At 56.7% G+C, this 81,394-nt stretch carries 74 protein-coding genes and 6 tRNA genes; 20 read left to right on the plus strand and 60 right to left on the minus strand.

Features of this window, described 5'->3' with window-relative positions; translation table 11 throughout:
• Positions 1-235: 235 nt before the first annotated feature.
• Genes hemG through pepQ form a run of 4 tightly spaced genes read right to left on the minus strand, consistent with a single transcriptional unit; the run spans position 236 to position 4,229 of the window.
• The gene (gene hemG, locus E0L20_RS21085) at positions 236-781 is read right to left on the minus strand and encodes a menaquinone-dependent protoporphyrinogen IX dehydrogenase (RefSeq protein ID WP_131635660.1); all 546 of its coding nucleotides are present in this window, start codon (positions 779-781) and stop codon (positions 236-238) included.
• Positions 782-791: 10 nt separating this feature from the next.
• Positions 792-2,243 (minus strand): Trk system potassium transporter TrkH, encoded by a 1,452-nt coding sequence (gene trkH, locus E0L20_RS21090; RefSeq protein ID WP_119936288.1) that lies wholly within the window; start codon positions 2,241-2,243, stop codon positions 792-794.
• Positions 2,244-2,283: 40 nt separating this feature from the next.
• A complete protein-coding gene (locus E0L20_RS21095) occupies positions 2,284-2,898 on the minus strand; it encodes an IMPACT family protein (RefSeq protein WP_131635661.1) in 615 nt (204 codons plus the stop codon).
• Positions 2,898-4,229, minus strand: coding sequence for a Xaa-Pro dipeptidase (gene pepQ / locus E0L20_RS21100; protein ID WP_131635718.1), 1,332 nt, complete (start codon positions 4,227-4,229; stop codon positions 2,898-2,900). The genes E0L20_RS21095 and pepQ overlap by 1 nt, the downstream gene beginning before the upstream one ends.
• 190 nt (positions 4,230-4,419) lie before the next feature.
• On the opposite strand from pepQ, the gene fadB reads away from it, so the two are divergent.
• Positions 4,420-6,609 carry a fatty acid oxidation complex subunit alpha FadB gene (fadB, locus tag E0L20_RS21110; RefSeq protein ID WP_131635662.1) on the plus strand — a complete coding sequence of 730 codons (2,190 nt, stop codon included), beginning with the start codon at positions 4,420-4,422 and terminating at the stop codon, positions 6,607-6,609.
• Between the two features lie 9 nt (positions 6,610-6,618).
• On the plus strand, positions 6,619-7,782 hold the full coding sequence (gene fadA / locus E0L20_RS21115) for an acetyl-CoA C-acyltransferase FadA (RefSeq protein ID WP_008501515.1): 1,164 nt from the start codon (positions 6,619-6,621) through the stop codon (positions 7,780-7,782).
• Between the two features lie 161 nt (positions 7,783-7,943).
• On the opposite strand, the gene fre is transcribed toward fadA, so the two are convergent.
• Together fre and ubiD are read right to left on the minus strand one after the other, a co-directional pair.
• On the minus strand, positions 7,944-8,645 hold the full coding sequence (gene fre / locus E0L20_RS21120; protein ID WP_131635663.1) for an NAD(P)H-flavin reductase: 702 nt from the start codon (positions 8,643-8,645) through the stop codon (positions 7,944-7,946).
• A gap of 30 nt (positions 8,646-8,675) precedes the next feature.
• Positions 8,676-10,181, minus strand: coding sequence for a 4-hydroxy-3-polyprenylbenzoate decarboxylase (gene ubiD / locus E0L20_RS21125; RefSeq protein WP_131635664.1), 1,506 nt, complete (start codon positions 10,179-10,181; stop codon positions 8,676-8,678).
• Between the two features lie 170 nt (positions 10,182-10,351).
• Between ubiD and rfaH the strand changes: the two genes are divergently transcribed.
• Positions 10,352-10,843, plus strand: a complete 492-nt coding sequence (gene rfaH, locus E0L20_RS21130) for a transcription/translation regulatory transformer protein RfaH (protein WP_131635665.1) — start codon at positions 10,352-10,354, stop codon at positions 10,841-10,843.
• Here the strand turns inward: rfaH and tatD are convergent.
• The 9 genes from tatD to udp all read right to left on the minus strand — a co-directional run bounded on the left by tatD (position 10,840) and on the right by udp (position 18,750).
• The gene (tatD, locus tag E0L20_RS21135) at positions 10,840-11,622 is read right to left on the minus strand and encodes a 3'-5' ssDNA/RNA exonuclease TatD (RefSeq protein WP_131635666.1); all 783 of its coding nucleotides are present in this window, start codon (positions 11,620-11,622) and stop codon (positions 10,840-10,842) included. The genes rfaH and tatD overlap by 4 nt on opposite strands.
• Before the next feature lie 41 nt (positions 11,623-11,663).
• A complete protein-coding gene (gene tatC / locus E0L20_RS21140; protein ID WP_131635667.1) occupies positions 11,664-12,434 on the minus strand; it encodes a Sec-independent protein translocase subunit TatC in 771 nt (256 codons plus the stop codon).
• A 2-nt stretch (positions 12,435-12,436) separates the two neighbouring features.
• Complete coding sequence (tatB, locus tag E0L20_RS21145; protein WP_131635668.1) at positions 12,437-12,979, minus strand: Sec-independent protein translocase protein TatB; 543 nt, start codon at positions 12,977-12,979, stop codon at positions 12,437-12,439.
• Between the two features lie 3 nt (positions 12,980-12,982).
• The gene (gene tatA, locus E0L20_RS21150; RefSeq protein ID WP_131635669.1) at positions 12,983-13,237 is read right to left on the minus strand and encodes a Sec-independent protein translocase subunit TatA; all 255 of its coding nucleotides are present in this window, start codon (positions 13,235-13,237) and stop codon (positions 12,983-12,985) included.
• Positions 13,238-13,313: 76 nt separating this feature from the next.
• Positions 13,314-14,954: a ubiquinone biosynthesis regulatory protein kinase UbiB gene (gene ubiB / locus E0L20_RS21155; protein WP_131635670.1), complete on the minus strand. Its 1,641-nt coding sequence runs from the start codon at positions 14,952-14,954 to the stop codon at positions 13,314-13,316.
• Positions 14,951-15,556, minus strand: coding sequence for a ubiquinone biosynthesis protein UbiJ (gene ubiJ, locus E0L20_RS21160; RefSeq protein ID WP_131635671.1), 606 nt, complete (start codon positions 15,554-15,556; stop codon positions 14,951-14,953). Before ubiJ ends, ubiB begins: the two co-directional genes overlap by 4 nt.
• A 13-nt stretch (positions 15,557-15,569) precedes the next feature.
• Positions 15,570-16,325 (minus strand): bifunctional demethylmenaquinone methyltransferase/2-methoxy-6-polyprenyl-1,4-benzoquinol methylase UbiE, encoded by a 756-nt coding sequence (gene ubiE, locus E0L20_RS21165; RefSeq protein ID WP_006179275.1) that lies wholly within the window; start codon positions 16,323-16,325, stop codon positions 15,570-15,572.
• Between the two features lie 66 nt (positions 16,326-16,391).
• A complete protein-coding gene (gene rmuC / locus E0L20_RS21170) occupies positions 16,392-17,849 on the minus strand; it encodes a DNA recombination protein RmuC (RefSeq protein WP_131635672.1) in 1,458 nt (485 codons plus the stop codon).
• 139 nt (positions 17,850-17,988) lie between these two features.
• Positions 17,989-18,750, minus strand: coding sequence for a uridine phosphorylase (gene udp / locus E0L20_RS21175; protein WP_003860792.1), 762 nt, complete (start codon positions 18,748-18,750; stop codon positions 17,989-17,991).
• Positions 18,751-19,010: 260 nt separating this feature from the next.
• Between udp and E0L20_RS21180 the strand changes: the two genes are divergently transcribed.
• A complete protein-coding gene (locus E0L20_RS21180; protein WP_131635673.1) occupies positions 19,011-19,817 on the plus strand; it encodes a dienelactone hydrolase family protein in 807 nt (268 codons plus the stop codon).
• A 49-nt stretch (positions 19,818-19,866) separates the two neighbouring features.
• Here the strand turns inward: E0L20_RS21180 and metE are convergent, their stop codons facing one another.
• On the minus strand, positions 19,867-22,128 hold the full coding sequence (metE, locus tag E0L20_RS21185; protein WP_131635674.1) for a 5-methyltetrahydropteroyltriglutamate--homocysteine S-methyltransferase: 2,262 nt from the start codon (positions 22,126-22,128) through the stop codon (positions 19,867-19,869).
• Between the two features lie 116 nt (positions 22,129-22,244).
• Here metE and metR point away from each other — a divergent pair, with 116 nt between their 5' ends.
• Positions 22,245-23,198 (plus strand): HTH-type transcriptional regulator MetR, encoded by a 954-nt coding sequence (metR, locus tag E0L20_RS21190; protein ID WP_131635675.1) that lies wholly within the window; start codon positions 22,245-22,247, stop codon positions 23,196-23,198.
• On the opposite strand, the gene E0L20_RS21195 is transcribed toward metR, so the two are convergent.
• The 3 genes from E0L20_RS21195 to pldB form a co-directional block, all read right to left on the minus strand.
• Positions 23,086-23,985, minus strand: a complete 900-nt coding sequence (locus E0L20_RS21195; RefSeq protein WP_131635676.1) for a carboxylate/amino acid/amine transporter — start codon at positions 23,983-23,985, stop codon at positions 23,086-23,088. The genes metR and E0L20_RS21195 overlap by 113 nt on opposite strands.
• Positions 23,986-24,067: 82 nt before the next feature.
• On the minus strand, positions 24,068-24,868 hold the full coding sequence (gene yigL, locus E0L20_RS21200; protein WP_131635677.1) for a sugar/pyridoxal phosphate phosphatase YigL: 801 nt from the start codon (positions 24,866-24,868) through the stop codon (positions 24,068-24,070).
• A gap of 31 nt (positions 24,869-24,899) precedes the next feature.
• Positions 24,900-25,892 (minus strand): lysophospholipase L2, encoded by a 993-nt coding sequence (gene pldB / locus E0L20_RS21205; protein WP_131635678.1) that lies wholly within the window; start codon positions 25,890-25,892, stop codon positions 24,900-24,902.
• Positions 25,893-26,002: 110 nt separating this feature from the next.
• On the opposite strand from pldB, the gene rhtB reads away from it, so the two are divergent.
• The gene (gene rhtB / locus E0L20_RS21210; protein WP_131635679.1) at positions 26,003-26,623 is read left to right on the plus strand and encodes a homoserine/homoserine lactone efflux protein; all 621 of its coding nucleotides are present in this window, start codon (positions 26,003-26,005) and stop codon (positions 26,621-26,623) included.
• On the opposite strand, the gene rhtC is transcribed toward rhtB, so the two are convergent.
• The 3 genes from rhtC to pldA all read right to left on the minus strand — a co-directional run bounded on the left by rhtC (position 26,620) and on the right by pldA (position 30,091).
• Complete coding sequence (gene rhtC, locus E0L20_RS21215) at positions 26,620-27,240, minus strand: threonine export protein RhtC (protein ID WP_131635680.1); 621 nt, start codon at positions 27,238-27,240, stop codon at positions 26,620-26,622. The genes rhtB and rhtC overlap by 4 nt on opposite strands.
• Positions 27,241-27,301: 61 nt before the next feature.
• A complete protein-coding gene (gene recQ / locus E0L20_RS21220) occupies positions 27,302-29,131 on the minus strand; it encodes an ATP-dependent DNA helicase RecQ (RefSeq protein WP_131635681.1) in 1,830 nt (609 codons plus the stop codon).
• A 90-nt stretch (positions 29,132-29,221) separates the two neighbouring features.
• Positions 29,222-30,091, minus strand: coding sequence for a phospholipase A (pldA, locus tag E0L20_RS21225; RefSeq protein WP_131635682.1), 870 nt, complete (start codon positions 30,089-30,091; stop codon positions 29,222-29,224).
• 160 nt (positions 30,092-30,251) lie between these two features.
• Here pldA and yigI point away from each other — a divergent pair, with 160 nt between their 5' ends.
• Both yigI and rarD read left to right on the plus strand, forming a co-directional pair.
• Positions 30,252-30,719 (plus strand): acyl-CoA thioesterase YigI, encoded by a 468-nt coding sequence (yigI, locus tag E0L20_RS21230; protein WP_131635683.1) that lies wholly within the window; start codon positions 30,252-30,254, stop codon positions 30,717-30,719.
• Positions 30,720-30,770: 51 nt separating this feature from the next.
• On the plus strand, positions 30,771-31,667 hold the full coding sequence (gene rarD, locus E0L20_RS21235) for an EamA family transporter RarD (protein WP_131635684.1): 897 nt from the start codon (positions 30,771-30,773) through the stop codon (positions 31,665-31,667).
• A gap of 83 nt (positions 31,668-31,750) precedes the next feature.
• On the opposite strand, the gene corA is transcribed toward rarD, so the two are convergent.
• The 8 genes from corA to lptM form a co-directional block, all read right to left on the minus strand.
• Positions 31,751-32,701, minus strand: a complete 951-nt coding sequence (gene corA / locus E0L20_RS21240; protein ID WP_006179243.1) for a magnesium/cobalt transporter CorA — start codon at positions 32,699-32,701, stop codon at positions 31,751-31,753.
• A 150-nt stretch (positions 32,702-32,851) separates the two neighbouring features.
• Positions 32,852-32,908: a YsgD/CorL family protein gene (ysgD, locus tag E0L20_RS24110; protein WP_212743980.1), complete on the minus strand. Its 57-nt coding sequence runs from the start codon at positions 32,906-32,908 to the stop codon at positions 32,852-32,854.
• A 149-nt stretch (positions 32,909-33,057) separates the two neighbouring features.
• Positions 33,058-35,220, minus strand: a complete 2,163-nt coding sequence (gene uvrD / locus E0L20_RS21250; RefSeq protein ID WP_131635686.1) for a DNA helicase II — start codon at positions 35,218-35,220, stop codon at positions 33,058-33,060.
• A gap of 107 nt (positions 35,221-35,327) precedes the next feature.
• On the minus strand, positions 35,328-36,044 hold the full coding sequence (gene yigB, locus E0L20_RS21255) for a 5-amino-6-(5-phospho-D-ribitylamino)uracil phosphatase YigB (protein WP_131635687.1): 717 nt from the start codon (positions 36,042-36,044) through the stop codon (positions 35,328-35,330).
• On the minus strand, positions 36,044-36,946 hold the full coding sequence (gene xerC / locus E0L20_RS21260; protein ID WP_131635688.1) for a tyrosine recombinase XerC: 903 nt from the start codon (positions 36,944-36,946) through the stop codon (positions 36,044-36,046). The genes yigB and xerC overlap by 1 nt, the downstream gene beginning before the upstream one ends.
• Complete coding sequence (locus E0L20_RS21265) at positions 36,943-37,650, minus strand: DUF484 domain-containing protein (RefSeq protein WP_131635689.1); 708 nt, start codon at positions 37,648-37,650, stop codon at positions 36,943-36,945. Before E0L20_RS21265 ends, xerC begins: the two co-directional genes overlap by 4 nt.
• Positions 37,647-38,471, minus strand: coding sequence for a diaminopimelate epimerase (gene dapF, locus E0L20_RS21270; protein WP_131635719.1), 825 nt, complete (start codon positions 38,469-38,471; stop codon positions 37,647-37,649). Before dapF ends, E0L20_RS21265 begins: the two co-directional genes overlap by 4 nt.
• 36 nt (positions 38,472-38,507) lie before the next feature.
• The gene (gene lptM, locus E0L20_RS21275; protein WP_131635690.1) at positions 38,508-38,711 is read right to left on the minus strand and encodes an LPS translocon maturation chaperone LptM; all 204 of its coding nucleotides are present in this window, start codon (positions 38,709-38,711) and stop codon (positions 38,508-38,510) included.
• 135 nt (positions 38,712-38,846) lie between these two features.
• On the opposite strand from lptM, the gene cyaY reads away from it, so the two are divergent.
• Positions 38,847-39,167, plus strand: a complete 321-nt coding sequence (gene cyaY, locus E0L20_RS21280) for an iron donor protein CyaY (RefSeq protein WP_131635691.1) — start codon at positions 38,847-38,849, stop codon at positions 39,165-39,167.
• 91 nt (positions 39,168-39,258) lie between these two features.
• On the opposite strand, the gene cyaA is transcribed toward cyaY, so the two are convergent.
• Positions 39,259-41,802 (minus strand): class I adenylate cyclase, encoded by a 2,544-nt coding sequence (cyaA, locus tag E0L20_RS21285; RefSeq protein WP_131635692.1) that lies wholly within the window; start codon positions 41,800-41,802, stop codon positions 39,259-39,261.
• Between the two features lie 349 nt (positions 41,803-42,151).
• Between cyaA and hemC the strand changes: the two genes are divergently transcribed.
• From hemC to E0L20_RS21310, 5 genes are all read left to right on the plus strand, one after another.
• A complete protein-coding gene (gene hemC, locus E0L20_RS21290; protein WP_165500740.1) occupies positions 42,152-43,093 on the plus strand; it encodes a hydroxymethylbilane synthase in 942 nt (313 codons plus the stop codon).
• Positions 43,090-43,830, plus strand: a complete 741-nt coding sequence (gene hemD / locus E0L20_RS21295; protein ID WP_131635694.1) for a uroporphyrinogen-III synthase — start codon at positions 43,090-43,092, stop codon at positions 43,828-43,830. Before hemC ends, hemD begins: the two co-directional genes overlap by 4 nt.
• A 21-nt stretch (positions 43,831-43,851) precedes the next feature.
• The gene (gene hemX / locus E0L20_RS21300) at positions 43,852-45,045 is read left to right on the plus strand and encodes a uroporphyrinogen-III C-methyltransferase (RefSeq protein ID WP_131635695.1); all 1,194 of its coding nucleotides are present in this window, start codon (positions 43,852-43,854) and stop codon (positions 45,043-45,045) included.
• 2 nt (positions 45,046-45,047) lie between these two features.
• Entirely contained in the window at positions 45,048-46,247 is a 1,200-nt protein-coding gene (hemY, locus tag E0L20_RS21305; RefSeq protein WP_131635696.1) for a protoheme IX biogenesis protein HemY, read from the plus strand.
• Positions 46,248-46,416: 169 nt separating this feature from the next.
• Complete coding sequence (locus E0L20_RS21310) at positions 46,417-47,628, plus strand: MFS transporter (RefSeq protein WP_131635697.1); 1,212 nt, start codon at positions 46,417-46,419, stop codon at positions 47,626-47,628.
• A 506-nt stretch (positions 47,629-48,134) separates the two neighbouring features.
• On the opposite strand, the gene E0L20_RS21315 is transcribed toward E0L20_RS21310, so the two are convergent.
• The 17 genes from E0L20_RS21315 to trxA all read right to left on the minus strand — a co-directional run bounded on the left by E0L20_RS21315 (position 48,135) and on the right by trxA (position 63,289).
• Positions 48,135-48,211, minus strand: a tRNA-Pro gene (locus tag E0L20_RS21315).
• Positions 48,212-48,258: 47 nt separating this feature from the next.
• Positions 48,259-48,344, minus strand: a tRNA-Leu gene (locus E0L20_RS21320).
• Positions 48,345-48,366: 22 nt separating this feature from the next.
• A tRNA-His gene (locus E0L20_RS21325) sits at positions 48,367-48,442 on the minus strand.
• A gap of 67 nt (positions 48,443-48,509) precedes the next feature.
• Positions 48,510-48,586: transfer RNA gene (locus tag E0L20_RS21330), tRNA-Arg, on the minus strand.
• A gap of 117 nt (positions 48,587-48,703) precedes the next feature.
• Entirely contained in the window at positions 48,704-50,074 is a 1,371-nt protein-coding gene (gene thrP / locus E0L20_RS21340) for a bifunctional threonine/serine APC transporter ThrP (RefSeq protein ID WP_131635698.1), read from the minus strand.
• A 196-nt stretch (positions 50,075-50,270) separates the two neighbouring features.
• The gene (gene wecG / locus E0L20_RS21345; RefSeq protein WP_131635699.1) at positions 50,271-51,011 is read right to left on the minus strand and encodes a lipopolysaccharide N-acetylmannosaminouronosyltransferase; all 741 of its coding nucleotides are present in this window, start codon (positions 51,009-51,011) and stop codon (positions 50,271-50,273) included.
• Positions 51,012-51,023: 12 nt separating this feature from the next.
• Entirely contained in the window at positions 51,024-52,376 is a 1,353-nt protein-coding gene (gene wzyE, locus E0L20_RS21350) for an ECA oligosaccharide polymerase (RefSeq protein ID WP_131635700.1), read from the minus strand.
• Positions 52,373-53,452, minus strand: coding sequence for a TDP-N-acetylfucosamine:lipid II N-acetylfucosaminyltransferase (locus E0L20_RS21355; protein ID WP_131635701.1), 1,080 nt, complete (start codon positions 53,450-53,452; stop codon positions 52,373-52,375). Before E0L20_RS21355 ends, wzyE begins: the two co-directional genes overlap by 4 nt.
• Positions 53,449-54,699 (minus strand): lipid III flippase WzxE, encoded by a 1,251-nt coding sequence (gene wzxE, locus E0L20_RS21360; protein ID WP_131635702.1) that lies wholly within the window; start codon positions 54,697-54,699, stop codon positions 53,449-53,451. The genes E0L20_RS21355 and wzxE overlap by 4 nt, the downstream gene beginning before the upstream one ends.
• A 1-nt stretch (position 54,700) precedes the next feature.
• Positions 54,701-55,831, minus strand: a complete 1,131-nt coding sequence (gene rffA, locus E0L20_RS21365) for a dTDP-4-amino-4,6-dideoxygalactose transaminase (protein WP_131635703.1) — start codon at positions 55,829-55,831, stop codon at positions 54,701-54,703.
• A 4-nt stretch (positions 55,832-55,835) separates the two neighbouring features.
• Complete coding sequence (rffC, locus tag E0L20_RS21370; protein WP_131635704.1) at positions 55,836-56,513, minus strand: dTDP-4-amino-4,6-dideoxy-D-galactose acyltransferase; 678 nt, start codon at positions 56,511-56,513, stop codon at positions 55,836-55,838.
• On the minus strand, positions 56,510-57,772 hold the full coding sequence (wecC, locus tag E0L20_RS21375; protein WP_131635705.1) for a UDP-N-acetyl-D-mannosamine dehydrogenase: 1,263 nt from the start codon (positions 57,770-57,772) through the stop codon (positions 56,510-56,512). The genes rffC and wecC overlap by 4 nt, the downstream gene beginning before the upstream one ends.
• Complete coding sequence (gene wecB / locus E0L20_RS21380; RefSeq protein WP_131635706.1) at positions 57,769-58,899, minus strand: non-hydrolyzing UDP-N-acetylglucosamine 2-epimerase; 1,131 nt, start codon at positions 58,897-58,899, stop codon at positions 57,769-57,771. The genes wecC and wecB overlap by 4 nt, the downstream gene beginning before the upstream one ends.
• Positions 58,900-58,955: 56 nt before the next feature.
• Positions 58,956-60,002: an ECA polysaccharide chain length modulation protein gene (gene wzzE / locus E0L20_RS21385; protein WP_131635707.1), complete on the minus strand. Its 1,047-nt coding sequence runs from the start codon at positions 60,000-60,002 to the stop codon at positions 58,956-58,958.
• Positions 60,003-60,014: 12 nt separating this feature from the next.
• Positions 60,015-61,118, minus strand: coding sequence for a UDP-N-acetylglucosamine--undecaprenyl-phosphate N-acetylglucosaminephosphotransferase (gene wecA, locus E0L20_RS21390; RefSeq protein ID WP_131635708.1), 1,104 nt, complete (start codon positions 61,116-61,118; stop codon positions 60,015-60,017).
• A gap of 240 nt (positions 61,119-61,358) precedes the next feature.
• Complete coding sequence (rho, locus tag E0L20_RS21395; protein ID WP_001054528.1) at positions 61,359-62,618, minus strand: transcription termination factor Rho; 1,260 nt, start codon at positions 62,616-62,618, stop codon at positions 61,359-61,361.
• 341 nt (positions 62,619-62,959) lie between these two features.
• Positions 62,960-63,289: a thioredoxin TrxA gene (gene trxA / locus E0L20_RS21400; protein ID WP_006179218.1), complete on the minus strand. Its 330-nt coding sequence runs from the start codon at positions 63,287-63,289 to the stop codon at positions 62,960-62,962.
• A 144-nt stretch (positions 63,290-63,433) separates the two neighbouring features.
• Between trxA and rhlB the strand changes: the two genes are divergently transcribed.
• Positions 63,434-64,699, plus strand: coding sequence for an ATP-dependent RNA helicase RhlB (gene rhlB / locus E0L20_RS21405; RefSeq protein ID WP_131635709.1), 1,266 nt, complete (start codon positions 63,434-63,436; stop codon positions 64,697-64,699).
• 6 nt (positions 64,700-64,705) lie between these two features.
• The gene (gene gppA / locus E0L20_RS21410; protein WP_131635721.1) at positions 64,706-66,190 is read left to right on the plus strand and encodes a guanosine-5'-triphosphate,3'-diphosphate diphosphatase; all 1,485 of its coding nucleotides are present in this window, start codon (positions 64,706-64,708) and stop codon (positions 66,188-66,190) included.
• Positions 66,191-66,246: 56 nt separating this feature from the next.
• On the opposite strand, the gene rep is transcribed toward gppA, so the two are convergent.
• Entirely contained in the window at positions 66,247-68,271 is a 2,025-nt protein-coding gene (gene rep / locus E0L20_RS21415) for a DNA helicase Rep (RefSeq protein WP_131635710.1), read from the minus strand.
• Between the two features lie 85 nt (positions 68,272-68,356).
• Here rep and ppiC point away from each other — a divergent pair, with 85 nt between their 5' ends.
• The gene (gene ppiC, locus E0L20_RS21420) at positions 68,357-68,638 is read left to right on the plus strand and encodes a peptidylprolyl isomerase PpiC (protein ID WP_131635711.1); all 282 of its coding nucleotides are present in this window, start codon (positions 68,357-68,359) and stop codon (positions 68,636-68,638) included.
• Positions 68,639-68,731: 93 nt separating this feature from the next.
• Here ppiC and ilvC read toward each other — a convergent pair whose 3' ends face one another.
• Positions 68,732-70,207 carry a ketol-acid reductoisomerase gene (gene ilvC / locus E0L20_RS21425; protein WP_131635712.1) on the minus strand — a complete coding sequence of 492 codons (1,476 nt, stop codon included), beginning with the start codon at positions 70,205-70,207 and terminating at the stop codon, positions 68,732-68,734.
• Between the two features lie 150 nt (positions 70,208-70,357).
• Here ilvC and ilvY point away from each other — a divergent pair, with 150 nt between their 5' ends.
• Entirely contained in the window at positions 70,358-71,248 is an 891-nt protein-coding gene (ilvY, locus tag E0L20_RS21430; protein ID WP_131635713.1) for an HTH-type transcriptional activator IlvY, read from the plus strand.
• Positions 71,249-71,340: 92 nt separating this feature from the next.
• Here the strand turns inward: ilvY and ilvA are convergent, their stop codons facing one another.
• From ilvA to ilvL, 7 genes are all read right to left on the minus strand, one after another.
• A complete protein-coding gene (gene ilvA, locus E0L20_RS21435) occupies positions 71,341-72,885 on the minus strand; it encodes a threonine ammonia-lyase, biosynthetic (RefSeq protein ID WP_131635722.1) in 1,545 nt (514 codons plus the stop codon).
• 2 nt (positions 72,886-72,887) lie between these two features.
• Entirely contained in the window at positions 72,888-74,738 is a 1,851-nt protein-coding gene (ilvD, locus tag E0L20_RS21440) for a dihydroxy-acid dehydratase (protein ID WP_131635714.1), read from the minus strand.
• Positions 74,739-74,798: 60 nt separating this feature from the next.
• A complete protein-coding gene (gene ilvE, locus E0L20_RS21445; RefSeq protein ID WP_014885677.1) occupies positions 74,799-75,728 on the minus strand; it encodes a branched-chain-amino-acid transaminase in 930 nt (309 codons plus the stop codon).
• Positions 75,729-75,746: 18 nt separating this feature from the next.
• A complete protein-coding gene (ilvM, locus tag E0L20_RS21450) occupies positions 75,747-76,010 on the minus strand; it encodes an acetolactate synthase 2 small subunit (RefSeq protein WP_006179206.1) in 264 nt (87 codons plus the stop codon).
• Positions 76,007-77,653 (minus strand): acetolactate synthase 2 catalytic subunit, encoded by a 1,647-nt coding sequence (gene ilvG, locus E0L20_RS21455; RefSeq protein ID WP_131635715.1) that lies wholly within the window; start codon positions 77,651-77,653, stop codon positions 76,007-76,009. Before ilvG ends, ilvM begins: the two co-directional genes overlap by 4 nt.
• Before the next feature lie 2 nt (positions 77,654-77,655).
• Complete coding sequence (gene ilvX, locus E0L20_RS23935; protein WP_207389462.1) at positions 77,656-77,706, minus strand: peptide IlvX; 51 nt, start codon at positions 77,704-77,706, stop codon at positions 77,656-77,658.
• Positions 77,707-77,792: 86 nt separating this feature from the next.
• Positions 77,793-77,891: an ilv operon leader peptide gene (gene ilvL, locus E0L20_RS21460; protein ID WP_001311244.1), complete on the minus strand. Its 99-nt coding sequence runs from the start codon at positions 77,889-77,891 to the stop codon at positions 77,793-77,795.
• Between the two features lie 342 nt (positions 77,892-78,233).
• Between ilvL and E0L20_RS21465 the strand changes: the two genes are divergently transcribed.
• A complete protein-coding gene (locus E0L20_RS21465; RefSeq protein WP_131635716.1) occupies positions 78,234-79,754 on the plus strand; it encodes a YifB family Mg chelatase-like AAA ATPase in 1,521 nt (506 codons plus the stop codon).
• 29 nt (positions 79,755-79,783) lie between these two features.
• Here E0L20_RS21465 and E0L20_RS21470 read toward each other — a convergent pair whose 3' ends face one another.
• Entirely contained in the window at positions 79,784-80,122 is a 339-nt protein-coding gene (locus E0L20_RS21470) for a MaoP family protein (RefSeq protein WP_119938168.1), read from the minus strand.
• A 118-nt stretch (positions 80,123-80,240) separates the two neighbouring features.
• On the opposite strand from E0L20_RS21470, the gene hdfR reads away from it, so the two are divergent.
• A complete protein-coding gene (gene hdfR, locus E0L20_RS21475; protein WP_131635717.1) occupies positions 80,241-81,062 on the plus strand; it encodes an HTH-type transcriptional regulator HdfR in 822 nt (273 codons plus the stop codon).
• 96 nt (positions 81,063-81,158) lie between these two features.
• Here hdfR and E0L20_RS21480 read toward each other — a convergent pair.
• A tRNA-Trp gene (locus E0L20_RS21480) sits at positions 81,159-81,234 on the minus strand.
• Between the two features lie 53 nt (positions 81,235-81,287).
• Positions 81,288-81,364: transfer RNA gene (locus tag E0L20_RS21485), tRNA-Asp, on the minus strand.
• Between the last annotated feature and the right edge of the window lie 30 nt (positions 81,365-81,394).

Here is an 81,394-nt window from a genome sequence, read left to right on the forward strand (position 1 = left end):
CAGTGCCGCTTCGCTTTTCTCAGCGGCGCGGGGTGTGCATATTACGCTTCCCCGCTACAGAGTCAAGCTTTTATTTTCGCTTTTCTCTGCCGGCGTTCATCGCTGAACCCCGCTAACCCGGCGGCCTGTAAGCCGTTGTTCCGTGTCAGTGGAGGCGCATTATAGGGAGTTATTCTGAAGTGACAAGCATAAAATACAAAAAACTTTTCGTTCGCTCAATTTTCAAACTTCACGCCTATTTAAGCCGCGAATCGCCCGTTAAATGTGCGATTTCCCGCGCAAAACCGGCTACCTGCGTCCAGTCGGTATAAACCACTTCTTTATGCGTATCGGTTTCACCGCCGGTCATCTTCATAATAAGACGGATCATAAAGCGGTCGTACCAGCGATAGCGTGGATAGCGCAGCGCTCCGGCAAAGACCGCACACAGGTCTGGCTGCCAGGGCGAATTCAGTAAAAACTTACGCGTATAGCTATTGGTCTGCGGCGTACGCTTCTCCGCTTTACGGGCAACCAGGTTTACAGAATAGAAAGCCCCCGGCAACGAGCTAAGTACCGCCGTATGCTTTTTCACAAAGCGATCCAGCGCCGGATGGAAATGACCGTAACGAATAGATGCCCCAATCACCACGCGATCGTAATCCTGCCAGGCGATCTGTTCAGCGCGGTTCAGGTTCACGACATCCGAATAAATCCCCAGCTCTTTGAGTTCAGATGCAAGATAAGAGGCAATCTCGCGCGTTTGCCCGTCTCGCGTAGAGAAAAGAATAAGTGTTTTCACCGACGACTCCTTACTCGCGCCAGAATGTAGGGGTAAACAGAACCAGCAGCGTAAAGACCTCAAGACGACCAAACAGCATGTTTGCGATGAGGATCCATTTCGCAACCGGGTTCATGCTGGCAAAGTTATCCGCCACCACGCCCAGCCCGGGTCCAAGGTTATTGAGCGTTGCCACGACGGAAGCAAAGGCGGAGAAATCATCCACCCCTGTCGCGATAATCGCCAGCATGCTGACGATAAAGACCAGCGCATAGGCAGAGAAGAATCCCCACACGGCTTCCAGAATGCGTTCCGGCAGGGCTCGGTTCCCGAGCTTGATGCTGTATACCGCGTTCGGGTGCACCAGACGTTTCAGCTCGCGGTTCCCCTGCTTAAACAGCAGTAAAATACGAATCACCTTCAGACCACCGCCCGTTGATCCCGCACAGCCCCCGATAAAAGCAGAACACAGCAGCAGTACCGGCAGGAACAACGGCCAGCGCGCAATGCTGTCCGTAGTAAATCCGGCGGTTGTCGCCATCGACACCACCTGGAAAAAGGCCTGGTTCAGCGTCGTCACCGCCGAGCTATACACATCGTGGAACCACAAGACCAGGGTACAGATGATCACCAGCGTCAGCTGGACGCCAATAAACATGCGGAATTCAGGGTCACGCCAGTACACCTTCAGGCTGCGCCCGCTCAGTAAAGAGAAGTGCAGACCGTAGTTACAGCCTGAAATCAGCAGGAAGATGGCAATAATCGTGTTAATCGTTGGGCTGTCGAAGTAGCCCACGCTGGCATCGTGCGTAGAGAACCCGCCGATGGCGATGGTCGCAAAGCTGTGTCCGATGGCGTCGAAAGCGGGCATCCCGGCGAACCATAGCGCCAGCGCACAGGCTACCGTCAGCAAGACATAGATAAGCCAGAGGGTTTTCGCCGTCTCGGCAATACGCGGGCGCATTTTGTTATCTTTCAGCGGCCCGGGCATTTCGGCGCGATAGAGCTGCATCCCCCCCACGCCCAGAATCGGCAGAATAGCGACCGCCAGGACGATGATCCCCATACCGCCGAACCACTGCAGCATCTGACGATAAAAGAGAATGGCGTGCGGAAGCGAATCCAGCCCCACCAGCGTGGTGGCACCGGTGGTAGTTAACCCCGAGAAGGATTCGAAGAAGGCATCCGTAATGCTCAGATTGGGCTGCTCAGAGAAGATAAAGGGCAGCGAACCGACGCTTCCCAGCACCGTCCAGAACAGGACCACAATCAGAAACCCTTCGCGGGACTTCAGCTCCCCTTTTTCGCGACGGTTTGGCCACCACAGCAGCGAACCGATTGCCAGCGCAACAAAAAAGGTCTGGGTAAATGCCCGCCCCGCGCCGTCCCGGTAGATAAGTGCCACCAGTCCAGGGAGAATCATCGTCCCGGAGAAAAGTATGACCAGCAGTCCAACGATTCGGGTTATGGCACGAAAATGCATCTCTGCCGCTTCCTTTGGTATTCAAAAAGTGAGGTGGGGATTATTCTTCAATCGGCAGCAATTGCAACGAACCGCGACTAAAATCAGCCAGCTTTGCTGAAAAAGCAGTCAGTTCCGCCTGTGGAAGCGCCACGCGTAATTGCACCATCGCCTGGTAATCACTGTGCGCAATCACGCCGTTAAACTGTTTAAGCAGTGATTCAATGCCCGAGAGCTGGGCGTAATCGCATAACAAAGTATATTCGGTCAGCGGCGTTTTGCGGGTTGTCGTCAGCAGATTAAGCGCCTGCTGCACACCGCCCCCGTAGGCTTTCACCAGCCCACCCGTGCCCAATAAAATGCCGCCGTAGTAGCGCACCACTACGGCGGTGATTTCACCCACGCCGCTGCCCATAAGCTGGGAGAGCATAGGTTTACCGGCCGTGCCCGCCGGTTCACCGTCATCGGAAAATCCCAGCTGCTGTGAATCGTTCGGCGGCCCCGCGACCCAGGCCACACAGTGGTGGCGGGCATCAGGATGTTCAGCGCGCACGGACTCAACGAACGCCTTTGCCGCCTCTACGCCGTCGGTATGCGCCAGCAGCGTGATGAAGCGGCTTTTCTTGATTTCCTCAACAAAGGTGACCGGTTCAGCCGGTATCAGCCAGCTATCCATCAGGCCAGCTTCAGGTCTCGCGTCATGTTCTCGATACCGTTTTCATGGATAACCACGTTATCTTCGATGCGAATGCCGCCAAACGGCTTCAGCGCGTCAATTTTTTCCCAGTTGAAGTGCTTGCTGAACTGGCCTTCGCGCCACGGCGCAAGCAGAGACTCGATAAAGTAGATGCCCGGCTCGATGGTCAATACCATGCGCGGCTGGAGAATACGGGTGCAGCGCAGGTAAGGATATTTAGACGGCGCCGCCAGATGCGTGCCGGTATCATCCTGCATAAAGCCTGCCACGTCGTGAACCTGCAGGCCCAGCGGGTGGCCGATGCCGTGCGGCATAAATGGCCCGGTCAGATCGTTCTCGACCATCGCCTCTTCGCTCATGTCCTTCACAATCTGATGCTTACGCAGCAGTTTGGCGATGCGCTGATGGAATTGAATGTGGTAGTCCACATAGCTGGTGCCGGCCTTCATGGTGCCGATAAGCGCCAGCTGTTCGTCATTAACGTCTTTAATCAGCTGCGCGAAATCGGTATCTGAATTAGCCGCCCAGGTACGGGTCAGGTCAGCCGCATAGCCGTTATACTCTGCACCCGCATCCAGCAGGAAGCTGCGCATCTCGGACGGAACCTGGTGATCCAGTTTGGTGTAGTGCAGAACGGACGCATGCTCGTTGAGCGCGACGATATTGCTGTAAGGCACGTCGGTATCACGGTGGCCGGTAGCCGTCAGGTAGGCCTGGTTGATATCGAACTCGCTCATCCCTGACTGGAACGCTTCATGCGCCGCACGATGACCATTGACCGCCGTTTTTTGCGCTTCACGCATGCAGTAAAGTTCGTAATCAGTCTTATACGCGCGGTAGTAGTGCAGATAATCCAGCACCCCTTTCGGGTTGAGTTTATCGGCTGCAATATCCAGACCCAGCGCACGTTCCGGTACAGGGCCAATATAGCCGATGTTGCCACGCGCCGCAGGCAGCTGGCTGCCAATACCGTCCGCTTTTGGCAGGGCAATCACATCAATTTCTTCGGTCCAGAAAGAGGTCGGCAGCGGCTCCACGTTGTGCCAGTAATCCACCGGCAGATAGAACCACAGTTTTGGCTTGTTCACGCCGTCCACCAGCAGCCAGCAATTTGGCACCTGCGTGACCGGCACCCAGGCTTTAAACTGCGGGTTAACCTTGAACGGATAGGCATGGTCATCAAGGAACGTATTCATCAGCTCGCCGGAGTGGATCAGCAGAGCATCCAGCTTGAAGCGCGCCAGTACATCGCGGGTACGTTCCTGTAGGGTAACGATATGATTTTTATAAAGCGAAGCCAGTGAGTCCATCATTCTTCCTTTCGTTTTTTTGACCTCAAGTCAACGCATCTTAGCACACCTCACTCCGACTGCGTGATTTCCACCGACCGTGATCAATGCAGCAATTTCTTAATGAGTAATTTGCATTTTATTAACATAAATTCCACACTCCGTCTCATCTGGTATGACCAGATCCACTTGCTGGATTCAGGAGACTGACATGCTCTACAAAGGCGACACCCTATATCTTAACTGGCTTGAAGACGGCATTGCCGAACTGGTGTTCGATGCCCCCGGCTCAGTAAACAAGCTCGATACCGCGACGGTGGCCAGTCTTGGCCAGGCGCTGGACGTACTGGAAAAACAATCCGAATTAAAAGGGCTGCTGCTGCGCTCCAACAAAGCGGCCTTTGTTGTCGGTGCTGATATCACCGAATTCCTGTCGCTGTTCCTGGTTCCTGAAGAACAGCTGAGCCAGTGGCTGCACTTTGCTAACAGCGTCTTTAATCGTCTGGAAGATTTACCTGTGCCAACGATCTCCGCCGTGAACGGCTACGCGCTGGGCGGCGGCTGCGAATGCGTGCTTGCCACTGACTACCGTCTGGCGACGCCCGATCTGCGCATTGGCCTGCCGGAAACCAAGCTGGGCATCATGCCGGGCTTCGGCGGCTCCGTACGTATGCCGCGCATGCTGGGTGCAGACAGCGCCCTGGAAATCATCGCGGCGGGTAAAGACGTTGGCGCGGAACAAGCGCAAAAAATCGGTCTGGTAGACGGCGTGGTTAAGCCAGAGAAACTGATTGAAGGCGCTATCGCGATCCTGCGTCAGGCAATTAACGGCGATCTCGACTGGAAAGCCAAACGTCAGCCGAAGCTGGAGCCGTTAAAGCTCAGCAAAATTGAAGCCACCATGAGCTTTACCATCGCCAAGGGCATGGTAATGCAGACCGCGGGCAAACATTACCCGGCGCCGATCACGGCGGTAAAAACCATTGAAGCCGCTGCACGTCTGGGCCGCGATGAAGCGCTGAAGCTCGAAAATCAGAGCTTTGTGCCGCTGGCCCACACCAATGAAGCCCGCGCGCTGGTTGGCATCTTCCTCAACGATCAGTTCGTTAAAGGCAAAGCCAAACAGCTGACTAAAAACGTCGAAACGCCAAAACACGCGGCGGTTCTCGGCGCCGGCATTATGGGCGGCGGCATCGCTTACCAGTCTGCCTGGAAAGGCGTGCCGGTGGTGATGAAGGACATCAGCGAGAAATCCCTGACGCTCGGCATGAACGAAGCCGCCAAGCTGCTGAATAAACAGCTGGAGCGCGGCAAAATTGATGGTCTGAAGCTCGCAGGCGTGATCTCCACCATTCAGCCGACGCTCGAATACAGCGGTTTTGACCGCGTGGACGTGGTCGTTGAAGCGGTCGTGGAAAACCCGAAAGTCAAAAAAGCGGTGCTGGCCGAAACGGAAGATAAGGTTCGTCCGGAAACCGTGCTGGCCTCTAACACCTCCACCATCCCAATCGGCGAACTGGCGAGCGTGCTGAAGCGTCCGGAAAACTTCTGCGGGATGCACTTCTTCAACCCGGTACACCGTATGCCGCTGGTCGAAGTGATCCGTGGGGAAAAAACCTCTGACGAAACCATCGCCAAAGTGGTGGCGTGGGCCAGCAAAATGGGCAAAACGCCGATTGTGGTCAACGACTGCCCGGGCTTCTTCGTCAACCGCGTGCTGTTCCCGTACTTCGCCGGCTTCAGCCAGCTGCTGCGCGACGGGGCGGACTTCCGCAAAATCGACAAAGTGATGGAAAAACAGTTCGGCTGGCCGATGGGCCCGGCGTATCTGCTGGACGTGGTCGGCATCGACACCGCCCACCACGCTCAGGCTGTCATGGCGGCAGGCTTCCCGCAGCGCATGCAGAAAGATTATCGCGACGCGATTGACGCCCTGTTCGATGCCAACCGCTTCGGGCAGAAAAACGGTCTGGGCTTCTGGCGCTATAAAGAAGACAGCAAAGGCAAACCGAAGAAAGAAGAAGATGCCGTGGTCGATGGCCTGCTGGCCGACGTTTGCCCGCCGAAACGCGACTTCACGGACGATGAGATCATCGCCCGCATGATGATCCCGATGATCAACGAAGTGGTGCGTTGCCTCGAAGAAGGCATTATCGCCAGCCCGGCGGAAGCCGACATGGCGCTGGTTTATGGTTTGGGCTTCCCTCCGTTCCACGGCGGCGCGTTCCGCTGGCTGGATACGCTCGGCAGCGCCCGCTATCTCGATATGGCTCAGCAGTATCAGCACCTCGGCCCGCTGTACGACGTGCCGGAAGGGCTGCGTAACAAAGCGCGCCATAACGAACCCTACTATCCAGCAGTTGAGCCAGCCCGTCCGGTTGGCGAGCTGAAAACGGCTTAAGGAGTCACAATGGAAAAGGTTGTCATTGTTGATGCGATTCGCACCCCGATGGGCCGTTCAAAAGGCGGCGCGTTCCGTAACGTGCGCGCGGAAGACCTCTCCGCGCATCTGATGCGCAGCCTGCTGGCGCGCAACCCGGCGCTGGATCCTGCTGCGCTGGACGATATCTACTGGGGCTGCGTGCAGCAGACCCTGGAGCAAGGTTTCAATATCGCCCGTAACGCGTCGCTGCTGGCGGAGATCCCGCACTCGGTTCCGGCCGTCACCGTGAACCGCCTGTGTGGGTCGTCGATGCAGGCGCTGCACGACGCGGCGCGCATGATCATGACCGGCGATGCGCAGGCTTGTCTGGTCGGCGGCGTTGAGCACATGGGCCACGTGCCGATGAGCCACGGGGTCGATTTCCACCCGGGCATGAGCCGTAACGTGGCGAAAGCCGCGGGGATGATGGGTCTGACCGCAGAGATGCTCTCCCGCCTGCACGGCATCAGCCGTGAAATGCAGGATGCCTTTGCCGCGCGCTCTCACGCTCGTGCGTGGGCGGCGACACAGTCCGGCGCCTTTAAGAATGAGATCATCCCAACCGGCGGTCACGACGCAGACGGCGTTCTGAAGCAGTTCAGCTACGACGAAGTCATCCGCCCGGAAACCACCGTAGAAGCGCTTTCTACTCTGCGCCCGGCGTTTGATCCGGTCACCGGCACGGTAACGGCAGGTACGTCGTCGGCGCTGTCAGACGGTGCCGCCGCGATGCTGGTGATGAGCGAAAGCCGTGCCCGCGAGCTGGGCCTGACGCCGCGCGCTCGCGTACGCTCGATGGCGGTCGTGGGTTGCGATCCTTCAATCATGGGCTACGGCCCGGTTCCGGCCTCGAAGCTGGCGCTGAAAAAAGCGGGTTTAACCGCCAGCGATATCGACCTGTTTGAGATGAACGAAGCCTTCGCCGCGCAGATCCTGCCGTGCATTAAAGATCTGGGGCTGATGGAGCAGATCGACGAGAAGATTAACCTCAACGGCGGCGCGATCGCCCTCGGTCACCCGCTGGGCTGCTCCGGGGCGCGTATCAGCACCACGTTGATTAACCTGATGGAACGCAAAGATGCCCAGTTTGGTCTGGCAACGATGTGTATCGGGCTGGGTCAGGGTATCGCGACGGTATTTGAGAGAGTGTAAGGCTATAACGTAGGCCCGATAGGCATCGCGCCATCGGGCTTTTGCCGGGAGGCGCTGCGCTTTCCCGGCCTACGAGAGGAATCTCACCGCCACTGGCGTCATTGGCGAAGAGAAACAGTTTAGTTGCCGTTCTTCCCGCCTGTCAGGGGCGGGTTTTTTATTTAAATGAAGGCAAACGCATCGCCGAACAGACGGTCTTCACGCGCGTCACGTTCGTTACAGAACAGGTCACGGGCAATTTTCGCCATTTCAAAACGGCCAGCGATATAGATATCGTGTCCGGCCAGCGTACCGTAATCCTGCAATACCGCCGTCAACACCGTGCCGCTGCGCCCACGCCAGCCCTCTTCCGGCTGTTCGACAACCGGCTCAATGCGCAGGTTGGAATGGGTTACGCTCAGCGCTTCCAGTTCAGACAGATCGTACAGATGTTTCTCTTCGCGGCCGCCCCAGTAGATAGTGATATCACGGTCTGGATTACGCGCCAGTGCGGTCAGCAGAATGGAGCGTACGTAAGAGAAGCCCGTGCCGCCGGCAATCAGGATCAGCGGACGGTCTTCATCATCACGCAGCCACGCCTCACCGTGTGGCATATCCACGACGATTTCGCGTTCCTTCAGAATACGATCCATAACCGCCATCGCGTACAAGTTAAGCTCTGACGCACCGATGTGAAGCTCAATAAATTCCTGCTCCGCTGGCGTAGAGGCCATAGAAAAAGGACGTTTATCACGTTCATCCATCACGACCATTAAGTACTGACCGGCGCGGAAAGAGAATGCCGCTTCTGGCACTAAACGGACGCGATATACGGTGTCGGTAATAGCATCTACCGAGGTCACTTTACAGCTTAAGGTTGTCATTCGCTCTCTCTGTCGGGAAGTCTAAAGGGCTTAACGGTCAGATTCGGGTTTACCGTTATTCATTATGGCCAGTTCGTCCCAGATCGCGTCAATTCGCGCGGTCACGGCAGGATCTTTTTTGATCGGGCGACCCCATTCACGATCGGTTTCGCCAGGCCATTTGTTTGTGGCATCCAGTCCCATTTTTGAGCCAAGCCCTGAAACCGGCGAGGCAAAGTCCAGATAATCTATCGGCGTGTTTTCGACTAACACCGTGTCGCGCGCCGGGTCCATACGCGTGGTAATGGCCCAGATAACGTCATTCCAGTCGCGGGCGTTAACGTCATCATCGCAAACAATCACAAATTTGGTATACATAAACTGGCGAAGGAATGACCATACGCCCATCATCACGCGCTTGGCGTGACCCGCATACTGCTTCTTGATTGTTACTACCGCCAGACGATACGAACATCCCTCAGGTGGCAGGTAGAAATCAACAATTTCCGGAAACTGTTTCTGCAAAATTGGCACAAAGACTTCATTCAGCGCCACGCCCAGCACCGCCGGTTCATCCGGCGGTCGGCCGGTATAGGTGGAGTGATAAATAGCGTCTTCACGCTGGGTGATGTGCGTGACGGTAAACACCGGGAAATTATCGATTTCGTTGTAATAACCCGTGTGATCGCCGTATGGTCCTTCCGGCGCCATCTCCCCCTGCTCGATGTACCCTTCCAACACAATCTCTGCGCTGGCCGGTACTTCAAGATCGTTCGAAATACACTTCACCACTTCCGTTTTCGTCCCGCGCAGCAGGCCTGCAAAGGCGTATTCGGACAACGTATCAGGCACAGGCGTGACCGCGCCCAGAATGGTCGCCGGGTCTGCTCCCAGCGCCACCGATACCGGGAATCGCTCGCCGGGATGCTCCGCACACCACTCCTGGAAATCAAGCGCGCCACCGCGATGGGATAGCCAGCGCATGATGAGCTTATTCTTACCAATCAGCTGCTGGCGGTAAATCCCCAGATTTTGGCGCTCTTTGTGAGGACCGCGCGTGACGGTCAACCCCCAGGTGATAAGCGGGGCGGCATCGTCAGGCCAGCACTGCATGATGGGAATTTTTGTCAGATCGACCGCATCGCCTTCCAGCACTTTCTGCTGGCACGGCGCACCGCGCAGGCGTTTGGTTGGCATGTTCAACACCTGCTTAAACTGCGGCAGCTTATCGAACAGGTCCCGGAAACCCTTTGGCGGCTCCGGTTCTTTCAGGAAGGCCAGCAGTTTGCCGACTTCACGCAGCGCCGCGACGTCTTCTTGCCCCATACCCATTGCCACGCGGCGCGGCGTGCCAAACAGGTTGCACAGCACCGGCATGGAATAGCCTTTAGGGTTTTCAAACAGCAGAGCAGGGCCACCGGCACGCAGGGTGCGGTCAGCAATCTCTGTCATTTCCAGATAAGGATCAACAGATTGAGTAATGCGTTTGAGTTCGCCCTGCTTTTCCAGCAGCGCCAGGAAGTCGCGTAGATCGTGGTATTTCATGCAGTTAGTCATGGCCTCTCTGTAAGCGCTTCATTATACGGCGTAAGCCTGCGGGATGCTGTAATTTTGTTAAATTAGCGTGAACTTCCACGACTTACCCCCTTATCGGCCATTATAATCACCTTAGCGATCCCGCCAGGGTTTTGATATGCTTGCGCCCGAAACTAAGGGAAAGAGTGATTATGCAGGCCTGGTATTTACTGTATTGCAAACGCGGGCAACTTCAGCGCGCGCAGGAACATCTTGAACGTCAGTCCGTAAACTGTCTGACACCCGTGATCACGCTTGAAAAAATGCAGCGCGGGAAACGTGCAACCGTTAGCGAACCTCTTTTCCCAAACTACCTGTTCGTCGAATTTGACCCGGAGGTGATCCATACCACCACCATCAGCGCAACGCGCGGGGTCAGCCACTTCGTCCGCTTTGGCGCCAGCCCGGCGACGGTTCCTTCCAGGGTCATTCATCAACTTTCTGTCTACCAACAGCCGGAAGGCATTACCGACCCGGAAACGCCCTATGAAGGCGACAGCGTGGTGATCACGGAAGGTGCCTTCGAAGGCTTGCAGGCCATTTTCGCCGAGCCAGACGGCGAAGCGCGCTCCATGCTGCTGCTTAACCTGCTAAACAAGCAGGTGCTGCAGAGCGTTAAAAACACCGACTTCCGCAAAGTTTAAAAGTCTATCCCGAACAGGCGACGCACGTTGTCATCCGTTTGCGCCGACAGCTGGCGTGGATCTTCCCCACGCCAGAGTGCCACCCTTTCAACAATGTGCCCAAGATACGCCGGTTCGTTACGCCGCGAAGGTGGTTTGGGCTTCATATCGCGCGGCAGCAGGTAGGGCGCATCGGTTTCAACCAGCAGGCGGTCAGCCGGTATCGCCGGCAGCAGCTCACGCAGCTCCAGCCCGCGGCGTTCATCGCAAACCCAGCCGGTAATGCCCAGATACAGCCCGCGATTCAGGCAATCCAGCGCTTCCTGATGTGACCCGGTAAAACAGTGCAGTACCGCACCAGGCAGTTTATCCAGCCATGGCTCCAGCAGGGTGAGGAAGCGAGCGTGCGCGTCGCGGCAGTGCATAAACACCGGCATTCCGAGTTCTGCGGCCAGCGCGAGCTGCGCGGTAAATGCCTTTTCCTGTTCTTCTGGCGTAGAAAAGTTGCGGTTGAAATCGAGGCCGCACTCGCCGATAGCCACCACCTCGGGCGTTCTCGCCAGACGATGCAGCACCTCAGCGCTCTCCTCCGTCCACTGGCTGCTGTCGTGCGGGTGGACACCTGCGGTTGACCAGCAGTGGTCATAGCGCTGCGCCAGCAGCTGCGCCTGTTCGCTCTCGTGCAGGTTGGTTCCTGTCAGCAACAGCCCTTTCACCCCGGCAGCAAAGGCGCGTGCAACGACCTCATCGCGATCTTTTGCAAACTGCGGGCTGGTCAGGTTAAGTCCGATATCAAACATGCAAATCCCCATATGACAACCGCCCTGACGGGCGGCTGGTTTTACTCTTCTGTGGTCTTTTCTGACCCGTCTTCTTCATCTTCCTGCGAACGTCGTTTGCCCACGTAGAAGCGCGAGAAGAACACGCCAACTTCAAACAAACAGTACATCGGTATTGCCAGCAGGGTCTGGGAGAAGACATCCGGTGGCGTCAGCAGCATGCCCACTACAAACGCACCCACAAGAATATACGGGCGCTTCTTGCGGAGATCGTCAGGCGTGGTCACCCCAACCCAGCAGAGCAGGACGATTGCTACCGGCACTTCGAACGCCACGCCGAACGCCATAAACAGCGCCATGACGAAGCTGAGATAGCTGGCGATGTCTGTCGATACCTGAACCCCTTCCGGCGCGGTATGCGTCAGGAAGCCAAAGGCCAGGGGGAAGACAACGAAATAGGCAAACGCCATGCCGATATAGAACAGCAGCGAGCTGGATACCAGTAGTGGGATCACCAGCTTGCGTTCATGCTTATACAGCGCCGGGGCGACGAAGGCCCAGACCTGGTACAAAATCACCGGTGCAGACGCAATCAACGAGACCCAGAAGGTCAGCTTGATTGGGGTGAAGAACGGTGAGGCCACGTCCGTCGCAATCATCGTCGCGCCCAGCGGCATCTGTTTAATCAGGGGCGCAGAGACCACCTGGTAGATATCGTTGGCGAAATAGACCAGGCACAGAAATATGAGGAAAACCGCAATAATGCAGTTTAACAGGCGCTTGCGCAGTTCTATGAGGTGCGCGATGAGCGGTTGGGTATCATCTACTGCCATGTTTACGCTTTATCACTTGAGGATGGGGATGATTCGGAAACGGGTGCGGCAGGTTTGGCTTCCGCCGCTTTTACCACGGGCTCGTCTGACGGTACCTGCTTTTTCACTTCAGGCTCCTGCGGCGTCTGTTCTGGCGCGTCAGCCTGATGCTCGGCGCTGGAAGGCGTTACCCCTTCGCGCTGCTCTTCACTGCCCTTCACTACCGGGTTATGGATAGTGTTAGCTTCGTCGCTCGCCTTTTCAGGATCGTTGATGCTGTAAGAGCGCTTCATCGACTCCGCCGCTTCGCGCAGCTCATCCATAGAGGCTTTCAGCTCCGGCGTCAGGTTCTCCATGCTCGCCTTCTCAACCTTTTTCAGGCTGTCCTGAAATTCCTGGAGCTTAAGCTCCTGAGCCAGTTCGTTTTGCACGGTCGTTGCCAGCGAGCGAAGCGCACGCACCCAACCCACGACGGTTTTCACCGCAACGGGTAAACGCTGCGGCCCCAGTACAATCAGGCCAATCACAAAGACCAGCAGCAGCTCACCAAAACCAATGTCGAACACGAATTACACCTGCTCTTTGTCGTGGCGTTTAGCGTCTTCCTTTTTGGCGTCATCTTGCTTTTCGGAGATAGGCTTTGCAGTAAAATCAGCATCCTGGCTGTTTTTGTCCTGCTTGTTCTCGTCATCACCCATGGCTTTCTTAAAGCCTTTGATTGACGCGCCAAGATCGGAACCAATAGAACCGAGTTTTTTTGTGCCAAACAGCAGCACAACGATGACGGCAATGATTACTAATTGCCAGATACTGATACCACCCATACGTATTCCCCAGTGATAGATGATTAATTAGTCAGATCGCATTATACAAATGCAACCCGGTGATAGCGACGCCAATTCAGCGCGTTTTTCTCCAACCTGCGAGCCACACTACGACGCCTGCGGCCATAAGCCAGGCGGGCATCATCTCCCAGTCCGGGCGATTGATCAGCAGCAGCGTACCGCTCAGCAGCAGTGTCGCGCCAATGCCAAAGAGATAGCGTGATTGACCCTGACGAGCACGACTGGTCTGAAGCTCGTGCGCGATTTTATCCATGCTGTGCTGAAGGTTCTTGCTCTGACGCAAACTGTCGTAAACCAGTTCAGGAATTTCAGGCATTTTTTCAATCCAGAACGGGCCTTTCTCCTTGAGAGAGCGAACCAGCGCGGGAATGCCGACCTGATCCTTAATCCAGGATTCGAGGAAAGGTTTCGCGGTTTTCCACAAGTCTAACTGAGGATAGAGCTGGCGGCCTACGCCCTCAACGTAAAGTAATGTTTTCTGGAGTAAAACTAATTGTGGCTGCACTTCCATATTGAAGCGGCGCGCCGTGTTAAACAGGTTCAACAAAACGTGGCCAAAAGAGATCTCTGACAGCGGTTTTTCAAAAATCGGCTCGCAGACGGTGCGGATAGCGAATTCAAACTCTTCAACGTTGGTGTCTGGCGGAACCCATCCGGAGTCCACGTGCAGCTCCGCCACCTTGCGGTAGTCACGGTTAAAGAAGGCGATGAAGTTCTCCGCGAGGTAACGCTTATCCTCTTTGTTGAGCGAGCCAACAATGCCGCAGTCGATGCCGATATACTTCGGATCCTCGGGATGTTCATAGCTGACAAAGATATTGCCAGGGTGCATGTCCGCATGGAAAAAGCTGTCGCGAAAGACCTGGGTAAAGAAGACCTGCACACCGCGTTCGGCCAGCAGCTTCATGTTGGTGCCCTGCTTTTCCAGCGCAACCACATCCGAAACTGGAATGCCGTAAATACGCTCCATGACCATCATGTTCTGACTGCAGTAGTCAGAATAGACCTCGGGCACATAGAGCATCGGGCTGTCTTCGAAGTTACGGCGCAGCTGGATGGCGTTCGCGGATTCGCGAAGCAGGTTCAGCTCATCTATCAGCGTTTTTTCATATTCGCGCACCACTTCCATCGGACGCAGGCGGCGACCATCAGGCAGCAGGCGCGGCACCCAGCGGGCCAGACGATAAATCAGCTTCATGTCAGCTTTAATGATCGGCAGGATATCCGGGCGGATGACCTTGATAACCACCTCTTTGCCGTTTTCTTTCAACCGTGCCGTGTGCACCTGAGCAATGGACGCAGATGCCAGAGGCTGAATGTCGAAATCGTCAAACCAGGTTTCAACGGGAATATTGCCCATTGATTCTTCGATCTGCTTCTTCGCTCGCTCACCGTCAAATGGCGCAACACGATCCTGCAGCATCGCCAGTTCATCGGCAATTTGCGGCGGGAAGAGATCGCGGCGGGTAGAGAGCATCTGACCAAACTTGATCCATACCGGACCCAGCTCCTGCAGTGCAAGACGCAGGCGCTCGCCTAAAACCTTATCTTTATGACGATTTGGCATCCAGAACAGCGTGCGTCGCCAGATTCGAAGCGGCAGCGTGATACGCATTCTGGGGATAAGTTCGTCGAGCCCGTAGCTCAGAAAGGTGCGAACGATAAAGTAGAGGCGCCGAATTTCACCAGGCGTCATTTGCCCTCCAGTTTTTCCAGCCGTTTGGTTAACGCATCAACCGCACGTTCTACAGCCGCGGTTTCTTCCGCAAACCAGGCCACTTCCAGCGGACCGGGCGCCATACGCCACTCTTCGGTCAGCACTTCTGCCGCGTAGCGCTGCTGACGCTGCAGGCTTTTGCGCAGGAAAGCCGCACCGCCATGAAGGGCTTTACCGATCCCTTCGGCGGCAATATCGCCGATAAAGGGCGCGAGCAGTTCTGCCGGGTCGAACTCAGCCAGATCGCTGAGCGCAACGAAGTTTTGCACGACCTGAATATCGCCTTCAACCTCCAGCTCACCGCTGCGGATGAGTGCCGTAAGCTGTTGGCGATCACGCAGTTTTGGCAGGACGCTCACGTGCGTAATGACCGAGCAGTCAGCCTCGCCTTCCCACTCACCCAGAACGTCAAGCTGGCGTTCGCTGAAGACCAGCACGAGCGGCGTCGAGAACTCTTTTAAAACGATACGCAGCACCTTTCCGTTCAGCCGCTGACGCGCTGCCTTCAGCGCGGGTGCGCGATACAGAAAGGCATTCAGTACGTTCTCGATGCCTGCGGTGACTAAGGGTTTAAAGGGCACGTGACACCTCCACTCAGAACTTATAACCGCGGTGTAGCGCGACGACACCCGCCGTCATGTTGAAGTACTCAACGTTTTCCAGGCCCGCGTCCTGCATCATCGCTTTCAGGGTGTCCTGATCAGGGTGCATGCGGATAGATTCCGCCAGGTAGCGGTAGCTTTCCGCGTCGTTTGCCACCAGTTCACCAATGCGCGGAAGCACATGGAATGAATAAGCGTCGTAGGCTTTGCTCAGGGGATCGATAATAGGCTTGGAGAACTCAAGCACCAGCAGGCGTCCACCCGGCTTCAGCACGCGGTACATGGAGCGCAGCGCTTTGTCTTTATCGGTGACGTTACGCAGGCCAAACGAGATGGTGATGCAGTCAAAGGTATTGTCCGGGAACGGCAGCGCTTCGGCATTTGCCTGCACGTATTCCACGTTACCGACCACGCCGATGTTACGCAGCTTTTCGCGTCCCATTTTCAGCATGGAGTCGTTAATGTCAGCCAGCACAACGCGACCGGTTTCACCCACCAGACGGGAGAACTTCGCCGTCAAATCGCCCGTACCGCCGGCTAAATCCAGCACCGTTTGTCCGCGACGCACGCCGCTGCAGTCAATAGTAAAGCGCTTCCACAAGCGATGAATGCCGAACGACATCAGGTCATTCATCACATCGTACTTCGCCGCCACGGAATGAAATACGTGGGCCACCATGTCCGCTTTCTGTGCTTTGGCAACAGTCTGAAAGCCAAAGTGCGTCGTGTCTTGTGAATCGTCAACCATCTCAGAGCCTGCTTATCAGTCAAATGTTCGGGAAGTGTAACAGATTGGGCGCATTTGCCCTACGATTCAACCACCGCGAAACAAACGCGTCGGCTGTTCATCCGGCGCTATTTTAGCCGCTAAATCGTTGTTTACGCTGTCTGTCTTTTGTTCATCATGGCCTTCACGCAGCCGGAATTCTTCATCCTGCGACGTCGCCTGTTCAACCAATTCCGGATTAATCTCGCGTTTAACTTCTACCCCCAGGCTGCGGAACGCTTCGGCCTGAGCCAGCAGGTTGCCGCGCCCGGAGGAGAGCTTTTTCATCGCCTGGCGGTAGTTATCCTGCGCACGGTCCAGGCTTTGCCCCACCGAGGACATATCGTCCACGAACAGGCGCATTTTGTCGTACAGCTTGCTGGCGCGATCGGCTATCTGTTGGGCATTGCGGCTCTGGTGCTCGTAGCGCCACAGGTTGGCAATGGTACGCAAGGCCACCAGCAGCGTGGTTGGGCTGACGAGCATAATGTTATTTTTCAATGCTTCGGTAATCAGTTCGGGCTGTCTGTCGAGGGCGAGCAGGAATGCCGGTTCAACCGGAATGAACATCAGCACATAATCCAGCGAGCGCAGCCCCGGCAGCTGCTGGTAATCTTTTCTGCCCAGCAGGCGAATGTGGTTACGCACGGAGGCAATGTGTTCCTGCAGCGCCGACTCGCGGGTGTAGTCGTCTTCGGCATTGAAGTAGCGCTCGTAGGCCACCAGCGTCATTTTGGCGTCAATCACCACATCCTTGCCCTGCGGCAGCCGCACTATGACGTCTGGCTGCATGCGCGAGCGGGCATCGTTTTCGATGCTCACCTGCGTTTCGTACTCGTAGCCTTCGCGAAGCCCAGAAGCCTCCAGCACGCGGGTCAGAACCACTTCCCCCCAGTTGCCTTGCGTTTTGTTATCCCCTTTCAGGGCGCGCGTCAGGTTGACCGCCTCCTGCGCCATCTGCGCATTCAGCTGCTGGAGATTGCGAATTTCATGCGCCAGGGTATGGCGCTCGCGCGCCTCCTGGCCAAAGCTGTCCTGCACCTGACGGCGAAAGCCGTCCAGCTGCTCGCGTAGCGGTGTCAGCAGGCCGTTCAGGCTCTGGCGGTTTTGTTCATCCACGCGGCGGTTGCTGTGCTCAAAAATGCGGTTCGCAAGGTTTTCGAACTGCTCGCTGAGGCGCTGCTCGCTGTTGATCATCTGGCGGATTTTGTCCTCCGCATGCAGCTGGGTGGATTCAAGGCGGGTGGTGACTTCGCGGAGATCGGCCTCAAGCGAGGTGTTGATATCGCGCAGGTTGCGCAGCTCGTTGTTGAGCAATTCGCACTCGTCGCGCCAGTGGTCGCTCAGCGCAAGCTGCTGCTTTGCCGCGCTTAATTCAGCGACTATCTCTTCGCGCTCTGCCAACTGGTCGGCCTTCTGCTGTGCATGCTGATAGCTGGAAATGAGCCAGCCTATCGCCACGCCCGCCAGCGCAATCACCGCATAAATCAGGACTGAGATATCCACAATGCCCCCTGCATCAACGTATTACCCGCACAAAATAGAATTGTGCTGTATAAACGTCCAGTTTGAAAGGGTTTTCCTGCGAGGCGCTACGCAAAAAATAAAGGCCGAACGCGTCGGCCTTGTGTCTCAGAAGAGAGGATTAGATCAGGCGACGCGCCGCTTCCACCACGATTTTCACCGCATGACTTTCAGTCTGCTTCATAGTTTCCGCGTTCGGGATCTCCTGCTGGGTACGGTTGACGATAACACCCGCCACCATACCGGCACGCAGACCCTGGCTTGCGCACATGGTCAGCAGCGTTGCTGATTCCATTTCGTAGTTCATCACGCCCATGGACTGCCACTCTTCCATAGAGCCTTTGAAGCGGCTCACCACGCGGCCTGAGAAGGTGTCGTAACGTTCCTGGCCCGGGTAGAAGGTGTCGGAAGAGGCGGTTACGCCCACGTGGGTAGTTGCGCCCACGGATTTCGCGGCTTCAACCAGCGCGGTGGTGCATTCGAAGTCGGCTACCGCCGGGAACTCCATCGGTGCAAAGTGCAGGCTTGCACCGTCCAGACGGACGGACGCGGTCGTCACCAGCACGTCACCCACGTTGATGTGCGGCTGGATAGCGCCGGTCGTACCGATACGCAGGAAGGTACGAATACCCAGCTGCGCCAGCTCTTCAACGGCAATGGAGGTTGACGGGCCACCGATGCCGGTAGAGCACACGATCACCGCTTTGCCATCCAGCTCTGCACGCCAGGTAGTGAATTCACGATGGGCTGCCAGCTTGACCGGCTTATCCATCAGCGCGGCGATCTTTTCCACACGCTCAGGATCGCCGGGGACGATAGCGAGCGTAGCCCCTTGTAAATCGTTTTTAGTGAGGCCGAGATGAAAAACATCAGACTTAGACATAGGGTGACTCCTCTGTGGGTCGGTTAGTCAGAAGAAGTAAAAAGGTACTTTACAGAAGCGGTACGCACAATTTCGTGACACACCTCACCATGAATGAAAATGATTGCAGTTAATTTCCATAAAATAGTGATTTACATCACATTAACAAGTTAAATCATGGGATGCTGCACAAAAGATAGCCCCTCCAGGGCAATGTGGGTTGTTAACCTGGTGTCTATATTTACCTTTGCGCTAATTAACTCATTGGTACGGAGAATGCCATGACTGAAAAAACTGGTTTTGCACCTGCTGCAGCCCCGCATGCTTCAACCATCGTTTCAACCCCTGAAGAAGCCATTACCGCGGGTGAGACGTCCATCCCCTCTCAGGGGGAAAATATGCCTGCTTACCACGCGCGGCCAAAATCGGCAGACGGCCCGCTGCCTATCGTTATTGTGGTTCAGGAGATTTTTGGCGTTCACGAACATATTCGCGACCTCTGCCGCCGTCTGGCGCTGGAAGGTTATCTGGCCGTTGCGCCTGAGCTCTATTTCCGTCAGGGCGATCCGAACGATTACAGCGATATCCCTACGCTGTTCAGTAACCTGGTGAGCAAAGTTCCGGACGCGCAGGTGCTGGCCGACCTCGACCACGTTGCCAGCTGGGCGGCGCGCAACGGCGGCGATCCGCACCGTCTGATGATCACTGGCTTCTGCTGGGGCGGGCGCATTAGCTGGCTTTACGCCGCGCATAACCCGCAGCTGAAGGCTGCCGTGGCCTGGTACGGCAAGCTGGTGGGCGAAAAAACGCTGAATTCACCGAAGCATCCCGTTGATATCGCAACGGATTTAAATGCGCCGGTGTTAGGGCTGTACGGTGGGCAAGACACTGGCATTCCGCTTGATACGGTTGAGACCATGCGCCATGCGCTGCGTGCGGCAAACGCGAAGGCGGAGATTGTGGTCTACCCGGAAGCCGGGCACGCGTTTAACGCCGATTATCGTCCGAGCTATCACGCAGAATCAGCCACAGATGGCTGGCAGCGGATGCTGGCGTGGTTTAGCCAGTACGGCGGAAAGAAAGCATAAAGCAAAAAAGCCCGGTGGCGGCTACACCTTACCGGGCAATCCAGCATCACTACGCCTGACGCAAATTCTGCGCCGCCTTCACCATGTTCGCCAGCGCCGCGCGCGTCTCCGGCCAGCCGCGCGTTTTGAGGCCGCAGTCCGGGTTCACCCACAGGCGCTCTGCCGGGATACGCTGGGCCGCTTTTTGCAGCAGGGCTTCAATCCACTCCACGCTCGGCACGTTCGGAGAGTGAATGTCATACACGCCCGGCCCAATTTCGTTCGGGTAGTCGAACTCCTCAAACGACTCCAGCAGCTCCATGTCTGAACGCGAGGTCTCGATGGTGATCACGTCCGCATCCAGCGCGGCAATCGAATCCATGATGTCGTTAAATTCGCAGTAGCACATGTGGGTGTGGATCTGGGTATCGTCCTTTGCCACTGCGGCGTTGATGCGGAACGCTTCCACGCCCCACTGCAGGTAGGCATCCCAGTCGCTGCGGCGCAGCGGCAGGCCTTCGCGCAGCGCAGGCTCGTCAATCTGAATGATGCCAATGCCCGCCGCCTCCAGATCCGCCACTTCATCACGCAGCGCCAGCGCAATCTGTTTGGCGATGGTCTCTCGGGTTACGTCTTCACGCGGGAAGGACCAGCAGAGAATGGTCACCGGACCGGTCAGCATCCCTTTCACCGGCTTGTCGGTCAGGGATTGGGCATACTTCGCCCACTCAACGGTGATCGGTTCCGGACGGCTGACGTCGCCGATCACCACCGGTGGCTTCACGCAGCGGGAGCCGTAGCTCTGCACCCAGCCGTTCTGGGTAAAGACGAAGCCGTCCAGATGCTCGCCAAAATATTCCACCATGTCGTTACGCTCGGCCTCGCCGTGCACCAGCACGTCCAGCCCCAGGCGCTCCTGTTCAATAATCGCCTGCTTGATGTGCTCCGCGATGCCGGTGCGGTAGTTGTTCGCATCCAGGTTGCCCTTCTTGAAGTCCAGACGCAGGCCGCGAATTTCAGTGGTTTGCGGGAAAGAACCAATTGTGGTGGTCGGCCATGCCGGTAGATTGAAACGGGCGCGCTGGGCTTCGGCGCGTACTTCATACGGGCTCTGACGCTGGCTATCCTGAGCGGTGATGCCCGCCAGGCGTTTCTCCACCGCCGGATTATGTACGCGAGTAGAGTGGCGACGCGCCTGGATCGGGGCGCTCCATTCGGCGATCGCCGTCGTGTCGCCGCCGTTCAGCGCGTCGCGCAGCAGCGTCAGCTCTTCACATTTTTGCAGCGCGAACGCGAACCAGCTTTTCACCTCTGCATCAAGACGGGTCTCCACGCTCAGATCGATCGGGCTGTGCAGCAGCGAGCAGGATGAGGCTACCCACAGCTCACGTTTGCCGACGATGTCTTTGATTTGTGCGTATTTCTCGGTCAGATCGGCACGCCAGACGTTACGACCGTTGACCAGCCCCGCAGAAAGCAGCCAGTCCGCTGGCAGACGCCTGTGCAGCTCGTTAACATCATCTTTCCCGTGGACCAGGTCAACGTGCAGACCCTGCACCGGCAGCGCGGTGATGGTCTTCAGGTTAGGCGTCACGCCTTCGAAATAGGTGGTCAGCAGGAGTTTTACCTGACCGACAAGCGCGTCATACGCCGGTTTGAAGGCATCGAGCCACGCCTGCGGCAGCTCGAGCACCAGCGCCGGTTCGTCGATTTGTACCCACTGAATGCCGCGTTTGCCCAGCTCAATCAGCACCTGTTTGTAGACCGGCAAAATATCGTTCAGCAGGCTGAGGCGGTCGAACTGTTCGCCCTTCACTTTACCCAGCCACAGATAGGTTACCGGCCCCAGCAGGACGGGCTTCACCTGATGACCCAGCGCCAGCGCTTCGTCTACTTCGTCCAGCAGCTGCGTCCAGGTCAGCCTGAACTCCTGACCTTTTACGAATTCCGGCACCATATAGTGATAGTTGGTGTTGAACCACTTGGTCATTTCCGCCGCTGCCGCAGGCTCACCCGTTGGCGCACGGCCGCGGCCGATGCGGAACAGGGTATCGATATCTACCGATCCATCTTTGTTCTGATGACGAGCCGGCACGTTGCCAAGCAGCAGGCTGGTCGTCAGAACATGGTCGTACCAGGCGAAATCGCCCACCGGCAGCAGGTCAATGCCCGCCTGTTTTTGCTGCTCCCAGTGGCCGGCGCGCAGCTCGCGCCCCACCGCCAGCAGCTCTTCACGGGTGGCGTTGCCTGCCCAGTAGCTTTCTTGCGCTTTTTTCAGCTCGCGACGCAGGCCAACGCGAGGGAAACCGAGAGTGTGATTGCGGATTGTCATGGTGTACCCCTTGGAGAAATTCGTTATTTAGACGTCCAGATGTTTACACATCTATAATTGGCAGGTACTGTATATTCCTCAAGCGCAATATGTTCATGGCGAAGTGAAGGACTTTCATGATCGAGATTAAACACCTGAAAACGCTACAAGCGTTGCGGAACTGCGGTTCGCTCGCGGCCGCTGCGGCCACGCTGCACCAGACGCAGTCCGCCCTTTCTCACCAGTTCAGCGATCTGGAACAACGCCTCGGCTTTCGTCTTTTTGTGCGCAAGAGTCAGCCCCTGCGCTTTACGCCGCAGGGCGAGATCCTGCTGCAGCTGGCCAATCAGGTGCTGCCGCAGATCGCCAGCGCGCTGCAGTCCTGCAACGAGCCGCAGCAGACCACGCTTCGCATCGCCATTGAATGCCACAGCTGCATTCAGTGGCTGACCCCCGCGCTTGAGAACTTCCGCCAGAAGTGGCCGCAGGTGGAGATGGACTTTAAATCCGGCGTGACCTTTGACCCACAGCCGTCGCTCCAGCAGGGCGAACTGGATTTGGTGATGACATCGGATATTCTGCCGCGCAGCGGCCTGCACTATTCGCCGATGTTTGATTTCGAAGTGCGCCTGGTGCTGGCGCCGGATCATCCGCTGGCGAGCAAAACGCGCATCACGCCGGAAGACCTGGCGACGGAAACGCTGCTGATTTACCCGGTGCAGCGCAGCCGTCTGGATATCTGGCGTCACTTCCTGCAGCCCGCAGGCATTAGCCCACAGCTGAAAAGCGTGGATAACACCCTGCTGCTGATTCAGATGGTAGCGGCCAGAATGGGCATCGCGGCGCTGCCGCATTGGGTAGTAGAAAGTTTTGAACGCCAGGGTCTGGTGGTCACCAAAACCCTGGGCGATGGACTGTGGAGCCGGCTGTACTCCGCCGTGCGCGACGGCGAGCAGCGTCAGCCGGTAACGGAGGCGTTTATTCGCTCAGCGCGGAACCACGCGTGCGACCATCTTCCGTTTGTGCGGAGCGCGGAGCGACCCACCGGCGATGTACCCACAGCGAAGCCAGGATCACCGCTCCCCCAATAAGGAAGCTCGGCCAGTGCGGCTGCTCCTGCCAGATGGCGAGGTTAACCAGCAGCCCGGCAGGCACATGCACGTTGTTCATGATCCCCAGCGTACCGGCGTCTACCTGCGTAGCGCCGTAGTTCCACATGAAGTATCCCAGCCCTGAGGCCACCACGCCCAGCCAGACCAGAACGCCCCACTGCACGGGGGTGGTCGGCAGCTTCTGCGGGTTACCGAGCATAAACCACGCCGCCACCGCGACTATCGCCGCGCCCATATAGAACCACGCAAACGCGTTGTGCTGCGGCATCGGGCGGGTCTCCATCAGGCGCTTATAGCCCACCATGCCGATGGCAAAGCTGATATTGGCGAGCTGAACGAACATCAGCCCGGTCCAGAAGTGATCGCTGACTTTGTCGTAGCGGATAATCGCCGCCCCCACCACCGCCAGCGCGGCGCTAAGCAGGTATCCCCAGCGCAGGCGGCGCTTGCTGAGCAGATCGTAAATCAGCGTGATATAGAGCGGCGTCAGCACGGTGAACAGCAGGAATTCAGAGACGGAGAGGTAGACGTAGGCGCGGAAGCTGAACAGGTACATGATGCCGAGCTGCATCGCGCCCACCAGCATATAGAGCAGGATCGTTTTCAGCGATTGCCCGCGCGTGCGCAGGAACGGCAGGAACACCAGCGCCGCCAGCCCCACGCGCATCAGCACCGAGAAGTAGCTGTCGACCGAACCGGCAAGGTATTCGCCAATCAGGCTAAAGGAGAAGGCCCACAGGATAGTGGTGATAATGAGTAGCGCCACAATGCTTGTCTCTCAGAAAGAAGGACAGGCATTGTAGCGAACTCTTCAGTTGACAACTGAGCAATAAACAATCAAATGAAGATTATTCAAGGAACAGCTTGCGCAGGTACTTAGGCACCGCGTTATCGCCGTTGGTGCCGATCACTTCCAGCTCCGGGTGCAGGTCTTTCAGGCGCTGGTGCGCGTTCTGCATGATGCAGCCTTTACCCGCCATGGAGAGCATCTCGGCATCGTTCATGCCGTCGCCGAAAGCGATACAGTCTTTCAGCTCAAAGCCCAGACGTTTCGCGACGGCTTCCAGCGCGTGGCCTTTGGACACGCCGCCGGCCATCACTTCCAGACAGGTCAGCGTGGAGAAGCTCACGTTCACGCGGTCGCCCCAGCGGGCGTTGATCGCCTGCTCCAGCGGCAGCAGTTCTTCATGGCTTTCGCAGGTGAAGAACACCTTGCTGATCCCTTCCGGCTCCAGCAGGCCCGGCTCGTACAGGGAGTAGTTAAACACCGCTTCCTTGAAGAAACGCATTTCGTCCGGGCGGTGACGGTTCATAAACCAGTCGTCGTCGCGGTAAACGTTGGTGACGATATTCGGGTTATTGTGCACCACGCCGAACAGATCGGCGGCGATGTCGCGATCCAGGTTGTGGGTGAAGATCAGGTTGCCATCGGTATCGTGCACGCGCGCCCCGTTGGAGGTGATCATGTACGATTTGATTTCCAGATTATCGCGGATCTGCCCCACGTCCACGTGGTGGCGGCCGGTAGCGAACACGAAGTTCACGCCACGGGCAGTCAGGAGTTTTAAGGTCTCTTTCGCGTAAGGCGACAGGGTGTGGTCGGGGGAAAGCAGCGTGCCATCTAAATCAGATGCAACAACCTGGTACATAGGGATTTCAACCTCTGGTGGAAAACAATAATCAGTTATGCCGGTCGAAAAACTCGACGATGGCGTTGAGCGCGACTGAGCGCATGGCGTCCTTTTCAAAAAGGATCTCATGGTACGCGCCGTTGATGACCAGCGGTTTACCCCCTTCGCAGGGGTGACCGGCGGCAGCGCGCAGTTCGCAATAGCGGTCGTGCATGCGGTTATCCACCACACGCTCTTCTTCCGCCTGAATCAGGAGCGTCGGCGTGTCATCATCACCGACCCCGGCAAGCACCTGCTCACCGGCCAGAATGCCTTCCCGCACCCAGTGCCAGGTGGGGCCACCGACGCGCAGGCGCGGCTCATCGGCGTAAAAACGCAGGTTACGGCGATAGCGCTGCCGGCTGTGGGTCAGGACGTTGATGGCAAACGGCAGCGCGCGCCAGCGTCCTGTGCCGATGGCATAGCCTTCGCGAATGCGCTGATGGCCCTCAGCCCAGTCGAGAAGATGGCGTACCATCCAGTCCGGAAAACGTATAACGATGCCGTACATCGGCGCGGTGAGCGCAATGGCATCGCACTGGTGCGCGTGGCGCTGTAAAAACAGCGTGGAGATCGCCCCGCCCATGGAGTGGGCAAGTATATACCGCCTGCGCCACGGCCCGGGCTGCACTTCCTGTTGCCAGAAGGCGGCAAGGTCATCGACGTAATCGCTGAAGTTATCCACGTGCCCACGGTGCGTATCCGGCAGCATACGACCTGACAGCCCCTGCCCACGGTGGTCGATAATCAGCACGTCGAACCCCATATGGACCAGGTCGTAGGCCAGCTCAGCGTATTTAACGTAGCTTTCGATACGCCCAGGGCAGACGACGATCACCCGATCGTTTTTCTCATTTCGGAAACGAACGAAGCGCACCGGGATGCCCCCGACGCCCGTAAACTCATCTTCCTCACGCTGCCGCCAGAAATCGGTCAGCGGCCCCATAGAGAAAGCAGCAAAAGCGTTTTCTCGTGTTTCCCAGTCCTTTTTCTGCTGAAACATTGGGTTTCCACTCACGTAATCCAGGGAATATCGTTTTTTTCTTCACCGGTCACAAAATGACTCAACAATAGCGTATTGTGGCATAAAAATAGACGGTTCGGGAGTTTCAAATGACCTTCGAGTGGTGGTTCGCCTACCTGCTGACATCCATTATCCTCAGCCTTTCACCAGGCTCGGGTGCAATCAATACGATGACTACCTCCATCAACCACGGCTATCGCGGTGCGGCGGCGTCGATCGCCGGACTGCAGACCGGGCTGGGCATTCACATTGTGCTGGTCGGGATTGGTCTGGGAACGCTGTTCTCACGCTCGGTGCTGGCCTTTGAGGTGCTGAAATGGGCCGGTGCGGCGTATCTGATTTGGCTGGGTATTCAGCAGTGGCGCGCGGCAGGCTCGATTGACCTGAATACGCTCTCCCGGACGCAAACGCGCGGCCATCTGTTTAAACGCGCGGTGTTCGTGAACCTGACCAACCCGAAAAGTATCGTCTTCCTGGCCGCACTGTTCCCGCAGTTTATCGTGCCGAACCAGCCGCAGGTGATGCAGTACGTGGTGCTGGGCGCGACCACCATTATCGTCGATATTATCGTAATGATTGGCTACGCGACGCTGGCGCAGCGGATTGCGGCGTGGATTAAAGGGCCTAAGCAGATGAAGGCCCTGAATAAAATCTTTGGTTCGCTGTTTATGCTGGTTGGCGCGCTGCTTGCGTCAGCGCGTCATGCTTAGCGAGAGATGATGAGATGAATGCCGAAGCCGGCGAACAGCGCGCCGGCGAAGCCGTCGATCCACTTCGCGATGCGCTGGTAGCCGCGGCGCATCGCCGGTAAGGCGAACAGGCTGGCCACCACGGTGAACCAGGCAAACGTCTCAACGACGATCAGCAGGAAGATCCCCCAGCGCGCGCCCGCGCCCACGCTATCGCCCACAAACAGCGAGAACACGGAGCCGAAATAGATAATCGCTTTCGGGTTCGCCAGGTTGGTCAGCAGCCCTTTCACAAAGCTGCGGCCGCCCGTTGCCAGCTCCACCTTAGGCTCTTCCGGTTTTTTCTCTTCTTTCTTCAGCGCCCCGCGCAGCATCTGGTAGCCCATCCAGCACAAGTACAGCCCGCCGCCGACCATAATAATGTTATGCAGCCAGGCCATCTTCGCCAGGATCAGGTTCAGGCCGAGCAGCGCGACTGCCGCCCAGACCATGACGCCCATGGTAATACCGAGCACGCCCATCATCGCCTCTTTGCGGGAGCGGCTGACGGCGGTTTGCGACACGAAGAAAAAGTCAGGGCCAGGGCTCATCAGCGCAACGAGGTGCACTAACGCCACGGTGAGAAATAGCATTAACATAATTAGCTCGCGGGGAAATAATGTAGTGAGTCACCATCCTGGCACTTTTTCGCCCGGCTGACTACTCTTCGTCATCACCATCGGCGTGAGAGCGGATGAGCGCCATAAACTCTTTCCCGAAGCGCTCCAGCTTGCGCGTGCCGACGCCGTTGACGCTCAGCATCTCGCTGGCGCTGAGCGGCATCTGCTCGGCCATCTCAATCAGCGTCGCGTCGTTGAACACCACGTAAGGCGGGATGTTCTCTTCATCGGCAATGGCTTTACGCAGCTTGCGCAGTTTGGCAAACAGTTTGCGGTCGTAGTTGCCGCCGTAGGATTTCTGCATCACGCGCGGCTTGAGAGCGATAACGCGCGGCACGGCGAGCTTGAGTTCAACTTCACCCCGCAGCACCGGGCGCGCGGCCTCCGTGAGCTGAAGCGCGGAGTGCTGGGCAATATTTTGCGTGGCAAAGCCGAGGTGGATCAGCTGGCGAATAATACTTACCCAGTGCTCGTGGCTCTGCTCTTTACCGATGCCGTAAACCGGCAGCTTGTCGTGGCCCATGTCGCGGATGCGCTGGTTGTTGGCCCCACGCAGCACTTCCACCACGTAGCCCATCCCGAAGCGCTGGTTGACGCGCCCAATGGTTGAGAGCGCCTTACGCGCGTCCATCAGGCCATCGTACTGCTTCGGCGGGTCAAGGCAGATATCGCAGTTGCCGCACGGCTCCTGACGCCCCTCGCCAAAGTAGTTGAGCAAAACCAGACGGCGGCAGGTTTGCGCTTCGGCAAACGCCCCCATCGCGTTGAGCTTGTGGCGCTCGATATCCTGCAGCTGACCCTGAGGCTTCTCTTCCAGGCAGCGGCGCAGCCACGCCATGTCGGCCGGATCGTAAAACAGCATCGCTTCCGCCGGCAGGCCGTCACGCCCGGCGCGGCCGGTTTCCTGATAGTAGGATTCAATATTGCGCGGGATGTCGAAGTGCACCACGAAGCGCACGTTGGGCTTGTTGATCCCCATCCCGAAGGCCACCGTCGCGACCACAATCTGCAGGTCGTCGCGCTGGAATTTCTCCTGCACGTCGGCGCGGATGTGGTTCTCCAGCCCGGCGTGATACGCAGCGGCGCTAAAACCGCGGTTTTGCAGACGCGCGGCGGTGTCTTCGACCTTCGCACGGCTGTTGCAGTAGATGATGCCGGACTTGCCGCGCTGCTCCTGAACGTAGCGCAGGAGCTGATCCAGCGGCTTGAATTTCTCCATCAGCATATAGCGAATGTTCGGGCGGTCGAAGCTGCTGACCTGAATATAAGGGTCTTTTAACCCGAGCAGACGAACGATGTCCAGACGCGTCGTATCATCCGCCGTGGCGGTAAGCGCCATAAACGGCAGCTCGGGGAAGCGCTGACGCAGCTGGCCGAGGGCGGCATATTCCGGGCGGAAGTCATGTCCCCACTGGGAGATACAGTGCGCTTCATCCACCGCCAGCAGGACCGGATTCCAGTGCGCGAGATGATCGAGGAAGTTATCCAGCATCAGGCGTTCCGGCGCGATGTAAAGCAGGCGGATCTGCCCGGTGCGGCAACCCGCCATCACCTCTTGCTGCTGCTCGCGGGTTTGCGTGGAGTTAAGACAGGCGGCCGCCACGCCGTTGGCGAGCAGCTGGTCGACCTGGTCTTTCATCAGGGAAATCAGGGGCGATACCACGACCGTCAGGCCGTTCAGCACCAGCGCGGGCACCTGATAGCAGAGCGATTTTCCGCCGCCGGTTGGCATCACGACCAGGCAGTCGCGGCCTTCCAGCACGGTTTCAATGATGGTTTCCTGGCCAGGGCGGAACTGCTGATAGCCAAAGGTTTCCTGCAAAACCTGTTTAGCCAGCGATTCCTGATTCAATACTTCCGCCTGCGCCACGTTAACCCCATATGCCAGAAATGAAACAGGCGCTATTTTCAGCGCCTGAGAAAGAAACTTCAACGTTTAACGTAAAAACATTCGAGCGGCCTAGAAAATATCGTTCAGCATGACGCCCACACCCACGCGGGTCTGATTGAAGTTGTAGTCGATCAGCGACTCGCCGTATCCGCTGTACACCTGCGTGTAAAGACGCACGTGCTTCGTCACCGGATAGCTCAGGCCCAGCTCTGCGCCGCCGTAGCCGGTGTTCCAGTTGTACTGGCCTTTGGCGCTCAGCACCGCATCGCCTAGCTGGTAGCCAATCTTGAGCTGGTAGTAGCCCATGTATTTGGTGATATCCGGGTTATCGTCGGTGCTGCCCACCACATACCACGGCTTCACCTCCACCATCAAATTGCCGTTCTGCGCCATCAGGCGGGTGTAGGCGCGGTTCCAGCTGCGCGAGGTTGGATCGGAGCGACCGTTGGAGTCATGGTTAAAGCCCACTTCGACGTCGCGCAGCGTCCAGCCTGCGAACTCGTAGTCCGTTGCGAAGCCGAGGAACAGCTGCGGCTCATAGTTGGTTTCGCGGAACGGCGAGGACTCCCCGCTGTTGGAAAGCTGCCACCAGGATTTTTGCGTATAGGAAGCACCGAACACCGAGTTCGGCCCCAGAATGCCGCGCCAGAACGGGAAAGCGAGGCTGAGCTGGTACTTCACCTCATCCTTACGCGCATTATCGGACCAGTTATAGGAGCGAATGGCCTCTTTGTTGAGATCGCTGGTCTGGGTGTAAATCACGTAGTTGGTGTCGTACGGGTAGAGCGTGAACGGATTGTCGTGCTCCTGAAGCATATTGGCGATGATGCTGCCCTTAACGGCAGGTTTATCGTGCACCTCTTTTATGGTCGCTTCCTGCGCATATGCTGTGAAGGGCAGCGCAACCGCCGCCAGTAACCAGGCCAGATACGTCCGCATCGGTGGTGTTCTCCTGAAATCGTTACATTTAATGAATCGTTTTGTCCGGGCATTCTACAGACTTCTGCGACAACTTCCGCCTACTCGTTTCTGAAAGTGGAAATCATTATGGTTGAGGCATAAAATCAACATTTTGTTAACAACAAGGATGAGACGTCTCATGTCAGCCATGCTTACCGCCGAAGAAGCCTTAAAGCTCGTGGGCGAGATTTTTGTTTATCACATGCCCTTTAACCGCGCGCTCGGTCTGGAGCTGGAGCGATACGAGAAAGACTTTGCTCAGCTGAGCTTCAACAACCAGCCAATGATGGTAGGCAACTGGGCGCAAAGCATTTTGCACGGCGGCGTGATTGCCTCCGCGCTGGACGTGGCGGCAGGGCTGGTCTGCGTCGGCAGCACGCTGACGCGTCACGACACCATTAATGAAGACGAACTCCGCCAGCGCCTGTCGCGCATGGGGACCATTGATTTACGCGTCGATTATCTGCGCCCGGGAAGGGGCAATCGCTTTACCTGCAGCAGCAGCCTGCTGCGCGCGGGGAACAAAGTCGCCGTGGCGCGCGTTGAGCTGCATAACGAAGAACAGGTGTACATCGCCAGCGCGACCGCCACTTATATGGTGGGTTGAGGCGGCAAAATCGGGTAAAATTAATTCACTATTTTGTAACGGATTATCCCGATGGATGCTAAACAGACGCGGCAGGGCGTTTTACTCGCCCTTGCCGCTTATTTTATTTGGGGTATCGCACCGGCGTACTTCAAGCTTATCGCCTACGTTCCGGCTGACGAGATCCTCACTCACCGCGTTATCTGGTCGTTCTTCTTTATGATTGCGCTGATGAGCATCAGCCGTCAGTGGTCGGGCGTCAAAACGCTGCTCAAAACCCCTAAAAAGGTATTCCTGCTGGCGCTCTCTGCGGTGCTGATTGGCGGCAACTGGCTGCTGTTCATCTGGGCGGTGAATAACCATCACATGCTCGAAGCGAGCCTGGGATACTTCATTAACCCGCTGGTGAACATCGTGCTGGGGATGATTTTCCTCGGCGAACGCTTCCGCCGTATGCAGTGGGTGGCCGTCATTCTGGCCTTCTGCGGCGTGCTGGTGCAGCTGTGGACCTTCGGTTCGCTGCCGATTATTGCCCTCGGCCTGGCGTTTAGCTTTGCTTTCTACGGCCTGGTGCGTAAGAAAATTGCCGTGGAAGCGCAGACCGGGATGCTGTTTGAAACCCTGTGGCTGCTGCCGGTAGCGGCAATCTATCTGTTTGGCATCGCCGACAGCGCCACCAGCCACATGGGCAGTAACCCGTGGTCGCTGAACCTGATGCTGATGGCGGCGGGCGTAGTGACCACCATTCCTCTGCTGTGCTTCACCGGTGCGGCGACGCGCCTGCGGCTCTCCACGCTGGGCTTCTTCCAGTACATTGGCCCGACGCTGATGTTCCTGCTGGCAGTGGTGTTTTACGGTGAAGTGCCGGGCGCGGACAAGATGGTGACCTTCGCCTTCATCTGGGTGGCGCTGACCATCTTTGTTGCGGATGCGATTTATACCCAGCGCAGGGTGCGCAAAGGGTTGTAGTGCTCCCCTCACCCTAACCCTCTCCCAAAGGGAGAGGGAACACTATCGTAGGCCCGGTAAGCGCAGCGCCACCGGGCAATTTCTCAAAGCCAGTTCTTCCGCTTAAAGTACAGATACGGCGCCAATCCCGCGAGGATCATGAAGATAATCGCCCCCGGGTAACCAAAGCTCCACTTCAGCTCCGGCATAAACTCAAAGTTCATCCCATAGCTGGATGCCACCAGCGTCGGCGGCAGGAATACCACGGATACCACCGAGAAGATCTTGATGATGCGGTTCTGCTCGATGTTGATAAAGCCCATCGCCGCCTGCATCAGGAAGTTCACCTTCTGGAACAGGGATTCGTTGTGCGGCAGCAGGGATTCGATATCGCGCAGGATCTCACGCGCCTGCTCCAGCTGGCCGCCCGGCAGACGCGCCTTGCGCACCAGGAAGTTCAGCGCGCGCTGGGTATCCATCAGACACAAACGCACCTTCCAGCCGATATCTTCCAGCTCCGCCAGCGTGGAGAGCGCTTCGTCGTATTCATCGCCCTGATGGCCCTCCATGATCACGCGGCTCAGCTTTTCCAGATCGCTGTAGATGTTTTCAATTTCGTCCGCCAGCTGTTCGATTTTGGTTTCGAACAGGTCGAGCAGCAGCTCGTAGGCGTTGCCGTCCACCATCGCCTGACTGCGGGCGCGCATGCGGTAAAGACGAAACGCAGGCAGTTCACGCTCGCGCAGGGTAAACAGACGGCCGTCGCGGATGGTAAACGCCACGGTAGAGTTACCCGCGTGGTCGTCGGCATCTTCAAAGAAGAAGAAGGAGTGGATGTGCAGGCCGTCTTCGTCTTCAAAGAAACGTGCGGATGCTTCGATGTCTTCCAGTTCCGGGCGGGTTGCCAGGCTTTGCCCCAGCTCAGATTGTACGCGAAGGCGCTCATCGTCGTCCGGCTCGACCAGATCCACCCATACGGCATCAATGAGGGGCTGTGACTCTTCGGCTTCAAGCCGAGTCAGTCGGTTTTTTTCGAGTTGAAATGCGCTCAACATGACCGGGACTCCCAATGCAAAAAATATCGGACAGTTCGGTGGGCACACAGAAACAAATTGGGTTTCAGACCATTAAACAGCCTGACTCAGCGCGACGGGAATAATGCAGTCGCTGACAACCACTAAGGCCATCAGCAAGAGGAGATAGCCTTAGGAGTTGTTCCTGGATGACAGGGAATTGAGCCAGTATCTACTGGGTGTGTCCAAGGCGAATGTCCTCTTAGCGTAATCGTGCGCGCATGTTACGCCAGCTATAACTGTGGCGTCAACACGCAACGGGACGCTGAAGGGCATTAATTGACCTTCAACGTATAAGGTTAGCAGATCATTACAAAATAATGATATTTTTCTGAATGTTAGACTGTTTCCAGCTTCGCATAGGCCGCCACCAGCCATTTGATCCCCTGCCCCTGGAACGCCACTTGCAGACGACTGTGCTCGCCGCTGCCTTCCAGATTCACGATGGTGCCTTCACCAAACTTCGAATGGCGCACGCGCTGGCCCAGCTTGTAGCCCGTGTCATTTTCCGAGATCGGCGCGCCCATGCGCTGATGGCTGACCGGACGGCTGATGCTGGCGCGCAGGCGCACCTCTTCCACGCACGCTTCCGGCAGCTCGCCGATGAAGCGCGACGGACGGTGATAGACCTCTTTGCCGTACAGACGGCGGGTTTCGGCGTAGGTCAGCGTCAGCTTTTGCATCGCACGGGTCACGCCGACGTAGGCCAGACGACGCTCCTCTTCCAGCCGGCCGCCCTCATCCAGCGACATCTGGCTCGGGAACATCCCCTCTTCCATGCCGACGATGAACACCTGCGGGAACTCCAGGCCTTTGGCGGAGTGCAGGGTCATCAGCTGAACCGCATCCTGCCAGGTGTCCGCCTGCCCCTCGCCCGCTTCCAGCGCGGCGTGGGAAAGGAACGCCTGCAGCGGCATCAGGTCTTCGTCTTCTTCGTTGTAGCTGAACTGGCGCGTTGCCGTCACCAGTTCCTCTAAGTTCTCAATACGGGTCTGGCCCTTCTCGCCCTTCTCCTGCTCGTACATGATGCGCAGGCCGGAGTCTTTGATCACCCGGTCGGTCTGCACGTGCAGCGGCATGTCGGCGGTTTCCTGCGCCAGAGCGTCTATCAGCTCAATAAAGCGCTGCAGCGCGCTGGCGGCACGTCCGGCGAGGGCCTTTTCCTGCAGCAGCTCGCGGCACGCCTGCCACAGCGTCAGCTGGCGGTCGCGCGAGGCCTGACGCACCACGTCCAGCGTGCGGTCGCCAATGCCGCGCGTTGGCGTGTTCACCACGCGCTCAAAGGCCGCGTCGTCGTTACGGTTGGCGATCAGGCGCAGGTACGAGAGCGCGTCCTTGATTTCCTGACGTTCGAAGAAGCGCATACCGCCGTAAATGCGGTACGGCATGCTCACCTGCAGCAGCGCCTCTTCCAGCACGCGCGACTGGGCGTTGCTGCGATAGAGAATGGCGCACTGCTCCAGCGCGCCGCCGTTGTCCTGCCAGGTTTTGATGCGGTTCACCACGAAGCGCGCTTCGTCGAGTTCGTTGAACGCGCAGTAAATCGAGATCGGTTCACCGTCGACGCCGTCGGTCCACAGCTTTTTACCCAGACGGCCGTTGTTATTTTCGATCAGGGCGTTAGCCGCGCTGAGGATGTTGTTCGTCGAGCGGTAGTTCTGCTCCAGACGAATGGTCTGTGCGCCGGGGAAATCGTTGAGGAAGCGCTGGATGTTTTCCACCTGCGCCCCGCGCCAGCCGTAGATCGACTGGTCGTCATCGCCCACGATCATCACCTTGCCGGTATCGCCGGCCAGCAGGCGGATCCATGCGTACTGGATGTTGTTGGTATCCTGGAACTCATCCACCAGGATATTGGTGAAGCGTTCGCGGTAGTGCTGCAGGATGTGCGGCTTGTTGAGCCACAGCTCGTGGGCGCGCAGCAGCAGCTCGGCGAAATCCACCAGACCGGCGCGATCGCAGGCTTCCTGATAGGCCTTGTAGACGTTCTGCCAGGTCTGCTCGACCGGGTTGCCGAAGCTCTGAATGTGGTGCGGGCGCAGCCCTTCGTCTTTCTGGCCGTTGATGTACCACATTGCCTGACGCGGCGGCCACTGCTTCTCGTCGAGGTTCATCGCCTTGATCAGGCGCTTCAGCAGACGCAGCTGGTCTTCGCTGTCGAGGATCTGGAAATCCTGGGGCAGGTTGGCGTCCATATGGTGCGCGCGCAGCAGGCGGTGCGCCAGGCCGTGGAAGGTGCCGACCCACATGCCGCCCTGGCTGGTGCCCATCAGCTGCGCGATACGGTGGCGCATCTCTGCCGCCGCCTTGTTGGTAAACGTTACCGCCATGATGGAGTACGGGGAGCAGTTCTCCACGCTCTGCAGCCAGGCGATGCGGTGAACCAGCACGCGCGTCTTACCACTGCCCGCCCCAGCCAGCACCAGCATGTTGGTGCGCGAAGCCGCTACGGCTTCACGCTGTTTGTCATTAAGGCTGTCGAGCAGGTAAGAAACGTCCATTGGCACCGTCACATAGTATTCAGGAACACAGCAAAACGCCCGGTGGCGCTTCGCTTACCGGGCCTACAACTGCAAAACCCTGGTAATTTATACAATATTACTGGTGATTATATCAGCGTCGTGAGGGATGCCAACCGCGAAATTTCCACGTGCGGCAGAAGACGGCTGTCGAGCGTGGTCATCAGGTCGGCGTTTTCCGGCCTGATCCAGCAGGCCTGCATGCCGCAGCGGATTGCCCCGGCCACGTCCGTAGTGAGGTCGTCGCCGACGTGCAGGATCTCACCGAGCGGCAGGTTTAGCTTCTCCGCCGCCAGGTGATACATATCGTTGAACGGCTTCGAGCGCCCGTGCGGGCCCGCGCGCAGCACGAATTCAAAGTAATCCCCGAGGCCAAAGAGTTCAGGCTGGGCATTGCCGTTGGTGATGGCCACCAGCGGCCACTTTTCGGCGAGCTTCGCCAGCGTGTCGTGAGTCTCCTGCGGCACGTCGATACGGCTGCGCCATTTGGCAAAGTTCTCCATCGACGCCTCCGCGCCAATAGCCGCCTCGCGCGCGCTCAGGCCAACGTTGAGCATCGCCTGCTCGACCGCGCGGCGGCGCCATTCGGTCACGTCGTGGTAAATCTCCGGCTCGGTTTCACGCAGGGACTGACGCAGCTGCTGAAAGTCCTTGTTCTGCATCGCTTTCAGCGCGGGATGGTAGTTCTGCACAAACGCCAGCGACTCCTGCTCGGTACGCAGGATCACCTCGCGGTTGTCATAAAGGGTGTCATCAAGGTCAAACGTCAGGGCCGAGATCTGACCGAGTGGGCGGTAAAAACGCATTATTTCCCCCGTTTGGCGCGTGGATGCGCCGCGTCATACACCGAGGCAAGGTGTTGGAAGTCTAAGTGGGTATAGATTTGAGTGGTCGACAGATTCGCGTGGCCCAGGAGTTCCTGCACGCCGCGCAGATCGCCGCTTGATTCCAGCATGTGTGTCGCAAAAGAGTGGCGCAGCTTGTGCGGGTGAACGTGGCTGTTCAGCCCCTGCTTAATGCCCCACTCCGCAAAGCGCTTCTGCACGTTACGCGCCGAGATCCGCTTGCCGAGCTTCGATAAAAATAGCGCATCTTCTTCTGCGCCAAACAGCCCGCGCAGATCCAGCCAGTGCTCAATCCAGGAGACCGCGTTGCGGCCAATCGGCAGACGGCGCTCTTTGCTGCCTTTACCCATCACCCACACCTCACCGGATTCGAGATCGAGATGTTTGATATTGAGATTCACCAGCTCGGAAAGACGCAGGCCCGCACCGTACATCACCTCCAGCATCGCGCGGTCGCGCACGGCCAGCGGGTCGTTAAGGTCGATATCCAGCAGGCGGTTTACGTCGTCGACGTCGATATTTTTCGGCAGATGGCGCGGGGCTTTTGGCGTGGCGATGCCTTTCGCCGGATTGGCTTTTAATCCGCCCTGGCTCACCAGCCAGTCGAAGAAACTGCGCAGCGCAGACAGCCTGAGCGCAAGGCTTGCCGGGCTAAGGTTTTTTTTACGGCTGCGCACGACGAACCCGCGAACCGTGGCGGCATCGCACTGCTGCCAGGTTTTCAGGCCGATCTCATCGGCAATCTGCATGATGGCATCGAGCTGGCGCCGGTAGTTGAGCAGCGTAATGGGGCTAAGCTGACGCTCCACGCCCAGATAGCGCAGAAAGCGCGCAACGTCAGCGGCGAGCAGGGCGTCCGTCATACGCGCTCAATCCAGCGCTCCAGCAGCTCGGGCAGCATCAGGGCAATCTCCTGCAGCAGGTGCGTGGCTTGCCCCTGCTCATAGTGATGCGCGTCGCGGCTGGTGAATAACATGACGCCCAGATCGCCGTCGCGCCCCATCAGCGACATCGCTACCGAGCCAATCGCTTTGGCTTCCGGCAGTACCACCAGCAGCTCAGGCCCGTTCAGCGGCCCCAGATAGTGATGCTCATGGCCCAGACGCTGAATGCGCAGCGGCTCAAATGCCTGGCGGCTGAGCGCCAGATGGGTGAAACCAGACGGCGCGCCAATGCGCCAGCGGTCCGGGAAGAGGCGAATCGTCGCGCCCGCCAGACCAAGCTCGCGCGCCCAGCGGTGGAAGCGGCTGAGAAACTCTTCAAGGCTATGCGCGGAGGCCAGGCGTGCCTGCAAATTCAGCAGCCGATAGAACAGGCTTTCGTTATTGCTGGCCTGCTCCATCAGCAGCGTCATATTCTCTTCGAGCTGATTGATGTGGTTGCGGGAGCGCGCCATGTGCCATTCAACCAGCGACACGGTCCCGCGAACCGGATGCGGCACGCGCATCGCTTCGACGACGCGTGCATTGCGAATAAAAAACTCAGGATTGTTCAGCAGATAATCAACAACAGCGCTGTCGTCCAGCTCCGTCACTGTTTCCTGCAGTTCTTCCCCTGGTTGTTTCATAGATGGATAAACCCGTCATAGACATGTGCCGCCGGGCCCGTCATATACAGTGGATGACCCGGTCCTTTCCAGGCGATATCAAGCCGACCGCCCGGTAACTCCACGCGAACCTCTTCTGCCAGTAATCCCTGGGAGATGCCTACCGCAACGGCTGCACAGGCACCGCTGCCGCAGGCCTGGGTTTCGCCCGCGCCGCGCTCGTAAACCCGCAGGCGAATATGCTCGCGCTTCACCACCTGCATAAAGCCGATGTTCGCCCGCTCAGGAAAGCGCTCGTGGCTTTCCAGCACCGGGCCGAGGCTTTCGACCGCAGCGGTTACCACATCATCAACCTGAATCACGCAGTGCGGGTTGCCCATCGAGACGACGCCGCACAATACTGTCTGCTCGGCCGCACGCATAATATAGGTCTTTTCCGCTTTGTTTGCGCGGAACGGCACGGCGGAAGGCTCGAAGTTTGGCTCGCCCATGTTCACGCGTACCAGCTCGTCGTCGGTGACGCTGAGCACCATACGGCCGTTCGCAGTACTGACGCGGATATCGCGTTTGTTGGTCAGCCCTTTCAGGCGGACAAAGCGGGCAAAACAGCGCGCGCCGTTGCCGCACTGGTTAACTTCGCTACCGTCGGCGTTAAAGATGCGGTAGTGGAAATCGAGATCGGGATCGTACGGCGGCTCAACCACCAGCAGCTGATCGAACCCGACGCCCAGATGCCGATCTGCCAGGCGGCGGATCAGCTCCGGGGAGAAAAAGACATTCTGCGTTACCGCGTCGACGACCATAAAATCGTTGCCAAGGCCATGCATTTTAGAGAACTGCATCATTCGCTCCATTGCGCGGGTACAGAACGTAATCTGTCAGAGATTAACCTGAGTCGGGCCACCATCATTGCCACGATCGTTGGTATCTGGCGTGGTTGACTCAATGCCGCTTTGCACAGGCTTCGTTGGCGGCGGTGCGGTTTTATCCGCAGGCGGGAAGTACAGCGGCCCTTTCAGCCCACAGCCGGTCAGGCTAAACAGCGTGATGAGAACGGCCAGCGTTCCAAAGACGTTTTTCATTATAAAGTTGCCCGTAAGTTCAAATCTGTTTCTATCATCGCAGGAGAAGACACAAAAGCAAGAGTTTGCCGCTTTCCTGCAACGGGAATTATTTAGCGTTATACTGCCGCCATCACGAAAAACAGGAACAAAACCATGAACGACAGTGAATTCCATCGCCTTGCCGACACCCTGTGGATGACCATCGAAGAGCGTCTGGACGACTGGGACGGCGACAGCGATATCGATTGTGAAATCAACGGCGGCATCCTGACGTTAAGCTTTGAGAACGGCAGCAAAATCATTATTAACCGCCAGGAGCCCCTTCACCAGGTGTGGCTGGCGGCCAAACAGGGCGGCTATCACTTCGATATGAAGGGTGACGAGTGGGTATGCGACCGCAGCGGCGAAACGTTCTGGGATCTGCTGGAGCAGGCGGCGACGGCGCAGGCGGGTGAGGCTGTGAGTTTCAGGTAGTTTTGTTGCCCGGTGGCGGCTACGCCTTACCGGGCCTACAACAGCTCGAACCGTAGGCCGGGTAAGCGTCAGCGCCACCCGGCGAAACACCTCAGGAGAAATACTGCTGCAACAGCGGCGCGGTATCCTGGCTGGCAGGCACGGCAGGCGCAACGGCCTGATTACGGAACGGGATCACCTGTGCGCGACCGTCGACGTTCACGATCTGATAGAACTGCGGCAGGTTAAAGTTGATAAAGCTTGAGCCGTAGGTAAAGCGGTCATGCGACGACGAATAGAAGCGGCTGACGTCACGCACTAGCTCCTCTTTGCTGCCTTCGCAGTGGTGATACACTTCGGCACGGTTGGTCTCGTCCAGAATGTAGATGTTAAACCCGGCATCATCACCCGACTCTTCAAAGAAGAACTGAATAATCCCTTCGCTGGCGAATCCGTCCACCACCTGCGGCAGCTTGACGTGGTTGGTTTCCACCTGCACCGACAGGCCGTGCAGCTTGTTGTGCGAAATCGCGCCGTAGAACTCGATGGCGTTTTCCAGTTTCTGTACCGACACGTTCAGGCGCTCGAAGAACAGGCCCCAGGTCTGGCCGGAGACGCGCAGCGCTTTGAAGCGTCCGGTTTCCTGACGGGTGCTGGAGAGGCGTAGTTCGATACACTCAGAAACCAGCTGCTGCACGCGGGTACGAATTAAACCGCGCAGGTGCTGGCTGTAGCAGAACACTTCGACGCTATCCGGCGGCGCGGCGTCCTGGTGCATCTTGCCGAGAATGGTTTTCAGCGCTTCGATCATCGCCTGCTCGCCGTTGAAGTGCAGGGTACGCACCTCGTTCCACGAGTTTCGGTACAGCAGATCTACGCTGCCCACCAGGCAGTTTTGCTGCTCGCCAAAGCTGAAGACGTCCAGCTTGCGGAAGTCAAAGTGGACCACCTGATTGCGGAAGGCCGCCGTCGGGTCGTATTCCAGATTGACGATAATCGCCAGATGGCGAATTTCGCACGGGCTGTAGAGCGCTTTTGGCGTTGGCGCAGGCAGACGCAGCGGGAAGTGGTGCGAGACATCTGCGACCATCTCCTGCAGCTTAGCGAGATCAACCACCTCGTTGCCTTTGATAAACAGGCGCGTGCGCGAGGTCAACAGGCCGTTGAACCAGGCCCAGGCCACCAGTTTGTTCAGGTAGCGGTTATACTCCAGCGGCTGATGGCTGATGATCGAGTCCATGCTTGGCGCACGGTTGTAGAGATACCACCCGGTGCGGTTTGCGCGGCCCGGCGGCACAAAGATAAAGGTGAGGTTCGGTTCTGACAGGTCCGGCGAAATCTGCGGGTTAACCAGGGTCACTTTACCCGGCAGCGCTTCAAACGCGGCGTACAGTTTACGGGTCAAGACGCCGATATCCTGTGGGCTGGCGGAAACGCTGAGGTTGTTACGGCGCGCAAAGCGGATCAGGTTACGGTAGCTTTGCATCATCGCATCGAGCAGTTCGTTGTGCGCTTCACGCACCTGATCGATTTTCCAGTTGGCGCGGTTGTCGAGCATGGACAGACGCTCTTCGTCCCATCCCCACTCTTTGACTAACTGACTAACCACTTCACGACGCCAGCCAACGCACGCGCGTTCGCGGCTGAGTTTTTCACAGACTTTGAGATAGAAACATCGACGCACCAGGTCAAGACGCGTGGTGTCATCAATGGCTTTCAGGTATTCGGTGACGCGTTCGAGCATCATGCAGTAGGCATCAAGCCCGTAGGAGACAATCTCACCGTCGTGCAGGCGCTGCTTGATGTCTTTCGCCAGCAGGCGCGGCGCGGGATATTCCCAGGAGTAAGCTTCGAGCAGCAGCGTTTTCAGCACCGCTTTATACGGTGAATCGATGCTCTTATAGAGCTGCCAGAGGCTTGCGCCAAAGTACTCTTCGGCGGACAGGGAACTGAGGCCGCCCAGATCCAGCCATTCATTCGGCGTCAGTACGCCCTGCGAGTACAGCGACATGACGTAATCGTCGTAATGCTCTTCTTCATTGCACGGCACCATATTCCACAGAATACGCTTACCGGCCAGGCGTACGGCGCTACGGTAGAATTCGTCCAGCAGCAGCATGTGCTGGGTCGAGCCGCAGTCTTCACCACCGAGACTGCCGCTTTCGTTATGGCGGAAACGGTTTTCATCAATCAGGAAGAAGCTCACTTCCACGCCGAGCGACGCCGCCCAGCTCTCCAGCAGGCTGCATTTACGCTGCAGCAGCTGGCGCTCTTCATTGTCGAGCCAGGATTGATGACAGACCCAGATATCCAGGTCAGAAGAACAGCTTTGCCCTACCGATGAGGTACTTCCCATGGAGTAAACGCCCGTTATCGGCAGTTCACCTTTTGGGGAATCCTGAGGCGGCATGCCGCGATAGAGTTCCAGCTCGTTCAGATAATGCTGTTGGGTTTCATCAGGCGTGAAGAGGCAAATGCCCTTGGGAACGTTACCATCGAGGTAACCCGGCATCAGCGGATGGTGATAGTGCAATAATGTCGGCAGAAGACTGTACACCTGCTGGAAAGCAGGGCCCATGGCAGCAAGCGCGCGATCGACACGCAGTTGGTTTATGGCATCCAGTCTCTGTTTCAGAGTCTCAATATAGAGGTACAAGACGTATCGCCTGATGTTTCCGGGTGTTGCACGTTATTCCACAATCGAATAATGGCGAGCCCGCAGTATTTCAAAAAGATAACCGTTACCCTTTTTCGCCCTTATCTTTATGGTGGTAGCGACGAAAAAATGGTCTAAAACGTGATCAATTTAACACCTTGCCGATTGACCGTAAAGAAAGATGCGCTACATACAAGTGTAGCACCGATCTGAACGTGTAAATTCCTGAATACGGCTGCGGTCGACGCGTACGCCGCCTTGTCCCTCTTTATCTTCATCAACCGTAAAACTGCCATCCTAGAGTCAACAATGTTAGGATGGTTAGTGATTGATAATGACGGTAACAAGCATGTTAGACAATGTTTTGAGAATTGCCACACGCCAAAGCCCCCTTGCGCTCTGGCAGGCACATTATGTTAAGCAGCGCCTTGAGGCCTGCCATTCCGGATTGCGCGTCGAGTTGGTGCCGATGGTCACGCGTGGCGATGTGATTCTTGATACACCGCTGGCGAAAGTCGGCGGTAAAGGCTTGTTTGTCAAAGAGCTGGAAACGGCACTGCTTGAGAACCGCGCCGATATCGCCGTGCATTCGATGAAAGACGTGCCGGTAGAGTTTCCGGAAGGGCTGGGGCTGGTGACCATCTGCGAGCGGGACGATCCGCGCGATGCGTTTGTCTCCAATCACTATGATTCTCTCGATGCCTTGCCTCAGGGCAGCGTGGTTGGCACATCAAGTTTACGCCGCCAGTGTCAGCTGGCTGAGCGCCGCCCGGACCTCGTGATCCGGTCGCTGCGCGGTAACGTCGGCACGCGGCTGGGCAAGTTGGATAACGGCGATTACGATGCCATTATTCTCGCCGTCGCAGGCCTTAAGCGCCTGGGGCTGGAGTCTCGCATTCGCGTCGCGCTGCCGCCCGAGCTTTCGCTCCCGGCCGTGGGCCAGGGTGCGGTGGGGATTGAGTGTCGCCTGGACGATGCGAAAACCCGCGAACTGCTTGCGCCGCTCAATCACGACGAGACGTCTATCCGCGTAAAAGCCGAACGCGCCATGAATACCCGCCTTGAGGGGGGATGTCAGGTGCCAATTGGCAGCTATGCTGAATTAACAGACGGTGAACTGTGGCTGCGCGCGCTGGTTGGCGCGCCGGACGGTTCGCAGATGGTACGCGGCGAACGTCGCGGCCAGCCGCAGGATGCCGAAGCGCTTGGCGTATCGCTGGCGGAAGAGCTGCTGAATAACGGCGCGCGTGAAATTTTGGCCGAGGTTTATAACGGAGAACCCCCTGCATGAGTATTCTTGTCACCCGCCCTTCTCCCGCAGGAGAGCAATTAGTGAGCCGTCTGCGCGCACTGGGGCAGGTGGCCTGGAGTTTTCCGTTGATTGAATTCTCCCCCGGTCGGGAGCTCTCTTTGCTCACCGACCAGATGAATACCCTGCAGGAAGGCGACCTCCTGTTTGCGCTATCGCAGCACGCCGTGGAATTTGCCCATGCGCAGCTGCAGCAGGAAGGACGCCATTGGCCATCCTCACCCCGCTATTTCGCCATTGGTCGCACTACCGCGCTGGCTCTGCATACCGTTAGTGGAACAGACGTTCGCTATCCGTTAGATCGGGAAATCAGCGAAGTCTTGCTACAATTACCTGAATTACAAACTATTGCCGGAAAACGCGCGCTGATTTTACGCGGTAACGGTGGGCGTGAACTGTTGGGCGAAACCCTGCGCGAGCGCGGCGCCGACGTCACGTTCTGCGAATGCTATCAGCGCTGTGCAAAACATTATGACGGTGCGGAAGAGGCGATGCGCTGGCACATGCGCGGCATCAATACCCTGGTGGTCACCAGCGGCGAGATGCTGCAGCAGCTTTGGGCGCTCATTCCGCAATGGTATCGTGAAAACTGGTTACTCCGCTGTCGGCTTCTGGTCGTCAGTGAGCGTCTGGCGAACCACGCCCGGGAACTGGGCTGGCAAGATATTCGGATCGCTGATAACGCCGACAACGATGCGCTCCTGCGCGCATTACAATAACTCTCATAACGGGAAGCCATAATGACGGAACAAGACAAATCCTCCGCCGTGGTTGAAGAGACCAGGGAGACTGTGGAAGTTACGCCACAGCCAGAGACGACTGAAAAGGCCGCTGAGAAGAAAAACGGCAGCAACAAAACCAGCCTGACGCTGAGCGTTGTTGCCATCGCGATTGCCCTCGCCGCAGGCGTGGGTCTTTACGGACTGGTGAAGAAACAAGGCACCAACCAGACGGCAACCAGCGACGCGCTGGTGAACCAGGTCACCGCCCTGCAAAAAGCGCAGGAGACGCAGAAGACCGAGCTGGAAGGCGTGATCAAACAGCAGGCTGCCGCGCTCGCAGCCGCCAACAGCAAGCAGGAAGAGCTGACCAAACAGCTGGGCGAAGTGCAGGAAAAAGTCGCCACCATTTCCGGGACCGATGCCAAAACCTGGCTGCTCTCACAGGCCGATTTTCTGGTGAAGCTGGCCGGACGTAAGCTGTGGAGCGATCAGGACGTCACCACCGCCGCCGCGCTGCTGAAAAGCGCTGACGCAAGCCTGGCTGACATGAATGACCCAAGCCTGATTACCGCGCGCCGCGCCATTACCGAAGATATCGCCAGCCTGTCTGCGGTGTCGCAGGTGGATTACGACGGCATCATTCTCAAGGTTAATCAGCTCTCAAATCAGATTGATAACCTGCAGCTGGCGGATAATAACGACGACGACTCCCCGATGGATTCCGACGGCACCGAGCTGTCCAGTTCCCTGAGCGAATGGCGCGTGAACCTGCAAAAAAGCTGGCAGAACTTTATGGACAGCTTTATTACCATCCGCCGCCGCGATGAAACAGCCGTACCGCTGTTGGCGCCGAATCAGGATATCTACCTGCGTGAAAATATTCGCTCTCGCCTGCTGGTTGCGGCACAGGCCGTACCGCGCCATCAGGAAGAGACTTACAAGCAGGCGCTGGATAACGTCTCAACATGGGTACGCGCTTACTACAATACCGATGATGCGACGACCACCGCGTTCCTCGACGATATCGATAAGCTGAGTCAGCAGAACATCACCATGAACGTGCCGGATAAGCTGGAAAGCCAGCCGATCCTCGAGAAGCTGATGCAGACGCGCGTGCGTAACCTGCTGGCACAGCCAGGCGTTGCGGCGCAGCCCGCTGCCGAAGCGCCTGCCGCTACGCCAGCACCTGAAAGCGCACCACAAGGAGAGTAACGATGCTTAAAGTTCTCTTCCTCTTTATCCTGCTGATCGCCGGGATCGTGCTGGGGCCCATGCTTGCGGGGCACCAGGGCTATGTGCTGATCCAGACGGATAACTACAATATCGAGACAAGCGTGACGGGGCTGGTGATTATCCTGATCCTCGGGGTCGTGGTCCTGTTTGCTGTCGAATGGATCCTGCGCCGCATCTTCCGTACCGGAGCGCATACCCGCGGCTGGTTCGTTGGCCGTAAGCGCCGACGCGCCCGTAAGCAAACCGAGCAGGCGCTGCTCAAGCTGGCCGAAGGTGATTATCAGCAGGTTGAAAAGCTGATGTCGAAGAATGCCGACCACGCCGAGCAGCCGGTGGTGAACTACCTGCTGGCCGCTGAAGCCGCGCAGCAGCGTGGTGATGAAGCCCGTGCCAATCAGCATCTTGAGCGTGCGTCTGAGCTGTCTTCCAAAGATCCGATTCCGGTCGAAATCACCCGCGTTCGCTTACAGCTGGCGCGTAACGAAAACCACGCGGCGCGTCACGGCATCGATCGCCTGCTGGAAATTACCCCCCGTCACCCTGAGGTGCTGCGGCTTGCCGAGCAGGCCTATATTCGCACCGGCGCATGGGGCTCGCTGTTGGACATCATTCCTTCCATGGCGAAAGCCGACGTGGGCGATGACGAGCATCGTGATGAACTTCAGCGCCTCGCATGGATTGGGCTGATGGATCAGGCCCGTGCCGATCTGGGCAGCGATGGGCTGAAAACCTGGTGGAAGAATCAAAGCCGTAAAACGCGTCAGCAGGTTCCACTGCAGGTGGCAATGGCGGAACATCTGATTGAATGTGACGATCATGACACCGCGCAGGAGATCCTTCTCGACGGCCTGAAACGTCAGTACGACGATCGTCTGGTCATGGTGATCCCGCGTCTGAAAACCAATAATCCGGAGCAAATCGAGAAAGTGCTGCGCCAGCAGATCAAAACCGTTGGCGATCGCCCGCTGCTGTGGAGCACGCTCGGTCAGTCGCTGATGAAGCACGGCGAGTGGCAGGAAGCGAGCCTGGCCTTCCGCGCGGCGCTGAAGCAGCGCCCGGATGCCTTTGACTACGCCTGGCTGGCCGATGCGCTGGACAAGCAGCATAAGCCGGAAGAAGCTGCCGCCATGCGGCGCGATGGACTTATGCTGACGTTGCAGAATAACGGCACTCAGCCGTAACTAAAAAGGAGGCCAGGCGGCCTCCTTTTTTTATTGCGGCTCTCCTGCTACATTCTTTACATCTCAATCAGGATACGAACCCGCCAATGTAACGATCTCTTTTCATTAACCTTTATTTATACACGTGCAAATTGCGCGTGGACTATATCGTTTTTGAAAGGAAATCGTCATGAACTCCCTTTTGTATACGCTTATCGAGGCGCTCCGCGCTCACGGCTGGCTGCGCCTGATGAGCTGCGCCTTTATTTTTTCGTCGCTGGGAAACGGCTTAACCCAGGTGGTTGTCTTTGGTTTACTGCTGCAGTGGGCTGCACCAACGGCGCTGTTAACGCTCGCCTTCCTGTTTGCCACGCTACCCGGGTTTATCGGAAGTATGCTCGCTGAAAAGCTGTGCCAACGGTTTTCCCCCCTGTCTCTGCTAATGTTCACCGAGCTGTTGGGCTTACTCGCCCTGCTCTTTCCGCTGCTCGGCGTTCATTATCACAGCATTCCTGCGTTGCTTGCCGTGCAGTCCACTGAAGCGTTGCTAAGTGGAATGAGCTGGCCTGCGCTTGCGCTGCTCTTCAAGCGCGGACTCAGTGAATCAGAATTACCTGCCGCTGCCTGTCTGGAGAACGTGATTTTCGCTTCTCAGATTCTGTTAGGAACGGGGCTGGGCGTGCTGCTCTTTCACAGAATTCCGGTATGGGACCTGCTGGCAATTGATGCCGCCAGCTTCCTCGGGTCGTTGTTGATGCTATTTCTGGCCGGGCGGTTCTTTGAAACACGCATAACATCGGTACCCGCCAAAGAGAATTCCACCGTTTCTCTAAGCTGGCAGACGCTGACTCTCCGGCAAAAACGCAGCCTGCTGCTCCTTCCCGCGCTGGCCGCGGTCGGTTCACCGGCAATGGCACTGCTGCCGGCGCTGGCGCAGCAGATCCAGCCAGAGGACGCGGCAGGTCTTGCGCTACCTCTGCTTTTCGCCAGGAGTATGGGACAGCTTTGCGGCCCTCTTCTGCTAAAAAGAGACAGCCTGACGCGGTTTGCGGCACACACCCCAAGGTTGCTGATCTGCCTTGCCGTTTTTTTAGCGGCTTACGGAACACTTCCATTTTTTTCCGGATGGGTGGCATGCGCGCTGGCGGCGATCTTCGTCGCACATCTGGCGTCGAATATTGTTTTTGCGGCGGGTACGTTCGGCGTACTCAGTAGCTTTCAAGCCGTACAGATTTCAGCTGCCAGCGGTAAAGCCTGGCGATGGCAGACACTCAGTGCTTCGCTCTTTACCGGCATTGCCGCGATGACGGCGGCTGAATATGGGGCGATACATGCGCTGTATGCTATATCGACAGGCGCACTGCTTCTGGTTGCGGTAGTATTATACTGCTATGCGGAATAAGGCATAAAAAAACGCCTGCTATAAAAGCAGGCGTTAAACAGGTCTGTATGACAACATATTTGGTGCTTCACTCAACGTTGTGTCCATGGTGTTTGATGAGGCCGAAGCGACATCTGTCAGTGGACGATAAGCACCGTAAACGGCTCTGCGTCATTCCTGAGTTTATGAGGCGCTAAGGCGAACATAAGAGATGGAATGAGCATCTACAGGTATATTATTGCACGTTACGTGCCAATGTATCACGCAGAACTTTTACATTACGCAACATTTTAAGATAAAAGGAAATTCTGCTGCTAAGCTCCGCCTGACCCCGTGGAAACGACTGTTTATTATCCTGAAGTGTCGTCATTAAGAGACAGCAATATCAGAAACACACGATATTATTATTTTTCAATGATTTAAATGTCGTTAAATCGCGACAGGAGGGAGTACTGTTTGTTGGGGAATGACGACAGGCAGAGTGAAAGGCAGAAAACAAAAAACCCCGCCGAAGCGGGGTTCAAAATTGGTCGGCGAGAGAGGATTCGAACCTCCGACCCACTGGTCCCAAACCAGTTGCGCTACCAAGCTGCGCTACTCGCCGATGTACTGCTTTTTTTGAATTTTTAGTTCAATTCATTTAAAAAGTCGTGGTGCGAGGGGGGGGACTCGAACCCCCACATCCAAAGGACACTAACACCTGAAGCTAGCGCGTCTACCAATTCCGCCACCTTCGCAATTCACAACTCTTTCAAATAATGGGGTGGCTAATGGGATTCGAACCCACGACAACTGGAATCACAATCCAGGGCTCTACCAACTGAGCTATAGCCACCACTGTATTCTTAACTCACGCGGTACTGACTACTTCTCAGACCACCGCAGCTCCAGCACCGGGTAAATGGTGCGCCCGACAGGATTCGAACCTGAGACCTCTGCCTCCGGAGGGCAGCGCTCTATCCAGCTGAGCTACGGGCGCTTAGCGCCGTTGCGGGGCTGGATATTACGTACCTCCGTCCCCGCTGTCTAGTGCTTTTTTGAAAAATATGCGCGTTTGGTTATGGTTTGCACATTTTGCCGCTTAATCCTCCACTTTCTACGTGGTGGAACGGCGACCCAGGCCAAATAACTTATAGGCAGCCGTGACGGCGGCCAGGAAGATCGCCCCGACAAACAGCGACATGCGGGTATCTTCATTAAAGTACATACCGATTAATACGCAAATCAGGAACACCATCGTCGCATAGTTCGCGTAGGGGAACAAAATCGAGCGGAACGGATGGCTGGCAATCGCCTGCTTGTGCGCCTGACGAAAACGCAGCTGGCTTATCAGGATCACAAACCACGGCACCATTCCCGGCAGCACGCTGGCGCTATAGACGTAAACAAAGACCTGCTGCGGGTTCGGGATGATGTAGTTCAGGCAAGAGCCAATGAGCAGAATCGCAATGGATACCGCCACGCCGGCAACCGGTACGCCCGCACGTGAGACTTTACTCATCGCCGCCGGCAACTGGTTGTTTTTGGCGAGCGCAAAGAGCATACGCCCGCAGCTGTACATGCCGCTGTTACAGCCGGATAGCGCCGCCGTCAGCACCACAAAGTTGATGATGCCCGCTGCAGCCGTGATGCCAATCTTCGCAAAGGTCAGGACGAAGGGGCTACCGGTCGTGCCGATTTCATTCCACGGGAAGATAGTCACGATAACGAAGATCGCACCCACGTAGAAAATCAGGATACGCCACAGCACTTTCCCTACCGCGCTACGCAGCGTGACCTGCGGGTTCTTGGCCTCGCCCGCCGTAATGCCAATGAGCTCGACGCCCTGGTAGGACGCCACCACGATACACAGCGCCGTCAGGAAGCCTTTCCAGCCGCCCGCGAAGAAGCCGCCGTGCTCGGTGAGGTTGCCGAATCCAATGGAGTGCCCGCCGTTGCCAAAGCCGAAGAAGATCACGCCCAGGCCGACCACAATCATCACGATAATCGTGGTGACTTTGATCATCGCGAACCAGAACTCAATCTCACCGTAGAGGCGCACCGCCGCCAGATTCGCCAGCGCCACCAGCCCCACGGCGATAAGCGCAGGTATCCACTGGACCATGTCCGGGAACCAGAACTGCACGTAGACCCCTATCGCGGTGATTTCCGAGATGCCTACCGCCATCCACATAAACCAGTACGACCAGGCCGTGAGATAGCCAAAAAACGGACTCATATAACGGTGCGCGTAAACGGCGAAAGAACCGGTCACCGGCTCCATAAACAGCATTTCGCCCATCGAACGCATGATGAAGAAAACGAACAGCCCGGCGATGATGTACGCCAGCAGGACGGAAGGGCCAGCCCATTTGAGCGTGCTTGCGGAGCCCATGAACAGGCCAACGCCGATAGTGCCGCCCAGCGCTATCAATTCAATATGTCGAGCTTCCAGCCCACGCTGTAGCTCCGGTTTTTTCTCTGCCATAAATCCTCGGTTGTGTTTGCTGTTTTCCGGCTTGGGCCGATTTTTGTTTTTTAGGGGTACTGAAATACGGAGCGAATGGTTTCTCAAATTCGGCCAAATGGCAAACGATGCATTAAAAAAATGAATGCATTGGACATAAAGGCAGCAGTTTTGCGGGGGAGTTGCAGCGCGAACAGCATATCGCGCTACATTTTGATTACATTTTTCCGGTGTAGTGCCAGGCGAGGTAGCGGAGCAGACGGATCTGACGTTTGATACGCGTCGGTTGTGATAACAGGCGATAGAGCCACTCCAGGCCCAATTTTTGCCAAAACTTTGGCGCGCGCTTAACGTGGCCGGTGAACACGTCATAGGTGCCGCCAACGCCCATATAGAGCGCATCCGGGCAGACCAGACGGCAATCTCGCATCAGGATCTCCTGACGCGGCGACCCCATCGCCACGGTAACGATTTTCGCCCCGCTGTCGCGGACGCGTTCAAACAGCGCCTGACGATCTTCAGGTTTGAAGTAACCGTCCTGGCTGCCCACAATGTTAACATTCCACTGACGGCGCAGCTTTTGTTCGGTCTGCGCCAGTACCTCTGGCTTACCGCCAATCAGGAATACCGGCGTGCCTTCAGTGCCCGCGCGGGCCATAAGCTGCTCCCAGAGATCGGCCCCCGCCACGCGTGAAACATTAGCACCGGGAAACTTTTTACGGATAGAGCGCACCACGCTAATACCGTCAGCATATTTAAACTCAGCGGCCTCTATCAGGCTTTTGACTTCAGCATTGTCTTCTACCGCCAGCATTTTTTCCGCGTTAATAGCCACCAGCGTGCCCGATTTCATCTGCCCGTCCGCGAACAGAAAATCCAGCGCGTGTTGCATATCTCGCCAGCCAATCAGCTGGAGACCGCGCAGCACATAGCGCGGCGCAGTAGTTGTGTCTGTCATGACCTTCCTTACTCAGACTTGCGACAGCGTTCTGCTGCCCTGTGGCTCGCGCTTGTGTACAAGCCCCGCGCTGTCAAACAGCCAGTACAGCAGCTTGGCCAGCAGCAGGCAGACGCCGAAAACGACTATAAAGAAAACGACGCGGGAAACGAACGAATCCAGCCCCTCGCGCGCCAGCACGATCATATTGAAAATGGCACCAAAACAGAAACTGTGCAAAATGGCAGCCTTGTAGCGGTTTGCCTCTTCGTTACCCCGCTGATAAAGCCAGTCGAACCACTTAATAATCAATCCAACGGCAACCGCGCCGGGAAGGATAAACCAGGTCCCACCCATCACGACCAGCGAACCGATCAGCGTCGGTGAAATCGCCAGGCCGGAATGGTTGTTCAGCACTTCCCAGGTAAAGTAGTTCGCCGTATTAAGTACGACACCCGGACGATCGGGCCACAGCCAGGTCGGGATAAAGACGTAGAAGTCTCGCACAATAGGTGCCAGACCCTGGAAGTCGATTTTGTCGTAGTTTTGCAGCAGCAAGGCCAGATTTTCCCACGGCGAGAAGGTGTCGCGCGTGAGGTACAGGAAGGTGTAAAACGCTTCATCACCGGCAACGTTTAACCCGTAGCGCTTCAGCGCCAGCCAGAACATCCCCACAATGCCAAATACGCCTGCAGCGACCAGCATCCACAGGGAGATCCACCCGCGAATAATGCCGATAAACAGGAAGATCGCAAAGGCGATGATGATGTTAGCGCGCGTACCGCCCACAATCATGTAGGTTAAAATACCGAACGCGACGGTGCTGACCAGGAAGAACAGCCAGGCTTTGCTGTCCTGACGCAGGAAGAAAATCACCAGCATCGCCGGAATGAAGAAGTAGAAGAAACGCTTGAGCGCCACCCCTGAGACTTCGGCAGAGAAGATCTGGCTGTAGGACTGCAGCTTGAACAGCAGGAATCCGTTGTGCATGAAGAAGATGCCCACGCTCACCAGCGCGATAGCCATCAGCATCACCCACGTCAGATGCGTCTCCACCCGGTTCATGGTGAACAGCGGTCGCCGTGGCCCGGCCGCTTTCGCTGAACGTAGCCGCGTTTTGTAGGTAACGTAGTACACCGCATAGAAGCAGGTCGCGGAAAGCAGCGCCTGCAGCAGGATCTCCGGCGGCGCGACCGCAACATCAAAGCGGAAAACCAGAATGCTGGTCAGCGGGAAGCCGAAGAAGAAGGTCAAAAGGAAAAGTAACGAGAAGAACACGTTAAAATTGAAACGCACGCGGCGGAATTCGAACCAGGTCAGCGTGGCGATAAATAACGTGCTCAGTAGCCAAACCACCAACAAGCCGCTGAATTGCAACTGGCTCATGCGTTTTCTCCTGCAGCGATACGCAGCGCGCGATGCCACGGCGTGAGGTAGTTCGGGCTAAAGAAATCGATGGCACTTTTGTCCACCAGCGCAAGCTGCCGCTGCGCTTCACGCACCACCGCGACATTCAGCGTATCCGTGGTAAACAGCACCGGAATGTGCTGCTCGGTCATATCCTGCCAGAACGGGTTTTCGCGGTTGAGCACGCACGGAACACCCGCCTGGATCAGCAGACATAACGTACCAATTCCCTGCTGACGGGCAAAGATAAAATAGCCCAGATCGCACGTTCTCAGCAGCGCCAGATAGTCATCAAACTCCAGCTTATTCTGCAATATTTGCACGTTCTCAGCGCTGAATAGCGCAAGCCCCTGCTGGCGAACTTCATCAATGTAAGCGTCGTTGTTGGCCGGATAGCCCATGGGCACAACCACTTTTACCGTGTCGCCAAACTGCTGATGTACCGCCCGAAGCGCCGCCACGTGCTCATTGCTGCGATCCCCGGAGTTACCGATCAGAATCATCAGTTTACCCTCGCGCGGCGTATCGTCAGCCATGTTGTTCAGCGCAGGGTTCATGCGCGTCGGGAAATAGAGCAGCTCACCGTGTACGCTGGGATGTTGCTTTGCAAAGTAGTTGAGATCGCCACGGGTTGCGAATACGCAGCCTACACGCCCCTGGGCCATGCGGCGCAGCGGGTAGAAGAGGCGGAATTTCAAGCCGCGGGAGACTTCGTAGAGGTCTGCGCCCCAGATATGCCAGCTGCACTGGGAAGGCTTGATCCCGCCGCTCAGCAGCGCCAGCCACAGGCCGGTATTAAACTGTCCGTGGAAGAAGAAGCGCTGCTCACGGTCTGCTTTCGCTTTTTCCACAACCGCCTTCGCCAGCGCGGCTTTATCTGGCCAGAAGCGGATGTTGAGCATCGGACACGTCGCGCTCAGGCCGTTGTCCTGGCCTGCAACCATAAACTCGCGCGCGTCGGCTGTGCCGGATGCCAGTTCATCGTTGAAGAACCGTAAAACGGTCTGGTTATGGTGTGGGATGTCCGATCCCAGTATGTGAATCAGTGCAGTCATGCGCGTTTACGCCAAAGTAAAAATACGCCGCAACAGGCAGCGAAATAAACAATATAGGTCGCCATATAGGCCTGAGCAGCCCCTAGCGCACCGTGCCCGGGGATTAGCCAGTGGGAGAACGCCGTCAGCAGCGTAAACTGGCTAATTTCCGCCAGGATATACAACCGCAGCGAGGCTTTCGCTATCACCAGATAGCCGAAAACGTAAGCGCCTACTTTCAGCACATCACCCACCAGCTGCCAGGCAAACAAATCGCGCATGGCGGTAAACTTCGCCGAGAAGAGCAGCCAGATGGCGACGTCGCGCAGTAGCCAAACGGTAAAACTGGCCGCTGCCACGGCAGGAAGCACAAACCGCAGGGAGCGGATAATCTCGCGGGTAATATCCTTTTTTACGGTCAGCCGCGATAAGGTTGGCAGCAAATAGACGCTAAAGGAAGCCGTTATAAACTGGAGGTAGGCATCTGAAATGCTGCTCACGCCCTGCCAGATCCCCACTTCATCCCAGCTGTAATGCGCCGCCAGCAGGTTTCGCATCATCACATAGGCCACCGGAAGGGTGACCGACGTAATGAGCGCCATCAGGGTAAATTTCCCTAACTGGCTGGCCAACACTTTGTCCCACTGCGGCTTGAGGTAGCTTAGGGGGATAACGCCTCTGCGCATCAGCATAAACGCAGCAGGCACAACCACCAATGCTGGCACCAGCGCCAGCCCCAGCAACGCGCCCTCATAGCCGCCCAGACGATAGCAAACGTAATAGGCAATAACGCCGATGATGCTGCCCAGAATCAACGCAAGGGCGTTCCCGGCAGCATCGCGGAAGCCTTTCATTAACGCCAGCAGCAGGTTCGCCCAGGCGATGCCCATCTGGACGAGGGCAACCAGGCGCACCAGCCCCTGATAATGCGTATGTCCAAACAGCCCCTGGCTAATTGGCGCTGCAGCCAGCAAAAAGACAACGGCCAACAGCGTCGAGAAGCCCAACACCATAGCCGATGACGTGCCGACCACGTTGCGCAGCCGGGCCGGATCGTCGTGATATTGGGCTACGTATTTGGTGACGCCGTTGAAGATCCCGGCGCCGGCTAACACGCCTAACACGGTGACCAGCTGACGGAAATTGCCCGCCAGCCCGACGCCTGAGGGGCCAAATGAGACGGCCAGCAGCTTGACGACCAGCAGCCCGGCGCCAATTTTTACGAGCGTGGACGCCGCCGTCCACACCGATGCTTTCGCCAGAGACATATCAGCCGAAATAACTCAGAAGGGTATTAATCACCGTGCGCTGATTAACAGGCGCGAGGTTGTAGAACAGTGGCAAGCGAAGCAAACGCTCACTTTCTTTTGTAGTGTAGCGATCTTCGCCCGCAAACACGCCAAACGCCTCACCGGCCGGGCTTGAGTGCAGGGGAATATAGTGGAACACCGCCATGATCTCGGCCTCTTTCAGCCAGGCAATCAGCTCGCTGCGATCGTCGTTATCGCGCAGCTTAATGTAGAACATATGGGCATTGTGGACGCAATCAGCCGGAAGGGTTGGCAGCTCAATGCGCCCCGCTTTTGCCAGCGGCTCCAGCGCGTCGTAGTAGGTCTGCCACAGGGACAGGCGCTGCAGATTAATACGCTCTGCGGCCTCCAGCTGCGCCCACAGGTAGGCCGCCTGCAGATCCGCCATCAGGTAGCTTGAGCCAATATCGCGCCAGGTATATTTGTCGACCTGACCGCGGAAGAACTGGCTGCGGTTAGTGCCTTTCTCACGGATCACCTCGGCACGTTCCACCAGCGCACGATCGTTAATCAACGTCGCGCCGCCCTCACCGCCTGCGGTGTAGTTTTTGGTTTCGTGGAAGCTAAAGCAGCCGATATGGCCGATGGTTCCCAGCGCGCGCCCTTTGTAGGTGGACATTACGCCCTGCGCGGCATCTTCCACCACAAACAGGTCATGCTTTTTGGCGATCGCCATGATGGTGTCCATTTCACAGGCGACGCCCGCGTAGTGAACCGGGACAATCGCACGTGTTTTCTCGGTGATCGCGGCTTCAATCAGCGTTTCATCGATATTCATGGTATCCGGACGCACATCGACAAAGACGATTTTCGCTCCGCGCAGGACAAACGCATTCGCCGTGGAGACGAAGGTGTAGCTTGGCATAATCACTTCATCGCCGGGCTGGATGTCCAGCAGCAGCGCCGCCATCTCCAGAGATGCCGTACAGGACGGCGTCAGCAGCACTTTGGCGCTGTGAAAACGCTGTTCCATCCACTGCTGGCAGCGGCGCGTAAAACCGCCGTCGCCACAGAGCTTGCCGCTGCCCATGGCAGACTGCATATAGTCGAGTTCGGTTCCGACGACGGGTGGTGCGTTAAATGGGATCATCTTGTCACCTGTATAGCCAGTAAGCGGTGGCTTCTACGTTGGCGCCACTCGCAATATAACGTTTAAGTGCGGCGGTATTGCCCATCTGGGTTCCCACGCGCAAAGTGGTAAGCTGCTGCTGCTGTGCCCAGCGTAGCGCCGCCTGCATAAGTTTCTCGCCCATGCCGCGCCCGGCGAGCAGGCCAATGCGCGCCTCATGCTCGCTGAGCTTGCGAAGCGACACAAATCCCTGAATCTGGCCATCTGCTGCACGGAAAACCAGGCAGACGTGGTCGAATGTTCCTTTGACCGCGTTCTCAATCCATTGGGCGTAAAAACGGCCGCTGTCCTCTGGCGCGTACCAGGGCGCGCGAAAACGGCTCCGGGAAAACGCCTGCGCGGCAAGCTGCCGGAGCGCCGGGATATCCTGCTCGGTTGCTACCTCCGCGCCAGCTGAAACATGTCGGGTTAGCGCGATGGAGAGGTCAACCTCGCCTTCAACCAGCCGAAACCCGTGCTGCTGGAGCGCATCCAGCACGTCAACTCGGCTTGCCGGAACCTTCGCCTGCACGCGTTGCCAGGCCGCAAAGTCGGCTTCCGTCATGACAGGAGCGTCGTCGCTCAGGCGAACGATGGCAGAAGGCAGGCCGAAGAAAGCACTCTCCCATTCCAGAGGTTCAAGCACGCCATTGAGTTGACTCAACGCCACACACCCTTCGTATCCACCACATACTGCTGAGATACCGCATCGCCAGGGATGGCTTTGAAGGCGTTATGATCCACCAGCAGTACCAGAACGTCCGCCGTTGCCAGCGCATCATCAAGAGCGGTAAGCGTGCAGTGCCCCGCCAGCTTTGCGGGCAGCGCGTGAATATTCGGCTCAACCACCTGCGTTTCGCCCTTGTGCCACTCGGCAATCATCCCGGCAATTTCCATCGCCGGACTTTCGCGCAGATCGTCGATGTTTGGCTTAAAGGCCAGGCCAAAGCAGGCAATTTTCAGCTCGCTGGCGCGTTTGCCGCTCTCGGCCAGGCAGTCTGCGACCGTGGCTTTTACCTGGTTCAACACCCAGTGCGGCTTACTGTCGTTAACTTCGCGCGCGGTGCGGATCAGACGGGCCTGCTTCGGATTTTGCGCCACGATAAACCACGGGTCGACGGCGATACAGTGCCCCCCAACGCCAGGGCCGGGCTGGAGAATGTTGACGCGCGGATGGCGATTCGCAAGGCGAATCAATTCCCAGACGTTAATCCCCCGATCGGCGCAAATCAGCGACAGTTCGTTCGCAAAGGCGATGTTGACGTCGCGGAAGCTGTTTTCCGTCAGTTTGCACATTTCAGCGGTGCGGGAGTTGGTCACTACGCATTCGCCTTCGAGGAAAATTTTGTACAGCTCGCTGGCGCGCGCGGAGCAGACCGGGGTCATGCCGCCGATCACGCGATCGTTTTTAATCAGTTCGACCATTACCTGGCCTGGCAGAACGCGCTCCGGGCAGTAGGCGATATTAATATCGGCCTGCTCTCCCGCCTGCTGCGGGAAGCTTAAATCAGGGCGCGCCTCCGCCAGCCACTGCGCCATCTGTTCGGTGGCGCCCACTGGCGACGTGGATTCCAGAATGACCAGCGCCCCTTTCTTCAGGACAGGGGCGATAGATTTCGCCGCCGCCTCAACGTAAACCATGTCCGGCTCGTGCTCGCCTTTAAACGGCGTTGGAACCGCAATCAGATATGCATCGGCTTCAACCGGGGTGGTACTGGCGCGCAGGAATCCCCCCTCCACCGCTTTTTTCACCACGCGGTCGAGATCGGGCTCTACGATATGAATTTCGCCGCGGTTAATGGTTTCTACCGCTCGCGCGTTGATGTCCACGCCCACAACCTGCTTTTGACGAGAAGCAAAGGCAGCCGCAGTAGGCAGTCCAATATAGCCAAGACCCACGACAGAAATGGTAGTAAAACTCATAGCGATACCCGATTGTGTTTAAGTGCATGCAAAATACGGCCACAAGCCTGCCCATCACCGTACGGGTTATGGGCCCGGCTCATCGCCTGATATTCTTCGTCATCGTGCAGCAGGCGCGTGACCTCGTCGACGATACGCTGCGTGTCCGTACCCACCAGACGCACCGTGCCCGCGGTAACCGCTTCCGGGCGTTCGGTCGTTTCACGCATCACCAGCACGGGCTTGCCGAGGGAAGGCGCCTCTTCTTGAATGCCGCCGGAATCGGTGAGGATCAGCCAGGCGTGGTTCATCAGCCAGACAAACGGCATGTAGTCCTGTGGTTCAATCAGCAGGACGTTGTCGACATGGCCGAGGATGCGGTTAACCGGCTCGCTGACGTTAGGGTTAAGATGCACCGGATAGACAATCTGCACATCTTCATTCTGCGCCGCGATTTCAGCCAGCGCGTGGCAGATTTGCTCAAAGCCACGGCCAAAGCTTTCGCGACGGTGGCCCGTCACCAGAATCGTCTTCTTACCGTTGTTCAGGAACGGGTAACGCGCGGCAAGTTTCGCCTGAAGATCGGTATTCGCCAGCACACGGTCACGCACCCAAATCAGGGCGTCAATCACCGTATTCCCGGTCACAAAGATTTTGTTATCGGCGATATTTTCTTGCAGCAGGTTCTGACGCGAGTTTTCCGTAGGCGCGAAGTGGTACATCGCCAGATGCCCGGTGAGCGTACGGTTAGCCTCTTCCGGCCACGGCGAGTAAAGGTTGCCGGTGCGTAAACCGGCCTCAACGTGCCCCACGGGGATACGCTGGTAAAATGCGGCCAGGCTTGTGGCAACCGTTGTAGTGGTGTCGCCATGCACCAGCACGACGTCTGGTTTAAACGATTCCAGAATAGGCTTTAACCCTTCCAGAATACGGCAGGTGATCTCCGTTAATCCTTGTCCCGGCTTCATAATATTGAGATCGTAATCCGGGACGATAGAAAAGAGAGACAAGACCTGATCGAGCATCTCCCGATGCTGAGCAGTAACGCATACCTTCGCTTCAATATCAGGATCTCTGGCCAGCGCATGAACCAGAGGCGCCATCTTTATGGCCTCCGGCCTGGTGCCAAATACGGTAAGTACTTTCACATCGATTCTCTTCGATTAAGCGATGAAGGCCGCAGCCTTCATCGTAGACGGCGTTCTCAGTGTGTGCGGCGACGCGTTAACGCCACGCCAGCGCCGATCAGTGCACCCACAATTCCCCACATAATCATCAGGAATGCGCGGCGCGGACTATCGCGTTTTACAGGTTCTTCAGGCGTTCTTAAATAACGATAGGTCTGAAAACGGGAATCCAATGTCGGCCCTACGTTCAGCGTGTTCAGCATGGCGCGGTTTTGATCGTAGTCGAGATCAAAGTCCGGGCCTACGGCCTGGAGGTTTTCCAGACGCGCCTGCAGCATTGGGCGACCAAGCAGGAACATTTCGGAATCAGGCAGTTCATCAGCCGGAACATCCGTCTCACTGCGGGAGATATTGTGTTGTTCCGCAATTTTCAGCGCCTGCTCAATGTTGTGCACGCGGCGGTTGAAAATGGCCTTAGCCACCTCTTCCTGCCGTTTCACCTGGGCTTTCATCTGAATCGTACGGGCAGCCCATGCGCCTTTAAGCTCATCGTTCAGATGGCTCGCCGCACGCTGGCTGGCAAAGGCGACATACTGACGCAGCAGGTTGTTGGCATCTGGCGCGGTTTCAGCGATTAGCTTCACGCTATCGTTTATGTTGCGAAGCGCATCACCCGGCATAAACTGGATATTGTTAATCATGTCATCCAGAAGAGCGGCATCTGCTTTACTGTTACCCGCCATGCGCTGCTTGTAATAGTCCGTCTGATTCCAGAAATCACGACGGGTATCCCAGGACGCAAGCTGCATCACGAACTCTTTGTAGGCTTCATCCATGACGGATGCTTGATCGGGCGTAGCGAGATTGGCTTTGATATCCAGATTACGCAAGAACTGCTGCTGCGAGTAGTACCCGCCCAGCATATTAACCGTTGGTCTGTCAGCGATCGCCGTGGCGCTCCACTCTTGTTTTGCAAAGAAGGTGTAGGCGAGCGCAACAAGCGCAAAGCCTATTGCGACCCCAGCAATCCACAGCTTGCCTGCCCATAACACGCGAAACAAGCCACGAATATCCAGCTCATTTTCGGTCATCTCTGATTTTGCTCCCGCCAACGGTTGAGTCATCACAATCCCAGTTTATTTAGTTAAAGTTGGATTATTGCCACTATTTCGACGCATCCTGCGCTTGATACGCTTAACGAAACGCGCAACTTTCCAGGCGCGTTTAATGCAATAGCCATACAGGGAAAACGCAAGCAAGAACAATACCAACATAACCCACTCAGGAATAAAGTGGGCATATTCCGCTGCCACGCCAATCCCCGCAAGAATAGCAGCCGCCAGCGTAATAAGCACAAAAGCCTGACGGGAAGTAAATCCTGCTCGCATGATCAAATGATGAATATGCTGTCGGTCGGCTGAGAAAGGACTCATCCCTTTACGCAGGCGGCGATACATAATTGCCACCATATCCATTAGCGGAATGGCAATGATCCATAGCGCAGTTACCGGGCTAATTGGATGAACCTTACCCTGCGTGGTTTCAAGCAAGATCCAGATGATGGTAAATCCAATAAGCGTGCTGCCCGCATCGCCCATGAAGACTTTGTAGCGACGCCCAAGCACACCAAGATTCAACAGGATATAAGGCAGAATGGCGGCAATCATAGCGAAACACCACATGGCGAGACTGTATTGCCCATCAAACCACAAAATCATACCGATAGCAGCAAATGAGACGCAGGAGAGTCCCCCCAGCAGGCCATCAATGCCATCCACCATATTGAACGCGTTTATCGCAACCCACACGGCAAAAAGGGTAAGGAAATAGCCAAACGGGCCAAGCACCATCTCCCATGAGCCAACGATGTAGCCCAGACTGCTGAGATGCAGTTTTGCAACCACCATCATCGCGATACCGACCGCCGCCTGAACAAAAGCGCGAATTTTGACGCTGATGTCATAACGATCGTCGAGTGCCCCTACCACGACCAGCACCGTCGCACAAATTAGATACAGTCTGGCATGCGGAATATAATAATCAGCAATCGCGAAGGCAAAGCAGATGCCCGCAAAAACGGAGATACCGCCCACCAGGGGGATCATGCCTTGATGGCGTTTTCGGAAGTTGGGTTTATCCACCAGCCCCAGATATTTCGCCACCTTACGTGCCAGAAACAAAAAGCAGGTGGTGAATAAAAAAATACTGGTTAGCTCAGTAAACGTATCAAGTAGGTTCACAATGGATGTTCTCAACAAAGTTAGTCAAGGAAGTATAACCACGAAGGCGCCGCGCCTAAAGGCATAAAGCACACCTCTTACAATCCCATTTGTTTATTATTCAATCTATTAATGTTTTTTCTCTGCGAATAATCTTATTGTCGCACCGGCTGGTCAAAATTGGCAGTCTGAGGTTATAGCGTATAAGCCATAAATGAAAAACGCCACGTAAAAACGTGGCGTTTGCTGGCTTTATTTGCGTTACGAGCGTTTCATCATGTCGAAGAAATCGTCGTTGGTTTTGGTCATCGCCAGTTTATTGATGAGGAATTCCATTGCGTCGATTTCACCCATTGGATGGATGATTTTGCGCAGGATCCACATTTTCTGCAGCTCTTCCTGCGTGGTGAGCAGCTCTTCTTTACGGGTACCGGAACGGTTGTAGTCGATAGCCGGGAAGACGCGTTTTTCAGCGATTTTACGAGAGAGGTGCAGTTCCATGTTGCCTGTACCTTTAAACTCTTCGTAGATAACCTCGTCCATTTTGGAGCCGGTATCAATCAGCGCCGTCGCGATGATGGTCAGGCTGCCGCCCTCTTCCACGTTACGTGCAGCACCGAAGAAACGCTTCGGACGATGCAGGGCGTTAGCGTCCACACCACCGGTCAGCACTTTACCTGACGCAGGAACAACGGTGTTGTAGGCACGCGCCAGACGGGTGATGGAGTCGAGCAGGATGATCACGTCTTTCTTGTGCTCAACCAGGCGTTTCGCCTTCTCGATAACCATTTCCGCAACCTGAACGTGACGAGATGCCGGTTCGTCGAAGGTAGAAGCCACAACTTCACCTTTAACCAGACGCTGCATCTCGGTCACTTCTTCCGGACGCTCGTCAATCAGCAGCACCATCAGCACGCAGTCTGGGTGGTTGTACGCGATGCTCTGCGCAATGTTTTGCAGCAGCATGGTTTTACCCGCTTTCGGCGGCGCGACAATAAGACCACGCTGACCACGACCAATTGGCGAAGCCAGGTCCAGAACGCGAGCGGTCAAGTCTTCGGTAGAACCGTTACCACGCTCCATGCGCAGGCGAGAGTTCGCGTGCAGCGGCGTTAAGTTCTCAAACAGGATCTTATTGCGCGAGTTTTCTGGTTTGTCGTAGTTAACTTCGTTAACTTTCAACAGCGCAAAGTAGCGTTCACCCTCTTTTGGAGGACGAATCTTACCTGAAATGGTGTCACCAGTGCGGAGGTTGAAACGGCGGATTTGGCTAGGGGATACGTAGATGTCGTCAGGGCCGGCGAGGTAGGAGCTGTCTGCAGAGCGGAGGAAACCAAATCCGTCTTGCAATATCTCCAGCACACCGTCGCCAAAGATATCTTCGCCACTCTTAGCGTGCTGCTTCAGGATGGCGAAAATGATGTCCTGCTTGCGCATACGAGCCTGGTTTTCCAGCCCCATATTTTCGCCGAGAGTGATCAGCTCAGAAACCGGCGTATTCTTTAATTCGGTAAGATTCATAATGGTGTGGGTTCTTAAACTCGGGGTGATACTCGAACTTAATGTTGTGAATGGTATGGCAGGGTCATCCATGCCTGTTTAGCGGCCATCGACTCATGTCTGTTCGCTGTCTGGTCACAGGGAAAGAACGCAGAACTGAAACGACAAGACGGATTGAGTGACAAGCCCGGAATCTAGCAACTTCACGCACTGTGTAAGTCAACAACGGGAAGTATCGGGTAAAACAAGATTCAAACAACAAGATATGTTTAAAACGAAGTCATAGCTAACTTAGCACGACTAAAGCCGGGCGTCCAGAGATCCACACAATTTAGGCGCTCTGGACGCGCAGCCGAGAAACCTTACGCCAGGTTAGCGTCCAGGAACTCTTTCAGTTGACCTTTGGACAGTGCGCCCACTTTGGTCGCCGCCACTTCACCGTTCTTGAACAGCAGCAGGGTCGGAATGCCACGGATACCGTATTTTGGCGCGGTGCCCGGGTTCTGGTCGATGTTCAGTTTGGCAACGGTCAGTTTGCCCTGATATTCGTCAGCGATCTCATCCAGAATCGGGGCGATCATTTTGCAAGGACCACACCATTCAGCCCAGAAATCGACGAGGATCAGCCCGTCAGCCTTAAGTACGTCCGTGTCAAAACTGTCGTCAGTCAGGTGAATAATTTTATCGCTCATATATAACTCCACAGGAATAAGCCTGGTACGTTGGTTTCGACTCCACCAACGACGTGTTGATGTCGCATTAACCAACTAAAGGTTGACTTTATTTCACCGGATACGCTTTCGTAAAGCAATAGTAAGCTGATATTCTAACGCACTATGAGCAAAACACACTTAACAGAACAGAAGTTTTCCGACTTCGCCCTGCACCCAAAGGTGATTGAAGCCCTTGAAACAAAAGGGTTTCATAACTGCACGCCCATTCAGGCTCTCGCCCTGCCGCTGACGCTGGCCGGCCGCGATGTTGCAGGGCAGGCGCAAACCGGTACTGGCAAAACGATGGCGTTTTTAACGTCAACGTTTCATTATTTACTTTCTCACCCCGCGATTGCAGACCGCAACGTTAACCAGCCGCGCGCGCTAATTATGGCCCCGACGCGAGAACTGGCGGTACAGATCCACGCAGACGCGGAACCTCTGGCTCAGGCGACTGGCCTGAAGCTTGGCCTGGCCTATGGCGGCGACGGCTACGATAAGCAGCTGAAAGTGCTGGAAAGCGGTGTAGATATCCTTATCGGCACCACCGGTCGCCTGATTGATTACGCCAAACAGAATCACATTAACCTCGGTGCAATCCAGGTTGTGGTGCTGGATGAAGCGGACCGTATGTACGATCTGGGCTTCATTAAAGATATTCGTTGGTTGTTCCGCCGCATGCCTGCTGCCAACCAGCGTCTGAACATGCTGTTCTCTGCAACCCTTTCTTATCGCGTTCGCGAGCTGGCGTTTGAACAAATGAACAACGCCGAATATGTTGAAGTGGAACCCGAGCAGAAAACCGGCCACCGCATTAAAGAAGAGCTCTTCTACCCTTCTAATGAAGAGAAAATGCGCCTGCTGCAGACGCTGATCGAAGAAGAGTGGCCAGATCGCGCCATTATTTTTGCGAACACTAAACACCGCTGTGAAGACATCTGGGGCCATCTGGCTGCAGACGGTCACCGCGTCGGCCTGCTGACCGGCGACGTAGCGCAGAAAAAACGCCTGCGTATTCTTGAAGAATTTACCCGTGGCGACCTCGATATTCTGGTCGCAACCGACGTCGCCGCACGCGGTCTGCATATTCCAGCCGTAACGCACGTCTTTAACTACGATCTGCCAGACGACTGCGAAGACTACGTTCACCGTATCGGGCGTACCGGTCGCGCAGGTGCAAGCGGTCACTCTATTAGCCTTGCGTGCGAAGAGTATGCGCTGAACCTTCCGGCCATTGAGACCTACATCGGTCACTCTATCCCGCAGAGCAAATACAACCCGGAAGCGCTGTTAAGCGAACTGCCGCCGCCTAAGCGTCTTACCCGCCCTCGCGCCGGCAATGGCCCGCGTCGTTCCGGTCCGCCGCGCAATCGTCGTCGTTCAGGTTAAGACATGATGCTCACCTCTACCTCGCTATATGCGGCAATTGATCTCGGTTCTAATAGTTTTCATATGCTGGTTGTGCGTGAGGTAGCGGGAAGCATACAAACGCTGACGCGCATTAAGCGCAAGGTCCGCCTCGCGGCGGGCCTGAGCAGTGATAATCATCTTTCCCCCGAAGCCATGGAACGTGGCTGGCAGTGTCTGCGCCTCTTTGCAGAACGCTTGCAGGATATCCCGCATGCGCAAATCCGCGTTGTCGCGACAGCGACGCTCCGCCTGGCGGTTAACGCCGTCGATTTTATTGCCAAAGCGCAGGAAATCCTCGGCTGTCCGGTTCAGGTCATCAGCGGCGAAGAGGAAGCGCGCCTGATTTATCAGGGCGTTGCGCATACTACCGGGGGTGACGATCGTCGCCTGGTGGTGGATATCGGCGGAGCAAGCACCGAGCTTGTTACTGGCACAGGCGCCCAGGCGACCTCGCTGTTCAGCCTGTCGATGGGCTGCGTAACCTGGCTTGAACGCTACTTTACCGACCGAAATCTCGCCCAGGAGAACTTCGACGAGGCGGAAAATGCCGCACGCGACGTGCTGCGTCCGGTGATGGAAAAACTGCGTTACCACGGCTGGAAGGTCTGCGTCGGTGCCTCTGGTACGGTACAGGCACTGCAGGAAATCATGATGGCGCAGGGGATGGACGAGCGGATTACGCTTCCCAAGCTCCAGCAGCTTAAGCAGCGCGCTATTCAGTGCGGTCGTCTTGAAGAGCTTGAGATTGAAGGGCTCACGCTGGAACGCGCGCTGGTTTTCCCAAGCGGGCTTGCCATTCTGATCGCCATTTTCACCGAGCTGAACATCCAGTGTATGACCCTGGCCGGGGGCGCCCTGCGCGAAGGTCTGGTCTACGGGATGCTGCATCTGTCGGTCGATCAGGATATCCGCAGCCGTACGCTGCGCAACGTGCAGCGCCGCTTTATCGTAGACACCGATCAGGCACAGCGCGTAGGGCAACTCGCGTCGCTGTTCGCCGATCAGGTTAAACACTGCTGGGATATTGAACCGTTAAGCCGCGATTTACTGCTCAGTGCGTGCGCGCTGCATGAAATTGGCCTGAGCGTCGAGTACAAGCAAGCCCCTCTCCATGCGGCCTGGCTGGTACGTAATCTCGATTTGCCAGGCTATACCCCCGCGCAGAAAAAGCTTCTGGCAACGCTTCTGCTGAACCAGACTAACGCCGTCGATCTCTCTTCGCTCCATCAGCAGAATGCCGTTCCGCCGCGCGTGGCTGAACATCTTTGCCGTTTACTTCGCCTGGCGATTTTATTTGCCAACCGCCGCCGAGACGATCTTCTTCCTGCCATAACGCTTGCGGCAGAAGACGAGAAGCTTACGCTGACGCTGCCGAAAAAATGGATGGATAACCACCCGCTGGGTGCAGAGCTGGTCGAACAGGAGTGTCAGTGGCAGAGCTATGTGCACTGGCCGCTTGAGGTAAATTAAGGGCGGGAAAAATGCCGGGTGGCGCTGCGCTTACCCGGCCTACAACGCCTTCTGAATTATCCCTTCTCTTTAGCTTTTGCCAGCATGGCGCGAATGTTAGCTACGTTAGCCTGACCTTTATGCATACGCTCTTCAGCAGTGATCGCTTTGCGTTCTTGCTCCCATATGAGGTCGTCCTGCGGTAGCTCCAGCAGGAAACGACTCGGCTCCGGGCGCACCAGCTCGCCATACTGTCTGCGCTCTTTGCACAGGGTAAAGATCAGCTCTTTCTGGGCGCGGGTGATGCCCACGTAGGCCAGTCGGCGCTCTTCGTCGACGTTATCTTCATCAATACTGCTTTGGTGCGGCAGCAGGCCCTCTTCCATCCCGACCAGGTAGACGTAGGGGAATTCCAGCCCTTTCGACGCATGCAGGGTCATCAGCTGAACCTGATCGGCCTCCTCTTCGCTCTCGCCGCGCTCCATCATGTCGCGCAGCGTAAAGCGGGTGACCACCTGCGTCAGGGTCATCGGTTCGTCGATCTCAGAGCCTTCCAGCATTTCGGTCATCCAGCTAAAGAGCTGGTTGACGTTTTTCATGCGCATCTCTGCCGCTTTCGGGCTGGCGGAGGTTTCGTAAAGCCAGGATTCGTAATCAATACCGTGGATCAAATCACGCACGGCGGCCACAGGTTCGCGTTCTGCCAGGCGCTGCACCTCACCCAGCCAGTGGGTAAAGCGGGTTAACGAGTCATAGCCGCGTCCGGTCAGCGTCTGGCTTAGCCCCATGTCGAAGCTGGCGGTAAACATGCTTTTGTTGCGTGTCATCGCCCATTCACCGAGCTTTTGCAGCGTCGCCGGGCCAATCTCGCGCTTCGGCGTGTTCACGATGCGCAGGAAGGCGCTGTCGTCATCCGGGTTGGTCAGCACGCGCAGATAGGCCAGCAGATCCTTAATTTCCGGACGCGAGAAGAACGAGGTACCGCCTGAAATTTTGTACGGAATACGGTTCTGCATCAGCATCTTTTCAAAGACGCGCGACTGATGGTTGCCGCGATAGAGGATCGCGTAATCCTTATATTCGGTTTTGTTGACGAAGTGGTGGGCAATCAGCTCCCCGGTAACGCGTTCGGCTTCATGCTCCTCATTGTTGGCGCTAAGCACCTTCAGCTCCGCCCCGTAGCCCAGCTCGGAGAACAGGCGTTTCTCGAACACGTGGGGGTTGTTGGCGATAAGTATGTTCGCCGCCTTCAGTATTCGACCGGATGAACGGTAGTTTTGCTCCAGCTTGATCACCTGCAGCGCCGGGAAATCCTTGCTCAGCAGGACCAGGTTTTGCGGTCGCGCGCCGCGCCAGGAGTAGATAGACTGATCGTCATCGCCCACAACGGTAAAGCGCGCGCGTTGCCCTACCAGCAATTTCACCAGCTCGTACTGGCTGGTGTTGGTATCCTGATACTCATCCACCAGCAGGTAGCGGATTTTATTCTGCCAGCGCTCGCGCACCTCTTCATTGCGCTGCAGAAGCAGCGTGGGCAGCAGGATCAGGTCATCGAAATCCAGCACGTTGCACGCTTTCATGTGCGCATCGTACAGGCCGTAGCAGTGGGCGAAGATCCGATCCCGTTCGCCTTTGGCGATCGCCGCAGCCTGGGCCGGCGTCATGAGATCGTTTTTCCAGTTGGAGATCGTCGAGATCAGCTGCTGCAGCAGAACTTTGTCATCCTCGATCAGCCCTTCGGTAAGCTCTTTGAGCAATGCGACCTGATCGGTGTCGTCAAACAGCGAGAAGTTGGACTTCATTCCCAGCGCCGCATACTCGCGTTTGATGATATCCAGCCCCAGCGTGTGGAAGGTGGAGATCATCAGCCCGCGCGCCTCTTTACGGCCCAGCGTCTGGCCGACACGCTCTTTCATCTCACGCGCCGCTTTATTGGTAAAGGTAACCGCCGCAATGTGGCGCGCCTGGTACCCGCAGTTGTGGATCAGATGGGCGATTTTGTTGGTGATCACGCGGGTTTTACCGGATCCTGCACCTGCCAGCACCAGACAGGGTCCGGTGACAAATTCGACGGCTTGTTGTTGTCCGGGGTTTAAACGCATAAATGATCGCTCAATGAAAGTCAGGAGGGGAGAATAACAGCGTGGTAGTATAGCGAGCCTAATCCATACCACTCAAGGCACGATCATGGCAAAAACAGCAGCAGCACTGCATATCCTTGTTAAAGAAGAGAAACTGGCTCAGGATCTTCTGGAGCAGATCAAAAACGGCGCCGACTTCGGCAAGCTGGCGAAGAAGCACTCCATCTGCCCGTCCGGCAAACGCGGCGGCGATCTGGGTGAATTCCGCCAGGGCCAGATGGTTCCGGCGTTCGATAAAGTGGTCTTCTCTTGCCCGGTACTGGAGCCAACCGGACCGCTGCACACCCAGTTCGGTTATCACATTATAAAAGTACTGTATCGGAAATAAACAGCAAGGCCTTCTCTAAGAGAAGGCCTTTAATGTTTGCACCCTCTCCCCGTGGGAGAGGGTCGGGGTGAGGGCATCAGCCCGCACCAGGTGTTAGCCCGCTACCGCGATACGCTTCATATCGGTCATGTAGCCACGCAGCTTCTGGCCCACTTTCTCGATGTCGTGGCTACGAATCGCTTCGTTTACGTCACGCAGCTGCGCGTTATCGACCGCACCTTCCGCAATCGCTTTGCCCAGATCGCCCGTCTGCAGGGTGGCCATGAACTCTTTCAGCAGCGGTACGCAGGCGTAAGAGAACAGGTAGTTACCGTATTCTGCGGTATCAGAGATAACCACGTTCATTTCATACAGACGCTTACGGGCGATGGTGTTCGCGATCAGCGGCAGCTCGTGCAGCGATTCATAGTATGCAGACTCTTCGATGATGCCGGAATCCACCATGGTTTCGAACGCCAGCTCAACGCCTGCTTTTACCATCGCGATCATCAGTACGCCTTTATCGAAGTACTCTTGCTCACTTATTTTGCCGTCGAACTGTGCAGCGTTTTCAAACGCGGTTTTACCGGTCTCTTCGCGCCAGGTCAGCAGATTTTTATCGTCGTTCGCCCAGTCCGCCATCATGCCGGAGGAGAACTCGCCGGAAATGATGTCGTCCATGTGTTTCTGGAACAGCGGCGCCATGATGGTTTTCAGCTGTTCAGACAGCGCGTAAGCACGCAGTTTTGCCGGGTTGGACAGACGGTCCATCATCAGCGTGATGCCGCCCTGCTTCAGCGCTTCGGTGATGGTTTCCCAGCCGAACTGAATCAGTTTTTCGGCGTATGCCGGGTCAGTACCTTCTTCCACCAGCTTGTCGAAGCACAGCAGAGAGCCGGCCTGCAGCATACCGCAGAGGATAGTCTGCTCACCCATCAGGTCAGATTTCACTTCGGCAACGAAGGAAGATTCCAAAACGCCCGCGCGGTGGCCGCCGGTCGCCGCTGCCCATGCCTTGGCAATCGCCATGCCTTCGCCTTTCGGATCGTTTTCCGGGTGAACTGCGATAAGCGTCGGCACGCCGAAACCGCGTTTGTACTCTTCACGCACTTCCGTACCCGGGCACTTCGGCGCCACCATCACAACGGTGATGTCTTTACGGATCTGCTCGCCCACTTCAACGATGTTGAAGCCATGGGAGTAACCCAGCGCCGCGCCGTCTTTCATCATTGGCTGAACCGCACGCACCACGTCTGAGTGCTGCTTGTCTGGCGTCAGGTTAACCACCAGATCGGCCTGCGGGATCAGCTCTTCGTAGGTACCTACTTTGAAGCCGTTTTCGGTCGCTTTGCGCCAGGAAGCACGCTTCTCAGCGATCGCTTCTTTACGCAGGGCGTAGGAGATATCCAGCCCGGAGTCACGCATGTTCAGGCCCTGGTTCAGACCCTGCGCGCCACAGCCGACGATGACCACTTTTTTACCCTGAAGGTAGCTCGCGCCATCGGCAAATTCATCGCGGCCCATAAAGCGGCATTTGCCCAGCTGCGCCAGCTGCTGGCGCAAGTTCAGTGTATTAAAGTAGTTAGCCATGGGTGATACCTCGTAATGTTGTGCGTCTTATTGTTCGGTTCGCTTATGCGAGAATGAACTTACTATATGACAGGAAATTTATTGCGGAAATTGATATATTCACAACGTCACGTTGCAATATGTGCAATGTAAAAAGGGGAAGTGGAATCAATGGATTTACGCGATCTGAAATTGTTCCTGCATCTGGCGGAAAGCCGTCACTTTGGCCGCAGCGCCCGGGCGATGCACGTCAGCCCCTCCACGCTTTCGCGCCAGATCCAGCGCCTTGAGGAAGACCTCGGCCAGCCCCTTTTTGTACGCGATAACCGCACCGTCACCCTCACCGAAGCCGGGGAAGAACTGCGCGTCTTTGCCCAGCAGACCTTGCTACAGTACCAGCAGCTGCGGCATACCATTGACCAGCAAGGGCCCTCGCTTTCCGGCGAGCTGCATATTTTCTGCTCCGTGACCGCGGCCTATAGCCATCTGCCGCCCATCCTCGATCGCTTTCGCGCAGAGCATCCGTCTGTCGAAATCAAGCTCACCACCGGCGACGCCGCCGACGCCATGGAAAAAGTCGTTACGGGTGAAGCCGATCTCGCCATTGCCGGAAAGCCCGAAACCCTGCCGGGCGCGGTGGCGTTTTCGATGCTGGAAAATCTGGCGGTGGTGCTGATTGCCCCTGCCCTGCCCTGCCCGGTGCGTAACCAGGTGTCGGTGGAGAAACCGGACTGGTCCACGGTGCCGTTCATCATGGCCGATCAGGGGCCGGTCCGCCGCCGCATTGAGCTGTGGTTCCGCCGTCAGAAGATCAGCAATCCGTCAATTTACGCGACGGTGGGCGGCCATGAGGCGATGGTCTCGATGGTGGCGCTGGGCTGCGGCGTGGCGCTCCTGCCGGAAGTGGTGCTGGAGAACAGCCCGGAACCGGTACGCAATCGCGTGATGATTTTAGAGCGCAGCGACGAGAAAACGCCGTTTGAGCTTGGCGTCTGTGCACAAAAAAAGCGGCTGCATGAGCCGCTTATTGATGCGTTCTGGAAGATCCTGCCCAACCACTAGCCGGATGGCGGCGCGAGCGCCTTATCCGGCCTACGGCTCGAAAGAACGTAGGCCTGATAAGCGCAGCGCCATCAGGCATTTTCCCGAGCACCCTAGCCCGCGAGGAAGAACCTGAACGCCGGGTTATGGGTTTCGTCGTGACACTCATAGCCCAGCTCGTTCAGCCGCGTTTCGAAATCCGGCTCGTGCTCGCCCAGTTCGAACGCCGCCAGCACGCGGCCGTAGTCGGTGCCGTGGCTGCGGTAGTGGAACAGGGAAATGTTCCAGTGCGTGCCCAGCGTGTGCAGGAACTTGAGCAGCGCGCCCGGCGATTCCGGGAACTCGAAGCTGAACAGGCGCTCCCGCAGCGGCTTCGACGGACGCCCGCCGACCATGTAGCGTACGTGCAGCTTCGCCATCTCGTCGTCGGAGAGATCCACCACGCTGTAGCCGCCCTCATGCAGCAGGTGGAGGATCTCTTTACGCTCCTCCACGCCCCGGCTCAGGCGCACGCCAACAAAAATGCAGGCGTCTTTGGCGTCGGCAAAGCGGTAGTTGAATTCCGTTACCGAACGACCGCCCAGCAGCTGGCAGAACTTGAGGAAGCTGCCCTTCTCTTCCGGAATGGTCACCGCCAGCAGCGCTTCACGCTGTTCGCCCAGCTCGCAGCGCTCGGAAACGTAGCGCAGACCGTGGAAATTCACGTTCGCACCAGACAGCACGTGCGCCAGACGCTCGCCGCGAATGTTGTGCTGCGCGACGTATTTTTTCATCCCCGCCAGCGCAAGCGCGCCGGACGGCTCCGCTACCGCGCGCACGTCCTCGAACAGATCTTTCATCGCCGCGCAGATGGCGTCGCTGTCGACGGTGATGATGTCGTCGAGATACTCCTGGCACAGGCGGAAGGTTTCATCCCCGATGCGTTTCACCGCCACGCCTTCGGCAAACAGCCCGACGCGCGGCAGATCGACCGGATGACCGGCATCCAGCGCCGCCTTCAGGCAGGCAGAGTCTTCCGCCTCAACGGCGATGACTTTAATCTGCGGCATCAGCTGTTTGATCAGCACCGCGACGCCCGCAGCCAGGCCGCCGCCGCCGACCGGCACAAACACGCGGTCGAGATGGGCATCCTGCTGCAGCAGCTCAAGCGCCAGCGTGCCCTGCCCGGCAATCACCATCGGATGGTCGAACGGCGGCACCCAGGTGAAACCCTGCTGCTGCGCCAGCTCAATCGCTTTGGCTTTGGCTTCGTCAAAGTTAGCGCCGTGGAGCAATACTTCGCCGCCGAAGCCGCGCACCGCATCGACTTTAATATCCGCCGTGGCAACCGGCATCACGATTAACGCTTTCAGCCCCAGACGGGCAGACGAGAACGCCACGCCCTGGGCGTGGTTGCCTGCCGACGCGGTGATCACACCGCGCGCTTTCTGCTCGTCGGTCAGCCCGGCCATCATCGCGTAGGCGCCGCGCAGCTTGAAGCTGTGCACCGGCTGACGGTCTTCGCGCTTCACCAGGATCACGTTGTCGAGGCGCGAAGAGAGTTTTTCCATTTTCTGCAGGGGGGTGACCTGCACGGCTTCATAGACCGGCGCGCGCAGCACCGCTCTCAGGTATTCCGCCCCCTCGGGGGCGGCGGATAAGGGTTGAGACTCGGCCATCATTAGCCCCCAAGTTTAGATTTATCGCGCACCGCGCCTTTATCCGCACTGGTGGCAAGGCTCGCGTAGGCGCGCAGGGCGAAGGAGACTTCACGCTGACGGTCTTTCGGCGTCCAGGCTTTGTCGCCGCGGGCTTCCTGCGCTTCACGACGGGCCGCAATCTCCTGGTCGCTCAGCTTCAGCTGAATGCCGCGATTTGGAATATCGATTTCGATCAGGTCGCCGTCTTCAATGATGGCGATGTTGCCGCCGCTTGCCGCTTCCGGCGAAACGTGGCCGATAGAGAGGCCGGAGGTACCGCCCGAGAAACGTCCGTCGGTGATCAGCGCGCAGGCCTTACCGAGTCCCATAGATTTCAGGAAGGTGGTTGGGTAGAGCATCTCCTGCATGCCCGGACCGCCTTTCGGCCCTTCGTAGCGAATGACGACCACATCACCCGCCACCACTTTACCGCCGAGGATGGCTTCAACCGCATCGTCCTGGCTTTCATACACTTTGGCCGGGCCGGTAAATTTCAGGATGCTGTCGTCCACGCCTGCGGTTTTTACGATGCAGCCGTTTTCCGCGAAGTTACCGTACAGCACGGCCAGACCGCCGTCTTTGCTGTAGGCGTGCTCCAGCGAGCGGATACAGCCTTCGGCGCGGTCATCGTCCAGGGTGTCCCAGCGGCAGTCCTGCGAGAACGCCTGAGTGGTGCGGATGCCCGCCGGACCGGCGCGGAACATCTTTTTCACCGCGTCGTCTTTGGTCAGCATCACGTCGTACTGGTCCAGCGACTCCGGCAGCGTCAGGCCGAGCACGTTTTTCACTTCACGGTTCATCAGGCCCGCACGATCCAGCTCGCCCAGAATGCCCAGCACGCCGCCCGCGCGGTGTACGTCTTCCATGTGGTACTTCTGGGTACTCGGCGCGACTTTACACAGCTGCGGGACTTTGCGGGACAGCTTGTCGATGTCGCTCATGGTGAAGTCGATTTCGGCTTCCTGCGCGGCGGCCAGCAGGTGGAGAACGGTGTTGGTGGAGCCGCCCATGGCGATATCCAGCGTCATGGCGTTCTCAAACGCCGCTTTGCTGGCGATGTTGCGCGGCAGCGCGCTGGCATCGTCCTGCTCGTAGTAGCGTTTGGTCAGCTCAACGATGCGCTTACCGGCGTTGAGGAACAGCTGCTTACGGTCGGCGTGGGTCGCCAGCAGCGAGCCGTTGCCCGGCTGAGACAGGCCCAGCGCTTCGGTCAGGCAGTTCATGGAGTTGGCGGTGAACATTCCGGAGCAGGAGCCGCAGGTCGGGCACGCGGAGCGCTCAACCTGGTCGCTCTGCTCGTCAGAGACTTTCGGGTCCGCGCCCTGAATCATCGCATCGACCAGATCGAGCTTGATGATTTTGTCGGAGAGCTTGGTTTTCCCCGCTTCCATTGGGCCACCGGAGACGAAGATCACCGGAATGTTCAGGCGCAGGGAGGCCATCAGCATCCCCGGGGTGATTTTGTCGCAGTTGGAGATGCAGACCATCGCATCGGCGCAGTGGGCGTTAACCATGTACTCAACCGAGTCGGCGATCAGCTCGCGCGACGGCAGTGAATAGAGCATGCCCCCGTGCCCCATTGCGATACCGTCATCCACCGCAATGGTGTTGAACTCTTTCGCCACGCCGCCGGAGGCTTCGATTTGCTCGGCAACCAGCTTCCCGAGGTCGCGCAGGTGCACGTGGCCCGGTACGAACTGGGTGAAGGAGTTCACCACGGCGATAATCGGCTTGCCGAAATCGGCGTCGGTCATTCCGGTGGCGCGCCACAGTGCGCGGGCACCCGCCATGTTACGGCCGTGGGTGGTGGTGGCTGAACGATACTTAGGCATGCTTTATTTACTCCCGTCTGACTATTTAATGGGACGGTGCGTGCCGTCCCAAATTTATGCTTAGTGATTAACCTGATCCAACCAGCCGTATTTATCTTCTGTCTCGCCGGTGAAGAGGCCAAAGAACGCTTGCTGAATGCGTTTGGTGACCGGCCCACAGCGGCCTTCGCCGACCTGGATACCGTCCACGCTGCGCACCGGCGTGATTTCAGCCGCGGTACCGGACATGAACACTTCGTCGGCCAGATACAGGGATTCGCGGGACAGCACCTGCTCGCGCACTTCGATACCGAGATCTTTTGCCAGCTTGATGATGGCGTCACGGGTGATGCCCGGCAGCGCGGACGAGGTGAACGGCGGGGTGAACAGAATGCCGTCTTTTACTTCAAACAGGTTTTCGCCTGCGCCTTCGGAAATGTAGCCGTTCACGTCCAGGGCGATACCTTCCTGATAGCCGTGGCGGCGCGCTTCGCTACCGACCAGCAGGGAAGAAAGGTAGTTACCGCCCGCTTTCGCGGCGGTCGGGATGGTGTTTGGCGCAACGCGGTTCCAGGAAGAGACCATTGCATCGATCCCCTGCTCCAGCGCTTCAGCACCCAGGTAGGCACCCCACGGGAACGCGGCAATGATCACATCGGTGTTGTATCCGGCTGGCGGGTTCACGCCCATGCCGACGTCGCCCACGAACACCAGCGGACGGATATACGCGCTGGTCAGGTTATTCTTGCGGATCACCTCGCGGCAGGCTTCCATCAGTTCGTCGACGCTCTGGGAAACCGGGAAACGATAAATTTTGGCTGAGTCATGCAGACGCTGCATGTGTTCGCGATGGCGGAACACCACTGGTCCTTTGTGAGAGTCGTAGCAGCGGATGCCTTCAAATACGGAGGTACCGTAGTGCAGCGCATGGGACATCACGTGAACCTTCGCGTCCTCCCAGCGAACCATCTCACCGTTGAACCAAATGTAATCAGCTTTTTTCGTCGTCATTTTTTTGTCCTGTCACGCTTAAGCGCGGATTTGTTGTGATGTGGTTGTGCTCTGGCAGATGGCAACATGGGCAACGTCTACCAGTTTTGATAATTGACTAAACAGTAAGTCGACCGACCGCGGGCTGGCAACGGTTAATTCGATACTGATGTTCTGCGCGTCCGTGGCCGTTTCCATATTCATAGAGCAAATCTGAAAACCACGATGACGCACCACGCGCAAAACGCGTTCTAAGGTTTCCGGGTTGAAGCGAGCCTGTACGGCGACCTGATGCTGCATCATGATAATTTCTCCATCATTTGTGAGTTACTGGCACCAGGCGGTACCAACGGCCAGACGTTCTCGAGTTCGTCGATTGAGACATGAAGCAGGTAAGGCCCATCGCTGTTCAGCATGGTGTCGAGCGCCGCTTCAACCTGATCTTTACGGGTGATGTGCTGGCCAGGGATGCCAAAGGCGCTGGCCAGGGTGAGGAAATCGGGGTTATCGGTGAGCGTCGTTTCGCTGTAGCGCTCCTGGAAGAAGAGCTGTTGCCACTGGCGAACCATCCCTAAACGCTGGTTGTCGAGCAAGACGATTTTCAGCGGCAGCTGCTTACGCTTAACGGTGCCCAACTCCTGTACGTTCATCATGAAGGAGCCGTCACCGGAGATACAGATAACGGTGTCGTTCGGGCGGGCAACCTGCGCGCCAACGGCGGCTGGCAGACCGAAGCCCATCGTCCCTAACCCGCTGGAGGTGATGAAGTTTTCCGGGCGAGTGTAGGTCATGTGCTGCGCGGACCACATCTGGTGCTGACCTACGTCGGTGGTGACGACGCTGTCTGCCGGTTTACGGTCGGACAGCTGCTTCAGCAGCAGCGGCGCGTAGATGGCGTCGCCGGGATGGTCGTAACGCCAGGCGTGCTCGGCGCGCATGTCTGCGGCGTGCTGACGCCATGGGTTGATATCCAGCGGCTGCTGCAGCGCCGGTAACAGCGCGTTGAGATCGCCCTGCAGCGCCACGTGCGCCTGACGCAGCTTGTTCATCTCCGCCGGGTCGATATCCATATGGATGACGTTGGCGTTCGGCGCAAAGGTATTAAGCTTGCCGGTGACGCGATCGTCAAAACGGGCCCCCACGGCGATGAGCAAGTCGCACTCCTGCACCGCCAGGTTTGCCGCTTTGGTGCCGTGCATCCCCAGCATGCCCAGATAGTATGGGTAATCCGCGTCGACAGCACCGAGACCTTTCAGCGTGCAGGTCGCTGGCATTTGCGTTGTTGCGATAAAGTCGCGCAGGGCTGGAACGGCCTGCGCCATGCCGACGCCACCGCCGACGTACAGCATCGGCTGTTTCGCCTGCGCCAGCATCTGACGGGCCTCGTCAACTTCCGCATGGGGAAACGCGTCTTCATTTACCACGGTGGAGAAATGCGGTTCCAGATCGCCGAGTGCGACCTGGATATCTTTCGGGATATCCACCAGAACCGGGCCAGGGCGGCCTGAACTTGCCACCTCGAACGCTTCTGCCATCACGCGCGGCAGTTCTTCCAGAGACTGAACGAGGAAACTGTGCTTGGTGCAGGCCAGCGACAACCCGAGCACGTCCACTTCCTGGAAAGCATCCGTACCGATGAACGGAGACGCTACCTGCCCGGTGATGGCAACAACGGGAACGGAATCCAACAGCGCGTCAGCCAGGCCGGTGATCAGGTTCGTTGCGCCCGGACCTGACGTCGCCATACACACGCCGGTTTTACCGGTCGCGCGGGCATAGCCAATAGCCGCCATCGCTGCACCCTGCTCGTGTCGGCACAACAGGTGTTCCACGCCGCCGTCATACAGTGCATCGTAAATCGGCATAATTGCGCCACCCGGATATCCGAATACTGTCTCGACTCCCTGCGCGCGCAACGCATGTACTACCCACTGTGCACCATTCATAGTTAGTTTCCCGTCATAAATCGGGAGAAACAGAATTTTGTGCTAGTTTTCATTCTCTGCTCCTCGTTTACGTTTTTTAGTCATAAAAAAACCCCCGGACCTTTCGGTGCGGGGGTCTTAGTTCGTTAAGGCTTGATTTCTAAGCCTTTCCTCGTCCAAGTGCAGCCCCGCACGGTGGGATAATAATCACCACCACGCTAATCACGACCAGGCTAATCACTCGTAGAAGGGCTGTCATTTTCAGTTCTTTTTGCATCTTGTTCGAAGGAATACCTAAAGAGGTATCACAGTTTTTCAATCAAACACAAGATTTATTTATGACGGCTTTTGTTAGCGAGCAAATCATTTTTCTAAAAATCGTTGTTTTATATGACAAAAAAAGAAAATGAATATTTTTCATTTTTTTCTGCGCGAGTCACTCATCAAAACGAGGGTATATGGCCTTTTGCGAGGAAGATTCCGCCATGATGTAACACTTTCATAATGAGGTTAAAAAGCAGGAACAGGTGTCGTAAAGAGGTGAAATGACGGTAAACAGGGTTAAGAGTCGCTGGCATAGTTATGCCAGGAGGTAGTGCTAATGTCACTGTCAGTGGTTTATACGCGTGCGGCAATTGGGGTGAAAGCACCGTTGATTTCCGTAGAGGTTCATCTCAGCAATGGCTTGCCCGGACTCACCCTTGTCGGCCTGCCTGAAACGACGGTAAAAGAGGCCCGGGATCGGGTACGCAGCGCGATTATCAATAGCGGTTATACCTTCCCTGCAAAGAAGATCACCATCAATCTCGCTCCGGCCGATCTCCCCAAGGAGGGGGGACGATATGATTTACCTATCGCAATTGCGCTTCTCGCGGCTTCTGAGCAGCTCAATACGACCAGGTTAGGCTCGTATGAGTTCATCGGTGAATTGGCGCTTACAGGCGCATTAAGAGGCGTTCCTGGAGCAATCTCGGGTGCGCTTGAAGCTATCCACGCGGGTCGTAATATCATTGTAGCCAATGAAAATGAATCAGAAGTGAGCCTTATCGCAGAGAAAGGGTGCCTGATAGCCGGGCACTTGCAGGAAGTCTGCGCGTACCTCGAAGGGCGGCATGAACTGGCTGAACCTGAAGAAAGGGGGGATGCTATACCAGACATGACGGACGACCTCAGCGACATAATTGGCCAGGAGCAGGGGAAGCGAGCATTGGAGATCACCGCCGCAGGAGGACATAACCTCCTGCTTATTGGCCCGCCGGGTACAGGTAAAACCATGCTGGCGAGCAGGCTGAATGGCTTACTGCCCCCGCTTAATAACCGCGAGGCACTTGAGAGCGCCGCAATATACAGCCTGGTGAATGCCACCTCGTTACATAAACAATGGCGACGCCGCCCTTTTCGCTCACCGCATCACAGCGCTTCGCTTACGGCGATGGTCGGTGGGGGTTCAATTCCTGGTCCGGGTGAAATTTCGCTGGCACACAACGGCATATTGTTTCTTGATGAGCTGCCTGAGTTTGAGCGCCGCGTGCTGGATGCCCTGAGGGAGCCCATCGAATCCGGTGAGATACATATCTCCCGCACGCGAGCCAAAATAAGCTATCCCGCGCAGTTCCAGCTCGTCGCGGCAATGAACCCCAGCCCATCGGGGCACTATCAGGGTAATCATAACCGCTGCACGCCGGAACAGACGCTGCGTTATCTGGGTAAATTGTCTGGCCCTTTCCTGGACCGTTTCGATTTATCTCTTGAAATCCCATTGCCACCGCCAGGGCTGCTCAGTCAGAGCGGTGTAAAAGGTGAAAGCACTGCCGACGTTCGCGATCGCGTTATTGGCGCTCAGAGCCGTCAATACGCACGTCAACATAAGCTGAATGCGCGTCTGGATAATGCTGAGATTCGGCAGTTTTGCCAGCTTAAGGTCGAGGACGCATGCTGGCTTGAGGAGACGTTGACGCGCTTTGGACTTTCCATCCGCGCCTGGCAGCGCCTGCTGAAAGTGGCGAGAACTATTGCCGATGTGGAAGGCGTCACCGATATTGAGAGACACCATCTTCAGGAAGCATTGAGCTATCGGGCGATCGACAGGCTACTACTACACCTGCAAAAATTACTGGCATAAAAAAGGGGCCGTAGCCCCTTCTTATCAACTTAATCGTCAGACTCGGTGTAGTCTTCTGCACCTTCCATCTGTGGCTTACCGCCAGACAGCGTGTGGAAGCGCTTTGGACGCTTTATGCGTGCCATATATTTGATCCATACACGTTCCGCTTCAGACTCTGGCTCACGCTCACCACGGCAAACAGAGACAAACTGCTTTTCGTCTTCAGTTGAAGGCTCACGCTTACCCAGATCCAGCTCGTTAAAGGCATAACCATGGCGCTCAAGCAGCTGAGCTTCTTTGATGGTGAAATCGCCGTGACGAGAGAACCCGCGCGGATAATGTTTATTGTCGAAAAAACGATTAGTCGTCGTAAAGCTTTCCGCCATCCTACACGCTCCTAATTCTTTGGCCGAGCTATTTATGGCGCGGAGTATTAGTTACGCTTGACAGAGTGTAAAACAAAACATTTAAATCATAACGACAAATAATTTTGCGGAGAAAGATGTGGATACGGAATTGCTTAAAACTTTCCTTGAAGTGAGCAGAACACGGCACTTCGGGCGAGCAGCTGAAGCCCTTTACCTGACGCAGTCAGCGGTCAGTTTTCGTATTCGACAGCTGGAAAATCAACTGGGTGTGAATCTTTTTACCCGCCATCGCAACAATATTCGCTTAACGCCTGCCGGTGAGAAACTGCTCCCGTACGCAGAGACGCTGATGAATACCTGGCAGGCTGCACGTAAAGAGGTAGCCCATACTTCGAGGCACAATGAATTTTCGATAGGGGCCAGCGCTTCCCTGTGGGAATGTATGCTTAGTCAGTGGCTTACCCGGCTGTATCATTCACACGGGCATCTGCAGTTTGAAGCCAGAATTGCGCAACGCCAGTCGCTGGTTAAGCAACTTCATGAGCGGCAGCTGGATCTTTTAATCACGACAGAAGCCCCCAAAATGGACGAATTTAGCAGCCAGATTGTAGGCCAATTCGGCCTTGCTCTTTATGCATCAGAGCCGTCGATGATGAAGGCAGACTTGAGTTATCTCCGCCTGGAATGGGGACCCGACTTTCAACAGCATGAAGCGGGATTAATCGCCAGCGATGATGTTCCGCAGTTAACGACGAGTTCTGCAGAAATCGCCTGTCAGCAGCTGGCTTTATTGAAGGGTTGTACCTGGTTACCCATCCGTTGGGCAGGAACTAAAGCAGGCCTGCATACCGTAACTGATTCTACGACGCTTTCCAGACCGCTGTATGCTATCTGGCTGCAAAACAGTGACAAGCAATCTCAGATTAAAGATCTGCTAAAAATCAACATCTTGGATTGATGCATAAGCCTGCAGAAATGCAGGCTGAATCTTCTGGGGAGTACTTATCGTTTTTGAGGCAAAAAAAAATCCTTTGCCGAAGCAAAGGATTCTATATGGCAGGGGCGGAGAGACTCGAACTCGCGACACCCGGTTTTGGAGACCGGTGCTCTACCAACTGAGCTACGCCCCTAAATCTTCTTACCATTAAGCCTGCCCAGAAGGCAGGCTTAATGACTTAATAAGTGGCGGAACGGACGGGACTCGAACCCGCGACCCCCTGCGTGACAGGCAGGTATTCTAACCGACTGAACTACCGCTCCACCGAAGACTTCTGTAACCACCGGATTTAT

The organism is Enterobacter wuhouensis, from assembly GCF_004331265.1.
GTDB classification, from domain to species: Bacteria; Pseudomonadota; Gammaproteobacteria; order Enterobacterales; family Enterobacteriaceae; genus Enterobacter; species Enterobacter wuhouensis.

Coding starts and splice junctions, on each gene's coding strand:
- ubiB (WP_131635670.1), bottom strand. CDS start 14,954: ATGACGCCTGGTGAAATTCGGCGCCTCTACTTTATCGTTCGCACCTTT.
- ilvD (WP_131635714.1), bottom strand. CDS start 74,738: ATGCCTAAGTATCGTTCAGCCACCACCACCCACGGCCGTAACATGGCG.
- E0L20_RS21180 (WP_131635673.1), top strand. CDS start 19,011: ATGACTGAAAAAACTGGTTTTGCACCTGCTGCAGCCCCGCATGCTTCA.
- E0L20_RS21355 (WP_131635701.1), bottom strand. CDS start 53,452: ATGACTGCACTGATTCACATACTGGGATCGGACATCCCACACCATAAC.
- hemY (WP_131635696.1), top strand. CDS start 45,048: ATGCTTAAAGTTCTCTTCCTCTTTATCCTGCTGATCGCCGGGATCGTG.
- pepQ (WP_131635718.1), bottom strand. CDS start 4,229: ATGGACTCACTGGCTTCGCTTTATAAAAATCATATCGTTACCCTACAG.
- xerC (WP_131635688.1), bottom strand. CDS start 36,946: ATGACGGACGCCCTGCTCGCCGCTGACGTTGCGCGCTTTCTGCGCTAT.
- E0L20_RS21265 (WP_131635689.1), bottom strand. CDS start 37,650: ATGAAACAACCAGGGGAAGAACTGCAGGAAACAGTGACGGAGCTGGAC.
- wzxE (WP_131635702.1), bottom strand. CDS start 54,699: ATGTCTCTGGCGAAAGCATCGGTGTGGACGGCGGCGTCCACGCTCGTA.
- hemD (WP_131635694.1), top strand. CDS start 43,090: ATGAGTATTCTTGTCACCCGCCCTTCTCCCGCAGGAGAGCAATTAGTG.
- wecC (WP_131635705.1), bottom strand. CDS start 57,772: ATGAGTTTTACTACCATTTCTGTCGTGGGTCTTGGCTATATTGGACTG.
- rhlB (WP_131635709.1), top strand. CDS start 63,434: ATGAGCAAAACACACTTAACAGAACAGAAGTTTTCCGACTTCGCCCTG.
- rffA (WP_131635703.1), bottom strand. CDS start 55,831: ATGATCCCATTTAACGCACCACCCGTCGTCGGAACCGAACTCGACTAT.
- ilvG (WP_131635715.1), bottom strand. CDS start 77,653: ATGAATGGTGCACAGTGGGTAGTACATGCGTTGCGCGCGCAGGGAGTC.
- hemX (WP_131635695.1), top strand. CDS start 43,852: ATGACGGAACAAGACAAATCCTCCGCCGTGGTTGAAGAGACCAGGGAG.
- udp (WP_003860792.1), bottom strand. CDS start 18,750: ATGTCTAAGTCTGATGTTTTTCATCTCGGCCTCACTAAAAACGATTTA.
- yigI (WP_131635683.1), top strand. CDS start 30,252: ATGTCAGCCATGCTTACCGCCGAAGAAGCCTTAAAGCTCGTGGGCGAG.
- E0L20_RS21465 (WP_131635716.1), top strand. CDS start 78,234: ATGTCACTGTCAGTGGTTTATACGCGTGCGGCAATTGGGGTGAAAGCA.
- fre (WP_131635663.1), bottom strand. CDS start 8,645: ATGACAACCTTAAGCTGTAAAGTGACCTCGGTAGATGCTATTACCGAC.
- rfaH (WP_131635665.1), top strand. CDS start 10,352: ATGCAGGCCTGGTATTTACTGTATTGCAAACGCGGGCAACTTCAGCGC.
- trkH (WP_119936288.1), bottom strand. CDS start 2,243: ATGCATTTTCGTGCCATAACCCGAATCGTTGGACTGCTGGTCATACTT.
- corA (WP_006179243.1), bottom strand. CDS start 32,701: ATGTTGAGCGCATTTCAACTCGAAAAAAACCGACTGACTCGGCTTGAA.
- trxA (WP_006179218.1), bottom strand. CDS start 63,289: ATGAGCGATAAAATTATTCACCTGACTGACGACAGTTTTGACACGGAC.
- ilvL (WP_001311244.1), bottom strand. CDS start 77,891: ATGACAGCCCTTCTACGAGTGATTAGCCTGGTCGTGATTAGCGTGGTG.
- E0L20_RS21310 (WP_131635697.1), top strand. CDS start 46,417: ATGAACTCCCTTTTGTATACGCTTATCGAGGCGCTCCGCGCTCACGGC.
- E0L20_RS21470 (WP_119938168.1), bottom strand. CDS start 80,122: ATGGCGGAAAGCTTTACGACGACTAATCGTTTTTTCGACAATAAACAT.
- dapF (WP_131635719.1), bottom strand. CDS start 38,471: ATGCAGTTCTCTAAAATGCATGGCCTTGGCAACGATTTTATGGTCGTC.
- tatC (WP_131635667.1), bottom strand. CDS start 12,434: ATGGCAGTAGATGATACCCAACCGCTCATCGCGCACCTCATAGAACTG.
- gppA (WP_131635721.1), top strand. CDS start 64,706: ATGCTCACCTCTACCTCGCTATATGCGGCAATTGATCTCGGTTCTAAT.
- ppiC (WP_131635711.1), top strand. CDS start 68,357: ATGGCAAAAACAGCAGCAGCACTGCATATCCTTGTTAAAGAAGAGAAA.
- hemC (WP_165500740.1), top strand. CDS start 42,152: ATGTTAGACAATGTTTTGAGAATTGCCACACGCCAAAGCCCCCTTGCG.
- pldB (WP_131635678.1), bottom strand. CDS start 25,892: ATGTTTCAGCAGAAAAAGGACTGGGAAACACGAGAAAACGCTTTTGCT.
- wzyE (WP_131635700.1), bottom strand. CDS start 52,376: ATGAGCCAGTTGCAATTCAGCGGCTTGTTGGTGGTTTGGCTACTGAGC.
- ilvY (WP_131635713.1), top strand. CDS start 70,358: ATGGATTTACGCGATCTGAAATTGTTCCTGCATCTGGCGGAAAGCCGT.
- wecG (WP_131635699.1), bottom strand. CDS start 51,011: ATGACAGACACAACTACTGCGCCGCGCTATGTGCTGCGCGGTCTCCAG.
- tatD (WP_131635666.1), bottom strand. CDS start 11,622: ATGTTTGATATCGGACTTAACCTGACCAGCCCGCAGTTTGCAAAAGAT.
- ilvC (WP_131635712.1), bottom strand. CDS start 70,207: ATGGCTAACTACTTTAATACACTGAACTTGCGCCAGCAGCTGGCGCAG.
- ilvM (WP_006179206.1), bottom strand. CDS start 76,010: ATGATGCAGCATCAGGTCGCCGTACAGGCTCGCTTCAACCCGGAAACC.
- yigB (WP_131635687.1), bottom strand. CDS start 36,044: ATGCGTTTTTACCGCCCACTCGGTCAGATCTCGGCCCTGACGTTTGAC.
- fadB (WP_131635662.1), top strand. CDS start 4,420: ATGCTCTACAAAGGCGACACCCTATATCTTAACTGGCTTGAAGACGGC.
- metR (WP_131635675.1), top strand. CDS start 22,245: ATGATCGAGATTAAACACCTGAAAACGCTACAAGCGTTGCGGAACTGC.
- fadA (WP_008501515.1), top strand. CDS start 6,619: ATGGAAAAGGTTGTCATTGTTGATGCGATTCGCACCCCGATGGGCCGT.
- rarD (WP_131635684.1), top strand. CDS start 30,771: ATGGATGCTAAACAGACGCGGCAGGGCGTTTTACTCGCCCTTGCCGCT.
- metE (WP_131635674.1), bottom strand. CDS start 22,128: ATGACAATCCGCAATCACACTCTCGGTTTCCCTCGCGTTGGCCTGCGT.
- tatA (WP_131635669.1), bottom strand. CDS start 13,237: ATGGGTGGTATCAGTATCTGGCAATTAGTAATCATTGCCGTCATCGTT.
- yigL (WP_131635677.1), bottom strand. CDS start 24,868: ATGTACCAGGTTGTTGCATCTGATTTAGATGGCACGCTGCTTTCCCCC.
- rho (WP_001054528.1), bottom strand. CDS start 62,618: ATGAATCTTACCGAATTAAAGAATACGCCGGTTTCTGAGCTGATCACT.
- E0L20_RS21095 (WP_131635661.1), bottom strand. CDS start 2,898: ATGGATAGCTGGCTGATACCGGCTGAACCGGTCACCTTTGTTGAGGAA.
- rhtC (WP_131635680.1), bottom strand. CDS start 27,240: ATGTTAATGCTATTTCTCACCGTGGCGTTAGTGCACCTCGTTGCGCTG.
- lptM (WP_131635690.1), bottom strand. CDS start 38,711: ATGAAAAACGTCTTTGGAACGCTGGCCGTTCTCATCACGCTGTTTAGC.
- ilvA (WP_131635722.1), bottom strand. CDS start 72,885: ATGGCCGAGTCTCAACCCTTATCCGCCGCCCCCGAGGGGGCGGAATAC.
- rhtB (WP_131635679.1), top strand. CDS start 26,003: ATGACCTTCGAGTGGTGGTTCGCCTACCTGCTGACATCCATTATCCTC.
- cyaY (WP_131635691.1), top strand. CDS start 38,847: ATGAACGACAGTGAATTCCATCGCCTTGCCGACACCCTGTGGATGACC.
- pldA (WP_131635682.1), bottom strand. CDS start 30,091: ATGCGGACGTATCTGGCCTGGTTACTGGCGGCGGTTGCGCTGCCCTTC.
- rep (WP_131635710.1), bottom strand. CDS start 68,271: ATGCGTTTAAACCCCGGACAACAACAAGCCGTCGAATTTGTCACCGGA.
- ilvE (WP_014885677.1), bottom strand. CDS start 75,728: ATGACGACGAAAAAAGCTGATTACATTTGGTTCAACGGTGAGATGGTT.
- ubiD (WP_131635664.1), bottom strand. CDS start 10,181: ATGACTAACTGCATGAAATACCACGATCTACGCGACTTCCTGGCGCTG.
- thrP (WP_131635698.1), bottom strand. CDS start 50,074: ATGGCAGAGAAAAAACCGGAGCTACAGCGTGGGCTGGAAGCTCGACAT.
- uvrD (WP_131635686.1), bottom strand. CDS start 35,220: ATGGACGTTTCTTACCTGCTCGACAGCCTTAATGACAAACAGCGTGAA.
- ubiE (WP_006179275.1), bottom strand. CDS start 16,325: ATGGTTGACGATTCACAAGACACGACGCACTTTGGCTTTCAGACTGTT.
- wzzE (WP_131635707.1), bottom strand. CDS start 60,002: ATGACTCAACCGTTGGCGGGAGCAAAATCAGAGATGACCGAAAATGAG.